Origin of the sequence: Pseudomonas sp. PAMC 26793 (genome assembly GCF_000313235.1) — a bacterium.
Taxonomy (GTDB): Bacteria; Pseudomonadota; Gammaproteobacteria; order Pseudomonadales; family Pseudomonadaceae; genus Aquipseudomonas; species Aquipseudomonas yamanorum.
In genome coordinates this window covers 1-113,181 of record NZ_AMXG01000017.1, presented here as the reverse complement: position 1 = coordinate 113,181, position 113,181 = coordinate 1, and the positions used below count along the sequence as shown (strand labels likewise).

111 protein-coding genes, 1 tRNA gene and 3 pseudogenes (1 of these 115 only partly in view) are annotated in these 113,181 nt (G+C 60.6%); 61 read left to right on the top strand and 54 right to left on the bottom strand.

The genetic code is table 11. The features are described from left to right. From era to lptF, 6 genes are all read right to left on the bottom strand, one after another. Positions 1-219, bottom strand: the 5' portion of a protein-coding gene (gene era / locus D109_RS0105685) for a GTPase Era (RefSeq protein ID WP_003210432.1). It extends 684 nt beyond the left edge of the window; 219 of the gene's 903 nt are visible here — the first part of the coding sequence; its start codon is at positions 217-219; the stop codon falls past the left edge of the window. Next, on the bottom strand, positions 212-901 hold the full coding sequence (gene rnc, locus D109_RS0105680; protein WP_003210434.1) for a ribonuclease III: 690 nt from the start codon (positions 899-901) through the stop codon (positions 212-214). The genes era and rnc overlap by 8 nt, the downstream gene beginning before the upstream one ends. 147 nt (positions 902-1,048) lie before the next feature. Continuing rightward, complete coding sequence (lepB, locus tag D109_RS0105675) at positions 1,049-1,903, bottom strand: signal peptidase I (protein WP_017476070.1); 855 nt, start codon at positions 1,901-1,903, stop codon at positions 1,049-1,051. 5 nt (positions 1,904-1,908) lie between these two features. Further along, positions 1,909-3,708, bottom strand: a complete 1,800-nt coding sequence (gene lepA, locus D109_RS0105670; protein WP_003210439.1) for a translation elongation factor 4 — start codon at positions 3,706-3,708, stop codon at positions 1,909-1,911. A 152-nt stretch (positions 3,709-3,860) separates the two neighbouring features. Continuing rightward, complete coding sequence (gene lptG, locus D109_RS0105665) at positions 3,861-4,940, bottom strand: LPS export ABC transporter permease LptG (protein WP_017476069.1); 1,080 nt, start codon at positions 4,938-4,940, stop codon at positions 3,861-3,863. Then, positions 4,933-6,051 carry an LPS export ABC transporter permease LptF gene (gene lptF / locus D109_RS0105660; RefSeq protein ID WP_017476068.1) on the bottom strand — a complete coding sequence of 373 codons (1,119 nt, stop codon included), beginning with the start codon at positions 6,049-6,051 and terminating at the stop codon, positions 4,933-4,935. Before lptF ends, lptG begins: the two co-directional genes overlap by 8 nt. A 282-nt stretch (positions 6,052-6,333) precedes the next feature. On the opposite strand from lptF, the gene D109_RS0105655 reads away from it, so the two are divergent. The 5 genes from D109_RS0105655 to rlmF all read left to right on the top strand — a co-directional run bounded on the left by D109_RS0105655 (position 6,334) and on the right by rlmF (position 13,063). Beyond that, the gene (locus tag D109_RS0105655; RefSeq protein ID WP_017476067.1) at positions 6,334-7,824 is read left to right on the top strand and encodes a leucyl aminopeptidase; all 1,491 of its coding nucleotides are present in this window, start codon (positions 6,334-6,336) and stop codon (positions 7,822-7,824) included. 51 nt (positions 7,825-7,875) lie between these two features. Continuing rightward, a complete protein-coding gene (locus D109_RS0105650; protein ID WP_017476066.1) occupies positions 7,876-8,304 on the top strand; it encodes a DNA polymerase III subunit chi in 429 nt (142 codons plus the stop codon). A 7-nt stretch (positions 8,305-8,311) separates the two neighbouring features. Next, positions 8,312-8,716 (top strand): hypothetical protein, encoded by a 405-nt coding sequence (locus tag D109_RS0105645; protein ID WP_017476065.1) that lies wholly within the window; start codon positions 8,312-8,314, stop codon positions 8,714-8,716. 229 nt (positions 8,717-8,945) lie between these two features. After that, complete coding sequence (locus D109_RS0105640; RefSeq protein ID WP_017476064.1) at positions 8,946-11,792, top strand: valine--tRNA ligase; 2,847 nt, start codon at positions 8,946-8,948, stop codon at positions 11,790-11,792. 248 nt (positions 11,793-12,040) lie between these two features. Next, entirely contained in the window at positions 12,041-13,063 is a 1,023-nt protein-coding gene (gene rlmF / locus D109_RS0105635) for a 23S rRNA (adenine(1618)-N(6))-methyltransferase RlmF (RefSeq protein WP_026077799.1), read from the top strand. 63 nt (positions 13,064-13,126) lie between these two features. Here rlmF and D109_RS0105630 read toward each other — a convergent pair whose 3' ends face one another. Next, on the bottom strand, positions 13,127-13,408 hold the full coding sequence (locus D109_RS0105630) for an HU family DNA-binding protein (protein WP_017476062.1): 282 nt from the start codon (positions 13,406-13,408) through the stop codon (positions 13,127-13,129). A gap of 397 nt (positions 13,409-13,805) precedes the next feature. On the opposite strand from D109_RS0105630, the gene yejK reads away from it, so the two are divergent. Beyond that, positions 13,806-14,810: a nucleoid-associated protein YejK gene (yejK, locus tag D109_RS0105625; protein WP_003212745.1), complete on the top strand. Its 1,005-nt coding sequence runs from the start codon at positions 13,806-13,808 to the stop codon at positions 14,808-14,810. Then, positions 14,810-15,172, top strand: coding sequence for a glutaredoxin family protein (locus D109_RS0105620; RefSeq protein ID WP_017476061.1), 363 nt, complete (start codon positions 14,810-14,812; stop codon positions 15,170-15,172). The genes yejK and D109_RS0105620 overlap by 1 nt, the downstream gene beginning before the upstream one ends. 122 nt (positions 15,173-15,294) lie before the next feature. Here the strand turns inward: D109_RS0105620 and D109_RS0105615 are convergent, their stop codons facing one another. From D109_RS0105615 to D109_RS0105590, 6 genes are all read right to left on the bottom strand, one after another. Then, the gene (locus tag D109_RS0105615; RefSeq protein ID WP_017476060.1) at positions 15,295-17,535 is read right to left on the bottom strand and encodes a TonB-dependent receptor; all 2,241 of its coding nucleotides are present in this window, start codon (positions 17,533-17,535) and stop codon (positions 15,295-15,297) included. A 273-nt stretch (positions 17,536-17,808) separates the two neighbouring features. Then, positions 17,809-18,798 carry a FecR family protein gene (locus tag D109_RS0105610; protein WP_017476059.1) on the bottom strand — a complete coding sequence of 330 codons (990 nt, stop codon included), beginning with the start codon at positions 18,796-18,798 and terminating at the stop codon, positions 17,809-17,811. Beyond that, positions 18,795-19,358: an RNA polymerase sigma factor gene (locus D109_RS0105605; RefSeq protein WP_026077798.1), complete on the bottom strand. Its 564-nt coding sequence runs from the start codon at positions 19,356-19,358 to the stop codon at positions 18,795-18,797. Before D109_RS0105605 ends, D109_RS0105610 begins: the two co-directional genes overlap by 4 nt. A gap of 8 nt (positions 19,359-19,366) precedes the next feature. Further along, positions 19,367-19,693 carry a DUF3325 domain-containing protein gene (locus tag D109_RS0105600; protein ID WP_017476057.1) on the bottom strand — a complete coding sequence of 109 codons (327 nt, stop codon included), beginning with the start codon at positions 19,691-19,693 and terminating at the stop codon, positions 19,367-19,369. Further along, positions 19,694-21,268 (bottom strand): PepSY domain-containing protein, encoded by a 1,575-nt coding sequence (locus D109_RS0105595; protein ID WP_017476056.1) that lies wholly within the window; start codon positions 21,266-21,268, stop codon positions 19,694-19,696. It lies immediately after the preceding gene. Continuing rightward, positions 21,265-21,567: a DUF3649 domain-containing protein gene (locus D109_RS0105590; RefSeq protein ID WP_017476055.1), complete on the bottom strand. Its 303-nt coding sequence runs from the start codon at positions 21,565-21,567 to the stop codon at positions 21,265-21,267. The genes D109_RS0105595 and D109_RS0105590 overlap by 4 nt, the downstream gene beginning before the upstream one ends. Positions 21,568-21,726: 159 nt before the next feature. On the opposite strand from D109_RS0105590, the gene D109_RS0105585 reads away from it, so the two are divergent. From D109_RS0105585 to fecA, 3 genes are all read left to right on the top strand, one after another. Further along, the gene (locus tag D109_RS0105585; RefSeq protein ID WP_017476054.1) at positions 21,727-22,215 is read left to right on the top strand and encodes a sigma-70 family RNA polymerase sigma factor; all 489 of its coding nucleotides are present in this window, start codon (positions 21,727-21,729) and stop codon (positions 22,213-22,215) included. Next, positions 22,212-23,153 carry a FecR domain-containing protein gene (locus tag D109_RS0105580; RefSeq protein ID WP_017476053.1) on the top strand — a complete coding sequence of 314 codons (942 nt, stop codon included), beginning with the start codon at positions 22,212-22,214 and terminating at the stop codon, positions 23,151-23,153. The genes D109_RS0105585 and D109_RS0105580 overlap by 4 nt, the downstream gene beginning before the upstream one ends. 90 nt (positions 23,154-23,243) lie before the next feature. Next, a complete protein-coding gene (gene fecA / locus D109_RS0105575; protein ID WP_017476052.1) occupies positions 23,244-25,589 on the top strand; it encodes a TonB-dependent Fe(3+) dicitrate receptor FecA in 2,346 nt (781 codons plus the stop codon). Here fecA and D109_RS0105570 read toward each other — a convergent pair whose 3' ends face one another. Next, positions 25,590-26,462 (bottom strand): LysR family transcriptional regulator, encoded by an 873-nt coding sequence (locus D109_RS0105570; protein ID WP_017476051.1) that lies wholly within the window; start codon positions 26,460-26,462, stop codon positions 25,590-25,592. Between the two features lie 104 nt (positions 26,463-26,566). On the opposite strand from D109_RS0105570, the gene D109_RS0105565 reads away from it, so the two are divergent. Beyond that, complete coding sequence (locus D109_RS0105565; RefSeq protein ID WP_017476050.1) at positions 26,567-28,075, top strand: MFS transporter; 1,509 nt, start codon at positions 26,567-26,569, stop codon at positions 28,073-28,075. 68 nt (positions 28,076-28,143) lie between these two features. On the opposite strand, the gene D109_RS0105560 is transcribed toward D109_RS0105565, so the two are convergent. After that, positions 28,144-28,554, bottom strand: coding sequence for an HPF/RaiA family ribosome-associated protein (locus D109_RS0105560; RefSeq protein WP_017476049.1), 411 nt, complete (start codon positions 28,552-28,554; stop codon positions 28,144-28,146). 211 nt (positions 28,555-28,765) lie between these two features. After that, entirely contained in the window at positions 28,766-29,713 is a 948-nt protein-coding gene (locus D109_RS0105555; protein WP_017476048.1) for a LysR substrate-binding domain-containing protein, read from the bottom strand. Positions 29,714-29,850: 137 nt separating this feature from the next. Here D109_RS0105555 and D109_RS0105550 point away from each other — a divergent pair, with 137 nt between their 5' ends. The 3 genes from D109_RS0105550 to D109_RS0105540 all read left to right on the top strand — a co-directional run bounded on the left by D109_RS0105550 (position 29,851) and on the right by D109_RS0105540 (position 33,201). Beyond that, entirely contained in the window at positions 29,851-31,227 is a 1,377-nt protein-coding gene (locus tag D109_RS0105550; protein ID WP_017476047.1) for an L-serine ammonia-lyase, read from the top strand. A gap of 60 nt (positions 31,228-31,287) precedes the next feature. Next, positions 31,288-32,583 carry a serine/threonine transporter gene (locus tag D109_RS0105545; RefSeq protein ID WP_017476046.1) on the top strand — a complete coding sequence of 432 codons (1,296 nt, stop codon included), beginning with the start codon at positions 31,288-31,290 and terminating at the stop codon, positions 32,581-32,583. 300 nt (positions 32,584-32,883) lie between these two features. Then, positions 32,884-33,201, top strand: a complete 318-nt coding sequence (locus D109_RS0105540) for a DUF3509 domain-containing protein (RefSeq protein WP_017476045.1) — start codon at positions 32,884-32,886, stop codon at positions 33,199-33,201. Here D109_RS0105540 and D109_RS0105535 read toward each other — a convergent pair. Together D109_RS0105535 and D109_RS0105530 are read right to left on the bottom strand one after the other, a co-directional pair. Beyond that, positions 33,198-33,686 carry a phosphate-starvation-inducible protein PsiE gene (locus D109_RS0105535; RefSeq protein ID WP_017476044.1) on the bottom strand — a complete coding sequence of 163 codons (489 nt, stop codon included), beginning with the start codon at positions 33,684-33,686 and terminating at the stop codon, positions 33,198-33,200. The two genes, D109_RS0105540 and D109_RS0105535, sit on opposite strands and share 4 nt — an antisense overlap. 283 nt (positions 33,687-33,969) lie before the next feature. After that, entirely contained in the window at positions 33,970-34,305 is a 336-nt protein-coding gene (locus tag D109_RS0105530; RefSeq protein WP_017476043.1) for a DUF6124 family protein, read from the bottom strand. Positions 34,306-34,760: 455 nt separating this feature from the next. Between D109_RS0105530 and D109_RS0105525 the strand changes: the two genes are divergently transcribed. Beyond that, positions 34,761-35,021 (top strand): YebG family protein, encoded by a 261-nt coding sequence (locus tag D109_RS0105525; protein WP_003212789.1) that lies wholly within the window; start codon positions 34,761-34,763, stop codon positions 35,019-35,021. A 170-nt stretch (positions 35,022-35,191) separates the two neighbouring features. On the opposite strand, the gene D109_RS0105520 is transcribed toward D109_RS0105525, so the two are convergent. Both D109_RS0105520 and D109_RS0105515 read right to left on the bottom strand, forming a co-directional pair. Then, the gene (locus tag D109_RS0105520) at positions 35,192-35,917 is read right to left on the bottom strand and encodes a dienelactone hydrolase family protein (protein ID WP_017476042.1); all 726 of its coding nucleotides are present in this window, start codon (positions 35,915-35,917) and stop codon (positions 35,192-35,194) included. Between the two features lie 137 nt (positions 35,918-36,054). Continuing rightward, entirely contained in the window at positions 36,055-37,074 is a 1,020-nt protein-coding gene (locus D109_RS0105515) for a Glu/Leu/Phe/Val dehydrogenase dimerization domain-containing protein (RefSeq protein WP_010176963.1), read from the bottom strand. A 186-nt stretch (positions 37,075-37,260) separates the two neighbouring features. Between D109_RS0105515 and D109_RS0105510 the strand changes: the two genes are divergently transcribed. After that, the gene (locus D109_RS0105510; RefSeq protein ID WP_017476041.1) at positions 37,261-38,064 is read left to right on the top strand and encodes a SirB1 family protein; all 804 of its coding nucleotides are present in this window, start codon (positions 37,261-37,263) and stop codon (positions 38,062-38,064) included. On the opposite strand, the gene D109_RS0105505 is transcribed toward D109_RS0105510, so the two are convergent. From D109_RS0105505 to hmgA, 4 genes are all read right to left on the bottom strand, one after another. Then, positions 37,988-39,373 (bottom strand): aromatic acid/H+ symport family MFS transporter, encoded by a 1,386-nt coding sequence (locus D109_RS0105505; protein WP_017476040.1) that lies wholly within the window; start codon positions 39,371-39,373, stop codon positions 37,988-37,990. The two genes, D109_RS0105510 and D109_RS0105505, sit on opposite strands and share 77 nt — an antisense overlap. 133 nt (positions 39,374-39,506) lie before the next feature. Next, positions 39,507-40,148: a maleylacetoacetate isomerase gene (gene maiA, locus D109_RS0105500; protein WP_017476039.1), complete on the bottom strand. Its 642-nt coding sequence runs from the start codon at positions 40,146-40,148 to the stop codon at positions 39,507-39,509. Between the two features lie 12 nt (positions 40,149-40,160). Continuing rightward, complete coding sequence (fahA, locus tag D109_RS0105495; RefSeq protein ID WP_017476038.1) at positions 40,161-41,447, bottom strand: fumarylacetoacetase; 1,287 nt, start codon at positions 41,445-41,447, stop codon at positions 40,161-40,163. A 3-nt stretch (positions 41,448-41,450) separates the two neighbouring features. Next, positions 41,451-42,734, bottom strand: coding sequence for a homogentisate 1,2-dioxygenase (gene hmgA / locus D109_RS0105490; protein ID WP_017476037.1), 1,284 nt, complete (start codon positions 42,732-42,734; stop codon positions 41,451-41,453). A 119-nt stretch (positions 42,735-42,853) separates the two neighbouring features. Here hmgA and D109_RS0105485 point away from each other — a divergent pair, with 119 nt between their 5' ends. After that, the gene (locus tag D109_RS0105485) at positions 42,854-43,642 is read left to right on the top strand and encodes an IclR family transcriptional regulator (RefSeq protein ID WP_017476036.1); all 789 of its coding nucleotides are present in this window, start codon (positions 42,854-42,856) and stop codon (positions 43,640-43,642) included. A gap of 73 nt (positions 43,643-43,715) precedes the next feature. Here D109_RS0105485 and D109_RS0105480 read toward each other — a convergent pair whose 3' ends face one another. The 8 genes from D109_RS0105480 to D109_RS0105445 all read right to left on the bottom strand — a co-directional run bounded on the left by D109_RS0105480 (position 43,716) and on the right by D109_RS0105445 (position 54,871). Further along, complete coding sequence (locus D109_RS0105480; RefSeq protein WP_026077797.1) at positions 43,716-46,196, bottom strand: LuxR C-terminal-related transcriptional regulator; 2,481 nt, start codon at positions 46,194-46,196, stop codon at positions 43,716-43,718. 239 nt (positions 46,197-46,435) lie between these two features. Then, positions 46,436-47,803 (bottom strand): DUF1329 domain-containing protein, encoded by a 1,368-nt coding sequence (locus tag D109_RS0105475; protein ID WP_017476034.1) that lies wholly within the window; start codon positions 47,801-47,803, stop codon positions 46,436-46,438. A 26-nt stretch (positions 47,804-47,829) separates the two neighbouring features. Further along, complete coding sequence (locus D109_RS0105470) at positions 47,830-49,617, bottom strand: DUF1302 domain-containing protein (RefSeq protein ID WP_026077796.1); 1,788 nt, start codon at positions 49,615-49,617, stop codon at positions 47,830-47,832. A 484-nt stretch (positions 49,618-50,101) separates the two neighbouring features. Next, the gene (locus D109_RS0105465; RefSeq protein ID WP_017476032.1) at positions 50,102-51,013 is read right to left on the bottom strand and encodes an SDR family oxidoreductase; all 912 of its coding nucleotides are present in this window, start codon (positions 51,011-51,013) and stop codon (positions 50,102-50,104) included. A gap of 960 nt (positions 51,014-51,973) precedes the next feature. Continuing rightward, on the bottom strand, positions 51,974-52,876 hold the full coding sequence (locus D109_RS0105460; RefSeq protein WP_017476031.1) for an alpha/beta fold hydrolase: 903 nt from the start codon (positions 52,874-52,876) through the stop codon (positions 51,974-51,976). Then, on the bottom strand, positions 52,876-53,658 hold the full coding sequence (locus tag D109_RS0105455; RefSeq protein ID WP_017476030.1) for a class II aldolase/adducin family protein: 783 nt from the start codon (positions 53,656-53,658) through the stop codon (positions 52,876-52,878). Before D109_RS0105455 ends, D109_RS0105460 begins: the two co-directional genes overlap by 1 nt. A gap of 150 nt (positions 53,659-53,808) precedes the next feature. Further along, positions 53,809-54,495, bottom strand: coding sequence for an LrgB family protein (locus D109_RS0105450; protein WP_017476029.1), 687 nt, complete (start codon positions 54,493-54,495; stop codon positions 53,809-53,811). Continuing rightward, complete coding sequence (locus tag D109_RS0105445; RefSeq protein WP_017476028.1) at positions 54,485-54,871, bottom strand: CidA/LrgA family protein; 387 nt, start codon at positions 54,869-54,871, stop codon at positions 54,485-54,487. The genes D109_RS0105450 and D109_RS0105445 overlap by 11 nt, the downstream gene beginning before the upstream one ends. A 99-nt stretch (positions 54,872-54,970) precedes the next feature. Here D109_RS0105445 and D109_RS0105440 point away from each other — a divergent pair, with 99 nt between their 5' ends. Continuing rightward, the gene (locus tag D109_RS0105440) at positions 54,971-55,867 is read left to right on the top strand and encodes a LysR family transcriptional regulator (RefSeq protein WP_017476027.1); all 897 of its coding nucleotides are present in this window, start codon (positions 54,971-54,973) and stop codon (positions 55,865-55,867) included. Here D109_RS0105440 and D109_RS0105435 read toward each other — a convergent pair. Next, a complete protein-coding gene (locus D109_RS0105435; protein WP_017476026.1) occupies positions 55,848-56,303 on the bottom strand; it encodes a flavodoxin in 456 nt (151 codons plus the stop codon). The genes D109_RS0105440 and D109_RS0105435 overlap by 20 nt on opposite strands. Before the next feature lie 113 nt (positions 56,304-56,416). On the opposite strand from D109_RS0105435, the gene D109_RS0105430 reads away from it, so the two are divergent. Further along, positions 56,417-56,884: a PAS domain S-box protein gene (locus tag D109_RS0105430; RefSeq protein WP_017476025.1), complete on the top strand. Its 468-nt coding sequence runs from the start codon at positions 56,417-56,419 to the stop codon at positions 56,882-56,884. Between the two features lie 58 nt (positions 56,885-56,942). Further along, positions 56,943-57,548: a hypothetical protein gene (locus D109_RS0105425; protein WP_017476024.1), complete on the top strand. Its 606-nt coding sequence runs from the start codon at positions 56,943-56,945 to the stop codon at positions 57,546-57,548. A 2-nt stretch (positions 57,549-57,550) separates the two neighbouring features. Here the strand turns inward: D109_RS0105425 and D109_RS0105420 are convergent, their stop codons facing one another. Continuing rightward, complete coding sequence (locus tag D109_RS0105420) at positions 57,551-58,507, bottom strand: MerR family transcriptional regulator (protein ID WP_026077795.1); 957 nt, start codon at positions 58,505-58,507, stop codon at positions 57,551-57,553. A gap of 215 nt (positions 58,508-58,722) precedes the next feature. Between D109_RS0105420 and D109_RS0105415 the strand changes: the two genes are divergently transcribed. The 6 genes from D109_RS0105415 to D109_RS0105390 are packed head-to-tail and all read left to right on the top strand — an operon-like array spanning position 58,723 to position 61,660. Further along, a complete protein-coding gene (locus D109_RS0105415) occupies positions 58,723-59,283 on the top strand; it encodes an antibiotic biosynthesis monooxygenase (RefSeq protein WP_017476022.1) in 561 nt (186 codons plus the stop codon). 57 nt (positions 59,284-59,340) lie between these two features. After that, entirely contained in the window at positions 59,341-60,051 is a 711-nt protein-coding gene (folM, locus tag D109_RS0105410) for a dihydromonapterin reductase (RefSeq protein WP_017476021.1), read from the top strand. Positions 60,052-60,071: 20 nt separating this feature from the next. Further along, the gene (gene folE, locus D109_RS0105405) at positions 60,072-60,632 is read left to right on the top strand and encodes a GTP cyclohydrolase I FolE (protein ID WP_017476020.1); all 561 of its coding nucleotides are present in this window, start codon (positions 60,072-60,074) and stop codon (positions 60,630-60,632) included. A gap of 2 nt (positions 60,633-60,634) precedes the next feature. Further along, positions 60,635-61,006 (top strand): dihydroneopterin triphosphate 2'-epimerase, encoded by a 372-nt coding sequence (folX, locus tag D109_RS0105400; protein WP_003208474.1) that lies wholly within the window; start codon positions 60,635-60,637, stop codon positions 61,004-61,006. 23 nt (positions 61,007-61,029) lie between these two features. Beyond that, positions 61,030-61,326 (top strand): DUF1244 domain-containing protein, encoded by a 297-nt coding sequence (locus D109_RS0105395; protein WP_017476019.1) that lies wholly within the window; start codon positions 61,030-61,032, stop codon positions 61,324-61,326. Then, positions 61,319-61,660 (top strand): HopJ type III effector protein, encoded by a 342-nt coding sequence (locus tag D109_RS0105390; protein ID WP_017476018.1) that lies wholly within the window; start codon positions 61,319-61,321, stop codon positions 61,658-61,660. Before D109_RS0105395 ends, D109_RS0105390 begins: the two co-directional genes overlap by 8 nt. A 182-nt stretch (positions 61,661-61,842) precedes the next feature. On the opposite strand, the gene trxB is transcribed toward D109_RS0105390, so the two are convergent. Next, positions 61,843-62,805 (bottom strand): thioredoxin-disulfide reductase, encoded by a 963-nt coding sequence (trxB, locus tag D109_RS0105385; protein ID WP_017476017.1) that lies wholly within the window; start codon positions 62,803-62,805, stop codon positions 61,843-61,845. A gap of 293 nt (positions 62,806-63,098) precedes the next feature. On the opposite strand from trxB, the gene cysZ reads away from it, so the two are divergent. Beyond that, complete coding sequence (gene cysZ / locus D109_RS0105380) at positions 63,099-63,854, top strand: sulfate transporter CysZ (RefSeq protein ID WP_017476016.1); 756 nt, start codon at positions 63,099-63,101, stop codon at positions 63,852-63,854. A 64-nt stretch (positions 63,855-63,918) separates the two neighbouring features. Next, positions 63,919-65,121 (top strand): glycosyltransferase family 1 protein, encoded by a 1,203-nt coding sequence (locus tag D109_RS0105375; protein WP_017476015.1) that lies wholly within the window; start codon positions 63,919-63,921, stop codon positions 65,119-65,121. Here the strand turns inward: D109_RS0105375 and D109_RS0105370 are convergent. From D109_RS0105370 to D109_RS0105360, 3 genes are all read right to left on the bottom strand, one after another. Next, on the bottom strand, positions 65,090-66,193 hold the full coding sequence (locus D109_RS0105370) for an NADH:flavin oxidoreductase (protein WP_017476014.1): 1,104 nt from the start codon (positions 66,191-66,193) through the stop codon (positions 65,090-65,092). The two genes, D109_RS0105375 and D109_RS0105370, sit on opposite strands and share 32 nt — an antisense overlap. Positions 66,194-66,389: 196 nt before the next feature. Further along, complete coding sequence (locus tag D109_RS0105365; RefSeq protein WP_017476013.1) at positions 66,390-66,872, bottom strand: glutathione peroxidase; 483 nt, start codon at positions 66,870-66,872, stop codon at positions 66,390-66,392. 130 nt (positions 66,873-67,002) lie between these two features. Next, a complete protein-coding gene (locus tag D109_RS0105360; RefSeq protein WP_017476012.1) occupies positions 67,003-67,488 on the bottom strand; it encodes a peptidylprolyl isomerase in 486 nt (161 codons plus the stop codon). On the opposite strand from D109_RS0105360, the gene D109_RS0105350 reads away from it, so the two are divergent. From D109_RS0105350 to D109_RS0105340, 3 genes are read left to right on the top strand one after another with little or no spacing between them, the layout of a single operon-like run. Further along, a complete protein-coding gene (locus tag D109_RS0105350; RefSeq protein ID WP_026077794.1) occupies positions 67,457-67,795 on the top strand; it encodes a DUF3565 domain-containing protein in 339 nt (112 codons plus the stop codon). The two genes, D109_RS0105360 and D109_RS0105350, sit on opposite strands and share 32 nt — an antisense overlap. A 60-nt stretch (positions 67,796-67,855) precedes the next feature. Continuing rightward, positions 67,856-69,955, top strand: a complete 2,100-nt coding sequence (gene pta / locus D109_RS0105345; RefSeq protein ID WP_017476010.1) for a phosphate acetyltransferase — start codon at positions 67,856-67,858, stop codon at positions 69,953-69,955. Then, positions 69,956-70,855, top strand: a complete 900-nt coding sequence (locus D109_RS0105340; RefSeq protein WP_017476009.1) for an acyltransferase — start codon at positions 69,956-69,958, stop codon at positions 70,853-70,855. 167 nt (positions 70,856-71,022) lie between these two features. On the opposite strand, the gene cysN is transcribed toward D109_RS0105340, so the two are convergent. The 3 genes from cysN to D109_RS0105325 form a co-directional block, all read right to left on the bottom strand. Next, positions 71,023-72,921: a sulfate adenylyltransferase subunit CysN gene (gene cysN, locus D109_RS0105335; protein WP_017476008.1), complete on the bottom strand. Its 1,899-nt coding sequence runs from the start codon at positions 72,919-72,921 to the stop codon at positions 71,023-71,025. Positions 72,922-72,930: 9 nt separating this feature from the next. Continuing rightward, positions 72,931-73,848 carry a sulfate adenylyltransferase subunit CysD gene (gene cysD, locus D109_RS0105330; RefSeq protein WP_003208447.1) on the bottom strand — a complete coding sequence of 306 codons (918 nt, stop codon included), beginning with the start codon at positions 73,846-73,848 and terminating at the stop codon, positions 72,931-72,933. Between the two features lie 256 nt (positions 73,849-74,104). Then, positions 74,105-74,863 carry a Nif3-like dinuclear metal center hexameric protein gene (locus tag D109_RS0105325; RefSeq protein ID WP_010177002.1) on the bottom strand — a complete coding sequence of 253 codons (759 nt, stop codon included), beginning with the start codon at positions 74,861-74,863 and terminating at the stop codon, positions 74,105-74,107. 103 nt (positions 74,864-74,966) lie between these two features. Between D109_RS0105325 and algW the strand changes: the two genes are divergently transcribed. From algW to D109_RS0105310, 3 genes are all read left to right on the top strand, one after another. Then, on the top strand, positions 74,967-76,121 hold the full coding sequence (algW, locus tag D109_RS0105320; protein ID WP_017476007.1) for a Do family serine endopeptidase AlgW: 1,155 nt from the start codon (positions 74,967-74,969) through the stop codon (positions 76,119-76,121). A gap of 108 nt (positions 76,122-76,229) precedes the next feature. Then, positions 76,230-78,341 (top strand): TonB-dependent siderophore receptor, encoded by a 2,112-nt coding sequence (locus D109_RS0105315; RefSeq protein WP_017476006.1) that lies wholly within the window; start codon positions 76,230-76,232, stop codon positions 78,339-78,341. Positions 78,342-78,353: 12 nt separating this feature from the next. Continuing rightward, positions 78,354-79,073: a DUF4198 domain-containing protein gene (locus D109_RS0105310; RefSeq protein ID WP_017476005.1), complete on the top strand. Its 720-nt coding sequence runs from the start codon at positions 78,354-78,356 to the stop codon at positions 79,071-79,073. 140 nt (positions 79,074-79,213) lie between these two features. Here D109_RS0105310 and hemH read toward each other — a convergent pair whose 3' ends face one another. Next, complete coding sequence (hemH, locus tag D109_RS0105305) at positions 79,214-80,239, bottom strand: ferrochelatase (protein WP_017476004.1); 1,026 nt, start codon at positions 80,237-80,239, stop codon at positions 79,214-79,216. Positions 80,240-80,253: 14 nt separating this feature from the next. Continuing rightward, positions 80,254-81,153: a TIGR01777 family oxidoreductase gene (locus D109_RS0105300; RefSeq protein WP_017476003.1), complete on the bottom strand. Its 900-nt coding sequence runs from the start codon at positions 81,151-81,153 to the stop codon at positions 80,254-80,256. Positions 81,154-81,362: 209 nt separating this feature from the next. Between D109_RS0105300 and D109_RS0105295 the strand changes: the two genes are divergently transcribed. The 12 genes from D109_RS0105295 (at position 81,363) to D109_RS0105240 (ending at position 91,367) form a co-directional block, all read left to right on the top strand. Continuing rightward, positions 81,363-82,349 (top strand): NAD(P)/FAD-dependent oxidoreductase, encoded by a 987-nt coding sequence (locus tag D109_RS0105295; protein WP_017476002.1) that lies wholly within the window; start codon positions 81,363-81,365, stop codon positions 82,347-82,349. Then, positions 82,346-82,561 carry a TIGR02450 family Trp-rich protein gene (locus tag D109_RS0105290; protein WP_017476001.1) on the top strand — a complete coding sequence of 72 codons (216 nt, stop codon included), beginning with the start codon at positions 82,346-82,348 and terminating at the stop codon, positions 82,559-82,561. The genes D109_RS0105295 and D109_RS0105290 overlap by 4 nt, the downstream gene beginning before the upstream one ends. A gap of 112 nt (positions 82,562-82,673) precedes the next feature. Further along, on the top strand, positions 82,674-83,645 hold the full coding sequence (locus D109_RS0105285) for a DUF523 and DUF1722 domain-containing protein (RefSeq protein ID WP_017476000.1): 972 nt from the start codon (positions 82,674-82,676) through the stop codon (positions 83,643-83,645). Between the two features lie 3 nt (positions 83,646-83,648). Further along, positions 83,649-84,578: a MerR family transcriptional regulator gene (locus tag D109_RS0105280; RefSeq protein WP_017475999.1), complete on the top strand. Its 930-nt coding sequence runs from the start codon at positions 83,649-83,651 to the stop codon at positions 84,576-84,578. Beyond that, positions 84,579-86,024: a deoxyribodipyrimidine photo-lyase gene (gene phrB, locus D109_RS0105275; RefSeq protein WP_017475998.1), complete on the top strand. Its 1,446-nt coding sequence runs from the start codon at positions 84,579-84,581 to the stop codon at positions 86,022-86,024. It begins immediately after the preceding gene. Next, on the top strand, positions 86,017-86,439 hold the full coding sequence (locus D109_RS0105270) for a nuclear transport factor 2 family protein (RefSeq protein WP_017475997.1): 423 nt from the start codon (positions 86,017-86,019) through the stop codon (positions 86,437-86,439). Before phrB ends, D109_RS0105270 begins: the two co-directional genes overlap by 8 nt. Further along, positions 86,436-87,218, top strand: a complete 783-nt coding sequence (locus D109_RS0105265) for an SDR family oxidoreductase (RefSeq protein WP_017475996.1) — start codon at positions 86,436-86,438, stop codon at positions 87,216-87,218. Before D109_RS0105270 ends, D109_RS0105265 begins: the two co-directional genes overlap by 4 nt. Beyond that, positions 87,215-88,462, top strand: coding sequence for an NAD(P)/FAD-dependent oxidoreductase (locus D109_RS0105260; protein WP_017475995.1), 1,248 nt, complete (start codon positions 87,215-87,217; stop codon positions 88,460-88,462). Before D109_RS0105265 ends, D109_RS0105260 begins: the two co-directional genes overlap by 4 nt. Beyond that, positions 88,459-89,265: a DUF1365 domain-containing protein gene (locus tag D109_RS0105255; protein ID WP_017475994.1), complete on the top strand. Its 807-nt coding sequence runs from the start codon at positions 88,459-88,461 to the stop codon at positions 89,263-89,265. The genes D109_RS0105260 and D109_RS0105255 overlap by 4 nt, the downstream gene beginning before the upstream one ends. Continuing rightward, positions 89,252-90,523 (top strand): cyclopropane-fatty-acyl-phospholipid synthase family protein, encoded by a 1,272-nt coding sequence (locus D109_RS0105250; RefSeq protein WP_017475993.1) that lies wholly within the window; start codon positions 89,252-89,254, stop codon positions 90,521-90,523. Before D109_RS0105255 ends, D109_RS0105250 begins: the two co-directional genes overlap by 14 nt. Beyond that, a complete protein-coding gene (locus D109_RS0105245; protein ID WP_017475992.1) occupies positions 90,516-91,007 on the top strand; it encodes a DUF2878 domain-containing protein in 492 nt (163 codons plus the stop codon). Before D109_RS0105250 ends, D109_RS0105245 begins: the two co-directional genes overlap by 8 nt. A 54-nt stretch (positions 91,008-91,061) precedes the next feature. After that, on the top strand, positions 91,062-91,367 hold the full coding sequence (locus D109_RS0105240; RefSeq protein WP_017475991.1) for a YkgJ family cysteine cluster protein: 306 nt from the start codon (positions 91,062-91,064) through the stop codon (positions 91,365-91,367). A gap of 136 nt (positions 91,368-91,503) precedes the next feature. Here D109_RS0105240 and D109_RS0105235 read toward each other — a convergent pair whose 3' ends face one another. The 6 genes from D109_RS0105235 to hemA all read right to left on the bottom strand — a co-directional run bounded on the left by D109_RS0105235 (position 91,504) and on the right by hemA (position 96,869). After that, positions 91,504-92,022 carry an acyloxyacyl hydrolase gene (locus D109_RS0105235; protein ID WP_017475990.1) on the bottom strand — a complete coding sequence of 173 codons (519 nt, stop codon included), beginning with the start codon at positions 92,020-92,022 and terminating at the stop codon, positions 91,504-91,506. Positions 92,023-92,133: 111 nt separating this feature from the next. Further along, entirely contained in the window at positions 92,134-92,928 is a 795-nt protein-coding gene (gene murI, locus D109_RS0105230) for a glutamate racemase (protein ID WP_017475989.1), read from the bottom strand. After that, positions 92,921-93,676, bottom strand: coding sequence for a molybdopterin-synthase adenylyltransferase MoeB (locus tag D109_RS0105225; RefSeq protein WP_026077792.1), 756 nt, complete (start codon positions 93,674-93,676; stop codon positions 92,921-92,923). The genes murI and D109_RS0105225 overlap by 8 nt, the downstream gene beginning before the upstream one ends. Next, positions 93,673-94,500 carry a peptide chain release factor N(5)-glutamine methyltransferase gene (prmC, locus tag D109_RS0105220; RefSeq protein ID WP_017475987.1) on the bottom strand — a complete coding sequence of 276 codons (828 nt, stop codon included), beginning with the start codon at positions 94,498-94,500 and terminating at the stop codon, positions 93,673-93,675. Before prmC ends, D109_RS0105225 begins: the two co-directional genes overlap by 4 nt. Then, positions 94,501-95,583 carry a peptide chain release factor 1 gene (gene prfA, locus D109_RS0105215; protein WP_003208405.1) on the bottom strand — a complete coding sequence of 361 codons (1,083 nt, stop codon included), beginning with the start codon at positions 95,581-95,583 and terminating at the stop codon, positions 94,501-94,503. Beyond that, positions 95,580-96,869: a glutamyl-tRNA reductase gene (gene hemA, locus D109_RS0105210; RefSeq protein WP_026077791.1), complete on the bottom strand. Its 1,290-nt coding sequence runs from the start codon at positions 96,867-96,869 to the stop codon at positions 95,580-95,582. Before hemA ends, prfA begins: the two co-directional genes overlap by 4 nt. A 303-nt stretch (positions 96,870-97,172) precedes the next feature. Between hemA and D109_RS0105205 the strand changes: the two genes are divergently transcribed. The 13 genes and pseudogenes from D109_RS0105205 to D109_RS1000000135205 form a co-directional block, all read left to right on the top strand. Next, positions 97,173-98,897, top strand: coding sequence for a tetratricopeptide repeat protein (locus D109_RS0105205; RefSeq protein ID WP_026077790.1), 1,725 nt, complete (start codon positions 97,173-97,175; stop codon positions 98,895-98,897). Between the two features lie 4 nt (positions 98,898-98,901). Further along, the gene (gene lolB / locus D109_RS0105200) at positions 98,902-99,519 is read left to right on the top strand and encodes a lipoprotein insertase outer membrane protein LolB (RefSeq protein WP_017475983.1); all 618 of its coding nucleotides are present in this window, start codon (positions 98,902-98,904) and stop codon (positions 99,517-99,519) included. Position 99,520: 1 nt separating this feature from the next. Then, on the top strand, positions 99,521-100,372 hold the full coding sequence (ispE, locus tag D109_RS0105195; RefSeq protein ID WP_017475982.1) for a 4-(cytidine 5'-diphospho)-2-C-methyl-D-erythritol kinase: 852 nt from the start codon (positions 99,521-99,523) through the stop codon (positions 100,370-100,372). A 36-nt stretch (positions 100,373-100,408) separates the two neighbouring features. Next, a tRNA-Gln gene (locus D109_RS0105190) sits at positions 100,409-100,483 on the top strand. A gap of 45 nt (positions 100,484-100,528) precedes the next feature. Continuing rightward, entirely contained in the window at positions 100,529-101,470 is a 942-nt protein-coding gene (locus tag D109_RS0105185; protein ID WP_003208392.1) for a ribose-phosphate pyrophosphokinase, read from the top strand. Positions 101,471-101,608: 138 nt separating this feature from the next. Further along, positions 101,609-102,208, top strand: a complete 600-nt coding sequence (locus tag D109_RS0105180; protein WP_017475980.1) for a 50S ribosomal protein L25/general stress protein Ctc — start codon at positions 101,609-101,611, stop codon at positions 102,206-102,208. A 165-nt stretch (positions 102,209-102,373) separates the two neighbouring features. Then, positions 102,374-102,958, top strand: coding sequence for an aminoacyl-tRNA hydrolase (pth, locus tag D109_RS0105175; protein ID WP_017475979.1), 585 nt, complete (start codon positions 102,374-102,376; stop codon positions 102,956-102,958). A 23-nt stretch (positions 102,959-102,981) separates the two neighbouring features. Beyond that, on the top strand, positions 102,982-104,082 hold the full coding sequence (gene ychF, locus D109_RS0105170) for a redox-regulated ATPase YchF (RefSeq protein WP_017475978.1): 1,101 nt from the start codon (positions 102,982-102,984) through the stop codon (positions 104,080-104,082). A gap of 420 nt (positions 104,083-104,502) precedes the next feature. Continuing rightward, complete coding sequence (locus D109_RS0105165) at positions 104,503-105,426, top strand: sigma-54-dependent Fis family transcriptional regulator (RefSeq protein WP_017475977.1); 924 nt, start codon at positions 104,503-104,505, stop codon at positions 105,424-105,426. 183 nt (positions 105,427-105,609) lie between these two features. Continuing rightward, positions 105,610-105,786, top strand: a complete 177-nt coding sequence (locus tag D109_RS0105160; RefSeq protein WP_017475976.1) for a hypothetical protein — start codon at positions 105,610-105,612, stop codon at positions 105,784-105,786. A gap of 62 nt (positions 105,787-105,848) precedes the next feature. Continuing rightward, entirely contained in the window at positions 105,849-106,223 is a 375-nt protein-coding gene (locus tag D109_RS1000000134830) for an EscI/YscI/HrpB family type III secretion system inner rod protein (RefSeq protein WP_017475975.1), read from the top strand. 6 nt (positions 106,224-106,229) lie between these two features. Further along, positions 106,230-107,009: a type III secretion system inner membrane ring lipoprotein SctJ gene (gene sctJ, locus D109_RS0105150; protein WP_017475974.1), complete on the top strand. Its 780-nt coding sequence runs from the start codon at positions 106,230-106,232 to the stop codon at positions 107,007-107,009. A 325-nt stretch (positions 107,010-107,334) separates the two neighbouring features. Then, positions 107,335-107,523, top strand: a pseudogene (locus D109_RS1000000135205) (hypothetical protein); the annotation flags it as partial. Here D109_RS1000000135205 and D109_RS1000000134825 read toward each other — a convergent pair. From D109_RS1000000134825 to sctW, 4 genes and pseudogenes are all read right to left on the bottom strand, one after another. After that, positions 107,512-107,772, bottom strand: a pseudogene (locus D109_RS1000000134825) (transcriptional regulator); the annotation flags it as partial. The pseudogenes D109_RS1000000135205 and D109_RS1000000134825 overlap by 12 nt on opposite strands. Before the next feature lie 5 nt (positions 107,773-107,777). Next, positions 107,778-107,981 (bottom strand): HrpT family type III secretion system protein, encoded by a 204-nt coding sequence (gene hrpT / locus D109_RS1000000134820; protein ID WP_026077788.1) that lies wholly within the window; start codon positions 107,979-107,981, stop codon positions 107,778-107,780. Positions 107,982-108,096: 115 nt separating this feature from the next. Beyond that, a pseudogene (locus D109_RS01000000131725) lies at positions 108,097-109,197 on the bottom strand (FHIPEP family type III secretion protein); the annotation flags it as partial. Further along, positions 109,194-110,288, bottom strand: coding sequence for a type III secretion system gatekeeper subunit SctW (gene sctW, locus D109_RS0105125; protein WP_017475970.1), 1,095 nt, complete (start codon positions 110,286-110,288; stop codon positions 109,194-109,196). The pseudogene D109_RS01000000131725 and the gene sctW, both read right to left, overlap by 4 nt. Before the next feature lie 264 nt (positions 110,289-110,552). Between sctW and D109_RS0105120 the strand changes: the two genes are divergently transcribed. After that, positions 110,553-111,104, top strand: a complete 552-nt coding sequence (locus D109_RS0105120) for an RNA polymerase sigma factor (RefSeq protein WP_017475969.1) — start codon at positions 110,553-110,555, stop codon at positions 111,102-111,104. A gap of 108 nt (positions 111,105-111,212) precedes the next feature. On the opposite strand, the gene D109_RS0105115 is transcribed toward D109_RS0105120, so the two are convergent. Further along, the gene (locus D109_RS0105115; RefSeq protein WP_017475968.1) at positions 111,213-112,430 is read right to left on the bottom strand and encodes an MFS transporter; all 1,218 of its coding nucleotides are present in this window, start codon (positions 112,428-112,430) and stop codon (positions 111,213-111,215) included. A gap of 427 nt (positions 112,431-112,857) precedes the next feature. On the opposite strand from D109_RS0105115, the gene D109_RS0105110 reads away from it, so the two are divergent. Then, complete coding sequence (locus D109_RS0105110; RefSeq protein ID WP_017475967.1) at positions 112,858-113,178, top strand: DUF6124 family protein; 321 nt, start codon at positions 112,858-112,860, stop codon at positions 113,176-113,178. Positions 113,179-113,181 lie beyond the last annotated feature (3 nt).

Here is a 113,181-nt window from a genome sequence, read left to right as displayed (position 1 = left end):
CTTTTCGCCGCCTTTGTGCATGCCCGGGGTGTCGACGTAGACCGCCTGTACGGCGCCTTCGGTCTTGATGCCCAACATGTTGTGGCGGGTGGTCTGAGGCTTGCGCGAAGTGATCGCCAGCTTCTGTCCGAGGATGTGGTTCAACAACGTGGACTTGCCCACGTTCGGACGGCCGACGATGGCAACATAGCCACAGCGAGTTGCGGTTGAATCAGTCATGGCCATTCTCCACGCCCAGGGCAATCAGTGCTGCAGCGGCCGCTACCTGTTCGGCAATACGACGGCTCACACCCTGACCTCGGCTTTTTTCATTCAGTAAGGTGATTTCGCATTCGACGAAGAACACTCGGCAATGCGGTTCACCCTGGATATCCACCACTTCGTAACGCGGCAGGTCGCAACCACGGGACTGCAGGAATTCCTGCAGGCGGGTTTTTGGATCTTTGTTGGTGTCTACCAGCGTCAGGCTTTCGATCTCGGTCGACAGCCAGGCGACGACGCGCTCCTTGGCTGCTTCCATGCCTGCATCGAGGTAGATCGCGCCGATCAGTGCTTCAAGGGCGTCGGCCAGGATCGACTCACGACGGAAACCGCCGCTCTTCAGCTCGCCGGAACCCAGGCGCAGGTAATCGCCCAGGTCGAAACCACGGGCCAGTACGGCCAGGGTCTCGCCTTTCACCAGGCGCGCACGCAAGCGCGACAACTGGCCTTCGCGGGCCAGCGGAAAGCGATTGAACAAGGCTTCGCCGGCGACGAAATTGAGGATGGCATCACCGAGGAATTCCAGGCGCTCGTTGTTACGCCCGGCAAAACTGCGGTGTGTGAGGGCAAGGATCATCAATTCCTGATCCTTGAAGGTGTAACCGAGCTGACGCTCGAGACGGCTTAGAGAAACGCTCACGGTTTACCCACATTCAGTTCGAGGCACCGGTGGCCTGCGACGATTAACGCTGTGTTCAAATTCAAATCCTGATGGTTGCTGCATGGGACCGGACTTTGTCCAAGCCCCAGAAAAGCATTCGGCGCTGTGTTCACAGCGCCGCATGGATTACTTGATCAGCCCGACCCGCGAGAAGTTCGGCAGGTGGCTGAGCTTGGGTTCCGGCCAACTCATCCAGACCGCGAAGGCCTTGCCGACGATATTCTGGTCGGGAACCATGCCCAGCAGGTCCTTGGGAATATTGGGATCATCCCAGTAGCGGCTGTCATTGGAGTTGTCGCGGTTGTCGCCCATCATGAAGTAGTGCCCGGCAGGCACTGTCCATTGGTTGTCAGGCGGCGAACGGTAGCGGCTCATTTCCTTGCGGATTTCGTGCTCTACCGCTCCGAGTTTTTCCTGGTACAGCTCGGCGCTGCCCAGGGTGTTCGGCTCGGAACCGATCAGTTTTTCCGCCACCGACTCGCCATTGACGAACAGGCGCTTGTCGCTGGTGTAGCGAATCACGTCACCCGGCAGGCCCACTACGCGCTTGATGTAGTTGACGTTCGGGTCGCTTGGGTAGCGAAACACCATCACATCGCCGCGCTGCGGGTCACCGATCTCGATGACTTTCTTGTCGATCACCGGCAAGCGGATCCCGTAGGAAAACTTGTTCACCAGGATGAAGTCGCCCACGTCCAGGGTAGGCTTCATCGATCCCGAAGGGATCTGAAACGGTTCCACCAGGAACGAACGCAGCACCAGCACGATGAACAACACCGGGAAGAACGACTTGCCGTATTCAACCAGCATTGGCTCTTTGTTCAGTTTCTCGACCACCGCCACATCGGGCTGGCTGACGCTGCCCTGATAGGCCGCAATGGCAGCCCGGCGACGCGGGGCGAAGAAAATCAGATCGAGCAACGCCAGGAGACCGCAAACGGCAACGGCAATGACCAGCAACAGCGGGAAATTTAGTGACATAGGACCTAACTATCCAACCTGAGCACCGCAAGGAAGGCTTCTTGTGGAATTTCCACGTTGCCCACTTGCTTCATGCGTTTTTTACCGGCCTTTTGCTTCTCGAGCAGCTTGCGCTTACGGCTGACGTCGCCGCCATAGCATTTGGCCAGTACGTTCTTTCTGAGTGCCTTGACGGAGGTCCGCGCAATGATCTGCCCGCCAATGGCGGCCTGGATCGCGACGTCGAACATCTGGCGCGGAATCAGTTCTTTCATCTTTTCGGTCAACTGGCGACCTTTATAGTGCGCGTTGTCCTTGTGCACGATCAGCGCCAGGGCATCGACCTTGTCGCCGTTGATCAGCACATCCAGCTTCACCAGATTAGCTGATTGGTAACGATCAAAATGGTAATCCAGCGAAGCATAGCCGCGGCTGGTGGATTTGAGACGGTCGAAGAAGTCCAGGACCACTTCGTTCATCGGCAAATCGTAGGTCACTTGCACCTGGGTACCGAGGAACAGCATGTCGTGTTGTACGCCACGCTTTTCGATACACAGGGTAATGACGTTGCCCAGGTGTTCTTGCGGCACAAGAATATTGGCCCGCACGATCGGCTCGCGCATGTCTTCGATGGAAGACAGATCCGGAAGCTTGGACGGGTTGTCGACGTAAATCGTTTCACCGGTTTTCAGCGCCAGCTCAAAAATAACCGTCGGCGCGGTGGTGATCAGGTCCAGGTCGTATTCGCGCTCGAGGCGCTCCTGGATGATTTCCATGTGCAGCATGCCCAGGAACCCGCAGCGGAAGCCGAAGCCCAGGGCGTCGGAGCTTTCCGGGGTGTACTGCAACGACGAGTCGTTGAGGGTCAGCTTCTGCAGGGCTTCGCGGAAATCCTCGAAGTCGTCGGAGCTGACCGGGAACAGGCCGGCGTAGACCTGCGGCTGGATGCGTTTGAAGCCCGGCAGCACGTCGACGTCAGGGGTGGAGCTCAAGGTCAGGGTGTCACCTACCGGTGCACCGTGGATGTCCTTGATACCGGCGATGATGAAGCCCACTTCGCCGGCTTTCAGATCAGTGGTCGCGGTGTGCTTGGGGTTGAACACACCGACGCTGTCCACCAGGTGGATCTTGCCGGTGGATTTGACCAGGATCTTGTCGCCCTTCTTCACGCGGCCGTGGCGCACGCGTACCAGGGAAACAACGCCCAGGTAGTTGTCGAACCAGGAGTCGATGATCAACGCTTGCAGCGGATCTTCGTAGTTGCCGGTAGGCGCCGGAATGGTCTTGACCAGGCGCTCGAGCACTTCGTCGACGCCCAGGCCGGTCTTGGCACTGCACTCGACGGCGTCGGTGGCGTCAATGCCGATGATCTTCTCGATCTCTTCCTTGACGCGGTCCGGATCGGCCTGTGGCAGGTCGATCTTGTTCAGCACCGGCATCACTTCCAGGCCTTGCTCGATGGCGGTGTAGCAGTTGGCTACGGACTGGGCTTCGACGCCCTGGCCCGCGTCCACTACCAGCAACGCGCCTTCACAGGCCGCCAGGGAACGGCTGACTTCATAGGTGAAGTCGACGTGGCCCGGGGTGTCAATGAAGTTGAGCTGGTACTTGATACCGTCTTTGGCGGTGTAATACAGAGTAACGCTGTGGGCCTTGATGGTGATCCCGCGCTCGCGCTCGAGGTCCATGGAGTCCAGCACCTGGGCTTCCATTTCACGCTCGGCAAGGCCGCCGCACATCTGGATAAATCGATCGGCCAGCGTCGACTTGCCATGGTCAATGTGGGCGATGATGGAGAAATTGCGGATATGACTCAAATCACTCACGGATCAACACTCAAAAAGGCTGCAGGCAGACTGCCCGCTGAAAAATAGCCGGGAATTGTACCTGATGCGCAGACCTGACGTCATCCATGGTGACCAAGAACAAAAATGCCCCGGTCGTTCGAACGGGGCATTTTTTGTTCATACGCGCGGGCTCAACCGGCCCGACGCAACAGCCAGAAGCCGGCCAAGGCGCAAATAGCCGTCGGCACCAGCACCGCAAACAGCGGCGAGAATCCGAATACCAGGCTGGACGGCCCGAGCAGGTCCTGGGCGATACGGAAGGTGAAGCCCACCAGCACGCCAGTAAACACGCGCTGGCCAAGGGTTACGGAACGCAACGGGCCAAAGATGAACGAAATCGCCATCAGCACCAGCGCAGCGGTCACCACCGGCTGCAACACCTTGACCCAAAACGCCAGCCAGTAACGACCGTTGTTCAAGCCCTGGTCCTTGAGGTAATGGATATAGCTCCACAGGCCAGAGATAGGCAGGCTTTCCGGGATCATCACCACGGTGTTCAGCAATTCGGGCTTGAGGGCAATGTCCCACTGCTCCGTCGGCACATTGATGACTTCAGTGCTCGACGCCGCGCCCTTGCCGATTTCACGGAAATAGGTGGTGGTCACATCGCTCAGTTGCCACTTTTCGTCGCTGTACTGTGCGCGTTTGGCGAAACTGGACGACAACAGGTGACGTTCTTTATCGAAGCGGTAGCGAGTGACACCGACCAGCAAGCCGTCTGGTTGCACGGCGTTGATGTGGATAAATTCCTCACCCTGGCGGTGCCACAGGCCATGCTTGGAGCTTTGGGCATCCCCCGAACCCTGGGCCAGGGCGCGGTTGGCCTGGGCGGTGGATTCGGCAGGGGGCGCCACGTATTCACCGATCAGCACGCTGACCGCCATCAGCAACAGCATCGGCTTCATGACCGCCCACACGATGCGGCCGATGGAAACACCCGCCGCGCGCATGATGGTCAGCTCGCTGTTGCTGGCCAGGCTGCCCAAGCCGATCAGGCAGCCGATCAGCGCGGCCATCGGCATCATGTCGTAGAGACGACGGGGTGCCGTCAGCGCCACGTAGCTCAGGACGTCGGTTACGGTGTAGGTCTCGCTGACGTTGCCGACTTCATCAATGAAAGCGAACAACGAGGCAAGCCCCAGAATAATGCCCAATACCGCAAGGATTGCGACCAGGACGCTGCTACCAATGTAGCGGTCGAGCTTAACCACGAGCCATCTCCTTCATGCTGCGACGACTCTTCATCTTCAGGCGCAACGGTTCCCAATAAAGCAGGCCCAGGCCAATCGCCAGGAAGATCCCGTGGACCCACCACAACCCGAGGGTCGGCGACAGCTTGCCCTTCTCCAGGGAGCCACGGGCGGAAATCAGGATGGTCAGGTAAGCCATATAAAGCAGGATTGCCGGCAACAGTTTGAGGAAGCGGCCCTGGCGCGGGTTGACCCGGGACAGCGGCACGGCCATCAAGGTCACGATAAAGACCAGCAGCGGCAGGGAAATACGCCATTGCAGCTCGGCGATCGAGCGCAATTCCTTGCTGCCGATCAGGTCTGGCGTCGGGATCGCGTCACGGTCGGTGACCTCGTCGCTGACGTCCGGCCGGGCCAGCATCACACCATAGGTGTCGTACTTGATTGCGCGGTAATCAGCCTGGCCGGGGCTGCCGTCATAACGATAGCCGTCCTCCAGGATCAGGTAGCGGCTGCCGTCCGGGCGCACCTCCTGACGTCCCTTGTCGGCCACCAGAATCGAAATACCACGGTCTTTCTGGTTCTGGCCAAGGTTTTTCTGGGAGATGAACACACCGCCCAGGTTGGCACGGTCATCCGTCATTTGCTCGGTATAGGTCACCCGGGTGCCATCGTTGAGCGCTTGAAAGCGGCCCGGCTCCAGGGTGTCGAATTCGGTCATGGCGTCCTGTTTGTTGAGCACCAGCTGGAACTGCAGGGCACCCTGGGGCGCCAGGCTCAAGCTCAACCAGGCCACGACCAGGGCGATACCGGTGGCCGGAACCATGGTCATGGCCAGCAAGCGTTGCTGGCTCATGCCGGTGGCCGATAACACGGTCATTTCGCTTTCAAGGTACAAGCGGCCGTAGGCCAGCAGAATCCCGAGAAACAGGCCCAACGGCAGGATCAGTTGCAGGAAGCCCGGCAGGCGAAAGCCCATGATCAGGAACAGCGAGCCCGGATCCAGGGCGCCCGAGGCGGCCTGGGCGAGGTATTTGACGAAACGACCACTCATGATGATGACCAGCAATACCGCACTCACGGCACTCAGGGTCAACAGGACTTCGCGGGACAGATAACGGAAGACGATCAAACCAGACACTCCAGGGTTGTCAGGCTAAGGCGGCCAAACAAGCAAGCATATCGAGTCGACCCAATGCTGCAGGCCGGCTAAAAAGATGGCGCATTATCCTGTGATTGACCGCACCTGTCACGGAGCTTGCTCATACGCGTGCACAAAGCTGCCCACAAGGGTTGTCAGGCTCAGGCGGCGAGGTTCAAACTGCGGCCTTTGTCGCGGGCGGCCTACAGGCTGCCAAGCTTACAAGCCGGAGTACAGACTCCTGGCTCACTGACCTTTATAAGGGACCCGAAAATGGAACTGGTTGTAAAAAGCGTTAGCCCCGAAACGTTGAAAACCGCCACCCTCGTGGTCGCTGTCGGCGAAGGCCGCAAGCTCGGCGTTGCCGCCAAGCAACTGGACGAACTGAGCGGCGGCGCCATCAGCGCAGTCCTCAAGCGCGGTGACCTGGCCGGCAAGGTCGGCCAAAGCCTACTGCTGCAAAGCCTGCCTAACCTTAAAGCCGACCGCGTATTGCTGGTGGGCGTCGGTAAAGACGCCGAACTGGGCGACCGTCCGTTCCGCAAGATCATCAGCGGCATCCTCACTACCCTCAAGGGCCTGGGCGGCACCGACGCAGCCCTGGCACTGGACGAAATCGTGGTCAAGGGCCGCGACAGCTACGGCAAGACCCGTCTGCTGGCCGAAAGCCTGCTGGACGGCGGCTACGTCTTCGATCAGTTCAAGAGCACCAAGGCCGAACCCCGCGCCCTGAAAAAAGTCACCCTGCTGACCATCAAGGCTGCCCAGGCAGAAGTCGAACGCGCCGTGACCCACGCCCAGGCCATCGCCGGCGGCATGGCGTTCACCCGAGACCTGGGCAACCTGCCACCGAACATCTGCCATCCGACTTACCTGGGCGAACAAGCCAAGGCGCTGGGCAAGGAATTCAAGGGCCTGAAAGTCGAAGTCCTGGATGAGAAAAAGATCAAGGAACTGGGCATGGGCTCGTTCTATGCCGTAGGCCAGGGCAGCGACCAGCCGCCACGCCTGATCGTGATGCAATACAACGGCGGCAAGAAGTCCGAGAAGCCATATGCCCTGGTGGGTAAAGGCATCACCTTCGACACCGGCGGCATCAGCCTCAAGCCGGGCCTGGGCATGGACGAGATGAAGTACGACATGGGCGGCGCCGCCAGCGTGTTCGGCACCCTGCGGGCCGTGCTGGAACTCAAGCTGCCGATCAACCTGGTGTGCATCCTGGCCTGCGCCGAAAACATGCCGAGCGGCGGCGCGACCCGTCCGGGCGACATCGTCACCACCCTCAGCGGCCAGACCGTGGAAATCCTCAACACCGACGCCGAAGGCCGCCTGGTGCTGTGCGACGCCCTGACCTACGCCGAGCGCTTCAAGCCGCAAGCCGTGATCGACATCGCCACCCTGACCGGTGCCTGCGTGGTTGCCCTGGGCGCCCACACATCGGGCCTGCTGGGCAACAACGACGAACTGATCGGCCAACTGCTCAGCGCCGGCCAGGCGGCAGACGACCGCGCCTGGCAACTGCCGCTGTTCGATGAATATCAGGAACAGCTGGACAGCCCGTTCGCCGACATCGCCAACATTGGTGGCCCGAAAGCCGGCACCATCACCGCCGCGTGCTTCCTGTCGCGTTTCGCCAAGAACTTCAACTGGGCGCACCTGGACATCGCCGGCACTGCCTGGACCAGCGGCGGCAAGGACAAGGGCGCCACTGGCCGTCCGGTTCCATTGCTGACCCAGTACCTGCTGGACCGCGCCAAAGCCTGAAAATGAAGATCCCCGGGCGCCTGTAAAGCCGCCCGGGGCTCAGGAACCGCAATGACCCAAGTCGACTTCTATATATTGCCCAGCGCCGATCCTTCCGCGCGCCTGGACTTTGCCTGCAAGCTCACCGAAAAAGCCTGGCGCATGGGTCACCGCATCTACCTGCATTGCAGCGATGCCGCCCAGCGTGATGACCTCGACGCCCGCCTGTGGCGCTTCAAGGGCGAAAGCTTCGTGCCCCACGGCCCCGCCGAATCAGAGCCGGAAGGCCTGGTGGTATTGGGTCTGGGCGACAACTGTGGCGATCACACAGACCTGCTGGTCAACCTCGACCTGAAAGTACCGGCCTTCGCCAAGGGCTTCGCCCGTGTGGCGGAAGTGGTGGTGGAAGACCCGGCTATTCGTCAGGCCGCACGGGAGAGTTTCCGTTTCTACCGTGAACAGGGCTATTCTCTGCAAGATCACCGGCTACAACGACTTTGAGCACATGATGGACACTCCAAACCCGCTAAAAGACCCTGACCACCTGCTGGACGACCTTGAGTCGATCCGCAAGCTGCTCGGTGATGATGACCTGCAACCGCCGCTGCTGACCGATGCGGTCAACGGTGACGTACAAATTCCCTTGTTGTTCGATATGGTCGGTGGCAAGCCTGTTGCGCCGGAGCCTGTCGAAACGCCCGTGGAGCAAGCAGCCCCCGCGCCGGCAGTGGCCGTGCCTGCCGCCGAGAAAGCGCCTGACGCCCTGCTGCTGCACCTGGACAACGAACTGCGCGCCGCTGCGCAACTGATCATGCAAGACGTGATCGACGATTTTGCCCCGCATATCGAAACCGAGATCAAGCGTCGACTGGATGCGCGCATGGAGCGGTTGTTGAGCCAGTACCAGAACTAAGGCTGACACATATCCCCTGTGGGAGCGGGCTTGCTCGCGAAAGCGGTGGTTCAGTCAATACATTGGGTGACTGTTACACCGTCTTCGCGAGCAAGCCCGCTCCCACACCAGCCCGCTCCCACATTTGATCGGCGCCACCGTTAAGCCCGTCTTCAACTCGCCCTCTCCCCTATCCCCCGTTATACTTGTCGGCTTTCCTGAATTAATGCCAACTAGGGTCCCGCCGCGCATGGATAAGACCTACCAGCCGCACGCTATTGAAACTTCCTGGTACCAGACCTGGGAGTCCGAGAATTATTTCGCTCCGCAAGGCGCGGGCGATGCCTACACCATCATGATTCCGCCACCGAACGTCACTGGCAGCCTGCACATGGGCCATGGCTTCAACAATGCGATCATGGATGCCCTGATTCGTTTCCGCCGCATGCAGGGTCGCAACACCCTGTGGCAGCCAGGTACCGACCACGCCGGTATCGCCACCCAGATGCTGGTGGAACGCCAACTGGAAGCCACCGGCCAGAACCGTCACGACCTGGGTCGCGAGAAATTCCTGGAGAAAATCTGGGAATGGAAGGATCAGTCCGGCGGCAACATCAGCCGTCAGATTCGTCGCCTGGGTTCGTCCGTCGACTGGAGCCGCGAGCGCTTCACCATGGACGACGGCCTGTCGGAGGCCGTGAAAGAAGCCTTCGTGCGCCTGCATGAAGACGGCCTGATCTATCGCGGCAAGCGCCTGGTCAACTGGGACACCAAGCTGCACACGGCGATTTCCGACCTTGAAGTGGAAAACCACGAAGAGAAAGGTTTCCTGTGGAACCTCAAGTACCCGCTGGCTGACGGCGCCAAGACCGCCGAAGGCAACGACTACCTGATCGTCGCCACCACCCGTCCGGAAACCATGCTCGGCGACGCCGCCGTCGCGGTTAACCCAAACGACGAGCGCTACCAGGCGCTGATCGGCAAGTTCGTTGAGCTGCCGCTGGTCGGCCGTCGCATCCCGATCATCGCAGACGACTACTGCGACCCTGAATTCGGCACCGGCTGCGTGAAAATCACCCCGGCCCACGATTTCAACGACTACGAAGTCGGCAAGCGCCATAACCTGCCGCTGCTGAACATCTTCGACAAGAACGCCGCTGTTCTGCCGGCCTGTCAGGTGTTCAACCTCGACGGCACGCTGAACGAGAGCATCGACGGCAAGATCCCGGCCGAATACGCCGGCCTCGACCGTTTTGAAGCACGCAAGCAGATCGTTGCCGCCTTCGATGCCGCCGGCCTACTGGTCAGCGTTGACGACCACGCCCTGAAAGTGCCGAAAGGCGACCGCTCCGGTACCGTCATCGAGCCTTGGCTGACCGACCAGTGGTATGTGTCCACCAAGCCTTTGGCTGAACCGGCAATTGCCGCCGTGGAAGACGGCCGCATCGCGTTCGTGCCCAAGCAGTACGAAAACATGTACTTCTCGTGGATGCGCGACATCCAGGATTGGTGCATCAGCCGTCAGCTGTGGTGGGGCCACCGGATTCCGGCCTGGTACGACGAGTCGGGCAAGGTCTACGTTGGCCGCGACGAAGCCGAAGTACGTGCCAAGCACAACCTCGGCCCGGACGTGGCGCTGCAACAGGACAACGACGTACTGGACACCTGGTTCAGCTCGGGCCTGTGGACGTTCTCCACCTTGGGCTGGCCGCAACAGACCGAATTCCTGAAGAAATTCCACTCCACCGACGTGCTGGTCACCGGCTTCGACATCATTTTCTTCTGGGTTGCCCGGATGATCATGCTCACCATGCACTTGGTGAAGAACGAAGACGGCACGCCGCAGGTACCGTTCAAGACCGTATACGTCCACGGCCTGGTGCGTGATGGCCAGGGCCAGAAGATGTCCAAATCCAAGGGCAACGTCCTGGACCCATTGGACATCATCGACGGCATCGACCTGGAAACCCTGGTGCAGAAACGCACCTCGGGCCTGATGCAGCCGAAACTGGCGAAGAAGATCGAGAAGCAGACCCGCGATGAATTCGCCGACGGCATCGCCAGCTACGGCACCGACGCCCTGCGCTTCACCTTCTGCTCGCTGGCGTCCACCGGTCGCGACATCAAGTTCGACATGGGCCGCGTCGAAGGCTATCGCAACTTCTGCAACAAGATCTGGAACGCCGCGCGCTACGTGCTGGATAAAGGCGAAGACTGCGGCCAGAACGGCGAGGCCATCGAGCTGTCCCTGGCGGACCGCTGGATCATCTCCCAGTTGCAGCGCACCGAAGCCGAAGTGACCCGTCAACTCGACCAGTTCCGCTTCGACCTGGCGGCACAGGCCTTGTACGAGTTCATCTGGAACCAGTATTGCGACTGGTACCTGGAACTGTCCAAGCCCGTGCTGTGGGACGAGAACTCGCCGATCGAACGTCAGCGCGGCACCCGTCACACCCTGGTACGCGTACTGGAAGTGGCGCTGCGCCTGGCGCATCCGTTCATGCCGTTTATCACCGAAGAAATCTGGCAGCGCATCGCGCCGCTGGCGGGCAAAGACGGCAAGACCATCATGCTGCAACCTTGGCCGGTGGCCAACGAAGCCCGCATTGATGAGGCGGCCGAAAGCGATATCGAGTGGCTCAAGACCCTGATGATGGGCACGCGCAACATTCGCGCCGAGATGAACATCGGTCCGGGCAAGCCACTGGCCGTGTTCGTGAAGAACGCCAGCGCCGAAGATCAGCGCCGCCTCACCGAGAACGACGCGCTGCTCAAGAAGCTGGCGAAGCTGGAGTCGATCACCGTATTGGCCGCTGGCGCCGAAGCACCGCTGTCCGCCACCGCACTGGTTGGCGAGATGGAAGTGCTGGTGCCGATGGCCGGCCTGATCGACAAAGGTGCCGAACTGGCGCGCCTGGACAAGGAAATCCTGCGCCTGCAAGGCGAAGTGCAGCGGGTGGGCGGCAAGCTGTCCAACGCGGCGTTCGTCGACAAGGCTCCGGCTGAAGTCATCGAGAAAGAACGCGCCAAACTGGCTGAAGCTGAACAGGCTTTGGGCAAGCTGGCGGAGCAGCACGTGCGGATTTCCAGCCTGTAAGGGGCAGCCCGTGTGAAAAAAGAGACCTTCGGGTCTCTTTTTTTTGCTTGGAAAAACACCGTTATTTCTCTTTGGAAACCCGATCAATGTGGGAGCTGGCTTGCCTGCGATGGCATCGCCTCGGTCTGGCAGATACACCGAGTCGCCTGCATCGCAGGCAAGCCAGCTCCCACATTTGACCGAGTTCGACCAAGGAATGTGTGACAATACCCGCCACTTTTGAAACAAACGCAGAATCGACGCAGCCCATGACCGCCCCCAGCACACCCAAAGCACCGCGCAAGAAGCCTAAACCCACGACGCCGGCCTTGCCCGTCGTTCCGCGCAAAGAGGCTACCTTGCACCCGCGTAACCGCCACCAGGGCCGTTACGACTTCCAGGCGATGATCAAGACCACGCCGGAACTGGCGCAATTCGTGATCATCAACCCGTACGGAAAGGAAAGCATCGACTTCGCCAGCCCCGACGCGGTGCGGGTGTTTAACCGGGCGCTGCTCAAGGCGTTCTACGGCATCAATCACTGGGACATTCCGGCTGATTACCTGTGCCCACCGGTTCCGGGGCGTGCCGACTACGTGCACTTCCTCGCCGACCTGCTGGCCAGCGTCAACGAAGGCGTGATCCCCCGTGGCGCGCCGGTGAAGGTGCTGGACATCGGCATGGGCGCCAACTGCGTCTATCCGTTGATCGGCTACAGCGAATACCGCTGGAATTTCCTCGGTTCGGAAGTCGACCCGACGGCCGTGGCCGCCGCCAAGGCGATCGTGCAGTCCAACGGGCTGAACAAGGCCATCCAGCTGCGCCAGCAAACCAATCCCAAGCAGATCCTGCTGGGCCTGCTGGAGCCGGGTGAGCGTTTTGACCTGACCCTGTGCAACCCGCCCTTCCACGCGTCCATGGATGAAGCGACCAAGGGCAGCGAACGTAAGTGGCGTGCACTGGGCAAGGCTGATCCGAAGCGCAAGTTGCCGGTATTGAACTTCGGTGGCCAGTCGGCGGAATTGTGGTGTGAAGGCGGTGAAGCGCGGTTTGTGACGCAGCTGATCGCTGAGAGCGCGCATTTCCAACATAAAGTGCTGTGGTTCAGCACCCTGGTGTCGAAGGCCTCAAACCTGCCGGCGATCCAGACGGCGCTGAAAAAGGCCGGTGTGCTGGAGAGCCAGGTGGTGGAGATGTCCCAGGGCCAGAAGCAGAGCCGCTTCGTCGCCTGGACTTTCCAGACCCCGAGCGAGCAACAGGTATGGCGCCAGCGCTGGGCGCGTAAGGATTAAAAACCGCAGGCAACAAAAAACCGTGCCCGGATCGCTCCGGAGCACGGTTTTTTTTGCTGCGTCTTACTTGTTAACAGCGTCGGTCAGGCTTTTTGCCACAACCAGCTTGATAACTTTCTTGGCAGCGATTTCGATGGCAGCGCCAGTCGAAGGGTTACGGCCAGTACGGGCAGGACGCTCGGTCACTTTCAGTTTGCCAACGCCTGGCAGAGTGATTTCGCCGCCGTTTTCCAGCTGATCAGCAACGATCTGGCTCAGTTGTTCAATCACTGCACGCACTTGAACTTTGGTGGCGCCAGTGGATTCAGCCAGATCAGCGATCAGTTGGTCTTTAGTAATAGCCATTGTGGTGTTCCTTCCCTATCAAATTCATTTGGATTGCAGAGTGCAGTGTCAGCCATCGAGCCCTGCCATCAAGGCCTGGCACCCAAGGGCTATAACCACGAAGATCGGGGTTATAGATACCTGAAACCGGGTTTGGTTCGACCTGACAAATGCTGAATGCACGCTTAACGCCCAGACTGCGCGTAAGACGGGGCAAAACTAGCACAGAGACGGGGAAATATCCGCCTCAACATACCCATTTGGTCAGCTTTATCGCTCTAAACCGTGAAAAAAAGGCATATGGCCCGTCGGATAGCGCTCAAAACGCCCTCCGAACAGCGCCATCCCCAGCGGGTGCGGTACACTGGCGACTTTTTCCGGGAGCCCGACCACTCCCCTTCAACCAGCCGAGAAGCCCATGCCGATCCGTCATTGCATCGTCCACCTGATCGACAAAAAACCCGACGGCACCCCCGCAGTTCTCCACGCCCGCGACTCCGAGCTTGCCGAGTCGGCCGCGATCGAGAACATGCTTGCCGACCTCAACGAGAGCTACAACGCCAAACAAGGCAAGGCCTGGGGCTTTTTCCATGCCGAGTCCGGCGCGCACCCGTTCAGCGGCTGGTTGAAGGAGTATTTCGACGGCGGCAAGGATTTCACCGCGTTCAGCCGCATTGCGGTGGAACACCTGCAGAAGCTGATGGAGGAGTCCAACCTCTCCACCGGCGGCCACGTGCTGTTTGCCCACTATCAACAGGGCATGACCGATTACCTGGCGATCGCCCTGCTGCACCACAGTGAAGGCGTGGCAGTGACCGATCAGTTGGACGTGACGCCATCGCGCCACCTCGACCTGGGCCAACTGCACCTGGCCGCGCGGATCAACGTGTCCGAATGGCAGAACAACAAGCAGTCCAAGCAGTACATCTCCTTTATCAAGGGCAAGAATGGCAAGAAGGTCTCGGAGTACTTCCGCGACTTTATCGGCTGCCAGGAAGGTGTCGACGGCCCGGGCGAGACCCGCACCCTGCTCAAGGCCTTCAGTGACTTCGTCGAAAGCGAAGACTTGCCGGACGAGTCCGCCCGCGAGAAAACCAAGACCCTGGTGGACTACGCCAGCAGCCAGGCCAAGCTCGGCGAGCCAATGGGCCTGGAAGAGCTGTCTGGGTTGATCGATGAAGATCGGCCAAAAGCCTTCTACGATCACATCCGCAACAAGGACTACGGCCTGTCGCCGGAAATCCCGGCGGATAAACGCACCCTGAACCAGTTCCGTCGCTTCACCGGCCGCGCCGAAGGCTTGTCCATCAGCTTTGAAGCGCATCTGTTGGGCGACAAGATCGAATACGACGAAGCCGCCGGCACCTTGATCATCAAGGGCCTGCCGACCCAGCTGACCGACCAGCTCAAGCGTCGCAACTGATGCTGGGCGGGGTTCTGAAGAAAGTCCTGCTGGTGTTGCTGGTGGTGGTGGTTTTCCAGAACTGGGGCAAGATCGAGCGGCTGTTCAACCCCTCGCAGGTGGTGCCGGAACAGACACGCGCGGCGGCGCGCGTGGTGCTGTATTCCACCGAGTGGTGCGGCTACTGCAAGCAGATCCGGCGCTTTCTGGATTCCAAGGGGATTCCCTACCAGACGTTCGATATCGAGAAGGACGCCCAGGCGCGCAAGGCGTATGAGGCGCTGGGGGGCGGCGGGATTCCGTTTGTGGACGTGAATGGCACGCTGATTCGCGATTACAACCCTGAAGCGATCATGGCGGCCCTGAAGTCACTCACTCTGTAAAACACCGCAGATCAAATGTGGGAGCGGGCTTGCTCGCGAAAGCGGTGGGGCAGTCGCCAGATGTATTGACTGAACCACCGCATTCGCGAGCAAGCCCGCTCCCACATTGGGTTGCGTACAGATCAGAAATTGGCTTCCAGGGAAACCATCGCCGTACGCTCTTCACCCACGTTGTAATACGCCGAGCTGGCCGCCAGGCCATTCACCGGCGCCGAGTTGAACGACACGGTGCGTGCCGAGCTCAAGTATTCCTTATCAAACACGTTGAGCATCGAGAAGCGCAGCGCAGCCGATTTGAAGACCTTCTTGTCCACCGGCAGGTAGATACCGGCGTTGAGGTCGAACACGGTGCGCCCGGAGATTTTCTCGTTGTTGGTCAAATCGCCGTAGAACGCCCCGACATACTTGCCGGCAATGTTGCCGTAGTAGCGCTTGTCGTCGTAACCAAAGACCAGGTTGAGCATGTTTTCCGGCACGTTGGCCAACTGGTTGCCCTTGGTCGGCAATAACACGTTCTTGCTGACAAAGTCGTCCTGCTGCTCGGACTGGGTGTAGGTGTACGACGCGTAGTAGTTGAAGTTGTATGGCAGCAGGCCGCTCCACTCCAGCTCCAGGCCTTTGTTGGTCACATCACCGACGTTGGCCATCACATAGTCACCGTTCAAGTCGGTGGTCGACAGCTGACGATGCTTGAAGGTGATGTAGAACAGAGTGGCGCTCAAGGCCATTTTCTCTTCGGTGTAGCGCCAGCCCAGTTCCTGGTTCCAGCTCAGCTCGGGGTTGAGGCTGAGGGAGTCACCCTTGTTGTACAGCACGTAGTTCTGCGGGGTGCGCATGTTGCGGGTGACGTTGTAGAACGCCTGGTTGCTCTCATCGACCTGGTACTTGGCACTGAAGTTCGGCAGGAACTGGTGGTAACGGGCGTTACGCTTTTCCGGCTTGTCGTACAGACTGCCCAGGTTGTCGCCATCACGCTCGACGTACTGGTACGCCAGCCCGCCGACAAAACTCAGGTCTGGCGTGGCTTGCCAGCTGTCCTGCACCCACAGTTTCTGGGCCGGGGTCACGGTGTACTGGTGGCGGCCCTGGACGGTCTTGCCGTTCTTGTCGACCACCTGGCCGCCGCTGTTGTAATCCCCCCAGATGTCGTCCGGTGCACCTTCGCTGTTGATCCCGATATACGGCTGGGTCTGGCGCTGGCGAGCGCGCTCGTACCAGTAGCCGTAATCCAGGCTGTGTTCCTCGTTGATGTCCCATTTCATTTTGACCGTGACGCCAGGGCGCCAGGTTTCGGTCCACGACGGCCGGTAGTAGTTGGCCGACTGGAGGTTACCCAGGTCGTAGTTACCGGCCTTGTCGGACTTCGGCCCCAGGTTGGTCGCGGTCTGGCCGCTGAAACTGCCGCCGTTGCCCCAGTAGTAGTAAGGCGCAACCGTCAGGGCCAGGTCATCACGCAGGCGCCAGCGCTGGGTGAAGGTGGTCATGACACTTTCGAAGGGGTTGCGGTTGAGCTTGTAGGAAGACGACAGCAAGCCGTTTTTGTAGACAGGGGTTTCCGCGTAATCCAGGCGCCGCCCCTGTTGTTGGAACTGGGCCTTGCTCAGGGTGTTGTAGTTGTAGTTTTCCTGCTTGTTGTACTTCATGGTGAAGTTGCTGGAGTTGCCATTGTCGTCTTCGAACAGCGTGCTCCACTCCACCTTGTCACCGCGCACAGTGCCCTTGCCGCGCCACTTGTCGCCTTCGGTGTGAGAGGCCGAGACCCAGGTCTTGAAGCCGCCCAGGTCGCCGGTGTTGAGCCGTGCGAAGGACTTTGTCAGGTTGTTCGAGCCGATGGATTGTTTGACGAACAAGCCTGGCTCTTTGGTCGGCCGGATCGTGACCATGCCGATATTGCCGCCGCTGGAACCAATGTGCGGGCCGTCCGCTTCCGAGGAGCCCTGGGTGACAAACACTTCGCCGACGTTTTCCGGATCGCCCAACTGGTTGGCGTACACGCCATAGCTGCCGGAGTCGTTGATCGGCACGCCGTCCATGGAAACTCCGACTTGGTCGGAGTTCATGCCGCGCATGGTGAAACTTGTGCCGCTCATGCCGCTGGCGTCATCGTTGGATACGTTGATGCCCGGGGTGTACTTGAGCTTGTCGATGGCGTTGGCCGTCGGGGACATTTCGTCCATGGCTTCCTTGGTCACGGTGGACCGGGCCTTGGCACTTTCTTCCTGAATCATGTGGCCGGTGCCCAGGGTACGTTCGCCGGCGACGTGCACCGAACCGACATCCTGGGAGTCGTCTGCCAGAACCAGCGGCGCAAAGCCGCCCAGGCCCGATGCTAAAAGCAGGGCATAGAGTTTGTTGTAGGTCACGGGTAGATCCCTTACATGCATCTATCTGTTGTTATGGGGGAGGTATTGGCGGTTTTGGCTGGGTGAACAGCGCCGCCAATCTTCCTGACCACCTGCTCAGGAATCCGAGGATCATCCGTGCATCACGTAACGATTTGGTTACAGGTTTTGGCGATTGCGATGAAGGTTAAATGAAAGGTCTACGGACACCGATGTGCCGAGGCGTGGGGATCTTCGAGGAAGGAAGGTGCAAGTAATGACAGCGCTACGCTATTGCGGCGTAGCGCTCTGTACCTAGCGCAATACGATCATCCGACCGAGCAGCGTGTGCTGTTCAAACCCCAAGACGGCCTGCAGCGCATTGAGCACCGCCTGGGGATCCTTGCTTGGGAAACTGCCACTGACACGCCGAGCGCCGAGGTCCTCATTGAGCAGGAGAATACGACCGGGATAGTAGCGGCCGAGGTCTTGCACTACGTCGGCCAGGGGCGCCTTGTAGTAATTGAGCCAACCGTCGCGCCAAGCCAGGCGCGACTCGCTGTCGACCGCGTGCAGCTCATCGGCAACACCATCGGCGTAGGCCACTTGCTGGCCGGCCGTCAGAATCTGTTGCTGCCCATACTTGGATGGCGTAACGCCAACCCGGCCGGACAACACCGTCACCTGCGCACCCGCCGGTTGCAGGCGCACCTCAAACTGCGTGCCCAGCACCCGTGCTTCACCGCTGCCAGCTTCGACCACGAAGGACTCGCCCGTGTGGGTCACACTGAAAAATCCGGCGCCCCGCCGAAGTTGGATATGGCGCTCACCATGGCTGAAATCCACCGCAATGGCGCTGTCGGCGTCCAGGGTGACCTGACTTTGATCGGCCAACCTCACCGTCTTCACCTGACCCGGAGCGGTGACGTAATCCGCACCGAAATCATCGACCCAACGCGACGGCTGCCAGCCGGCGCCCATCGAAATCATCACAAGCAGGCAGGCGGCCATGGCCAGGGCGCCAGACCAGCGCCGCACGCTGGAGCGTTTCGAGGTATTCATCGCGCTCAAGTAACCCTGCAACGCCAGGGCATCCTCATCCGCCAACGCTCTGGCCGGTACTTCACTCAATTCCCACAGCACCTGGGCCTGGGCGTAGGCCTCGACATGCGCCGGATCGGCCCGCAGCCAATGGCTGAACGTGGCCTGGTCGCCACTGCTGGGCTGGTCGTGCAACAAACTCAGCCAGGCCAGTGCGGCCTGTTCCTGGTCGGGCGTCGGGGTGACGCGGGCAGTGGCGCTCACGGGGCTTTCCTTGGCGATGGTTCACGAAGGCTGGCCTTGCAGGCTTCGAGGGCACGCATCATATGTTTTTCCACGGCACTTTGGGACAGGCCCATGGCCTTGGCGATTTCCGCGTACTTGCGGCCATGGATGCGGTTGAGCAGGAAAATCTGCCGGGTGCGTTCCGGCAGGCTGCGCAGGGCCGCTTCGACATGGCGCAGATCATTGCCCGCCTCCAGCGCGGCCTGGGGCTCGGAGCCTTGGTTATCCTGCTGTTCCGGCAGCCACCCTTCACTGCTGCGCACCCGGGCGCCTTCGCTGCGCAGGTGGTCGATGGCGATATTGCCGGCGCAGCGCAGCAGGTAAGTGCTGAGTTCCTCGACCTGTACCAGTGGCCGGCGCCAGAAGCGCAGGAACAAATCCTGCACCAGGTCCGCCGCCGTCGCACGGCAACCCACCCGGCGACTGACCAACGCTTCCATCTGCGAACGCTGGGACAGGAACACCTGCAGGAAATGCGCACGGCCGCCTGCCGCGTCTGCGCTCTGCTCTTGATGTTCGGGAGGCGTGGAGATCATCAACGGTGGACTCAAAGGGTCGCGAAGGCCGCAACCGGACTGGCCAGCAGGCCGATGCCCGCCAGGATCAAGGCCAGCCTTGGCCGATACGGCAACAGCAACACCAGCAGCAACCCGCTGAGCATCAGCACCGCGCACCACTCCACCAGGCCCTGGCTCCAGCCGGTCGCGAGCACCGCCGGCCAGATCGAGACGATCAACAGCAACCAGCCGCCCACGCGCAAACCCAGGCGCCGACGGGGCGTGGGTTTACTGTGCAGCAGTTCGCCATGGTGCCGGTCCATGGACAGGCACAACGCGCTAAACCCTGCGTAACACAGCAGCAGCGCCAGGAGCATTCAGTTCACCTCGCCCTTGAGGGTCAGTGGCCGGGCACGTTCGGCCTTGGGCTGAGGGACACGGCGGTGCTGCATTTTCCACGCAGCCCAGGCGAGGAACACGCCGCTGCCCAGGCACGTCAGGTCGAAGCCGGCCATGGCCCAATCGCCGTTGGCCAGGGACACCCCCAAATGCTGGGACGTGGTCAGCGCGTTGAGCACCGGTACGCCAATAAACAGCAGCGCGCCCACGCTCAACTGCTCAACCCAGCCGCGGCGACCCTGACGGACAATCGCATGCACAACGCTCAAGCCCCAGGCAATAAAGAAGGCTTGTACTTCCCAGTCCGAGCGCCCGGCAAAGCTGGCCGGTAACAGGCGGTTGGCCCAGAAGAAGGCGGCGATGGCGATCATCACGCCGGACATGCTGGCGATATTCAGCACTTCCACCAACCGCAGTTCAAAGGGCATCACACCGGTTTTGGCGTGCTTGAGCTGACGCTTGCCCAGCCACATCACCAGCCCGGTACCGATCATCGCGGTGCCCGCGAGGCCGCAGATGAAATACAGCCAGCGCAATACCGGGCCGGCGAAGTGGCCCATGTGCAAACCGTAGAAGCTGCCACTAATTGCCGCCGGCAGCGACTGCTCGCCGCTGACCCGCAGCAGCTCGCCGGTGGTGCCGTTGAATGAGACGGTGCTGCCAAAGTCGTGCACCACTCGATCCGACCCGGCGCGGAATACATTGACCGAGGCGTTCACATCGCTGGGATTATTCACCACCAGCCGTCCGACATGCCCACCGGCCCATTGCTCACGCGCCTGCTCGTACATCGGCCCCAGCGGCAACAGCTGCCCGGGTTGGCCAAGGGCTGGCGCGTTGTCGGTGGCCGGGAACACATCATTGAAGAACGCACGGGTGTCGTTGCCGTAAGAGGCGAGAATGCTCGCCGGCATCACCATGCTCATGAAAATCACCAGGCTGCTGTAGGTGATCATCAAGTGAAATGGCAACACCAGCACGCCCACGGCGTTGTGCCCGTCGAGCCAGGAGCGCTGGCCTTTGCGCGGGCGGAAGGTGAAGAAGTCCTTGAAGATTTTCTTGTGGGTGATGATCCCGGTGATCAGCGCCACGAACATCACCATCGCGGCGATGGTCGACAGCCAGCGGCCCCACGGATAGGGCATTTGCAGCTGGAAGTGGAAGCGATAGAAGAATTCGCCGCCCATGCTTTCCCGGGCCTGGATCTGCTCGCCGCTGACGGGATCGATGAGTTTTTCGACGAAATTGCCGCGCTTGCCCGGGTCGACCTTGTCTTGCCACATCACCGACAGGCCCGGCTCCCGGCTGCTTGGCAAGGTGATAAACCAGCGCGCAGCATTGGGCGCCTGTTGTTGCAGATAGGTTTGGGCGGCGGCCAGGCTACGGGCGTTGTCGAGGGGATGCGCCTGCACTTCGGGCTGCATCCAATGGGTAATTTCGTCCTTGAAATAGGACAAGGTGCCCGTCAGGAAAATCGCAAACAGCAGCCAGCCAAAGATCAGCCCAGCCCAGGTGTGCAACCAGGCCATGGCCTGACGGAAGCCCTCTTTCATGTGCGTGCCATCCAGTATGTCAACCCGGCGAACGTGGCCAGCATCGCGCTGGGCAGCAACACACCGAACCAGGCACGCCAGGCGGTGCGGCAGGCAAAACACCAGATCACCGCCAGCAGATAGAACACAAACGAACTCAGCATGCCGCTGATCACTGCATCGGCGCGGCTGGTGGGCAACCAAAACGCCATGCACACGCTGGCCAGGGACGCCAGCAGGTAACCGCCGACCACAGCCGCCAGTACCCGCGAGGTCACGGCAAGACGGTAGGAAACGGGAAGTGAGGTTTTGCGTTTCATGCACAAGGCGCCAGGTTCGTCAGCGCGCAATATTAATGATAAAGGTTCTCATAAGCAAAAGAGAACGCATCACTGGCAATTGCCGAACCCGCCTACGCCCCCTACAATGCGAACAATTCTTGTTCTCTAAAGCATGCCCATGCTGCCGGAGTGTGCGCGTTGCAGCCGTCCAACACTGTCGAAGTCCTGTACCACGACCATCACCACTGGCTCACCGGCTGGTTGCGACGCAAGCTCGGCTGCCCGGAAAGCGCCGCCGACCTGGCCCAGGACACCTTCATTCGCGTGCTCAACGCACGGGAAACCCCGACGCTGATCGAACCCCGCGCCTTCCTCACCACCATCGCCAAACGTGTGCTGTTCAACCATTACCGCCGCCAGGACCTGGAGCGCGCCTACCTCGACGCCCTGGCGCAAATGCCCGAGTACGCGGCACCGTCGGAAGAAGAGCGGGCAATCATCCTGCAAACCCTGATGGAGCTGGACCAGTTGCTGGATGGCTTGGCGCCCCTGGTGAAACGCGCGTTCCTGCTGGCCCAGCTCGACGGCCTGACCTACGCGCAAATCGGCGCGGAACTGGGGATCTCCATCGCCACGGTCAAGCGCCACCTGAACAAAGCAGCGATGCGCTGCTACTTCGCCCTATGAATGTCTCAACGCAAGTCGCCGAACAAGCGGTGCACTGGCTGATGGAAATGCAGCAGGGCCCACTCAACCCGCGCAAACAGGCGGCCTGGCAACAATGGCTGGACGCCCACAGCGAACATCAGCGGGCCTGGGAGCACATCCAGCGAGTGAACCAGCGGTTGCGCGGGATGCCATCACCCCTGGCTCACGCGGCCTTGAATGCACCGAAATCCAACAGTCGCCGCCAGGCCCTGAAGCTGTTGCTGATACTCGGCGCCGGGTCGGCAGCGGCCTGGGGTTTGCGCCAGCAACATATCCTGCCGCCGTTGAGTGCCGACTACCGCAGCCCCATCGGCCAGCGGCGCACGTTCCAGCTGGCGGATGGCAGCCAGTTGCAGCTCAACACCGGCAGTGCGGTGGATGTGCATTTTGAGGGTCAGCAACGCTTGATCCGCCTGCTCGAAGGCGAAATCCAACTGACCGCCAAAACCGGCAACAGCCCGCTGCGGATCGTCACCGCCCAGGGCCTGCTCAGCGCCCAGGCGGCACGGCTGAACGTGCGGCAGTTCAATGATCACACCCAATTGGCAGTGCTCGACGGGCACGTCGACGTCATGCCCAACACCTATAGCGGTTTGCCGCTGTCCGTCGACAAGGCCCATCAGGTCAATTTCACGCGCAAAGGCTGGGACACCGCACGCCCCACCGATGCCGGCAGCGGTGCCTGGGCCGACGGTATGCTGGTGGCGGCCCACATGCGCCTGGAAGATTTCCTCGCCGAACTGAGCCGTTATCGCCGTGGCCAGCTCCATTGCGACCCGCAAGTGGCCAACCTGCTGATTTCCGGCAGCTACCCGCTGGACGACAGCGAGCGAATCCTGGACCTGCTGCAAGTCAGCCTGCCGGTCAAGGTCCGGCGATTTACCCGCTACTGGGTCACCGTCGAATCCCGCGCCTGAATTATTTTCAAAACCCGTGAGCCGTTTTCCGCACCTCGCGTGACAGAGAAGGAAAGCCACCTTGATCCTACCTTCTCAGGACCGCACTTCATGCCCCAGCAACCGACTCGCCTGACGCCCCTCGCCCGCACCCTGCGCCACTTGTTGTTGGGGGCCAGCCTCAGTTTCAGCACCCTGCCCTACGTAATGGCGGCCGATGCCAAGCCCTACCGCATCGCCCCTACGTCACTTGAAGCGGCGTTGAACCAATTTGGCCGTGAAGCCGGCGTGCTGATTTCATTTGGCTCCGATGTGACCGCCGGCGTGCAAAGCCACGGCCTGTCGGGCAACTACACCGCTGAAGAAGGCTTGAATGCGTTGCTCAAAGGCACCGGCCTGCAAGCCCGCGCCGAGGGCAACAACGCCTTCAGCCTGCAACCGGCGAATGCTCCGGCCACCCTCGAATTGGGCACCTCCAACGTGGTCGGCGACTGGCTGGGGGACGCGGCGCAAACCAACGTCTTCGAGCACCCGGGCGCCCGGGACGTGATCCGCCGCGAAGAATTCGAACGCCAGGGCGCCACCCAGGCCCGCGACGTGCTCAACCGCATTCCCGGGGTCAACGCCCCGGAAAACAACGGCACCGGCAGCCACGACATGGCGCTGAACTTCGGTATTCGCGGGCTCAACCCACGCCTGGCCTCGCGCTCCACCGTATTGATGGACGGTATCCCGGTGCCGTTTGCGCCGTATGGCCAGCCGCAGTTGTCGTTCGCGCCCATCAGCATGGGCAACATGGACGCGGTGGACGTGGTACGCGGCGGCGGCGCGGTGCGTTATGGCCCGCAGAACGTCGGCGGCATCGTCAACTTTGTCACCCGCGCGATTCCCGATGCGCCGACGGTGAAAGGCGGCCTGCAGACCGAAACCAGCCCGTCCTCCAGCCACGACGGCTTCAAGACCACCGGCAACCTGCTGGCCGGTGGCACCGCAGATAACGGCCTGGGCGGCGCGATCCTGTATTCCGGCACCCGTGGCGGTGACTGGCGCGAAAACAGCGACACCCGCATCGACGACCTGATCCTCAAGGGCAAGTACCAACTCGACGACGCCAACAGCTTCAACGCCATGGCGCAGTACTACGAAGGCAAGGCCGATATGCCCGGTGGCTTGAGCGCTGCCGCCTACAAGGCCGACCCGTACCAGTCCACCCGCCCCTACGACCAGTTCTGGGGGCGCCGCACGATGTTCAACGCCGGTTACCGCTACCAGGAAGATCGCCGGGAATTCACCGTCAACAGCTTCTTCACCACCACGCTGCGCAGCGGTTACCTGGACCAGGGCAACTTCCTCTCTCTGTCGCCTCGCGAGTACTGGGTACGCGGCCTGGAAACCCGCTTCGCCCAAGGCTTCGACCTCGGCCCCACCAGCCACGAAGTGGGCGTGGGCTACCGCTACATCAACGAAGCCGGCCACGAAATGCGCTACCGCACGCCAATTACCGCCAATCAGCAACTGCCCACCACCGACAGCCGCAACGACCGCGACACCCGGGGCAGCACCGAGGCCAATGCGTTCTTCGTCGACGACCGGATTGATATCGGCAAATGGACCATCACTCCGGGCATCCGCTACGAGATGATCGAGTCCCAGCAGACCAACAACCTCAGCAACGTCAAATACAAGGGTGACTACAACACCGCCCTGCCGGCGTTGAACGTGCTCTACCACCTGACGGACGACTGGAACCTCTACGCCAACACCGAAGGTTCGTTCGGCAGCGTGCAATACAGCCAGATGCCCAACCGCGTGACCAGCGGCGAAGTGAAGCCGGAAAAGGCCCGTACCTGGGAGCTCGGCACCCGTTACGACAACGGCACCCTGCGGGCCGAGATCGGTGCGTTCCTGATCAACTTCGACAACCAGTACGACAGCAACCAGACCAACGACACGGTGATTGCCCGTGGCGAAACCCGTCACCAGGGCATCGAGTCCAGCATCAACTATGCCCTCGACGGCTTGAGCCCGGCCCTGGCGGGTTTTGATGTGTACGCCACTTACGCCTACGTCGACGCCACCATCCGCGAAGACGGCCCGAACAAAGGCAACCGCGTGCCCTTCTCCTCCAAGCACAAAGGCACCCTGGGCGTGGGTTACACCGAAGGTCGCTGGAAGTTGAATGTGGACAGCAGCTACCAGAGCAGCCAGTTCGCCGACAACGCCAACACGGAAGCAGAAAGCGCCGACGGCAGCACCGGGCGCATCCCCGGCTACATGCTGTTCAGCAGCCGCGCGGCGTATGACTTTGGCCCGCAGCTGTCGGATTTGAACGTGGCGGTCGGTGTGAAAAACATCTTCAACAAGCAGTACTACACCCGCTCGTTTGACGATAACAACAAGGGCAAATACGTCGGCGAGCCACGCACGCTGTATGTGCAGACGTCCATCGCGTTCTGATCAGCTACCCGCCAGGCACGACGGTGTGCCGGCCACCAACGCGTCGATGGCGCACCGGGTCTTGGCCGGCATGTGCGTCGCCGTGGGCCAGATGACATGGATCGGCATCGGCTGCTCGCGGTGGTCCGGCAGTACCGCCTGCAGTTGCCCACGCAGTACGTAGTGGGCGATCAGCCAGCTGGGCAACCAGGCCAGGCCGACCCCAGCGATGGCGGCATCGGCCACGGCCTGCAGGTCATCGAGAATCAACGGCGAGTTCACCCGCTCCCGGTGCGGGGCATTGCAGCGGTAGGCAATGCCCCGGTGCCCGGCAAGGTTCGCGATGGAGTCGATCCGGGCTGTACGCTGCAAGTAAGCGGGTGACGCCGCCAGGGCGATGGCCTGTTCGCCCAGGCGCCGAGCGCTCAAGCGATCGGTGTCGGGCAATTCGCCGATGCGTACCGCCAGGTCGAAGCCTTCCTGGGCCAGGTCGATCAGTCGGTCGGAGAAGGAAATCTCGATCTCCAGTTGCGGGAAATGGTCCATCAGCCCCCACAACGCCGGCGCCGCATAATGGTGACCGAACGCCAAAGGCAGGCTGGCCCTTAACCGTCCGCGTGGCTGCTGACGGCCACTTTCCAGCACCGATTCGGCGGCTTCCAGTTCCGCCAGCGCGCGCAGGCAATGCTCGTAATAGGCCTGCCCGTCCTCAGTCAAACGCTGGCGCCGGGTGGAGCGTTGCAACAAGGACGTGCCCAACCGCGCCTCCAGGCGCGCCAGGCCTTTGCCCACCGCCGAGCGCGTGAGGTTCAGCCGCTCGGCGGCCTCCGTCAGATTGCCGCTCTCGACGATCTGCAAAAACAGTTCAACACCATCAAAACGCGGAGTGGCCATGGTCTTTTGTCGCCCCAAATTCCCTTATTGTAGGAAGAAGTATCACTAATAAAGAATCAGATTCCCGTGAAAATGACACCTTCCCCCATCGAAAGGAAGAGGCCATGTCATCCGACGCCGTTGTATCCGCCATCAATCCGCCGCGTACCGCCAGAGACGGCCTGGCGCTCACCGCCGTGTGCCTGGTGGCGCTGATGTTCGGGCTGGAGATTTCCAGCGTGCCGGTCATCCTGCCCACCCTCGAACAGCAACTGGGCACCGGCTTCCAGGACGCCCAATGGATCATGAATGCCTACACCCTGGCCTGCACCAGCGTGCTGATGGCGGCGGGCACATTGGCCGATCGCTTTGGCCGGCGGCGCATGCTGGTGCTGTGCCTGTGGGTATTCGGGCTGGCTTCGCTGGCTTGTGGGCTGGCGAACGATGCGTCCACGCTGATCGCGGCGCGTTTTGTCCAGGGCGTGGGTGGCGGGGCGATGATGATCTGCCAGTTCGCGATCCTGTCGCACCAGTTCCGCGAGCCGGCGGCGCGGGCGCGAGCCTTTGCGGTGTGGGGTGTGATCGCGGGTGTGGGCCTTGGCTTCGGGCCGATGGTGGGAGCGTTGATCCTGGCGGTCGCGGATTGGCGCTGGGTGTTCCTGGTGCATGTGCCGCTGACCTTGTTCACCTTGGTGCTGCTGCGCATCAGCGTGCAGGAGTCCCGCGACCCGGCGGCCCATCGCCTCGATATCGCCGGCATGGCCACCCTGACCCTGGCGGTGTTCGCCCTGGTTTACTTCATCACCAAGGGCACCGAGAGCGGCTTCGCCACCCCGGCGATGCTCGGTTGGGCCGGGTTGTCGATGGCCAGCCTGCTGTTATTCGTGGTTGTCGAACGGCGCAGCCCACATCCGATGTTCGATTTCTCGGTGTTTCGCATCCCGCGCTTCAACGGCGCGCTGATGGGCTCGATCGGCATGAACTTCAGTTTCTGGCCCTTCATGATCTACCTGCCGCTGTATTTCCAGGCCGGCCTGGGCTACGACACGATGCTCACCGGGCTCGCCCTGCTCGCCTATACCTTGCCCACGTTGGTGGTGCCGCCGCTGGCTGAACGCCTGGCCCTGCGCTGCGGAGCCGAACGCATCATTCCGTTGGGCCTGGGTCTGATGGGCGTGGGGTTTGTCGCCATGGCCGCGATCAACCATAGCGGCCAGCCCAGTGTGGTATTGATCCTGATCGCCTGTGGGATTGCCGGCAGCGGCTTGGCGTTTACCAACTCGCCCACCACCAACACCACCACCGGCTCAGTCTCACCCGACCGCGCGGGGATGGCCTCGGGCATCGACTTCAGTGCACGGCTGATCACACTCGCACTGAACATCGCGCTGATGGGGTTGGTGTTGATACTCGGGATCGCTCACTACCTGGTGGGCGTATTGCCCGACACCGCGCCATTGGCCACCCTCAGCCAGGACATCGCCGCCGGTAAGCTGGAAGTGTTGCCGCAGAGCCCGGTGATTGCCCAGGCCGCGCTGCGCAACGGTGCCGGTTGGGCCATGCTGTATGCGGGCTTGGGGGCGTGCGCACTGTCGGCCTTGAGCGCCTGTTTTTTCCGGCGCAGCCCGCGCTGACGCTTTAAACGAAAAACGGGCCTGCATCTGCAGGCCCGTTTTCAGTGGGGTTGAAAAAGTATCAGCTATCAGCCGTTAAGCGCAGCCTGTTCGTTTTCCAGGAATTCCTCTTCAAGCTCGGCCTCGTCGGCCTTGGTAGTGGGCAGGCTTTGACCCGCGGCGCGTGGTTTGCCGCGCAGTTTGCCGTACAGATGCTCCAGGGCATGCTCCAGCTTGGTAGCGGCGCCATCGATCGCCTGTTCCAGCGTATCGGCTTTATGGAGGACCGAAATCGGTTGATGGCCTTTTGGCCGTGCTTCCAGTCGGCAACTCAGATCGTGTGGACCGGGCTTGTCACCGTTCTCGTCCCGCAGGTAAACCTCGACGCGGGTCAGATCTTCTTCATAACGTTCGAGCGTGCTCTCAATGGTGGTACGTACCCACTCCTCCAGTCGGATGCTGCTTTCAATATGGTTATCGCTATTGACTTGGATTTGCATAGTTTTCCCTTATTTCAGCTAGCTCGCCGAAGGCCATTCCTGCTTCACCGGATGGGTGAAAACCATGACCTCCTGATTACACAATTGAGCAGACCGAGGAACATTTCAACCCCTTTGCAAAGATAAATCCCACATTACAAATTAACCCTGACTACAACCAAAAACGCTGTTAGGGTGGGGAGTTGGTTACATCTTCTTACCGCCAACTTCCTTACCGTTGCCCCTCTCCCAAGGGGTGCAATCCGCGAAAAATCTCCGCTTCCTCCACCAGCCAGTCATGCACTGCCCGCACGCCCGGATGGCTCAGCGCCCCTGGTGCGTACAGCAGCACATAACGTTTGTGATTGGGTACGGCGAGGCCGAACGGCACGATCAAGGTGCCGCGCTCCAGTTCGTCATTGAGCAAGGTTCGCCGGGCAATCGCCACGCCCATGCCGGCAATCGCCGCCTCGATGGTCAGGTGGTTGCGGTTGAAGGTATGCCCGCGCCGTACGTCGGCGGCGTCGTAGCCGATGGCATTCAAGTAGAACTCCCACTCCGCGTACTCATAACTCCCACGCCAGGCGGTAATGTCGTGCAGCAGCGGGAAATGCACTAGGTCGGCGGGGCCATGCAGCGGCGGTCGCCCGCGCAACAGGCTCGGTGCGCACACCGGGAAGATCTGCTCGTCCAGCAAGGCTGTGGATAACAATCCAGGGTAGCTGCCATCGTTCAGGTCGATGGCCAGGTCAAAGTCGCCCTCATGCAGGGCAACGCTGCTGTCTTCGGCGACCATGCGCAGCTGGATATCCGGGAACCGCTGCTGCAAACGTGGCAAGCGCGGGGTCAGCCATTTGCCGAGAAACGACGGGATCGAGCGCAAGCGCAAGGTGCCGCTGATCATCCCGGCATCCAGGCGCTGCAACTCGGCATCGATGCTGCCATAAGCCTCGCCCACGGTGATCGCCAGCCGCTGGCCTTCTGCGCTCAGCTCAACCCCGCGCGCCCGTCGATGGAACAGGCGAAAGCCCAGCCGCTCCTCCAACTGGCGTATTTGCTGGCTGACCGCGCCCGGGGTGATGTGCAGTTCCTCGGCGCAGCGGGTGAACGACAAATGCCGAGCCGCGCAGGAAAAAACGTGCAGCCAGACGTAAGTCTGGCCATGAAGCGGGCGAGCCATAGGGTTTAGTCCTGCTAAAGGGTGTCTTAGGATAATTCGTTGGTCAGTGCTGATCCAGAGGCTCAGTATCGCGCCAATTCCGCTTGTCCTACAAAAGATGGCAGCGATTCCTACTCCATTGCTTGTAAGGGTTTAGCATGGCTATCAGTGTTTTCGATCTATTCAAAGTGGGCATTGGGCCTTCCAGCTCCCATACCGTCGGCCCGATGCGGGCAGCGGCGACCTTCGTTCAGGCGCTGACCGACCAGCAATTGCTCGACGAAACCCGTCGCGTCGAAGTGCGTTTGTATGGCTCGCTGTCCGCCACCGGCGTCGGCCACGCCACCGACCGCGCCTGTGTGATGGGCCTGATGGGCGAATGGCCAGACAGCATCGACCCCACCAGCATCGGCCCACGCATCCAACAGCTGCGGGAGTCCGGTCAATTGCTGCTCGGCGGCCGCAGGCCGATTGCCTTCAACTGGCAACACGACCTCCTGCTGCTGGACGAAAGCCTGCCCTACCACCCCAACGCTATGTCCCTGCATGCCTACGGCGAAAACGGCCTGTTGAGCGAACAGACCTACTACTCGGTGGGCGGCGGTTTCATCATCGAAGCGGCGGAAGCCGAATCCGGCATTGCGCCGGCCAGCGAAGTGCAATTGCCTTACGACTTCTCCAGCGCCGTCGAACTGCTGGCCTTGTGCAACAAGCACGGACTGCGGGTTTCCGAATTGATGATGGCCAACGAACGGGCCTGGCGCAGTGACGCCGAGATCCGCAGCGGCCTGCTGCATATCTGGTCGGTGATGCGCGAATGCGTCGAACAAGGCCTGCGCCACGAAGGCATCTTGCCCGGTGGCCTGGACGTGCCACGGCGCGCCGCGAAACTGCACCGCAGCCTGTTGGAAATCGGTAAACCCAACGTCATCACGTCAACCTTGTCGGCCATGGAATGGGTCAACCTGTTCGCCCTCGCCGTCAACGAAGAAAACGCTGCCGGCGGGCGCATGGTGACGGCACCGACCAATGGCGCGGCGGGGATTATCCCGGCAGTGCTGCACTACTACATGAAGTTCAACCCGGATGCGTCCGACGATGACGTGGTGAATTTCTTCCTCGCCGCGGCCGCCGTCGGCATCCTCTGCAAGAAAAACGCCTCGATCTCCGGCGCCGAAGTCGGTTGCCAGGGCGAAGTCGGCTCGGCCTGCGCCATGGCCGCCGCGGGCCTGGCCGACATACTCGGCGCGTCTGCGGAACAACTGGAAAACGCCGCCGAAATCGGCCTGGAGCATAACCTCGGCCTGACCTGCGACCCGGTTGGCGGGCTGGTGCAGGTGCCGTGCATCGAGCGCAACGCCATCGCGGCGGTCAAGGCGATCAACGCCACGCAAATGGCCCTGCGCGGCGACGGCAAACACTTCATCTCCCTGGACCGGGTGATCCGCACCATGCGCGACACCGGCGCCGACATGCACGACAAATACAAAGAAACTTCACGGGGCGGCCTGGCCGTCAGCTGGGTGGAGTGCTGAGGAGCATTCCCTGATCGCCCCAACGTGAGCCCGCGCAAAAATAATAACGAGGCAATAACGATGACCGATGTACGTACACCTGCTGCCGAAAATCCCGCTGTAGACCTGACGCCGACCACCGTTACACAAGGCTGGAACAAACACGACACCACCTGGATGCTCGGCCTCTACGGCACCGCCATCGGTGCCGGCACCTTGTTCCTGCCGATCAACGCCGGCGTCGGCGGCTTCTGGCCGTTGATCGTGCTGGCGCTGCTGGCCTTCCCGATGACCTTCTTCGCCCACCGTGGGCTGACGCGCTTTGTGTTGTCGGGCAAATCCGGCGACATCACCGACGTGGTGGAAGAACACTTCGGCATCGGCGCCGGCAAGCTGATCACCTTGCTGTACTTCTTCGCGATCTTCCCGATTTTGCTGGTGTACAGCGTGGCGCTGACCAACACCCTGACCAGCTTTATGGAACACCAACTGCACATGGCGCCGCCGCCCCGGGCGATCTTGTCGCTGGTGCTGATCCTCGGCCTGATGGCCATCGTGCGTTGCGGCCAGGGCGTGATCGTCAAGGCCATGAGCGTGCTGGTGTACCCGTTCGTCGCCGCCCTGTTGCTGTTGGCGGTGAGCCTGATCCCCAACTGGAACGGCGCCTTCTTCGCCTCCGCCAGCGAAGGCATGCCGCTGCCGGCGTTCTTCAAGACCTTGTGGCTGGCCATCCCGGTGATGGTGTTTTCCTTCAACCACTCGCCGATCATTTCCGCCTTTGCCGTCGACCAGAAACGCGTGTACGGCCCGCAAGCCGAGCGCAAAAGCAGCGGCATCCTGGCCATGGCCCACAGCATGATGGTGCTGACGGTGATGTTCTTCTGCTTCAGCTGCGTGCTGGCCCTGTCGCCGGCTGACCTGGCCGCCGCCAAGGCGCAGAACATCTCGATCCTGTCGTACCTGGCGAACCACTTCCAGACCCCGGTCATCGCCTACGCCGCACCGCTGATCGCACTGGTGGCGATCACCAAATCCTTCCTGGGCCACTACATCGGCGCCAGCGAAGGCTTCCAGGGCCTGATCGTCAAATCCCTGCGCGGGCGCAACCGCAGCATGTCGGCCAAGTGGCTGGAGCGCTGCACCGCGCTGTTCATGGTGCTCACCTGCTGGGCCGTGGCCACCTTCAACCCGAGCATCCTCGGCATGATCGAAACCATGGGCGGGCCGATCATCGCCTGCCTGTTGTTCCTGATGCCGATGTACGCCATCCGCCGAGTGCCATCCCTGCGCCAGTACTCGGGCCAGGCGTCCAACGTGTTTGTGGTGTTGATCGGCTTGATTGCGCTGTCTGCGATCGTTTTTTCGGTCATGCCCTGAAACGGATCACCGACCTCAAAAACACCACCCACCCAATGTGGGAGCGGGCTTGCTCGCGAAAACGGCCCTTCAGCTGAGTAATCATTGGCTGACACATCGTATTCGCGAGCAAGCCCGCTCCCACAAAGGTCATTCGATGGCAGGCAGATTGCTGTACGGCACGCCCCTTGCTGTACAGCTACTGAGGAAAACGGACCTTGTGAAAACCTCAGCGAGCGAATGGCCAGTGGTCAGGAAACGCGAACTAATCCCGACACCGGTCGTCAATGACTGCATGTTCTTATCAGGCGGTAACGCACCATGGACAACCCTTTTCAGATCATCACCGACACCTTCGCCCCGAAATACCGGGTCAATTTAAGCATCCAGCGGCTGGACGGCAGCATCATGCTGACCCTGTCCGATGAAGACGGCGTCGTGGCCAAACGCATGATCAGCGCCGAACAACGCAACGACCCACAGCGCCTGAAACGCCTGGTGCAGAGTGTGCAATTCGGGATTGCGATTGAGCAGGGGCACAGCGCCATTGAGATATTGGCGGTGATGACCGACGGGGATAGCCACAAAGTGTTGCAGCGGCCGCCGGTCAACCGGCCGCCGCTGAGTGCCGGGCTTTAAAGCTCGCCTTTCTCTGTTTCAAGGCTCGCTTGCCCTTTGCGGCGCGGGCCTTCGACCTTCACCGATGGAAATGCCGACGAGGCATACCGCACCACCAGAATCGCGAACGCCAACAGCAGGATCCCGCCGCACAGGTAGATGATGCCGAGGTCGGGCGGGTTGTGGTGGGAGACGTTGGAGATCAGCAGGCGGGTCAGCGCGGTGATCGCCACGTAGATCAGGAAGCGCACCGGCATGTGGTTGGTCTTGAAGTAAATCCCGACCATCGCCCCCAGTTCCAGGTAGATGAACAGCAGCAAGATGTCATCGATCTTGATGTGCCCCGTCTCCAGCATCCCCAGAAATTCCATCACCGCGGCATAGGCGGTCACCGCACCAATGGCGAACAACGCCAGGTAGTGGAAGGTCTCGACGAACAGATTTCCCAAGGACTCGGCCAGGTGGTGCACGGTCTTGCGCAGGTTTTCAGCCCAGTTGATTTTCACGATGATGCTTCCTTAGGTCGGCTCGACCGGATAATGCGGGTTGGACGTGACGGTTTCCCTGCATGCAGAAAAAAGGCCAGGGAACAGGAAGTGAGATGGTGGCAGGGTGATATGAGGCACTTATCTTGCTACTCGATGATCGTTCCCACGCTCTGCGTGGGAATGCCGCCCCGGACGCTCCGCGTCCCATGCCCCATGGTTTCGGGTAGAGGTGACGCGGAGCGTCACGGTATGCATTCCCACGCAGAGCGTGGGAACGATCCAGGTGACCGGGTGATTCAGGTCAGGTCGGGGCGACTTGATCCAACGCTTGATCGACCAATAACCCACTCATTTCGAGCAGTTGGTGGATCGCCAGAAGCAAACTTCGCTGTGGCCCCTCGAGTTCGAAAGCCAGGCTGCTGGCCATTTCACGGGCACTGTTCAAGGTTTCGCTGGCGTTGGCGAGTAACGTTTCCGTGTCGGCATTGGGCGTAACGCTGAAAAGAATCGAGGAGGGTTCGGGAGGTGGTTCAGGTGTTTCAGGGCGCAGATAGTGATCAATTGCGCGGTTGGCGGCGGCTTGAAGACGGGTGTCAGTGTATGAATCGTAAGGGGGACTCGGGGTAAGCTTTTTCATCGAACAGTTCCTTTAAATGGAACCGCCACCGTCTGCCGCCAAGCAGATTTGGGTGGCGGATTGCACAAGGTTGGCGGACCGGTAAAGGAACAACCCGGCACCCTGAAGGGTCCCTGCGCAACCCACCGTAAAAAGGAGTCCAGGCGCAAAAACGCCTGCAATCGTGTGGGGGATGCTGTTGTGCCTTATACCGAGCCGCCAAGCCCGTCCGCTGCATTTGCAGCGCCCGAGGAAGGTAAGCGAACGGACGAAGCCGGCGCAACCCCGGCAAGTTGTCAGAAATTTCTCTTGCTGCAAACCCCCGGATTCCAACTACATTAAAAAGCCACTACCCAAAGCCCATGGATTGGCTTATGCTTTTAGCTGTATATAAATACAGTAGTCGCGAGAACGCTTGGCGACACTCGAACCAAGGGCAACTCCCTTCAATACTGCACCGATGACGAGGCCGAAAAATGGCTGTTGAAACCCTGTATCGCAGTACCCGTGACCTGGAGACTACATTCGTGGATCGCAAACTTGCCGACGCACACGACCAGATGCTTGAGCTGGCAGAGTCCCTGATGGAAGTGCTGTTGAAAAACGTCGAAGGCTTGAGCGAGAAGCAGGCTGAAGATGCCGGTATTTTCATGGCCAAGAACCGCGCGGCATTTGCGGCGGCGTTCAAGAACAATGCGAGTGCATTGGCGGAGATCGGGCAGCCAGCGGCTGAGTGATGCATTGCCTTTAGTGGCGAAAGGGCTTGCTGTGGCGAGGGAGCTTGCTCCCGCTGGAGTGCGCAGCGCTCCCAAGCTTTTGGGTCTGCTGCGCAGCCCAGCGGGAGCAAGCTCCCTCGCCACAGCAAGCTCCCTCGCCACAGGTTATGCGTTGATGCCTTTCACATGTGTTACGCCTGCCATAACGTCTTGCCGAAGAACGTCAACGTACGGTCCCACGCCAGTTGCGACCAGGCGGCATCATATTGCGTGCCGGATATACGCCCATCGCCAATCGCGGTTTCATTGGCAAACGCATGGTGTGCCAGGTAACGATGGAAAGTCGCGTCCACACCCGCCTCATGCAGTTTCGACTCCAGCTCCGCCACGGTGTCGATGTTGAAGAAAGCATCCTGTGTGCCCCAATGCCCAATCAGCGGCGCCTTGATTTTCGAGGCATCCAGGTATTCCAGCGGCGGGAAGCCGTACCACACCACGCCCGCAGCCACTTCCGGAATCGCGTTCAACGCCAGCAACGTCAACGCCCCGCCCATGCAATAACCGGTCACGCCGACTTTTTTCGAATCTGCCTGCAAGTACTGCACGGCGCCCTTGATGTCCTGGGAAACCGCATCGCCAAAATCCAGCCCATCCATCAGGTGATGGGCCTCTTCCTCTTCTACCGTCGACGCGCCGCGATAAAGGTCCGGCACCAGCACCCGGTAGCCGCACTCGGCCAGTCGATTGGCCACGCCCTTGATCTGGTCGTTGACGCCCCACCATTCCTGAATCACCACAATCGCCGGCGCGCCTTCGAGTACCGCTGGGCTGGCCAGGTAGCCGTTGACGTCCGCGCCATCCGGGCGTTTGAAGGTAATCATGCGCCCGCTGGAGCGCCCTGCTGTTTGTTTGGACATGCCAACCTCTGTCTCGGGAGTTGAGAAACCTAGCGTTCAACCACAATAGTAAAGTGCACGGCTACGTGGGTGTAACCATCTATTTCCCACGCAGGGCGAATGACAGTTACACGTCGACGGTTAAGCAGCGATTATCTTCAGCGGTACAGCAAGCGCTCCGCCAGCTCATCCGCTACCCGCGCGGGTGAGCGTTTTTCAGCCTGGGCATGGGCGAAGATTTCGGTCAGGCGCGTGCCGATATTCGACAGGTGCGCGGTGATGGTTTCCAGCTCCGCGCCGCCGTGCTTGAGGGCCACGTAGATCAGGCCGCCAGAGTTGATCACGTAGTCCGGCGCGTAAAGAATCCCACGGCCTTCCAGTTGATCGGCCACTTGCAGGTTGGTGAGTTGCGCACTGGCAGAGCCGGCCACCGCCGCGCACCGCAACTGGGCGACCGTGTAGCGGTTGAACACCGCGCCCACACCGCAGGGCGCGAGGATGTCGCACGGGGTGCTGAGCAAGGCTTCATTGGCAATCGGGTGCGCGCCCAGCTGTTCCATGGCCAGTTGCACCTTGCCGTGGTCGATGTCGCTCACCAGCAATTCAGCCCCGGCCGCGTGCAGTTGCTCGGCCAGGGCATAACCGACGTTGCCCAGGCCCTGGATTGCCACGCGTAAGCCTTCCAGGTTATCGCTGCCCAGGCGGGCCATGGCGGTGGTGCGGATGCCGGCGAACACGCCCATCGCCGCGTGGGGCGACGGATCGCCGGCCGCCGTGGTGCTGGTGACATAGCGGGTCTGCTGGGCGATGCAATCCATGTCGGCCACCGAGGTGCCGCTGTCGATGGCGGTGATGTAGCGGCCATCGAGTTGCTCGATGCAGCGGCCAAAGGCTTCAAACAGCGCGGCGCGGCTTTCCACATGGGCGGGGCGGATGATCACCGCGTTGCCGCCACCCACCGGCAAACCGGCCAGCGCGGCCTTGTAGCTCATACCCTGAGCCAGGCGCGCGGCATCCGCCACGGCACTTTCATCGTCGGGGTAAGAGAGGTAGCGGCAACCACCAAGGGCGGGGCCCAGGCGGCTGTTGTGGATGGCAATGACCGCCTTTAACCCGGTGGCAGGGTCGACACTCAGGTGCAGCGATTCAAGGCGTGTGCTGTGCATGAGCGCAAACATCGTCGGGCTCCCGAATCACTTCTTGTAGGCGCCAAGTATAGGACTGCCTGCGAAAGCCTGCTGAAGCGCGCAGGAATAAGGCCGCCGGTTTTAAAGGGTTTGCGACATAAACAAGTAGGACGCTTCTAAAGGCACTGGACGAAAGTTCACAGCAAGGCTAAAACGAGGCATCCGCCGGAGAACCCAATGAAGCCCCGCGACGCTTTTTTTGCCTGCCTGGAACGGTCACCGCCCGCGCTGTTTGAAGCCGCGCTGTGGATGGCGGCCGAACACGACCCTGCGGTAGACCCCGTCGCCATCCTGCAGGACTTCAAGGTGTTGCAGCAGTTGGTCAGCCTCAGCCTGCCGGTGCTGCCGGCGGATGAACTCGGGCAACCCTTGCTGCGGCGCATGAATGACCTGGGGTTCGCCCAGGACGACCACACCCCGCTGCGCCCCGCCGCCGCCCTGCTGGACAAGGTATTGAAGCGCAAGCGCGGGCAGCCGCTGGCCCTAGGGCTGATTGCGCTGGAGCTGGCACGACGCCTGGACATTCCGCTGGTCGGCGTCAACTTCCCGGGGCACTTCCTGTTGCGGGTGCCGGGTGCCGATCACCTGCTCGACCCGTGCGGCGGCCGACGTCTGTACCCCAACGATTGCCGCGACCTGCTGACTCGCCAGTACGGCCCCAATCTCAAGTTGCAGGCCGACCACCTGCACACTGCCGAGCCGCGTTCGATCCTGCAGCGGCTGTCACGCAATCTGCGCCAGTTGCACCTGTCCAACGACGACCACCTGGCCGCCCTGGTGGACGCCGAACGCGTGCTGGAGCTGGGCAATGCCAGCGCCGCCGACTACCTGGCCCGGGCCAGTTTGTATCAGCGTCTGGATTGCCCGAATGCCGAGCGTTTTGACCTGGAGCACGCATTGATGCTCAGCGAAGACCCGATCCAGCGTCTGCGCCTGACCGAACGGCTGGGGCATTTGCCGCCGAACTCTGTGGTGCATTGACTGGCGAGCGCACCTGGATAATCAACAACGCCGCAATCACCGCCGGAATCGCGCAGAAGAAGAAAATCTGCTGCACCGGTATGTGCATCGCCAGCAACAGGCTGCCAAACAATGGCCCCAGGATCGAACCGAACCGCCCGACGCCCAACGCCCAGCCAGTACCGGTGGTCCGTACGTGAGCCGGGTAGAAGTTACTGGCGAACGCGTTCAGGGTCAGTTGACCGCCGATGATGCAGAAGCCCGCCGCAAACACGCAGGCCACCAGATAACGCGGGTTGTCGTGATTCAGCCCTAGCAGGATGGTGCACAGCGCAGCCGCTGCCAGCACGCCGGACAACAGGCGGACTTTGCTTTTCAACCGATCGGCAAACCAGGCCATGCCGATGGCGCCCAGTGTCCCGGCGAACAGGAACATCGAGGTCACCAGGTTGGCCTCATTCAGGCCCAGGCCGCTTTCCAGCAACAGCGAAGGCAACCAGCTGATCATGAAGTACAGCAGGATCAGGCTGACAAAAAACGTCGCCCACAGCAGCAAGGTCGGGCGCGCATAACCATGGCGGAACAGCTCCACCACCGTCAGTTTGCTGCCTTGCTCCTGGCGGTTTTCTGCCTCGCTCGCCGCCGGCGGTTGCCAGCCTGGCAGCATCCGCGCGGTGACTTTTTGCAGGCGCGCGTAAGGCGGTGCGTCACGCAGCAAGCGCGGCAGCGATTCAGGGAGCATCCAGGCGAGAAACGGAAACAACAGCAACGGCGTCACACCACCGGCGAGGAACACCGCCTGCCAGCCAAAGCTGTCGATAAACCCGGCCGCGACAAAACCACCGGCCGCACCGCCGAAAGAGAAGCCACAGGCCGCCAGCGTCACCATCAACGTTCGCAAGCGTGGCGGCGAATACTCCGACATCAAGGCCATGGCGCTGGGCATTGCACCGCCCATGCCGATGCCGCAGATAAAGCGCGCGGCCATGAGGGTATTCAGGGAATTGGCGAACACCATCAGCACCGTGAGGCTGGCGTAGATCAGCACGCAGCACAGCAGGATGCGCCGTACACCGAAGCGGTCCGCCAGCGGTGTGACGGCCAGGGAACCGAGGGTCAGCCCCAGCAGGTTGGCGCTGAACACCGGGCCAAAGGCGGCCTTTTCCAGGCCCCACTCCTTGGCCAGCGCCGGGACTACATAGCCCAGGACTTGGGCGTCGTAGCCGTCGGTGACCAGCAACAATGCCAGCAACAGGAGAATCAACCACTGATAGCGCGACACCGGGCGGGCGTCGAGTGCCGCACGAAAGCTGGCAATCTGATTGTGCATCGCAAGGGACCTGTATTGTTTTTATAGTGGTGTAGATCGTTCCCACGCTCCGCGTGGGAATGAATCAGGTGACGCTCCGCGTCACGGACGCAGAGCGTCCAGGGCGGCATTCCCACGCAGAGCGTGGGAACGATCAGACTGGAGGGGTATCCGGTTGGTTGGCGGGATGAGCCGCCATGAACGCCGGATGCTGCGCCGCCAATCCCGCCACCCGCTGAATGCGCGGGTACGCCGCCAGCGACACCTTGAACCGCTCGGCCGCATACAACTGTGGGATCAAAAACGTATCCGCCATCCCCGGCTGCTCGCCAAAGCAATACCCCTGCTCACCGATCAACTGCTCCACCGCCGCCAGTCCCTGGCTGATCCAGTGCCCGATCCACTCCAGCACTTGCGCCTCATCGTGCCCCCATTGCTTGAGCAAGTTCTGGGTGCTGGAGTTGTGCAGCGGATGAATGTCGCAACCGATGATCGACGCCACGGCGCGCTCATGGGCGCGGGTTGCCAGATCCGTGGAGAGCAACGGCGCCTGTGGATAACGTTCCTCCAGGTACTCGATGATTGCCGGCGACTGGATCAACACATCCCCCTCATCAGTGCGCAAGGCCGGCACACGACCCTGCGGGTTGATCGCCAGGTACTCCGGCTGGCGGTTGGCGCCGCCCTTGGGCACCAGCAGGTTGACCGGAACGGCGGTGAAGTCCAGGCCCTTGAGGGCCAGCGCGATCCGCACCCGGTAGGACGAAGTGGAGCGGTAGTAGGTATAGAGTTCCATGCCCCTGCCCTCTTAGCGCGCCGCGACCACGGTACCCCGGCATTCGCCGAAGCCGATGGAGGCAAACCCGTCGCGGGTGCAGCGGGCACGCAGGATGATTTCGTCGCCGTCTTCGAGGAATTTACGCACTTCGCCGGAGGCCAGTTCGATCGGCTTTTTACCGCCTTCGGTGATTTCCAGCAGGCTGCCGAACTGACCCGCCTCCGGCCCCGACAAGGTGCCCGAACCGAACAGGTCACCGGCCTGCAACTGGCAGCCGTTGACGCTGTGGTGCGCAACCATTTGTGCGACGGTCCAGTACATGTGCCGGGTGTTGCTCAGGGTCAAGCGATGGGCCGGCAGGTTCTGCTCACGCATCGAGGCGGTGGTCAGCAGCACTTCCAGTTCGATATCAAAACCACCGGCCGCCTGGTCGCGCTTGTCCAGCAGGTACGGCAGGGGTTGCGGGTCGCCTTGAGGGCGCGCCGGTTGTGCCTTGCGGAAGGGTTCCAGGGCTTCAGCCGTCACCACCCACGGCGAAATGCTGGTGATAAAACTCTTCGACAGAAACGGGCCCAGTGGCTGGTATTCCCAAGCCTGGATATCCCGCGCCGACCAGTCGTTGAGCAGGCAGAACCCGGCGATGTGATCAGCGGCGTCGCCGATGGCAATCGAGTCGCCCATGGCATTGCCCTGGCCGATCCAGATGCCCAGCTCCAGCTCGTAGTCCAGGCGTGCACAAGGGCCGAAGGTCGGCTCGGTTTGACCGGCTGGCAGCGTCTGGCCTTTAGGGCGGCGCACATCGGTGCCCGACGGGCGAATGGTCGACGCACGGCCGTGATAACCGATCGGCACATATTTATAGTTGGGCAGCAGCGGGTTATCGGGACGGAACAGTTTGCCGACGTTTTGCGCGTGCTCGATGCCGACGTAGAAGTCGGTGTAATCATTGATTTTGGCCGGCAGGTGCATCTGGCAAGCGGCAGCCGGGTGCAGCGCTGATTGCAGTTTGCCTTGCAGGTCGCTGCCTTCCTCCAGCAGTTCCAGCAGGCGTTCACGCAGGGCCACACGCGGGCCACGGCCCAGTTCAAAAAACGCATTCAGTTGGCCACCAGCAGTGGCTTCAACGGCACGGCGGGCCTCGCCCTCAAAGAATTCCAAAGCAGCCTGCAGATCGAAAACATGGTCGCCGATCGCCACGCCACTGCGCGGTGCAGCGCCGTTAACGCTGAACACACCCAACGGCAGGTTTTGCAGCGGGAAATCCCGGTGACCGTTGGCGGAAGCCACCCAACTGCGGGTGAGGTTAGGCTGAGTCATGGGTTATCTCCGATTCGGGTTGAAGGTTACAGGGAGCGAGGCCCAGCAAGCGTCGTAAGCAGGTTGCAACTGTGAGCATTCCAGCGCGAATTGTGTAGGGCGCAGCACCTGGCTGGTCTCGAACATGAAGGCCATGGTGTTATCAATCTTGTGGGGCTCAAGCGTCGCGTTGATGGCCTTGGTGCAGGTCTCGCCATCCGGGCCATGGGCGCTCATGCAGCTGTGCAACGACGCGCCGCCGGGCACGAAGCCTTCAGCCTTGGCATCGTAGGCGCCCTGGATCAGGCCCATGTATTCGTTCATCAGGTTGCGGTGGAACCACGGTGGCCGGAAGGTGTTTTCGGCAACCATCCAGCGAGGCGGGAAGATCACGAAGTCGAGGTTGGCCAGGCCATGCACGCTGGTGGGCGAGGTCAATACGGTGAAGATCGACGGGTCCGGGTGATCGAAACTCACGGTGCCAATGGTGTTGAAGCGGCGCAGGTCGTATTTGTACGGCACGTTGTTGCCGTGCCACGCCACCACGTTCAGCGGCGAATGGTCCAGCTGGCAGCCCCAGAGTTCACCGAGGAATTTCTGCACCAGCGTGGTCGGTTGCTTGAGGTCTTCGTAATGGGCGACGGGGGTGAGGAAATCCCGTGGGTTGGCCAGCCCATTGCTACCAATTGGCCCAAGGTCCGGCAGGCGCAGTGGCGCGCCATGGTTTTCAGCGACGTAGCCGCGAGCTTGTGCATCCAGCAGCTCGACGCGGAATTTCAGGCCGCGGGGCAGCACGACAATTTCCAGCGGCTCCACTTCCAGCACACCCAGTTCGGTGGCGATGCGCAGGCGGCCCTGCTCGGGAACGATCAACAGTTCGCCGTCGGCGTTGAAGAACACGCGGTCCATGGAGCGATTGGCGCGGTAGTTGTAGATGCTGATGCCCGAAGGTTTTTCCGACCCGGAATTGGCGACCATGCCGACAAGCCCGTCGATGAAATCTGTCGGCTCAGCGGGAATGTCCAATGGGTTCCAACGCAGGCGATTAGGCGTCACCGCGCCCAGCGGGCCACCGGCCAATTGCCGTTCCAGCTTGACGAACGCCGGGTGGTTGGCCGACGGCTGGATGCGGTACAGCCAGGTGCGCCGGGCTTCGCTGCGGGCCATGGTGAAGGCGGTGCCGGAGAAGAGTTCGGTGTACAGCCCGTAGGGCGCTTTCTGCGGGGCGTTCTGGCCGACCGGCAGCGCGCCGGGCAAGGCTTCGCTGGCAAATTCATTGCCGAAGCCTGATTGGTATTCGAGGGTCATGGATCGTCCTCTGAGCGGAAGTTGTTTTTATCGTAACCCAGTTACGCATAACGTAATTTGATACCTGTTGACCGTCAAGCTATAAAGACGCCCATTCGTCTTTCGGATTCATGCCCTCCATGGAAAAGCCGCCCGCCCCCCGCGACACCGGTAAACAGAAAGTCCGCTCGGCTGAAGTGGGCACCGACATCCTCAAGGCCCTCGCTGAACTGTCGCCGGCTACCTCGTTGTCGCGCCTGGCCGAACATGTGCAAATGCCGGCGAGCAAGGTCCACCGCTATTTGCAGGCGCTGATCGCTTCAGGTTTTGCCGAACAGAACACCGCCACCAACCATTACGGCCTGGGCCGCGAAGCCTTGCGCGTGGGGCTGGCCGCGCTGGGCAGCATGGACGTGCTGAAAGTCGCCGCCCTGCCCCTGGCGGAACTGCGGGACGAGTTGAATGAAACCTGCTTCCTGGCCGTTTGGGGCAACCAGGGCGCGACCGTGGTGCATATCGAGCCGGCAGTGCGCGCGGTGACGGTGGTGACGCAATTGGGCTCGGTGTTGCCGCTGCTCAGTTCGTCCACCGGGCTGGTGTTCAGCGCCTTCCTGCCGTCGCGGGAAACCGTGGACTTGCGGGAGCGGGAGATTCAGGCGGGCATCGCCCATGCGTTGGTGGATGACCAGGCCTACGCCACCACCTGCGAGCAGATCCGCCAGCGTGGCCTGCACTTTGTGCACGGTTTGCTGATGCCGGGTGTGGACGCGTTATCGGCGCCGGTGTTCAACGCGGTCGGGCAAGTGGCAGCGGTATTGACCGTGGTGGGGCCGACGTCGCTGTTCCATGCCGATGAAGACGGCCCGGCGGCGAAGCGTTTGTTGGCGGCCACCCAGGCCGTGAGTTGGCGGATGGGTTATCAACCCTGACGCTTAGTATCAGGCACACAACAAAGCCCGCTCACACATTTGATCTTCGTTGTTTGAGAAATGGCGCTTCGCTTCAGGCCATCAACCCCAAGGTCTTGGCCTTGGCCACCGCCTGGGTACGCCGCTCCACCCCCAACTTGCTATGAATCCTCCGGGCATGGGTCTTCACCGTGTGCAGCGAGATAAACAACTGCCCGGCGATTTCCAGATTGGAATTGCCCTGGGCAATCAGTTGCAGCACCTCAAGCTCGCGCTGGCTCAGAGGGTTTTCCCCCGCCGTCGCCAGACACTCTTGCGGCTCCAGCCCCAGCGCACTCAACAACCCCGGCTGCCGGAGGCGCAACTCGCGAATCGCCTGTTGTACCTGGCAACGCCCTGCCAGCTCCAACCCGGCCTCCAGGGAGCGCACGGCCAACGGTCGATCGCCGACCTGCCAGGCCACTTCCCCCAACACCAAGTGCAACTCCGCCTCCAGGCACAGCATGCCGCGCTGACGGGCAGTCTCCAGTAACGCACGCAAGCGGGCGACAGGCTCTTCGGCGCGGCGCAATTTCACTTCGGCCAACACCTGCAAATACTCAAGGCGCGGGATCAGCTCCAGGGTGGCCGGCGGCGCCTGTTTGGCCTTCGGCCCCCGGTAGTGACGCAGCACACGGGTCACCGCTTCCTGGGTCAGTTCGGCGCGGCCCTGTTGCAGCCAGAAATGCCCGCTGAGCAACAGCAGCACAGCGCGGTACACGGTGTCGGGCACCTGGCGTTGCTGCATCAGGCGCTCGGCGTCCCGCAACTGGATAAACGCCTCGGCGTAATCGCCTTTGTTGGCGGCCAATAAAGCCAGACCGAGGTAGCCATAAAGCACGCGTTTGTCCTGGCTGTGCAAACACATGCCCAGGCCGGATTCGAAGCATTCGGCGGCCACGGCGTCGTGGCCCTGGCGCAGGGCCAAATGCCCCCGTCGCAACAAAATCCGCCCCACCAACGGCCCGGCCTTGAGTCGCTGTTGCACCAGCATGCGCTGCACGTTTTCCAGCAGGCTTTGGGCCCGATACGGCGCGCCGCGCTGTTCCAGCAACTGCGCATGATCCAGTTCCAGCAGCGCCTCCAGCAGCAGAGAGCCATGGGAACGCGCCAGGCACAACGCCTCGCGGTTCAGCGCCTGGGCCACGTCCAGTTCGCCACGCAGCAAGGCTTGCTGGGTCAGGCCCGACAGGCACATCAAGCGCGAGGTCCAGGCGCTCTCGGGCAAGTCTTGCAGGGCTTCAAGAAAATGCTCCCGGGCCCGTGCGGCTTCGCCGCCAAGATGCAGCAGCCAACCCCATTGCGCCTGCCAGCGAGCCAGCAGATAGCGCTGCGCATGCGCAGTCGGTTGCGGGGTGAAACGCGCCAGTTGATCGATGCACAACGCTGCCTGGTCGAAGCGCCCGGCAAACAGCAACGCCGCCGTTACCAAGCCCACCAGTTGCGCCGAACCCAGCATCAATTCATCGCCATGCTGCTCATGCAGCCGCAACAGCAGCGCGGCGTTTTGCTGGCGGAACAAATCTTCAAAACTGAAGTGCTGCAACAGGCTCACGGCCACCTCGTACTCTTCGGCCAGCAGCGCTTGCTCAAACGCGGCTTGCCAGTCCTCGGCGGCGGTAAACCATTGGCAGGCGCGACGGTGCCAGGAGCGCTTGGCCGGCCAGGGTTCGTCGCGCATGAGCTGCGCCAACGGCGGAAAGATTTGCAGCCAGTCGGTGGAGCCCTCCCAGGGTTCGATAAAGGCGCCCAACGTCTGCAAGTCACGCAGATAATCACCGAAGCCGAACAGGTGATCACACAGGCTCGGGTTGAAACGTGGCAGGTGCGCAAGCACGCGCCAGGCTTCGGCCAACTCCGGGGCCAGGCCGCTGAACAGCTCGTGCTGCAGGTAGTCGAGCAAGGTTTTGTCGGGGTGCCCGTCGCCTTCAAGCAATGCGATGCGCACGCCGGCGCACCAGCCGGCGCTGAACTTAAGCACCTTGTCGACGCAGGGCCCGGCCAAGTGCTGGATCTCGCTGTGATCAAACGCCAGCTCGGCCGCGTTGCACTCCCACAATTCATCGTCGAGTAACAGGCGTGGCCAATTGCACGCTGGCCGCCGCCGCGCACCAATCCACCAGGTTAATACGGGACTGCTGGCCGCCAGAATGCGATCGAGCAATGCATCCAGTTCAGGCGCCGGCACTCGGCAGAAGTCATCGAGAAACAGCCAGGCCGGCGCTTGCCAGCGATTGAGGGCCAGCAGCAGCGTGGGTTCGTCGACAAAATCCAGGCCGAGGCTTTGGGCCAGACGCTGACACAAATCCAAGGCCGCCCCATTGAGCGGCAACCAATACACCAGGCAATCCGCAGGCGCCTGTAATGCGCATTCGGCAAGCAAAGCGCTCTTGCCACTGCCGGCCGGGGCGCAGAGCAACTTCACCCGCGCCGAGGCGTTGAGCAAAGGCCCGGCCAAACGCGGGCGTAGCAGATGATGGGGAGACAAACGTGGCATGAATCCAGGACGATCCAGACAACGGGTCATGGCGGTCATTACTGCGTCCCTGTTTTTTATTATTAGGCGGCGTGCCCCCTACCCTAGTCCTGTGGCTGGCGGTTGTTGAGGAGTATTCAGCAGACTGATTGCCGGGCATATGTTCCAAAGGTGGAACACAGTAAATGTGGGAGCGGGCTTGCTCGCGAAGGCGGAGTGTCAGTCACCGGATTATTGACTGATACACCGCTTTCGCGAGCAAGCCCGCTCCCACAGTTTGACCGTATTTCAATCAGGTTTTAGCGCACGCCTTCAGAGCGCAAGGCTGCTGGCGTGTAATCCGCCGCCTTGGCCGCAAAGCCGAACACAAAGCTGCTCTTTTCTTCGTTCTTCATCCCCAGGGCGATGTAGCGCCCGGCGATGATGTCGTACAGGGTTTCGACGGTGTAGGCCGGCACCTGGTGGTCGTAGTAGAACTGCGCGTGACCTTCAGCGACCCGCCACAGTTGGCCACGGCCGTCGTAGTGGTCCACCAGCGCCACTTGCCAGCTGTCTTCGTCGATGTACATGTGGCGCTTGGCGTAGATGTGCCGCTCGCTCGGCTTGACGGTGCCGATCACTTCCCAGACCCGGTGCAGCTCGTAGCGGGTCAAATCCTGGTTGATGTGGCCGGCCTTGATGATGTCGTCGTACTTGAGGGTCGGCGAATCGAGCTTGTAGCTGTTGTAGGGGATGTACATCTCCTTCTTGCCCACCAGCTTCCAGTCGTAGCGGTCCGGGGCGCCGGAGAACATGTCGAAGTTATCCGAGGTGCGCAGGCCGTCGGCGGCGGTGCCCGGCCCGTCGTAGGCCACTTGCGGCGCACGGCGTACCCGGCGCTGGCCGGCGTTGTAGACCCAGGCCAGCCGCGGCTCCTTCACCTGGTCGAGGGTTTCGTGCACCAGCAGCACGTTGCCGGCCAGGCGCGCCGGGGCGGTCACCGACTGCTTGAAGAAGGTCAGCACGTTGGCGCCCTTGACCGGGTCCATGTCCGGGATCAGTTGCGGCACGGCCACTTCTTCTTCGAAGCGGATCGGTGTGTAGCTGCCGTTGGTCTGCGGCGTGGCCTGGGTGATGATGCGGCGCAGGTTGCCGCCGTGGTAACGGGTGATGTGGTTCCACAGCACTTCCACGCCGTTCTTCGGAATCGGGAAGGCGTAGTAGCGGTTGCCGGTGAAGTTCTCCAGGCCATTGCCGTCGTTGATCGCATGCACGTTCAGCGCGCTGCGCTTGATCGACTCGTAGATCTCCGGTGGCAGGTTGACCGTGCGGTGGGTCGGATACACAGGGATCTTGTAGGTTTGCGGGTAGCGCTTGAACATCGCCACCTGGCCTTCGGACAGTTTGTCCTTGTACTTGTCGACCGTGGCGGCAGTGATCACGAACAGCGGTTTCTCACTGGCAAACGGGTCGGCGAGGAAGCCTTTGCTGTCCACCGCCCCGGCGTTTTTCGGGATGCCACCGGTCCATGCCGGGATCGAACCGTCGGCGTTGCCGGCCTTCTCGGCGCCCACCGGGGTCAGGGTGGTGCCGAGCTTGGCCGCTTCTTCCGGCGACACCGCGGCCATCACGTTGGCCGCCAACAGGCTCAGGGCCAACACGCCGCATTGCAGAATCATCTTGCGCATAGTCTCTTGTCCTTACTTAAGCCAAATCAGAAGTTCACGCCAAAGCTGAGGGCGATGAAGTCGCGGTCGGTGAGGGTGTTGTAGTCACCGCCAAAAAAGTCGGTGTAGCTCAGGCTCGCGGTGTAGGTGTTGCGGTAGTCCGCATCCACGCCGACGCTGATGGCCTTGGCACCTTCGTTGAACAGGCCGTTGGGGCCATATCCGCTGACATCCTGGGACCACGACACGTTGGGCTTGAGGTTGACCCCGGCGAACACGTTGTTGTAATCGAGGATGGCCCGGGCGCGATAACCCCAGGAGTTGGCCGTGACAAAACCGTCGGTGTCGCCACCGAAGCCGTATTGGCCGTAGACCGAGTCACGGCCGTAACGCAGCTTGGATTTCGCCTCCAGCCCGCCCACATGCACGAAGGCCGCTTCGCCCACCAGGGTCAGGCGTTCGGCGCCAAGCACCTGGTCGAAGAACTGGGTCATGGTGCTCTGGATCTGGGTGATTTCCTTGCGGCGGTAGCCGGAGTTGTCGCCGCCGAACGTACTTCTGATCGGTGAGGCGGTTGGGGACAACGGCGTCACCAGGGCCAGGGTCAGGTCAGTGGTGTTCAGTTGTACCGGAGCATTGGGGCGATAACTGATCTCGCCAGTCCATGCGGTGCCGGTCGGCAAGGTGGTGGAGAAACTGGCGCCGAACAGGCGGATATTTTCCGGGTAGTCGAGGTAGTACTGGCCGTTGCCGAGCAGCGCGCTGGTGGCCACGCCGACGCCATTGCCTGGGGCAAGTGCGTTGCCGGTATTGATGATTCTGCCAAGCGTCGCCAGGTTGGTGTTTGCGGTGATGGTGCCCACCGTCGGCGTGCGGCTGTGGTAGTTCATGAAGTACAAGCCGTACTCGGTGTCATCCCCCAGCCAGCGCAAGGCTGCGCCAAACTGGCCGCCATCACGGGCTTCACGATCCGGCGCACGCTGCACCACTACGCCTTCTTTCGTGACCTGGAAGCCTTGGCCAAACGCCGCCGCCACTGGTTGCAACGGCGCAATCGCCGGGCTGCCGACGGTGTAGTTACTGTTACAGCCGTGGGCCACCACGTCGTTGCCGAAGAAAGTGCCGCAGTTGTCCACCACGGTGTTTTCCCAGTTCAGCTGGTAGAAACCTTCCACGCTGAGTTGGTTGGTGAGGCTTTGGGAAGCGAACACCATGTTGACCGGAATCAGGCCTTCCTTGATCTCGGCACCGGGCCGGCGGAACGCGGAAACGTCGATGGGGTTGATGCTGTTGATGGAATTGCCGATGAATGTACTTTCACCCCAACTGACCACCTGCTTGCCGACGCGCACGTTGCCCGGCAAATCGCCGATGGAGTAGTTGTGATAGACGAAGGCATCGAGTAACTCGTAGCCGGAAGAGCGCGCACCTTCGTCGCGGTGGTTATTGCTGATCTGCTTGAATTCGCGGTCTTCGTCCTGCAGTTCGAAGTCGTACCAGTACTTGCCGCGCACGAACACGCCGCTGTCGCCGTACTTGAGCTCCAGGTCGTGGATGCCCTTGAAGATCTTGGAGAAGGTCTCGCCCTTCTTGAAGTTCAGGCGGCCGTCATCGCCGGTGGACGCCTGGCCGGTGCCGCCGTTGGGAATACCCACCAGCTTCTTGTCGGCGTCACGCATGCCCCAGCTGGCACCGACCGACAGCGAGGAATCGAATTGCCCTTCGATCTCGCCGATGTTGAACGAAACAGCCTGCGCCTGGGCACAGCAACCCAAAGCAACCGCAGCGGCCAGCGCCTGTGGCCTGAAGATGGCGCGCATTGTTGTTCTTGTCATGCGTCTTCCCCGGTGGTGTGACAGAAGGCCCCACCCTACTGCCCGCGATCAGGAGCGATAAGCGCACCAAGGAGGTATTCGTATTGTCGCTCGAAAGGATGAAGGGGCGCTCTGGCCGAGGTATTGGCGAGGGTATGGACGAGATGGATGAAGGATTATCAGGAGGATGGATGGGACCTTCTCGCCACTGTTGCCGGTTTGGTAACAGTCCTTGTCTCGAATCGCTATTTTTCATTTTGTAACAAAAGCCTATTCTTGCTTGGCTTTCAGGGCAAACCGCCCGCTTCCAGAACCTGGAAGAACAGCAAGTTTTTATGGATTGATCAATACTTTCAATCTGTTACCGGTGTTCACTGACGTTGATTTATTGCTCCTTGATCAAACGTCTTACTTCAGCCGCTGCCTTTGCAGCGGCTTTTTTTATGCCTGAAATAAACCGGGGCGCCATGGCGCCCCGGTTGATTAAAACTTTTTCATGCAACGATCACAGGCTGTATTTCTGCAGATTGGCCATCATCTCCTTCAAGGCTTCGATGTTGTCCTTGGGGTGAACGGCCCCGTCGAAATCGCAGATTTGCTGCCAATGGGCGGCGACGTCATCCGGCGAGAAACCGGCCTCAGGGTCGAACCCAACACCCAGGCTGCGTTCCCAGCGGGTCTTGCCGATCCAGCCACCGCCCACCTCGAATAGCCCGGAGGTTTCCTGGCACGCCTCGCTGCCCAGGTACACCACCAATGGGCTGACCAGTTCCGGCTTGAGGCGTTCGAAGACTTGCGGCGGGATCAGGCCTTCGGTCATGCGTGTGCCGCCGGTGGGTGCGATGGCGTTGACCAGGATGTTGTTCTTGCGGCCTTCCAGCGCCAGGGTGCGGGTCAAGCCGTACAGGCCGAGCTTGGCCATGCCGTAGTTGGACTGGCCGAAGTTGCCGTAGATGCCTGAGGTGGAGGCGGTGAAGATCACCCGGCCGTAGGCTTGTTCGCGCAGGTGGGGCCAGGCGGCGCGGGTGACTTTGTAGGCGCCTTCGACGTGCACGCGGTAGACCAGGTCCCAGTCGCTGTCTTCCATTTTGTGGAAGGTTTTGTCCCGCAGGATGCCGGCGTTGTTGACGACGACGTCGATGCGGCCGAAGGCGTCCAGGGCGTTCTGGACGATCTTGTCACCATCGGTGACGGAGTCGTGGTTGGCTTCGGCGATACCGCCGGCCTCGCGGATTTCGGCCACGACGCGGTCGGCCGCCGAGGCGTTGGCGCCTTCGCCCTGGGTTGAGCCGCCAAGATCGTTGACCAGCACTTTGGCGCCGTGTTTGGCGAACAGCAGTGCGTGGGCGCGACCTAATCCGCCGCCGGCACCGGTGACGATCACGACCTTGTCTTGGAACTGCACAGGCTCACTCATTGGGGACTCCAGGGGCGGTTAGGGGTGGATGGGTTGAGTGTCAGGCACGGGGCTTGTGGTCACAATAAATACGGTTGGGGGTGAATGGTGCGCGATAAGGCTGGGGGATGATTGGCGGGGCCTCGGGGGTGAGTACATATCCGTTATTTAGGTAACGGCCACTTAGGGTTCCGCCCTTACGGCGGCTCACTTTTGAAAAGCGCAAAAGTAAGCAAAACGCTCTTGCCCCACCACTCGGCTCCTCGCCTAGGCTCGGAGTGCCCTCACTCCGGCTTTGGACCGTGGGCCGCCGCGATGGGCCATCCTTGGCCCAGCGCGGCTAACCCGGCGTCCTGCCGGGTTACCCACGCTCCAAAGCCTGCGTTCGGCCAGCGTGGTTTAACGGGGCGCCTAAGATCAAAATCAAAAGCAGATCAAGAGCACAGCGGCCTACCGGCCGGCTTGAGTGTTGAAGAGCAAAAGCCAAATCAAAATCTAAAGCGGGCACGGTCCAAAAAATGTGGGAGCGGGCTTGCTCGCGAAGGTCGTTAACGATGACGCGGGCATTCTGGATGATCGCGGCGCTCTCAGGTTTTTCGCGAGCAAGCCCGCTCCCACAGAAAAGCAGCTCTGTTTTCGCTCTGGATCTTGCCTCTGCTTTTAACACTCAAGCCGGCCGGGACCCCCGGTGTGCTTTTGCTTTTGATCTTGATCTGACTGCCCTAATAAGCCCGAGGCCGAACGCAGGCAGTGCGGAGCGGGTAAACCGGCAGGACGCCGGTTTAGCCGCGCCGGGCCATGGATGGCCCGTCGCGGCGGCCCGCGGAGCAATGCCGGAGTGAGGGAACGCCGAGCCTAGGCGAGGCGCCGACAGGCGGGGCAGAGCCCTTTGCTTACTTTGGGGCTTTTCCAAAGTGAGCCGCTGTAAGAGCGGAACCATAAGCCGCCGTTACCTAAATAACGGATATGTACTCAACCCAATCAAGAATAAGCCACCCGAGAAGCCCCCACCCCAAGCCCCTCCCGAAACGCCAAATAATGCTTCAACACCTGCACCGGCGCCTCAATCTGCGGATAGTGCCCAATATTCGCCAGCAACACCGTATCCGCATGCGGCACCAGTTCACGATAGCGCTGAACCATATGCCCCCCAGAAATCGGATCAACCTCCCCATCAATCACCCGCAACGGCACCTCCCCCCGCTGCATCGCTGCCACCCAGCGGTCCCGCTGCCGCCGACGCTGAGGAATATACGCAATCAACTTGTGCAAAATCCGCGGCCCATCCTGGCTCTCGATCAAGCTCCAGAAATCATCCAGCGCACTCTCACTGGGCCGGGTCGAAGGCCCAAAAATCTGCCCGAAACTGTTGGCCAGTGCATTACGCCCAAACGCCCGTCCGATCATCCACCCCAACGGGCTCAGCAACAGCTTCTGAACCAACGCCGGACGATGCGTCTCCGGAAACAACCCACCGTTGAGAAACACGCCACTGGCCATCTGAAAGCGCCCCTCGTAATGCCGCGCCAACAGCTCCTGCGCAACACTGTCACCGTAATCATGAGCCAACACATGCACCGGCTGCTGCACCCAAAGATGCTCCAGCAAAGCCTGCTGCAAATCCGCCTGCTCCAGCAGGCAATAGGTGTGATCCAGCGGCTTGGCCGAATCGCCAAACCCCAGCATGTCGCAAGCAATCACCTGATAGCGCTGGGCCAACGGCTGCCAGAGGTAATGCCAGTCCCAACTGGCGGTGGGAAAACCATGGATCAGCAGCAACGGTTCGCCCTGCCCCGCCACCCAGTACCGAATGGTGCGGCCGCGAAACTCGAAGCTCTGGGCGCGCTGGCGCCAGATGCGCAGCGGGATCTCGGCGAGTGGCATCAGCTTTTATACCCGGGGTCGAGTGCATCCAGTTTGCGCAGCAACGCCGGCCACGCCAGCGCGCCGCCCATGCCTTGGGCGCTTTTGGTGACCCCGGCGATCATCGCCCGGGCACCGGCCAATATCTGTGGTGCAATCGTGATCAATTCTGCGCCACCGTTCTGCGCCATTACCTGGATATCGCAGGTGCGCTGGAAGATGAACATCATCAGGAACGTATCGGCGATGCTCCCACCACAAGTCAGCAAACCGTGGTTGTGCAGCATCAGGAAATTGTTTTCGCCAAGGTCAGCCTGCAAACGGGCTTTTTCCTCGTGGTTCAGCGCCACCCCTTCGTAGGCGTGGTAGGCCAGGCTGGCCAGCACAAACAAGGATTGCTGGCTGATGGGCAACACGCCTTGCTTCTGCGCGGAAACGGCGATGCCGGAAGCGGTGTGGGTGTGCAGCACGCAGACCACGTCGTGGCGAACTTCGTGTACCGCGCTGTGGATGGTATAGCCCGCCGGGTTGACCTCGTACGGGCTGTCCATCAGCTTGTTGCCGGCCTGGTCGACCTTCACCAGACTCGACGCGGTGATCTCGTGGAACATCAGCCCATAAGGGTTGATCAGGAAGTCTTCGGTGCCCGGCACCTTGGCCGAGATATGGGTGAAGATCAGGTCATCCCAACCGTGCATCGCTACCAGCCGATAGCAGGCGGCGAGGTCGACGCGGGTCTGCCATTCGGCGGCGCTGACCTGATCTTTTACGCTGTGTGTCGATTGAACAGTGGCTAGGCTCACGGCAATGACCTCCTTGGCGCGTTTTCTTATTATTTTTTTGAGTGAAGGGCCAGTCTAGTCAGACGCCGAGGCTGCCGTAGTTGCATTGGCAGCCACCTTGATGACCGAGCGGGTCAGTCCTGAGAATAGTTCGAATTTGCTCAATGCGTGTCAGAGAAGCGACGCCAATAAAGGCGCGGCAAACAGGTTGAGCAACCCGGTCAGCACCATCACCAGGCCCGCCACCGAGCCCTCCTCGCCGCCCACTTCATGGGCCCGGCTGACACCCGCACCATGAGCGCCCACGCCGAACAACGCACCACGAGCCAATGGCGTGCGCAACGGCAACCACTTGAGCAGCACACCGCCGAGCATGGCGCCGAACACGCCGGTAAACATGACGAATACGGCCGTCAGTTCCGGCACGCCACCCAAGTCGGATGACACCGGCATGGCGAACGGCGTGGTGATCGAACGGGGCACCAACGACATCGTCACCGAGCTGTCGAGAGCGAGGGCCTTGGCCAGGCCATAGGAAGTGGCGATGGACGCTGCGCTGCCCGCTACCATCCCCAGCAACAACGCTGACCAATGGCGCATCAGTAGCTGGCGCTGTTGCCAGATCGGAATGGCGAACGCCACGGTCACCGGACCCAGCACCAGCATCAGCCAGTGGGTATCGGTGGAATATTCGGCATAGGCGGTTTTCATCGGAACCGCCACCGCCAGTAACAGTGCAGGCACCAGGATCAGCGGCGACAGCAGGTAACGCCCGGTGCGCCGGTAGATCCAGCGGCTGAATCCGTAGGCACCCAGGGTCAGCGCCAGCCAGAACATAGGCATCAGCTCAAGCTTCATGGCGCAACTTCCAGCGGCAGACGAATTCCACGGTAAACGCCGTCACCAGCATGACCGACAAGGTGCTGAAACCGATCACCAACAGGATCCTCCAGCCGTCGTGTTTTACCAGGCCGCCGTAGTCCAAGAGGCTCATCAACGCAGGAATGAAGAACAGCAGCATCTCCGCCATCAACACACCGGCGCCCAATTGCAAGGCTGCCGGCTTGACCAGGCCAGTGGCGAAGGTCAGCAGCAACAGGCCCAGGCCGACCACACCACCGGGAATAGGCCAGCTCAGCCAGGCCGCCAGTTGGCAGCCCAGAAAGTAAATGGCCAGCAGGATGATCAGTTCAGCCAGCAACCGACCGACGAATTTGAAGGTTAAACGTTTCATGAGCTTTGGGTCCTCCCAGGGCGCCCATTTTAAAGAGGCCCCTGGCATCCCCACAGCGAATTGTTAGACTGCAATCTATTCCAAACTGGAATCAGGCGAATGGAATTCAAACAGCTGCGCAGTTTTGTCGAAGTAATCCACCGGGGCGGTTTTACCCAAGCCGGCAAAACCCTGCACATCAGCCAGTCCGCGGTCAGCAAGCAGGTGGCACAACTGGAGCAAAGCCTGGGCACGCCGCTGCTGGATCGCCTGGGTTCGCAGATTCGTCTGACGGCGGCTGGCCAAGTGGTGTTGCAGCGGGCAGAGGCGATGCTGCGCCAGCAAGCCGAGCTGCTCAGTGAGCTGGACGACTTGAATCAACTGACCCGTGGCGAACTGCGCATGGGCTTGCCGCAGTTGGGCGGTGACACGCTGTTTGCCGGCTTGTTTGCCGAGTACCGACGGCGTTATCCGAATGTCACCATTCAGTTGCTGGAAGGCGGCAGCCGCAGTATCGAGCAGGCGATTTTGAGTGGAGAACTGGAGGTGGGCGGCAGTCTGATGCCCAACGATCCGGCATTCGCCTGGCAGGCATTCTGCGATGAGCCACTGGACGCCCTGCTGCCCATGGACCATCCGTTGGCCGATAACGCGCAGATCCGCCTGGAAGAACTGGCTGATACGCCGTTCCTGATGTACCAGCGCAGTTTTGTGTTGAACGACCGCCTGCTCCAGGCCTGTCAGCAACTGGGCTTTACCCCGAAAGAAAGCGGGCGCAGCGGCCAGGCGGATTTCCTCGCGGCCCTGGTGGCCGCCGGCCAAGGCGTGGTGTTGCTGCCCAGCGTAGTAGCCCGGGGCCTGGTGCGACCCGGGGTGGTGCGCCTGACGCTCAAGGCGCCGGAATACCTGCGCTGGGACATTGCCTTTATCTGGCGTGAGGGCGCCTATCTGTCGAAAGCCGCCCAGGCCTGGCTCGCGTTGTTGCGCGAGTTTCCGGTCAACCGCGCAGTGCAGTAACCAACTCGGCCAGCCACGGCTCGGCGTCGGCTTCCGGGGTCACACTTTCGCTGGCGTCCAGGCGCAGCATCGGCAGCACTTCGTGCACGCCCAACTCGGCAAACAGCTCGCGCATTTGCTCGCCGCCGCCGCAGAAGGTGTCGCCATAACTGGCGTCGCCCAGGCCGATCACCGCGCCCGGCAGGCCGCGCCAGGCAGCCGGCAGTTGGTCGCGAATGGTCGAATACAGCGGTTGCAGGTTATCGGGCAATTCGCCCATGCCGGTGGTGGAGGTCACGGCTAAAAAGGCCTCGGGGGCAAAACCCTGCACATCGGCCAGGGTGGCGCGCGGGTTGTGCCAGGCGTCGAAACCCGCAGCGTTGAGGAGGCTTGCAGCGTGCCGGGCGACTTCTTCAGCCGTGCCGTACACCGAGCCGGAAAGGATGGCGACTTTCATCAATCTGATCCTGTAGCTGACTAAAAGCCTGGGATATTAACAGCTAGGGCAAGTGGACAGGCTGCTGGCATGCCTTAAACTGCAAATCCCCGAGCCAAGCCCTGGACCGCTCAATGATTAACGCCAAGCTGATGCAACTGGTGATCAACGCTTCCAACGACGGCATCGTTATCGCCGAGCGCGAAGGCAAGGATATGCCACTGATTTACGTAAACCCGGCGTTCGAGCGCATGACCGGCTACACCCTCGACGAAATCCTCTATCAGGATTGCCGCTTCCTGCAAGCGGGTGACCGTGACCAGCAGGCGCTGACGGCGATTCGCGAAGCCTTGGAGAGTGGCGGCTCCTGTCGGGAAATCCTGCGCAATTTCCGCAAGGACGGCACGCATTTCTGGAACGAGCTGTCGTTATCGACGGTTTACAACCCGGCCGACAAGCAGACTTACGTTGTCGGCGTGCAGAAGGATGTGACCGTTCAGGTCAAGGCCCAGCAGCGTGTCGCGCAACTGGAAGCCCAATTGGCGGACCTCAAGGCGCAGCTTGCGGCACTCAAGACGACGAGCGGATCTAACAAAAACTAGAAAACGCGGTCTTTAGAGAGATAATGGCGTTTTAATACCTCTTCTTTGAGCAAGATCAATGCAACGCGACGCGCTTCTGACGCAGGACGAGCTGGATTTTATTCAGACCATGCACCACAACCCGCAACTCAACGTGCGGGATGCGTCGTCGAGCCTGACGGTTAACGGCGGTGCGCAGATTCGTGATTTGCTCACCCGACTGGCCGCCCATGACCATGTCACCCTCCAGGCACAATTCGATAACCAGCAAATGACCTTTCCGCTGCAATTGGTGGAAGACGAGTTTCATGCCGTGCATTTGCGCCTGGGAGTACCGAGTATTTTCGAAGACGGGCCGATGATTCGCCCGTGGCGCCTGGCGCTTGAAGAGCCGGTGCCGTTGGAAAATATCAAGGGCCAGCCGGGTGCACTCTGGGTGCATGAGGTGTCGTTCAAAGGGTTGCTGGTGGAAATTCGCGGGCGGATCAAGGCGCCAAAAACCTTTTCCCTGTGGTTCAGTCCGTCCGGGTACGAGCGCATCTCGGTGCGGGGCACCCTGGAGCGGGAAACGTCCCGAGGGTTGTTCGCCTATCGCCTAAACCAGAGTGATGTGGATGAAACCGAGCGCCTGCGCCAGTTTATCCTGCAGCAACACCGCCTGTTCCACCCCGAAGTCCACGCCTGAAGTCAGGTATCCAGGCTGCCGCGCAGAAACTGCTGCAAGCGGCGCTGCATCAATCGCCCTTCATTACCCAGGCAGCCGACGGGCGAACCCTTCAGTTGCTCCTGGGCCAATTCCGCCGCATCGCCGGCCAGCAAAAGCGGGCAGTCGATGGTCAAGGCCAGCCTCTCGAGGCGCCGGGGCAACTCGCTGGTGGGCGAGTGATTGGAGAACACCACAAGGGCTTGTGGCTTGGTTTTTTCACAGATAAGCGTCAATTCATCGATCGGTTGGCCCACGCTCAGGACCTTGACCGCCAACTCGTCGCTGCTCAGCAGCAAACCTGCGACCAACAGTTCAAGCTCTCGGCATTCTCCGGCGATCGCGGCCAGTAGTACCCGGGGCGCCGGGGAGGCGCAGCCTATTTGCAGGCGTTTCCAGGTACGGCTGCGCAAGAATCCATCAAAAAACAGCCATTCGCTGGTTTGGCCAAAGAGTCCCTGGTGACGCAGTAACTGTTGCCAGAGGGGCATCAGGATGTCCTGGAAAACCACCGCGACCGGGTAAGCCGCGAAAATCTGGCCATACAACCGGTCCAGTTGCCGGTCGTCGAAGGCACCGATGGCCGTTCGCAATTGCTGCTGCCACTGGCTCCATTCATGCTCAGCGCCTGCTGGCGTAACCGCCGCAACATCGGCTTGCTGATCATCCCGGGCGAGGATTTTCCCGACTTTGCTCACTGCCACGCCACGCTCGATCCAATCGAGAATGCGATGAACGGTCTCTATATCCGTGCGTGAATACAGGCGATGCCCGCTTTCGGTGCGAACCGGCTGGATCAGTCCATAACGACGCTCCCAGGCACGCAGGGTGACAGGGTTGATGCCTGTCAATCTGGCCACTTCACGAATCGGGAACAGCTCATCGGAATCGGCAGAGTTGCCAAGGGCGATATCGGGGCATGGAGCAGTCATTACAGACATCAGGGCACTAATATACTGTGAGGAACTTGGATCCCATTTAACGCCGATACGACTGTCCGTTTCAAGGTCTTAGGCCAGCCGACCAATGTCGCTGGTGTATTTCTTCAAAACAGGAATAATCCTTGCCTGTTTTTTCAACGTGGCTGCTTACCCCGCAGCTTCGTTCGTGCGCCACCTACCCGGTTCAGCGCACCCGATCCTTATGGAGATACACAATGTCTACCTCCCCCGTCACCCTGATGGTTGCGCGCCGCGTGGCCAAGGGTCGTTACGAAGAGTTGATGGCCTGGCTGCGCGAAGGCGAGCAATTGGCCACGGACTTTCCCGGTTACCTGGGCTCCGGCGTGCTTGCACCGCCGCCCAACGATGATGAGTTCCAGATTATTTTCCGCTTCGCCGACGAAAAAACCCTGCATGCCTGGGAGTTTTCCGCATCCCGTGGTGCATGGCTCGGGCGCGGCAGTGAGCTGTTTGCGGCGCCGTCGGAGCATCGCGTACGCGGTATCGACGGCTGGTTTGGCGCCGCCGCCGCACGTCCGCCGCGCTGGAAGCAGGCCGTGGCCATCTGGCTGGCGTTTTTCCCGGTGTCGCTGCTGTTCAACTTCGGCCTTGAGCCGCTGCTCAGCGAGTTGGGCTTGTTGAGCCGTGTGCTGGTCAGCACCCTCGCGCTGACGCCGCTGATGGTTTACTTCTTTATCCCGTTGTCGACCCACCTGCTGGCCGGCTGGCTGCATCCAGCCCCGGTTCGGGTAAAGGCCACCGAAGCCACCGTTTGAGTACAAGGGAGGCCGCGCGCTGGTATAGTTTTAACCTGCCAGCGACGCGAGCTTCCCATGTCTTCAACTCCCGCCCCGATCCTGATCACCGGTGCCGGCCAGCGTGTCGGCCTGCATTGCGCCCTGCGCCTGTTGGACGAAGGGCAGCCGGTGATTTTCAGTTACCGCAGCGAACGTCCCGGCGTGCAGACCCTGCGCGAGCGCGGTGCGATTGGCGTGTTTGCCGACTTTTCCTGCGAAGCGGGCATTCTCGCCTTCATCGACGAGCTTAAGGCACACACCCAGAGCCTGCGAGCGATCATCCACAATGCGTCGGCCTGGGAGGCGGAAACGCCCGGCGACGAGAGCCGCGCGTTTGCCGACATGTTCAGCGTGCACATGCTTGCGCCGTACCTGATCAACCTGCATTGTGCTTACCTGCTGCAACGCTCCACGCCTGCGGATATCGTGCACATCAGCGATGACGTAACCCGCAAGGGCAGCCGCCAGCACATTGCCTACTGCGCCACCAAGGCCGGGCTCGACAGCCTGACCTTATCGTTTGCCGCACAACTTGCACCAACGATCAAGGTGAACGGCATTGCCCCGGCAATGGTGATGTTCAACGAGGACGACGGCGCGGCCTACCGCGCCAAGGTCCTGGCCAAGGCGGCACTGGGCATCGAACCCGGCCCCGAGGTGATTTACCAGAGCGTGCGTTACCTGCTGGATAACCCGTATGTCACCGGTACCACCCTGACCGTCAACGGCGGGCGGCATATCAAATAAGCCGTTTGCGAGGATGTTGTATGACCTTATCCCTGCCCCACCACTACCGCGAGATCCTCAAGGGCCTGGGTGAAGACCCCGAGCGCGAAGGTTTGATCGACACGCCAAAGCGCGCTGCCAAAGCCATGCAGTATTTGTGTCATGGGTACGAGCAGAACCTGGAGGAAATCGTCAACGGTGCGCTGTTCGCTTCCGACAACGACGAGATGGTGATCCTCAAGGACATCGAGCTGTATTCGTTGTGCGAGCATCACCTGCTGCCCTTTATCGGCAAGGCCCATGTGGCCTATATTCCGACCGGCAAGGTCCTTGGCCTGTCGAAGCTGGCGCGCATCGTCGACATGTTCGCCAGGCGCCTGCAGATCCAGGAGAACCTCACACGGGAAATCGCCGACGCCATCCAGCAAGTCACCCAGGCATCCGGTGTGGCGGTGGTGATCGAAGCCAAGCACATGTGCATGATGATGCGCGGTGTCGAAAAACAGAATTCAACCATGAACACCTCGGTGATGCTCGGCGCCTTCCGCGAGTCGAACACCACGCGCATGGAGTTCCTGCAACTGATTGGACGGAGCAAGTAGCAATGCCACAACTTCAGCCAGGCATGGCGCGCATCCGGGTCAAAGACCTGTGCCTGCGCACGTTTATCGGAATCAACGAGGATGAAATCCTCAACAAGCAGGATGTGTTGATCAACCTGACCATCCTGTATGCCGCCCAGGAAGCCGTACGCGACAACGACATCGACCACGCGCTGAACTACCGCACCATCACCAAGGCGATCATCGCCCATGTGGAAGGCAACCGCTTTGCCCTGCTGGAGCGCCTGACCCAGGAGATCCTCGACCTGGTGATGAGCAATACGTCGGTGCTGTACGCCGAAGTCGAAGTCGACAAACCCCATGCGTTGCGTTTTGCCGAATCGGTGTCGATCACCCTGGCGGCCAGTCGCTAACCCTTACCTTTGCAGTGAGTACCATGAACGATCAACAACGCCTCGAACTCGAAGCCGCCGCCTTCCGCCGGCTGGTGGCCCACCTGGACAGCCGCAAGGATGTGCAGAACATCGACCTGATGAACCTCTCGGGCTTCTGCCGCAACTGCTTGTCCAAGTGGTACAAGGCCGAGGCCGACGAGCGCCAGATCGAGCTGAGCCTCGATGACGCCCGTGAAGTGGTGTACGGCATGCCGTACGCCGAGTGGAAAGCCCAATACCAGCAAGAAGCCAGTGCCGAACAGCAAGCGGCATTCGCCAAAGGAAAAGCCCATGACTGACCTGAACACCCTGCGCGCCAGCCTCACCAGCGGCGAACATGTTTTTGCCGATACCCTGGCGTTCGTTGCCGCCGGTTACGACTACCAGCCACAAGCGTTCACCAATGGCAGCGTGGAAAACGCCGCCGGGCAGAACGAAGGTTCGTGCAAGACCCTGGGCCTGGCGTTGCTGGAAGGCTTTAGCGACCAGGAAGCGCTGTTGGCGTTTGGCGAGCATTACCGTTCGGTACTGGCCACGCCTGAGGGCAGTGACCATGGCAACATTCGTGCGCTGATCGAGCATGGGTTGGCGGGTGTGAAGTTCACCGCACAGCCACTGACTCGCAAATCCTGAGTCAGGCATAGATCAAAATGTGGGAGCGGGCTTGCTCGCGAATGCGGTGTATCAGTCACCCGATGCATTGACTGACACCCTGCATTCGCGAGCAAGCCCGCTCCCACATTTGAGCTGCGGTGTTGCATAAATCGCAGACGTAAAAAAACCGGCCTCGCAGCCGGTTTTTCTGTTTCAGCGGTTTAGAACGCAGCGTCCTTCAAACCGTCGAGGTAACGCTCGGCATCCAGTGCCGCCATGCAGCCAGCGCCGGCGGAGGTGATCGCCTGGCGGTAGACGTGGTCGGCCACGTCACCGGCAGCGAAGATGCCTTCGATGTTGGTGGCCGTCGCATTGCCTTCACGGCCGCCCTGCACGATCAGGTAACCGTCTTTGGCATCCAGCACGCCTTCGAACAACGAGGTGTTCGGGGTGTGGCCGATGGCGATGAACACGCCGTCGACTTTCAGTTCGTCGAAGCTGCCGTCGTTGTTCTTCAGGCGAGCACCGGTCACGCCCATGTTGTCGCCCAGGACTTCGTCCAGGGTGGCATTGAGCTTGAGGATGATCTTGCCTTCGGCAACGCGGGCATGCAGCTTGTCGATCAGGATCTTCTCGGCGCGGAAGGTCTCGCGGCGGTGAACCAGGGTCACGGTGCTGGCGATGTTGGCCAGGTACAGCGCCTCTTCCACTGCAGTGTTGCCGCCACCGACCACAGCGACCGGCTTGTTGCGGTAGAAGAAGCCGTCACAGGTCGCACAGGCGGAAACGCCCTTGCCCATGAACGCTTCTTCCGACGGCAGGCCCAGGTAACGAGCGCTGGCGCCGGTGGCGATGATCAGCGCGTCACAGGTGTACACGCCGCTGTCGCCGGTCAGGCTGTAAGGCTTCTTGGAGAAATCGACCTTGTTGATGTGATCGAACACGATTTCGGTTTCGAAACGCTCGGCGTGTTCTTTCATGCGTTCCATCAGTACCGGGCCGGTCAGGCCGTGGACGTCGCCCGGCCAGTTGTCGACTTCGGTGGTGGTGATCAACTGACCGCCCGCTTGCATGCCGGTGATCAGCAGCGGCTTGAGGTTGGCCCGGGCAGCGTAGACGGCAGCGCTGTAACCGGCAGGGCCGGAACCGAGAATAATCACTCGCGAATGACGGGTATCAGACATGACTCACTCCTATCGACCGCCCGGACTACAGAACGGCTGGAATAAAAAAGGACCGCGAAGCACTTGGGGAAGGCTTTAACTCGCAGATCCTGAAAATAATGGGTGCAGCGTATAGAGGGAGGCAAGATTAAGGAAATACGGAATAACAATCCAGCTCATAGGTGGTCTCTATCCCGTGCCCTCTATTAATCGACACCTTTGTTACCGTTAATGTCGCGAGGCGGGCCGTGCTTTCCCGGTACTCCCAAAGCCGGTAAGGTCGGCGCGTTCGCCCCCATTGCCCGGAGTTATCCATGCCCGCCCCCGTTCTTTCAGGCCCACAATACCTGCGCGAAGGCCTCAAACTGGTACTCAGCCCCGGCTTGCGCCTGTTCGTGCTGCTGCCGCTGGCGATCAACCTGATCCTGTTCGTCGGATTGATCTACTTCGCCGGCCATCAGTTCAGCCTGTGGGTCGACACACTCATGCCGACATTGCCGAGCTGGCTGAGCTTTCTCAATTACCTGTTGTGGCCTTTATTCGTGGTGCTGGTGGTGCTGATGGTGTTTTTCACCTTCACCATGCTCGCCAACATCATCGCCGCGCCGTTCAACGGCTTCCTGTCGGAAAAGGTCGAAGTGGTGGTGCGCGGCACCGATGATTTCCCGGCGTTCAGCTGGGGCGAACTCGCGGCCATGGTCCCGCGCACCCTGGCCCGGGAAATGCGCAAACTGGGCTACTTCCTGCCCCGGGCCATTGGCCTGTTTATCCTGTCGTTTATCCCGGTGGTTAACCTGGTGGCCGCGCCGCTGTGGCTGCTGTTCGGCGTGTGGATGATGGCGATCCAGTACATCGACTACCCGGCGGACAACCACAAGCTGGGCTGGAACGAAATGCTCGCCTGGCTGCGCCAGAAGCGCTGGCAGAGCATGAGTTTTGGCGGGATCGTTTACCTGGTGCTGCTGGTGCCGGTGGTGAACCTGCTGATGATGCCGGCGGCGGTCGCTGGGGCGACGTTGTTCTGGGTGCGTGAACAGGGCGCCGAGGCCATGGCCGTTAAAAAGGCCTGAGCCGTCACAAATCCATCATCCAAAAGACACAATGACGACATGGCCCACGCCGAGACTGTGGGTCATGACGACAGCTTCGCTCCACATCACCCTGATCACCGAAACCTTCCCGCCTGAGATCAACGGGGTGGCCAATACCCTTGGCCGCCTGTGTGACGGTTTGCGCGCACGCGGGCATCAAGTTGAATTGGTTCGCCCGCGCCAAGGCAGCGACCAGAGCCGGCCCAGTGACGATGGCCTGATGCTGTGCCGCGGCTGGCCGTTGCCGGGTTATCCGGGGCTGCAATGGGGCCAGTCGTCGATGCACAAATTGCTGCGGCGCTGGACCCGCCAGCGCCCGGATGTGCTGTATATCGCCACTGAAGGGCCGCTGGGCTTGTCGGCGTTACGTGCGGCGCGGCGCCTGGGGATCAGCGTGGTGAGTGGCTTCCATACCAATTTCCAGCAGTACTCCAACCAGTACGGCCTGGGTATGTTGAGCCGGATGCTGACCCACTATCTGCGCTGGTTCCATAACCGCTCGACCTTGACCCTGGTGCCCAGTGCCAGCCAGCGCCTGGAGCTGGAGCGCCGCCATTTCGAGCGCCTGGGCATGCTCGCCCGCGGTGTCGACAGCCAGCTGTTTCATCCGGCCAAGCGCGACAATGCGCTGCGTGAAAGCTGGGCATTGAACAGTGACCAGATCGCGGTGCTGCACGTGGGCCGTCTGGCCCAGGAGAAAAACCTCGGGCTGCTCAAGCGCTGCTTTGAAACGCTGCAGGATACCTATCCACTGCGCCAGATGAAACTGATCATCGTCGGCGATGGGCCACAACGGGCGATGCTGGAAAAGGAACTGCCGGAGGCGATTTTCTGCGGCACCCTGCGCGGAGAAGAACTGGCCCGGCACTATGCGTCCGGGGATCTGTTCCTGTTTCCCAGCCTCACTGAAACCTTCGGCAACGTGGTGCTGGAAGCCATGGCTTCAGGGTTGGGTGTAGTGGCATACGACCAGGCGGCCGCAACCCAGCATATTCGCCATGGCTACAGCGGTGTGCTGGCGATGCCGGGGGATGAGGAGGCGTTTTGCGATGCCGCCAATTGGCTGCTGGAAGAGCGGGAAAGTCTAAGGCGGGTGCGGCTCAATGCCCGGCAACACGCCAGCCGTCAGGGTTGGCCAGCGATTATCGAGCAGTTTGAGCGGCAGTTACGCGGGGTATGCGAGGACGAGCAACCGGTGCCCGCCCTGTCGCCCCTTACACCAACGTCGTCAACGCCTCACGACTGAACGGCAGGATATCGCCTTCACGGCCTTCGCGAACCTTCAGTGCCCAATCCGGATCCACCAGCAGTGCGCGGCCGACGGCGACCAGGTCGAACTCGTCGTTGTTCAGGCGCTGCAGCAGGTTTTCCAGGCTGGCCGGTTGCGCGACCTTGTCGGTGTTGACCATGAACTGCAGGAACTCGCCGTCCAGGCCGACGCTGCCCACGGTGATGGTTGGCTTGCCGGTGAGCTTGCGGGTCCAGCCGGCCAGGTTCAGCTCGGAGCCTTCGAATTCCGGCTCCCAGAAACGGCGAGTGGAGCAGTGGAAAATATCCACGCCGGCGTCAGACAGCGGCTTGAGGAACTCACCCAGCGCTTCCGGGGTTTGCACCAGGCGCGCGGTGTAGTCCTGCTGCTTCCACTGGGAGAAGCGCAAGATGATCGGGAAGTCCGGGCCTACGGCGGCGCGGATGGCCTGGATCAATTCGATGGCGAAACGCGAACGGTTAGCCAGGCTGCCGCCGTATTCGTCGGTGCGCTGGTTGGTGCCTTCCCAGAAGAACTGGTCCACCAGGTAGCCATGAGCGCCGTGGATTTCCACGCCATCCATGCCGATGCTCTGGGCATCCTTGGCGGCTTGGGCGAACGCGGCGATCACGTCCTTGATGTCTTGCACGGTCATACCATGGACGACGACGTTGCCGTCCTTGAGTTTTTCAGTCGGACCATAGGCCGGCACGCTGGCATCCGGCTCGGTGCCGATGCGTCGTACGCTGCCCACATGCCACAGTTGCGGGACGATCTTGCCGCCTTCGGCGTGTACCGCGTCGACCACTTTCTTCCAGCCGGCCAGGGCCGCCTCACCGTAGAAATGCGGGACGTTCGGGTAGCCATTGGACGCCGGGTGACCGACCACGGTGCCTTCGGTGATGATCAGGCCCACACCCGCAGCGGCGCGGCGGCGGTAGTACTCGATGACTTTGGCGTTAGGCACGCCGCCTGGGGAGAACGAACGGGTCATCGGCGCCATCACTACGCGGGTCGGCAGTTGCAGTGCGCCGAGCTGGAACGGTTTGAACAAGGCTTGGACAGGCATGGGAGCACTCCATCAGAAAGGAATTTATGATGTGGATAATATGGAGTGGGCAGCGTGTTGGGTAGCACTATTGATTGGGGTGATTAAGGGGTAAAAGCGGGAGGGCATGGGGCTGCTTCGCAGCCCAGCGGGAGCAAGCTCCCTCGCCACAGCAAGCTCCCTTGCCACGGAAGCTCGCTCGATAATGCTGAAAGTATCAGCTCAAGGCTTTTTCGATCGCCTGAATAATGGAGGGGTCATCAGGCGGTGTACGCGGCGAGAAACGCGCCAGGACCCGACCATCCTTACCCAGCAGGAATTTTTCGAAGTTCCAGGTGATGTCCCCGGGAAACTCGGCGCCCTCGCCCGCCAGCAATCGATACAGCTGGTGGCGATCGTGGCCGTTCACCTCGAGCTTGCTGCCCAGAGGAAAGGTCACGCCGTAATTGAGGCTGCAGAACGCCTGGATTTCTTCTTCAGTGCCCGGCTCCTGCCCGGCAAATTGATTGCACGGCAGCCCGAGTACGGTGAAACCCTGGCTTTTGTATTGCTGATAGAGGTTTTCCAGCGCGGCGTACTGTGGTGTCAAACCACATTTGGAGGCGACGTTGACCACCAGCACGACTTGCCCCTTGAAGGGCGCCAGAGGCAGCTCCTGACCATCCAGGGCTTTGAGTTTAAGGTCGTGGAAAGCACTCATGACGAACTCCAGATATCCCATGTTCTTGTAACGGCCACTCGAGATTACAGCCGCCAAGTCGGCAAGAATAGCCGCCAAATGAAAAAGGCGCCCGAAGGCGCCTTTTTCCAACTGACAGAGCGTCGCTCAATCAATGGTGGTGACCACCTTCGCCGTGCACGTGGCCGTGAGCCACTTCTTCCTGGGAAGCGTCACGGATAGCGACGATCTTCACCTGGAAGTTCAGGCGCTGGCCTGCCAGCGGGTGGTTGCCGTCGACGGTCACGTCGTCGCCGTCCAGGTCACGGATGGTGACGATCTGCATCTGGCCGTCCGGAGCGGAAGCGTGGAACTGCATGCCCACTTCCAGCTCGTCGACGCCTTCGAACATGCTGCGGCTCAGGGTGCTGACCAGTTCGGCAGAGTATTCGCCGTAGGCATCTTCGGGTTCTACGGCAACGGTCAGTTCGTCACCGACCTCTTTGCCTTCCAGGGCCTTTTCCAGGCCCGGGATGATGTTACCTGCACCTTGCAGGTAGACCAGCGGCGCGCCGCCGGCAGAACTGTCGATGACCTCACCAGCGTCGTTGGTCAGGGTATAGTCAATGGAGACAGCCTTATTGGCGGCGATCGGCATGGGGCGAGACCTTTTGCAGAAGAATGAAGAACGGACAAGTCTAAACAAGGATTTGCCCGAAAGCGAACACAACCCGGACGGACGGGGTCGAACAACTGACCCGACGGTCGTCGGATTTCACCAGGACGAAGACCGGCACTGGGTCGTCGAGCTTTCCTGCGGCCACACCCAGCACCTGCGCCACCAGCCACCCTGGCAATCCCGGGCCTGGGTCACGGACCCGGCGCAACGCCTTGAAAAAATAGACAAGCCCTTTACGTGCGGCTGGTGTGCGCAAGGCTCAGATAAAGATAACCTTGGCGCCTGATTCCCGGTAGGCAGCCAGCCATAGGCCGCCACCGAAGCCATGCACCTCCAGAGAATTCGCATGCAGACTTTTTTTATCGCGCCCACCGATTTTGGTGTGGGTCTGACCTCCATCAGCCTTGGGCTGGTGCGTACCCTTGAACGGGCCGGGCTGAAAGTCGGCTTCTTCAAACCGATTGCCCAGCCGCACCCCGGCGACACCGGCCCCGAGCGCTCCACCGAACTGGTGGCCCGCACCCACGGCCTGAAACCACCCCAACCCTTGGGCCTGGCCCACGTGGAGCGGATGCTCGGCGACGGCCAGCTGGATGAGCTGCTGGAAGAAATCATCACCCTTTACCAGCAAGCCGCCGTGGGCAAGGACGTGTTGATCGTCGAAGGCATGGTGCCGACCCGCAGCGCCAGCTATGCGGCCCGGGTCAACCTGCACCTGGCCAAGAGCCTGGACGCCGAGGTGATCTTGGTCTCGGCTCCGGAAAACGAAGTGCTCACCGAACTCTCCGGCCGCGTGGAATTGCAGGCCCAGCTGTTCGGCGGCCCGAAAGATCCAAAAGTGTTGGGCGTGATCCTCAACAAGGTGCGCACCGACGAAAGCATGGAGGCGTTCTCGGCACGGCTCAAAGAGCATTCGCCGTTGTTGCGCAGCGGCGATTTCCGTCTGTTGGGCTGCATCCCGTACCAGCCAGAACTCAACGCCCCGCGCACCCGCGACGTGGCCGACCTGATGGGCGCGCAGATCCTCAACGCCGGTGACTACGAAACCCGGCGCATGACCAAAATCATCATCTGCGCCCGTACCATGCGTAACACCGTGGAGCTGCTCAAGCCCGGCGTGCTGGTAGTGACCCCCGGCGACCGCGACGACATCATCCTCGCCGTCAGCCTGGCCGCCATCAACGGCGTGCCGTTGGCCGGCCTGTTGCTGACCAGCGACACCCTGCCCGACCCTCGAATCATGGACCTGTGCCGGGGCGCGTTCCAGGCCGGTTTGCCGGTGTTGTCGGTGAGCACCGGCTCCTACGACACCGCCAACCAGCTCAACAGCCTGAACAAGGAAATCCCGATTGATGACCGCGAACGTGCGGAGATCATCACCGATTTCGTCGCCAGCCACCTCGACGCACGCTGGCTGCACCAACGCTGCGGCACGCCGCGGGAGATGCGCTTGTCGCCCGCTGTATTCCGTTATCAACTGATCCAGCGCGCCCAGGCCGCCAACAAGCGCATCGTTTTGCCGGAAGGCAGCGAGCCGCTGACCGTACAGGCTGCCGCCATCTGCCAGGCGCGCGGGATTGCCCGTTGCGTACTGCTGGCCAAGCCGGCGGACGTGGAAGCGGTGGCCCGCGCCCATGGGATCGAGCTGCCCGAAGGCCTGGAGATTCTCGACCCCGACCTGATTCGCCAGCGCTACGTGGAGCCAATGGTGGCCCTGCGCAAAACCAAAAGCCTCAACGCACCAATGGCCGAGCAGCAGCTGGAAGACACCGTGGTGATCGCCACCATGATGCTCGCCCTGGATGAAGTCGACGGCCTGGTCTCCGGCGTCATCCACTCCACTGCCAATACCATTCGCCCGGCCTTGCAACTGATCAAGACCGCGCCGGGGTGCACCCTGGTCTCGTCGGTGTTCTTCATGCTGTTCCCCGAGCAAGTGCTGGTGTACGGCGACTGCGTGATGAACCCGCACCCAAGCGCCGCCGAACTGGCGGAAATCGCCCTGCAAAGCGCCGACTCGGCTGCCGCATTCGGGATCACGCCACGGGTGGCGATGATCAGTTATTCCAGTGGTGATTCCGCCACGGGCGAAGAAGTCGAGAAAGTCCGCGAAGCCACCCTGCTGGCCCACGAAGCCCAAAGCTCACTGCTGATCGACGGCCCGTTGCAGTACGACGCCGCGGCCAACGAAACCGTGGCCCGGCAACTGGCGCCCAACAGCCTGGTGGCGGGCAAGGCCACGGTGTTCGTGTTCCCCGACCTGAACACCGGCAACACCACCCACAAGGCCGTGCAACGCAGCGCCGATTGCGTGAGCCTGGGGCCTATGCTGCAAGGCCTGCGCAAACCGGTGAACGACCTGCCCCGTGGGGCGCAGGTGGACGACATCGTGTACACCATCGCATTGACCGCGATTCAAGCCGCCAACCGACCTATGGATGTCTAAATGCTGGATTTTCTACCTGCCGCCGTGCGCGGGGTGATCGCCTCGCTGTTGCTGGCGTTGAACACGATCCTGCTGTGCTCGTTCCTGTTTATCGTGGCGCTGTTCAAGGCGTTGCCGTTTGCCAAGCGCTTCAGTGAATGGCTGATGAACCAGACTCACGAGGCCTGGATCAGCAACAACAAAGCCTGGATGAACCTGGTGTGTCGCACCCGCTGGCACTTGAAGGGCCTGGAAGGCCTCGACTATGAACACTCGTACCTGGTGACCAGTAACCACCAGAGCTGGGTCGATATCATGGTGCTGCAATACGTGCTCAACCGGCGTATTCGCCCGCTGAAGTTCTTCCTCAAGCAAGAGCTGATCTGGGTCCCGGTGATCGGCCTGGCGTGGTGGACACTGGGCTTCCCGTTCATGAAGCGCTACACCAAGGCGTACCTGGAAAAACACCCGGAGAAGAAAGGCAAGGACCTGGAAACCACCCGCAAGACCTGCGCGAAGTTTCGCCACAACCCGGTGGGCATTTTCAACTTTGCCGAAGGCACACGGTTTACCCCCGGCAAGCATGCGCAGCAGAAATCACCGTTTCGTTATCTGCTCAAGCCCAAGGCCGGTGGTATCGCGTTTGTGCTGGATGCCATGGGTGAACAGCTGAAGTCGCTGGTGAACGTGACCATTCACTATCCGGGTGGACGCCCCGGTTATTGGGACTTGCTGTGCGGGAATGTGAAGGACGTGGTCGTGCAGTTTGAAGAGGTGCAGATTCCGGCCGAGTTTATCGGCAAGAATTATGAGCAGGATGGGGAGTATCGGTTGGCGTTCCAGGGGTGGATCAACCGGCTGTGGGAAGAGAAGGATGTGTTGCTCGCCAAATTGCACACAGATTATCCCGCCAGTCACTGATCAAAATGTGGGAGCGGGCTTGCTCGCGAATGCGGTGTGCCAGCCGATACATGTGGCGGCTGACACTCTGCTTTCGCGAGCAAGCCCGCTCCCACATTTGACCGAGTTGTCTCCAAGGCTCCATAAAAAAGCCCGCCAACATGGCGGGCTATTCGTGCGCGTGACGCTTAGATCGCGCCGCGCTGGCGCAGCAGTTCCAGCACTTGCTTGACGCTGTCTTCCAGCGACAGTGCCTGGGTGTCGATCACCAGGTCGGCGTTCAACGGCACGTCATACGGGAACGACTCACCCGGGATGTTATCCCCGCCCGCCGCGTACAGGCCTTGCGGATCCCGCTCGGCACACACCAGCGGCGAAGCCTGCACGTACACGGTCAGCAAACGATCAGCGCCGATCAGCGCCTTGGCCTGTTCACGCCCTTCGGCATCCGGGGCAACAAACGCCGCCAGGGTCAGCAAGCCGGCTTCGTTGAACTGACGCGCCACATGCGCGGCACGGCGCCAGTTCTCGGTACGCCCGGCACGGTCCTGGGGCAGGCCCTTGTTCAGGTCGTGACGCAGGTTCTGGCCGTCCAGCACAAACACCGCACGGCCCATGTCGAACAGCTTGCGTTCAACCGCGTAGGCCAGGGTGCTTTTGCCGGCGCCCGACAAGCCGCTGAACAGCACGGTCGCCGGTTGCTGACCGAAGCGCTGGGCGCGCTCCTCGGTGGCCACGTGGGCCAACTTGCCATGCTGCGCCGCGCTGCCTTGAGTCACCGGCGGCGCGATGATCATGCCCGCGGCCACGGTGCCGTTGGTCAAGCGATCGATGACGATAAACGAGCCGGTGGTGCGGTTGCTCGCGTAACCGTCCAGGGCGATGACCGTGTCGAGGCTGACCTTGACCCGACCGATCTCGTTCAACTGCAAGGCGCTCGCCGGGCCTTCTTCCAGGGTGTTCACATCCACGCGATGCACGATGCTGGTGATGGAACCCGGCACGTAGCTGGTGGCGCGCTTGATGTCGTATTTCTTGCCCGGCAGCATCGGCTCTTCAGCCATCCACACCAGCATGGCGTCGAAGGCGTCGGTCACTTGCGGCACGTTGTCGGCATGCACCAACAGGTCGCCACGGGAGATGTCGATCTCGTCTTCCATGGTCAGGGTCACGGCCTGGCCTGGGCCGGCGTTTTCCAGTTCACCTTCAAAGGTGACGATGGATTTCACGCGGCTGCTCTTGCCCGACGGCAGCACCACGACTTCGTCGCCCTTGTGCACGATGCCGCTGGCCAGGGTGCCGGCGAAACCACGGAAGTTCAGGTTCGGACGGTTGACGTACTGAACCGGGAAACGCAGGTCGGTGTAGTTGCGGTCGTTGGCGATCTCGACGGTTTCGAGAATCTCCATCAGCGACTGACCGGTGTACCAGGGCGAGCGCTCGCTCTTGTTCACCACGTTGTCGCCCTTGAGGGCCGACATCGGCACGAAGGCCAGGGTGCTCGGCTTGAACGCGATACCGTCGGCGAACTTCAGGTAATCGGCCTTGATCGACTCGAATACGCTTTGGTCAAAGCCATTGATGTCCATCTTGTTGACGGCCACCACGATGTGCTTGATGCCCAGCAACGAGGCGATAAAGCTGTGGCGACGGGTCTGGGTCTGCACGCCGTAGCGGGCGTCGATCAGGATGATCGCCAGGTCACAGGTGGAGGCACCGGTGGCCATGTTGCGGGTGTATTGCTCATGGCCGGGGGTGTCGGCGATGATGAATTTGCGCTTGGCGGTGGAGAAGTAGCGGTAGGCAACATCAATGGTGATGCCCTGCTCACGCTCGGCCTGCAGGCCGTCGACCAGCAAGGCCAGGTCGATGTCATCGCCGGTGGTGCCGGACTTTTTCGAATCGCGGGTGATGGCTTCCAGGTGATCTTCGTAGATCATCTTGGAGTCGTGCAGCAGGCGCCCGATCAGGGTGCTCTTGCCGTCGTCGACGTTGCCACAGGTCAGGAAGCGCAACATTTCCTTGCGCTCGTGCTGGCCCAGGTAGGCGAGGATGTCCTCGCTGATCAAATCAGATTGATGCGACATGACAGCCCCTTAGAAATAGCCTTGACGTTTTTTATCTTCCATCGAGCCTGCACCATCGTGGTCGATGACACGGCCCTGGCGCTCGGAAGTTCGCGTCAGGAGCATTTCCTGAATGATGTCCGTCAGCGTCTCGGCTTCGGACTCCACCGCGCCCGTCAACGGGTAGCAGCCAAGGGTACGGAAACGTACTTTCTTTTTGACGATTCGGGCTTTGTCTTCGTCGGACAGGTGCTCGAGGATGCGGTCGTCGTCGATCATGATCAACGTGCCGTTCTTCTCGATCACTTCGCGTTCGGCGGCGAAGTACAGCGGCACGATCGGGATGCCTTCCAGGTAGATGTACTGCCAGATGTCCAACTCGGTCCAGTTGGACAGCGGGAACACGCGGATCGACTCGCCCTTGTTGACGTTGCCGTTGTAGACGTTCCACAACTCCGGGCGCTGGTTTTTCGGGTCCCAACGGTGCTTGCTGTCGCGGAACGAGTACACGCGCTCTTTGGCGCGGGATTTCTCTTCATCGCGACGGGCACCGCCGAATGCAGCGTCGAAACCATATTTGTCGAGCGCCTGTTTCAGGCCTTCTGTCTTCATGATGTCGGTGTGCTTGGCGCTGCCGTGGGTGAACGGGTTGATGCCCTGTGCCACGCCGTCCGGGTTGACGTGAGTGATCAACTCAAGACCAAGCTCTTCGACCATCTTGTCGCGGAACTTGTACATCTCCTGGAATTTCCAGCGGGTGTCGACATGCATCACCGGAAACGGCAACTTGCCCGGGAAAAAGGCCTTGCGTGCCAGGTGCAGCATCACGGCGGAGTCTTTACCGATCGAGTAGAGCATCACCGGGTTATCGAACTCGGCGGCGACCTCGCGGATGATATGGATGCTTTCCGCCTCCAGCTGTTTCAGATGCGTCAGTTTGTCGACCATGGCTACTCACGGAAAAACGATCTTATGGACGGCCAGCGGGCCGTGTTCGAGCGGGGCATGCTAGCACAGCACCTGATTCTATTGAGGGGGCTGGCTAGATCGAAACGGTATATCAATATACCGCCGGGTTTGGCTCGACTCGATCAAATGTGGGAGCGGGCTTGCTCGCGAATGCGTTGTGTCAGTCAATGCATATGGCGACTGATGCACCGCATTCGCGAGCAAGCCCGCTCCCACATGTGTCCGGTGGTGTTCGTTAGATCGGGTTTGGGCAATCGATGAAGAGATGTTCGAGGGCGAAGCGTCTCGCCAGGTAATCACCCAACGCCTGCACACCATACCGCTCAGTAGCGTGATGCCCGGCCGCGATGAAACTGATGTCGTTTTCCCGGGCGCTGTGGAACGTCTGCTCCGAGGCTTCGCCGCTCAGGTACAGGTCGACCCCGGCCAGCACCGCCTGGTCGATGTAGCCCTGGCCACCCCCGGTGCACCAGCCCACGCGGCGGATCATCTCGCTGCCTTCGATCAGCAGCGGCTCGCGGCCCATGGCTTCCTGCACGCGGCGGGCGAAGTCGCGGGGCGACACCGGTTCGGCCAGGGAGCCCACCAGGCCGACGACCTTGAGGTTGTCCGGGTCCAGCGGGCCTTCGACGGTGATGTCCAGTTGCCGGGCCAGTTGCACGTTGTTGCCGACTTCAGGGTGCAGGTCCAGGGGCAAGTGGTAGGCCAGCAGGCTGATGTCGTGCTTGAGCAGGGTTTTCAGGCGGCGCTGCTTCATGCCGGTGATGCACGGGCTTTCGCCTTTCCAGAAATAACCGTGGTGCACCAGCACCAGGTCGGCCTGGGCTTCGACGGCCGCGTCCAGCAATGCCTGGCTGGCGGTCACGCCGCTGACGATGCGCAGCACCTGCGGGCGACCCTCGACTTGCAGGCCGTTGGGGCAGTAATCGGCGATTTTTGCACTATTAAGGTAGCGGTCCGCTTCCTCGACTAAGGTGCTCAGGGCGACGGCCATAAAAGACTCCTAAATATCCCGTTCAGAGGCGCTCACGGCCTCGTATAATGCGCGACATTATGGGCGCTCTCCCGCCCCCTGCAACCCGTCAGGATTTTTCTTAATGCTCAAGGCACTGCGTTTTTTTGGATGGCCATTGTTGGCTGGCGTGCTGATCGCGATGCTGATTATTCAGCGTTATCCACAACTGGTCGGCCTGCCGACCCTCGATGTCAACCTGCAACAGGCACCGCAAACCAGCGCGGTGGTACAAGGCCCGGTGACTTACGCCGATGCGGTGGTGATCGCCGCGCCTGCGGTGGTGAACCTGTACACCACCAAGGTCATCAACAAACCGGCGCATCCGCTGTTTGAAGACCCGCAGTTCCGGCGCTTTTTCGGCGACAACTCGCCCAAGCAGCGACGGATGGAATCCAGCCTCGGCTCCGGCGTGATCATGAGCCCGGAAGGCTACATCCTCACCAATAACCACGTGACCACCGGCGCCGACCAGATTGTCGTGGCCCTGCGTGATGGCCGGGAAACCCTGGCCCGGGTGGTCGGCAGCGACCCGGAAACTGACCTTGCGGTGCTGAAAATCGATCTGAAAAACCTGCCTTCGATCACCATCGGCCGCTCCGAAGGCTTGCGCGTAGGTGACGTGGCGCTGGCCATCGGCAACCCGTTCGGGGTGGGCCAGACCGTGACCATGGGCATCATCAGCGCCACCGGGCGTAACCAGTTGGGCCTCAACAGCTACGAAGACTTTATCCAGACCGACGCGGCGATCAACCCGGGCAACTCCGGCGGCGCGCTGGTGGATGCCAACGGCAACCTGACCGGCATCAACACCGCGATCTTCTCCAAGTCCGGCGGCTCCCAGGGCATCGGCTTCGCCATCCCGGTCAAACTCGCCACGGAAGTGATGAAGTCGATCATCGAGCATGGCCAGGTGATTCGTGGCTGGCTGGGGATTGAAGTACAACCGCTGACCAAGGAACTGGCCGAGTCGTTTGGCCTGACCGGGCGCCCAGGCATCGTGGTCGCCGGGATCTTCCGCGACGGCCCGGCGCAGAAAGCCGGCCTGCAACTGGGTGATGTGATCCTCAGCATCGACGGCGAACCGGCCGGTGATGGCCGCAAGTCGATGAACCAGGTGGCGCGGATCAAGCCGACCGACAAGGTGGCGATCCAGGTGATGCGCAATGGCAAGGAAATCAAGCTGTCGGCAGAAATCGGCCTGCGTCCGCCGCCGGCGCCGGTGAAAGAAGAGGAATAATCTCTGAAGGAGCCCGTTTCAGGGCTCCTGTTACCTAATGTTTCAGAAGAAAATTACCTTCAATAGAGATGTTATATTGTTTCAATATCGCTATTGGAACGCTCTATCATGCCGTCTCGAAGATTTGCCCCACTGGCGGGAATCGCCCTGGGTTTGCTGGTGGACCCCGCCTACGCCGAAGACACTGCCACCCTTGAACTGGAGGCCACCCGCATCACCAGCGAGGCGTACGAATCAGCCACTGGCCCGGTCAAGGGCTATCGCGCCACCCGCTCCGCAACCGCCACCAAAACCGACACCGCCCTGCGAGACATCCCACAATCCATCAGCGTGATTCCTGCCTCGGTGCTCAAGGACCTGGGCAGTACCAGCGTCGAGCGCGCCCTGGAATTTGCCGGCGGCGTATCCAGACAGAACAACTTCGGCGGCCTGACGCTCTACGAATACAGCGTCCGCGGCTTCACCACGTCAGAGTTTTACGTGGACGGTTTCAGCGCCAACCGCGGTTACCCGAGCACGCCGGATGCCGCCAATATCGAACGCATCGAAGTGCTCAAGGGCCCCGCCGCCAGCCTGTATGGCCGTGGCGACCCGGGCGGCACGGTGAATATCGTCAGCAAGAAGCCGCAACCCGAGGCCTTCACCACCGTGCAGACCAGTGCCGGCAGTTGGGACCGCTATCGCACCGCACTGGACGTGAACACGCCGCTCGACAGCGACGGTAGCGTGTTGTCACGGGTCAACCTGGCGGTGGAAGACAACCACAGCTTCCGTGACCACGTGGAGGCCAAACGGGTCTTCGTCGCACCCTCCATCAGTTGGCAACTGGACCCGGACACCCGCCTGCTGGTGGAAAGCGAATTCGTGCGCCACCGCTCCACCTTCGACCGTGGCATCGTCGCGCCCAACAATCGCTGGAGCGGCGTTTCCCGCTCGACCTTCCTCGGCGAGCCCAACGACGGCGATATCCGTAACCACAACAACCGCCTGCAAGCCACCCTCGAACACTACCTCAACGATGCCTGGCAACTGCGCCTGGCCAGCCACTACAAACAGGGCAGCCTGTGGGGCGATGCCTCGGAAAACCGCCCACTGGATGCCGACGGCCACACCCTCAACCGTCGCTACCGCGAACGCTCCACTGGTTGGCACGACAGCATCACCCAACTCGAGCTACGTGGCCGGTTCGACATCGGCAGCTGGCAGCACGAGTTGCTGATGGGTACCGAATACGAGGACTACCGCAAGAAAGAACGAGTGACGGCGATTGCTGGCGGCGACTACGCCATCGACATCTACAACCCGGTCTACGGCCAGCCAAAGCCCAATGGCAAGCGCTCGGGCACCGACTTTTTCGAACAGGTGAAGAGCCAGGCGCTGAACCTGCAGGATCAGATCATCTTCACCGACCGCCTGCGCGGGATGATCGGCGCGCGCTTCGAACACGTCGAACAACACACCGACGACTTCGCCCGCAACCACGCCAAAAGCCAGCAGACTCATGACACCCTGACCCAACGCGCCGGCCTGCTCTATCAGTTGACGCCCGAAGTGGGCCTGTTCGCCAACGCCTCCACCTCGTTCAAACCCAACAATGGCCTGGACGCCGGCGGCAAATCCTTCAAGCCGGAGGAAGGCGTGGGTTATGAAATCGGGATCAAGAGTGAGCTGTTCGACGACCGCCTGAGTACCACCCTCGCCGCCTTTCATATCGAGAAGGAAAATGTCTTGACCCTGGACCCGGCCACCGACACTCAGCGGGCCATGGGCAAAGCCCGCAGCCAGGGTTTCGACCTGCAACTGACCGGGCAAGTGACTGACGCGGTAAGGGTGATCGGCGCCTTTGCCTACATCGACGCCAAAGTGACTGAAGGTGACACAGTGATCCCTACGGGCAGCCGGATTCTCGGCGTGGCCAAACGGAGCGGCAGCGTGCTTGGGGTGTATGAATTCCAGGACGGCCTGCTGCGTGGCTCCGACCTCGGCGCGGCCTTTACCTACGTTGGCGACCGCTCCGGCGAAGCCGGCAAAAGCTTTGAATTACCGGCCTACCACACCGTCGATTTGCTGGCCCATTACAAGGCCAGCGACAACGTCACCGTGGGCCTGAACCTCAACAACCTGTTCGATGAAAAGTACTACGAGCGCTCCTACAGCAATTACTGGGTCAACCCCGGCGAGCCGCGCAATTTCACCGTCAGCCTGACACTCAACCTGTAAAAGGACGTCTCCATGCAAGCCTTCAAATCCCTGGCCGTGCTCGGCCTGCTGTTTGCCACCCAAGTCTCTGCCCACGGGCTGTGGACCGAACAACGGCGCGGCAATATCGAAGTGATCTACGGCCACGGCGCCGAAGACAACTCGTTCAAGGCCCAGAAAATCAGCGGCGCCTGGGCCTATGACGCCAGCGGCAAAATGATCCCGGTGACCGTGGAACGCCTGCCCGACCATGCACGCCTGAAGCCGCTCAAATCGCCGGCTGTTCTGGCCGTGGCACTGGATAACGGGATGTGGTCGCAGACGGCTGACAAGAAATGGATCAACGAGGGCCGCAGCAAAGTGCCGGGGGCGATTGAGTCGACCCAAACCTTCAAGTACAGCCTGGCGATCTACCAGCCGGGTGCTAAGTTGCCGAAGCTGGATCAGATCAAACTGCTGATATTGCCGGAAATTGACCCGCTGACCGTAGGACCGGGCAAATCACTGCCCGTACGGGTGCTTCTGGATGGCAGGCCAGCAGCAGGAATCAAGCTGATCGGGGACTATCGCAATGCACCGAGCACCTTGAGCACCGAGACCGATAAAGACGGTCGCGCCCAGGTGCTGGTGAGGAACGAAGGATTGAATGTGATTGCGGCGCAGGTGGAGATCCCGCTTAAAGACAATGCTGATGTAGCGACTCGCGGACTGTTCAGTTCCCTGACTTTCCTGGGCGAGCCGCATCACGAATAACCCCGAAAATTTAGGGTGGGCACAGTCAATGTGGGAGCGGGCTTGCTCGCGAAGGCGGTGTATCAGTCGCCATCTTCATTAACTGACCCACCGTATTCGCGGGCAAGCCCGCTCCCACATTTAGTCCTCACTCGGCTTGATTACAGTGCAACCGGCGCTCTTTCACACAGGGTATTGAGCGCCACCGCCCACTGCGGGTCATCGTTCAGGCAAGGCACCAACACCAGCTCCTCGCCCCCCGCTTCGCGGAATTGCTCCAGGCCGCGATCACCAATCTCCTCCAGTGTCTCGATGCAGTCCGCGACAAACGCCGGGCACATCACCAGCAACTTCTTCACCCCTTGCTGAGCCAACGCTTCAAGGCGGGCCTCGGTGTAGGGTTCGATCCACTTGGCCCGGCCCAGCCGCGACTGGAACGCCACCGACCATTTGCCCTCCGGCAAGCCAAGGCGCTCCGCGAAGTCCCGCGCAACACTGAAGCACTGCGCGCGATAGCACGTGGCAAGCACCTCGGGTGAGGCGTTCTGGCAGCAGTTGGCGTCCTTGAAACAGTGCTGCCCGGTAGGGTCGAGCTTTTTCAGGTGGCGCTCGGGCAACCCATGAAAGCTCAGCAGGAGGTGATCGAAATCCTGCTCCACATAGGCTCTGGCGCTGTTGGCCAAGGCGTCGAGGTACTCCGGTTCATCGTAGAACGGCTGCAGAATCGAAAACGCGATCGCCAGCTTTTTGTCCCGCACCACGCGCCGAGCCTCTTCAATTACCGTGGTCACGGTGCTGTCGGCAAACTGCGGGTACAACGGCGCCAGGGTCACTTTCTTGATGCCTTGGGACGCCAGCCGAGTCAGTACGCTTTCAATCGACGGCTCGCCGTAGCGCATTGCCAATTCCACCGGCCCCTGGGTCCACTGTGCGGTCATCTGTTGTTGCAAGCGACGGCTAAGGACTACCAGCGGCGAGCCTTCGTCCCACCAGATCGAGGCGTAGGCATGGGCCGATTGCTCCGGGCGCTTGATCAGGATCAGCGACACCAGCAAACGCCGAACCGGCCACGGCAGGTCGATGACGTAAGGGTCCATCAGGAATTGATTAAGGTAGCTGCGCACATCCGCCACCGAAGTGGACGCCGGTGAACCCAGGTTGACCAGTAACAACGCGTGATCCGTCATGCAACATCCTATTTCTAGAGGCGGCTGGACAAGTCGTCCAGGGCCGCGTGCAACTCAGTGAACTGGAAAATGAACCCAGCGGCCAACAGCCGCTGCGGCAACGCCCGCTGGCCACCCAGCAACAACCCGGACAACTCGCCCAGGCCAATGCGCAAGGCAAACGCCGGCATGGGCATGAACGCCGGGCGGTGCAGCACCTTGCCCAAAGTCTTGGCGAATTCGAGGTTGCGCACCGGGTGTGGCGCGCAGGCATTATAAGGACCGCGGGCATCGCTCTTGTGCAGAAGAAAATCAATCAGGGCGATTTGATCCTTTATATGGACCCACGGCATCCACTGCCGACCATTGCCGATAGGCCCGCCCAGCGCCAGTTTGAACGGCAGTAACAGCCGCGACAAAAAGCCGCCCTCGGCCGCCAGCACCAGCCCTGTACGTACCAGCACCACGCGGATGCCAAATGCTTCGGCGCGCTGGGCGGTTTCTTCCCAGGCAATAGAGAGCTGGCTGCCGAAATCGTCCTGTACCGGGCCGCTGTCTTCGGTCAGCTCACGCTCGCCGCCGTCGCCGTACCAGCCCACCGCAGAACCGGAAATCAACACCGCCGGTTTTTGCTCAAGGCCCTCAAGCCACGCCAGCAAGGTCTCGGTCAGGCCGATGCGGCTGCTCCATAGCAGCGCCTTGCGTTTATGCGTCCAGGGCCGGTCGGCAATCGGTGCGCCGGCCAGGTTGATCACCGCGTCCACCGGCTCGTTTATGTCTTGCAGGCGAGCAATGCCGCGCACTGGGGCGCCACACAATTTGGCCACTTGTTCGGGATGGCGGCTCCAGACCGTGAGGCGATGGCCCTGGGCAAGCCAGTATTGGCAAAGTTGGCGGCCGATCAAACCCGTACCGCCGGTCAGCAAAATGTGCATGAGTCGTTCCTCGTGTAACGTTCGCCGACCACCGTTAGTCTATTTTATAAACAGGGATGTTTTAATCGGGCGCAACGGTGGTTAAACCCTCAGGGTTAACCATAGGTCACGCCAAACGATCAGGCACGCCAAAACTTATACCAAAAAACAATATTGTACAGCTATTGGTGTCGGCGTAGTCTGTACCCAACGGTAAAACGAGGCCTCCCATGACTGTTCCCATCGCGATCATCGGCACCGGCATCGCCGGTCTCTCCGCCGCCCGAGCGTTGAAAGACGCGGGGCACGCTGTACAACTCTTCGATAAAAGCCGCGGCAGTGGCGGTCGCATGTCCAGCAAGCGCAGCGATGCGGGGGCACTGGACATGGGCGCGCAGTACTTCACCGCCCGCGACCGACGCTTCGTCAACGAGGTACAACGCTGGCAAGCCCAGGGTTGCGCCGAGCAATGGAAGCCGCAGCTGTACAACTTCAAGTCCGGGCAACTCACGCCCTCCCCCGATGAACAGATCCGCTGGGTCGGCACGCCGCGCATGAGTGCGATCACCCGCGCCCTGCTGGATGACTTGCCGGTGCAGTTCGGTTGCCGCATCACCGAAGTGTTCCAGGGCAAACACCACTGGAACCTGCTGGACGCCGACGGCGAAAGCCACGGCCCGTTCAGCCACGTCATCATTGCCACCCCGGCGCCCCAAGCCACCGCCTTGCTGGCCGCCGCGCCCAAACTGGCGAGTGCCGCCGCCGGCGTGAAGATGGACCCAACCTGGGCCATCGCCCTGGCCTTCGACAAACCCTTGGATACCCCCATGGAAGGCTGCTTCGTGCAAGACAGCCCGCTGGACTGGTTGGCCCGCAACCGTAGCAAACCTGGGCGCGACACCACCCTCGACACCTGGGTACTGCACGCCACCAGTACCTGGAGCAAGCAACACCTGGACCTGTCCAAGGAAGCGGTGATCGAACACCTGCACGGTGCCTTCGCCGAACTTTTGCACAGCGCCATGCCGGCGCCATCCTTCACCCTCGCCCACCGCTGGCTGTATGCACGGCCGTCCACCAGCCATGAATTTGGCGTGCTGGCTGACGCCGACCTGGGCTTGTACGTGTGTGGCGACTGGTGCCTGTCGGGCCGTGTGGAAGGTGCCTGGCTCAGCGGCCAGGAGGCGGCGCGGCGGTTGATCGAGCATCTGCAATGAACCGCATCAATCCCGCCAAGTTGCTGCTGTCGAAGTGGACAGCAGCCCGCCCGCAGCACAAGGAAAAACATTTCCTGGTCACCCAGTTGCTGCGCGACGAAGCAGGCGATGTGCAGGAAATCGAACTGGAAGCGGTGATGAGCCATCGCGTTCAGCGCCTGCCCTGGCAAACCCTGCAAAACGCTGAAGACTGGAAAATCGGCTGGAAATAGCTATTGCGCAAATACCTGTACAAATTATTTGACTTGTACAGCTTCAAACCTATGATGAGATTAAGTTGTACAGAAATTTAAGTCTGTACAGGAATTTCATTGAGGTTTGGCCATGTCCAGCACCCTGCCCGCCACCGGAAAACCGAAAATCGCCATCAGCGCGTGCCTGTTGGGCGAGAACGTGCGCTTCAACGGCGGGCACAAACAATCCCAACTGTGCAGCCAGACCCTTGCCGATTATTTCGACTTCGTGCCGCTGTGCCCTGAAGTCGCCATCGGCCTGGGCATTCCCCGCGAGCCGATTCGGCTGGTGGGCGACCCGCTTAATCCCCAGGCCGTCGGCACCGTGCACCGCGAGCTCAACGTGACCCAACCGCTGCACGATTACGGTCGGCAAATGGCCGCTGAACACACCGACCTCTGCGGCTACATCTTCATGCAGAAATCGCCGTCCTGCGGCCTGGAACGGGTCAAGGTCTATCAAGACAACGGCATGCCCATCGACGGCGGCGGACGCGGCATCTACGCCCAGGCATTCTGCGCGCGCCACCCCAACCTGCCGGTGGAAGAAGACGGTCGGCTGAATGACCCGGTGCTGCGGGAAAATTTCCTGACCCGGGTGTTCGTCTACGCCACTTGGCAGCAGCTCCTCGCCGAAGGCCTGACCCGTCATCGCCTGCTGGAATTTCACTCGCGCTACAAATACCTGCTGATGGCCCACAGCCCCGTGCATTACAAAAGCCTGGGCAACCTGCTGGGCAGCATGCTCAAGGACGTCGACCTCGACGCCTTGGCCGCCGGCTACTTCAGCGAACTGATGAGCGCCCTGACCCAGTGCGCCACACGCGGCACCCACACCAACGTGCTGCAACACATCAGCGGCTACCTCAAGCAAGCCATCAGCGCCGAAGACAAACAGGAAATGCAGACCATCATTGGCCAATACCGCCAGGGCATCGTGCCGCTGGTGGTGCCGCTGACGCTGCTCAAGCACCACTTTCGCCAGCACCCGGACCGCTACATCGCACAGCAGGCTTACCTGCAACCGCACCCGGAAAACCTCAGCCTGCGTAATGCGATTTAACCTATGACTTTCCCCCTGCAAGCGCCTGTGGAAGACATCGCCGAGGCCCTCGAACAAGGCTGGCTGCCGATCCGCGAAGTGGCGCGCCAGACAGGCGTCAACGCCGTGACCCTGCGCGCCTGGGAGCGGCGTTATGGCCTGATCGTGCCGCAGCGCACGCCCAAGGGGCACCGGCTGTTCAGTGCCGAGCATGTACAACGCATCCACACCATCCTGACCTGGCTCAACCGCGGTGTGCCGGTCAGCCAGGTCAAGAGCCTGATCGACACCGCACAAACCGCCAGCCCACCGCCGGAGGAAAACGAATGGCATAACCGCCGCCAGCACCTGGTGCAGGCCATCAGCGAACTGGCCGAGCGCCGGGTGGATGACGCCTTCAACCAGGCCATGGCCCTGTATCCGCCACGCACCTTGTGCGAGCAACTGTTATTGCCGTTGCTCAAGGAACTCGAACTGCGCTGGCAAGGCCAGTTCGGCGCGCAGATGGAACGGGTGTTTTTCTACTCCTGGCTGCGCAGCAAATTCGGCGCGCGGATGTATCACAACAATCGCCAACTCAACGGTGCGCCGTTGCTGCTGATCAACCATTCCGACCTGCCGCTGGAGCCGCACCTGTGGCTCACCGCCTGGCTCGCCAGCAGCGCCGATTGCCCGGTGGAAGTCTTCGACTGGCCATTGCCGGCGGGCGAACTGGCCCTGGCCGTCGAACACCTGCAACCCCGCGCGGTGCTGCTGTATTCGAGCAAGACGCTCCATACGTCGGCGCTGGAAAAACTTTTGAGCGGCTTCAGTTGCCCAAAACTGATAACCGGACCAGCGGTATGCATCCATCAAGCCGAGCTGTCCGTATTAACCCAAGACATTCCTGAATTGCTCCTGGCCGAGGACCCATTGTCGGCCCATCAGGTACTGATCCAGCGTGGACTTATTTAAATGCACTTGATCTGGCTGCGCACCGACCTGCGCCTACATGACAACACCGCCCTCGCCGCCGCCGCACAGCGTGGCCCGACAGCGGCTGTCTACCTGATCAGCCCCGAGCAATGGCTGGCCCACGATGATGCGCCGTGCAAAGTCGACTTCTGGCTGCGCAACCTCAAGAGCCTGAGCGTGGCGCTGGGGGAGTTGAACATTCCTCTTTTGATCCGCCATGCCTCGACCTGGGACCAGGCACCGCAAGTCCTGGCAGACCTGTGCCAGGAACTGTCGGTCGAGTCGGTGCACGTCAATGACGAATACGGCATCCACGAAGAGCGCCGCGACGCCGCCGTGGCCCAGGCCCTCGAAGCACGGGGCGTCACCTTTCACAACTACCTGGACCAGTTGTTTTTCCAGCCCGGCAGCGTACTGACCAAGACCGGCACCTACTTCCAGGTGTTCAGCCAGTTTCGCAAGGTCTGCTACAGCCGCCTGCACGGCGCCTTGCCGCGCCTGGTCGCCACACCCAAGGCACAGGCGGCACTCAAGCTCAAAAGCGACCCAATCCCGGATCAGGTCGAGGGTTTTTCCCCCCCAAGCGAAGCCTTGCGCGCCCTGTGGCCTGCCGGCGAAGCCGAAGCCCGGCGCCGCCTCGATCAATTCGCCGACGGGCAAATCAGCTACTACAAGGACGAACGCGATTTCCCGGCCAAGCCCGGCACCAGCCAACTTTCGGCCTACCTGGCCGCCGGTGTGGTGTCGCCGCGCCAATGCCTGCATGCAGCCCTGCAAAGCAACCAGGGCGAATTCGAAAGCGGCGACACCGGTGCAATTACCTGGATCAACGAGCTGCTGTGGCGCGAGTTCTACAAACATATCCTGGTGGGTTACCCACGGGTCTCACGCCACCGCGCGTTCCGCCCGGAAACTGAAGCCGTGGCCTGGCGCAACAGCCCGGAAGACTTGAAGGCCTGGCAGGAAGCCCGCACCGGCCTGCCGATCATCGACGCTGCCATGCGCCAATTGCTGGAAACCGGCTGGATGCACAACCGCCTGCGCATGGTGGTGGCGATGTTCCTGACTAAAAACCTGCTGATCGACTGGCGCGAAGGCGAGCGTTTTTTCATGCGTCACCTGATCGACGGCGACCTGGCGGCGAACAACGGTGGCTGGCAGTGGAGTTCGTCCACCGGCACCGACTCGGCGCCGTACTTCCGGATTTTCAGCCCCTTGAGCCAGTCGGAAAAATTCGACGGTGAAGGCGTGTTTATCAAGCATTGGCTGCCACAACTGGCAGCGCTGAACAAAAAGGAAGTGCACAACCCCGACGCGGTGGGCGGCCTTTTTGGCGTGGCGGACTATCCTCGTCCTATCGTCGATTTGAAAAAATCCCGTGATCGCGCCCTCGCCGCCTTCCGCAGCCTGCCTTCACGCCAGGCAGTCGGGGGTGGTTATGAGTGACTTTCTGCGCCGCTTCGCCCAGGCCTTTGCCAGTGTGGACAAACACAACCTGCCCCTGCTCGACAGCCTGTACAGCAAGGACGTCAGCTTCACCGACCCGTTGCACGAAGTGCACGGGCTGCCGGCGCTGCACCGTTACTTCGCCGAGCTGTACGACAACGTTACCCAGTTGCGTTTTGACTTCCATGGCTTCGATCAAGTGACTGAAGGCGAAGGTTACCTGCGCTGGAAAATGAGCTTCTGCCACCCACGCCTGGGCGGGGGGAAAGTGATTCGTGTCGAAGGCTGCTCGCATCTGCTGTGGCGCGACAAGGTGTACCACCACCGGGATTATTTCGATGCGGGTGCGCTGCTGTATGAACACGTGCCGGTCCTCGGCGGCGTGGTCAGTTGGCTGAAAAGGAGAATGGGATGAACCTTACGCTGCCCCGTCGTTATTGGCTGACCGGTGCCAGCAGTGGCATCGGTGCCGAACTGGCCAAAGCGCTGCTCGACAGCGGTGCCCATGTGGCTGTCAGTTCCCGCTCCAAAGAGCCACTGGAACAGCTCGCCCAGCAGTACCCCGGGCAAGTGCTGGTGGTGGCGGGCGACCTGACCAACAGCCAGACCGTACGGGAAATTGGCGAGCATATCGCGGGGGTCTGGGGCTCGCTGGACACCGTGATCCTGAATGCCGGCACCTGCGAATACGTGGACGCCAAACAGTTTGATTCCTCGATCATCGAGCACGTGGTGCGCACCAACCTGCTGGCCAGCAGTTACTGCATTGAGGCCGCCCTGCCGCTGTTGCGTGCTGGCCATACACCGCACCTGGTCGGCGTGGCAAGCGCCGTGACCTACCTGCCGATGCCCAGGGCCGAAGCCTACGGTGCCTCCAAAGCCGGCCTGCGTTATCTGTTCGAATCCCTGCGCATTGACCTGTCGCCCGAAGGCATTGACGTCACCGTGGTCAGCCCGGGCTTCGTCGATACGCCGCTGACCGCCCGCAATGACTTCCCGATGCCCTTAAGCTGGCCGGCAGACAAGGCTGCGCGGCACATCTTTGCCAAGCTGCAAAACCGGCCCCTGGAAATTGCCTTTCCGGCCCTGTTTATTGCTGCGCTGTGGCCGCTGTCGAAACTGCCGAACCGCGCCAAGCTGATCATCGGCAAACGCATGTTGCGCAGTCCGCCGCCGCGCAAGGACAACCTGTGAAGATCGCCATTATCGGCAGCGGCATTGCCGGGCTGACCAGTGCCTACCTGCTCAGCCGCCGCCACGACATCACCCTGTTCGAAGCGGGCGACCGCATCGGCGGGCACACCCATACGGTGAATGTCACGGTGGATGGCAAAAGCTACGCGGTGGACACCGGCTTTATCGTGTTCAACAACTGGACCTACCCCAACTTCATCAAGCTGCTGGGGCAGATCGGTGTGACGTTCAAACCCACCGAAATGAGTTTTTCGGTGTGCGACCCGAACGCCGGGTTTGAGTACAACGGCAACAACCTCAACAGCCTGTTCGCCCAGCGCCGCAATATTCTGTCGCCGGGGTTCTGGGGCATGTTGCGCGACATCCTTCGCTTCAACCGCCAGGCACCGCTGGACCTGCAAGCGCAACGCATCAATGCCGAAATGACCCTGGGCGAGTACCTGCAAGCGGGCGGCTACGGCCAGCGATTTATCCAGCACTACATCGTGCCGATGGGGGCGGCGATCTGGTCGATGTCCCTGGCTGACATGCTCGGGTTTCCCCTGCAATTCTTCGTGCGGTTCTTCAAGAACCACGGTTTGTTATCGGTGAGTAATCGGCCACAGTGGTGCGTGATCGAAGGCGGGTCCAGCCGCTATATCGAGCCGCTGACCCAATCCTTCCGTGAAAAAATTCGCCTCAATTGCCCCGTCACCCGGGTTGAGCGCACACCCATCGGCGTGGTTATCCACAGCACGGCGGGCAGCGAGGCGTTCGACAAAGTGGTGTTCGCCTGCCACAGCGACCAGGCCCTGGGGTTGCTGGGGGATGCGAGCCTGGCCGAGCAACAGATCCTCGGCGCCTTGCCCTACGCCGACAACGACGTCGTCCTGCACACCGACACCCGCTTGCTGCCCGAGCGCAAACTGGCCTGGGCCAGCTGGAATTACCGCCTGACCAGCAGCACGCAAAAACAGGCTGCCGTGACCTACGACATGAACATTCTGCAGGGCATCGACAGCGCCACCACCTTTTGCGTCAGCCTCAACCAGACGGCGATGATCAACCCGCTCAAAGTCCTCGCCCGCTACACCTACGCCCACCCGCAATACAGCCTGGCCGCCGTGGCCGCTCAAGCGCGCTGGGAAGAATTGCACGGCACGCAGCACACCTATTATTGCGGCGCCTATTGGGCCAACGGTTTCCACGAAGACGGCGTGGTCAGCGCGTTGCGCGTGGCCAAGGCGTTTGGGGAAACCCTGTGAACAGCGCCCTGTACAGCGGCTGGATCGCCCATCGGCGGTTTACGCCCAAGGGCCACGCTTTCCGTTATCGGATCGGCCTGCTGTACCTGGACCTCAGCGAACAAAACGAAGTCTTCGGCTTGTCGCCATTGGCCGGCGACCGCTGGGCGCCGTTCGCGTTTCGCCAGCAGGACTACCTGCGTGAATTTACCCGTCACGGCATGAGCTTGACCGATGCCGTGCGCCAGGAAGTCGGCAAGGCCCTCGGGCGCATCCCCGAGGGCGCAATCTGCCTGCTGACCCAGGCCCGCAGTTGGGGCCTGGCTTTTAATCCGGTGAGTTTCTTCTACTGCTTCGAGGCCGATGGCACCTTGGCCGCGATTCTGTGTGAAGTGACCAATACGCCGTGGCGCGAACGCTATCACTACGTGTTGCCGGCCATGGCGCTGCCTGCTGGTGAGCATCAGCACTTCGCCGTGGCCAAGGCCTTTCATGTGTCGCCGTTTTTGCCCCGGGACCTGGAATACCGCATGAGTTTCAGCCCGCCCGCCGCCAGACTCGGCGTGCACATGGCCGACTGGCAGGGCGAGCTGAAAGTCTTCGACGCCACCTTGAGCCTGCAACGCGAGGCATTGAACCGCGCCAGCCTGCACCGTTATTTGTGGCGCTTCCCGTGGATGACCGCCAAGACCTGCCTGGCCATTTATTGGCAGGCCCTGCGCCTCTTGCTTAAACGCACGCCGATTTTTTCCCATCACGCCGCCGAAGGCGCTTCTCGCACCGCAGTCGGGTACACCAAGGATCGCCGCCATGAAATCCCCTAGCTTATCGGTCAAATCCAATCGCTTGAACGTCAACGGCATGACCGCCGCGCTGTTGCGCAAAGCGGTGCTGCGCCAGCTCGGCCAACTGCGCCACGGCCAGTTGGTGGTGATCGAGGACGGTGAGCGACAAGTCTTCGGCGCACGGGAAGCGCACCTGCTGGGGGAAATCCAGATCCTCGATTCGGCCGTGTGGGGGCTGGTGGCAGCCAACGGTTCCATCGGCGCGGGCGAGGCATTTATTCATGGCTACTGGAGCAGCCCGGACCTGACTGCCGTGGTGCGGGTGATGGTCAGCAACCTCGACGTGCTGGATGCGCTGGAAGGTGGCCTGGCGAAACTCGCGCGGCCCTTCACCCAAGGCCTGCACTGGCTCAACCGCAATACCCGCAAAGGCTCGCAGAAAAACATCGCCGCCCACTACGACCTGGGCAATGACCTGTTCGAAGAATTCCTCGATCCCACCATGATGTATTCGGCCGCACAGTTCCTCACCGCCGACGACACCCTGGAACAGGCACAGCTGAACAAGCTGGAACGCATTTGCCAGAAGCTCGCGCTGAAACCGTCGGACCATCTGCTGGAAATCGGCACCGGCTGGGGCAGCATGGCGATCTATGCCGCGCAGCAGTACGGCTGCAAGGTCACCACCACGACCTTGTCCAAAGAGCAGTTTGCCTACACCGAAAAACGTATCGAGGCCCTGGGTTTGCAGAATCAGGTGACGTTGCTGCTGGAGGACTACCGCGACCTGACCGGCCAGTACGACAAGCTGGTGTCCATCGAGATGATCGAAGCCGTGGGCCATCGTTTCCTGCCGACCTACTTCAAGCAATGCGCGCAGTTGCTCAAGAGCAACGGCCTGATGTTGCTGCAAGCCATCACCATTCGCGAGCAGCGCTACGAACAGGCCAAGAGCAGCGTGGATTTCATCCAGCGCTACATTTTCCCCGGCGGCGCCTTGCCCTGCGTGCAGAAAATGCTCGAGATCGTCAGCCGCGACACCGACATGAACCTGCTGCACATGGAGGATTTCGGCCTGCACTACGCACGAACCCTGCGCCTGTGGCATGAAAACTTTCGCCGCGCCCACAGCCGCCTGACGGAAATGGGCTACGACGAATATTTCCTGCGGCTGTGGGAGTTTTACCTGTGCTACTGCGAGGGCGGCTTTATGGAACGCACCATTGGCACCGCACAGATGCTCCTGGCCAAGCCGGCGGCCCTGACCCAGCCCCTGCTCGGGCGCTTTGATGCTTAAACCGCTGGCGAATGCCGTGCTGTTCCAGTGCGGTTGGTTTGCCTGCGTGTTGGGCGGCGACAGCCTGTGGCTGTTGGTAGGAGTGGCGGTGTTGGCGGTCCACCTGCTGTGGATAAGTTCGTGGTCGGAAGAAGGCCAGGTGATGCTGGCTGTAACCTTGCTGGGCACGGTGATCGACACCGCGTTGCGCGCCTTTGGTGTGTTTCATTTCAGCCTGCCTGGGCCGCTGGCGCCTTTTTGGCTGATCCTGTTGTGGGCGCTGCTGGCAACCACCCTGCGCCATTGCCTGGCCTGGAGCGCACAACCCTGGTGGCGCGCCAGCGTATTGGGAGCGGTGGGCGGGCCGTTGTCTTATTACGCCGGCAGCCAGTTGGCCGGAGTCAGTTTCGGCTATGGCACCGTGCCGACCGTTATCGGCCTGGCGGTCCTCTGGGGCATGATCTTTCCGCTGCTGCACTGGGTCGCCCGGCAGTTGGCACACTGACGTCCGTCAGGCCTTTCACACACACATCAGCCGCTTGCCTTACACTGCGCGCCTATGACCAACATCCCCCATACGCAAATCGACGAACCCGCCGTCACCTGCTCCACCTGCGCCGCGTGCTGCTGCCAGTTGGAAGTCATGCTGATCACCGACACCGGCGTGCCTGACCGCTTTATCGATACCGACGATTGGGGCGGCGAAGTCATGTTGCGTCTGGATGATGGCTGGTGTGCGGCGCTGGATCGCGACACGATGATGTGCACGATTTATGAGAAGCGGCCGCTGATCTGCCGGGAGTTCGAGATGGGCGCACCGGAGTGCATCGATGAGCGCCAGGGGCTGGCAACGGTGTATCGCTGATGTTGAAACCAACGATGAGCAAATGTGGGAGCGGGCTTGCTCGCGAGAGCGGTGTGTCAGTCAACTGATTCGTGGCTGATACACCGCTTTCGCGAGCAAGCCCGCTCCCACAATGGTTTTGCGCTGTTCTGAAGAATTACAGTGGCATGGTGTAGTGCAGCGAATAGCTCTCGACACCATCGTTGTTGCTGCTGATCCCGGCATTCGAGTAATGGGTAGCCCGAATACCCACTTCACTCCCACCGACAAAGCGCAGGCCAAAGCCCAGTCGGTCTTCAAACTGGAAAGCCTGGCCGATGTTGTTGTCTTCGACCCGCGTGCGGGAGAACACGGCCACACCAACCCCCGCTTCGATGTAGGGCTTCACCCTTTCCCCCGCAAACTCATAAACAAAAACCGGCGAGAACGAAAGGCTGCTGACGCTGGCGCGCTTGTCACCGTCCCAGTAGGTGTAGGCACCGCTCCAGTACCCGGTCACGCGGCCCGTATCGGTCTGCCACCAGCTTTTATCCCAATCAGAGGTCAGCCCCAACCGATAAGTCATGGTCGAATCGCTGGTACTCCCCACTCCAAATTCCAGGCCTGCCGCCTGCGCTGAAATAGAGTGTCCCACCACAGCGGCCGCAATCGCGGCCAAACAGAACCAGCGCTTCATAAGAAACATCCTTTACGAACGAAGTTGTATGATTTTGTACAAGCTAACTTGCTATAGAAGTCGCCGTTTATGCAGAAGTTCAGTCAGTAATTCGGTTATTTCACGAATTTTTCACAGGCCAAAGCTACGCACAACGCCGGGAAAATTCCATAGGGTGGGTAGGATTTTTCTTAGGTGCACTGGATCGCCGCTGGTCCAGAACTGTGCCGGCACGGGACTGCCAGTGGCCAGCAGTTCGCGATCACTCAACAGACGTTGCAACTGACGCGCTACGGCCGCGCCCGTGTCGATCAGAATAATCGTCGGCGGGAGCATCTCGGCGAGCAACGGCTTGAGAAAGGGGTAGTGGGTACAGCCGAGGATGATGGTGTCGCAACCGGCAGCGATCAGCGGTTCGACATACCCCTGCAACAGTTGGCGCAAGGCCGGGCTGCCCAAATCGCCGGTCTCGATCAGTTCCACCAGGCCCGGGCACGGCTGGGTGATCACCCGCACATCGGTGGCGAAGCGGTCGAGCAAGGCGGCGAACTTGGCGCTTTGCAGGGTGCCGGTAGTCGCGAGCACTCCGACCACCCCACTGCGGGTCGCGGCGGCGGCGGGTTTGACCGCAGGCTCCATACCTACCAGCGGCCAGTCGGGATAGTCCTGGCGCAAGTCGGCGACTGCGGCAACAGTCGCCGTGTTGCAGGCAATCACAAAGGCTTTGGCGCCCTTCTCCCGGAAAAACTCGGCCACCCGTCGCGAGCGCTCAAGGATGAAGGCCGGGGTTTTCTCGCCGTAGGGAATGTGCCCGCAATCCGCCACGTACAGCAGCGATTCGTGGGGCAGCAGCCGCTGGATTTCGTCCAGCACCGACAGGCCGCCGACGCCGGAGTCGAACACACCAATCGGCGCGTCCTTAACCATGGTGGCTGCCGCAGACGCTGCAACCGGGGTCACGCTTGACCCGCAGCTCGCGAAAACGCGTGGTCAGAGCGTCGATCAACAACAGCCGCCCCACCAGCGGCTCGCCGAAACCGGCCAGCAATTTCAAGGCTTCCAGGGCTTGCAGGCTGCCGACCAGGCCCACCAACGGGCCGATGACACCGGCTTCGCTGCAGGTCAGTTCGGTTTCGCTGCCGTGCCCGTATAAACAGTGGTAGCACGGGCTTTCGGCGCGCCGTGGGTCGAACACCGACAGCTGGCCTTCGAGGCGAATCGCCGCGCCGCTGACCAGAGGCTTGCCGGCGGCGACACAGGCAGCGTTGACTGCTTCGCGGGTGGAGAAGTTGTCGCTGCAATCGAGCACCACATCGACCGCCGCCACGGCAGCCGCGAGGGAATCAACATCCAGCGCACTGCGATGGGCGACCAACTGTATTTCAGGATTGATCGCACTCAGGCGGCGAATCGCCGAATCGACCTTGCTCAGGCCGACGCTGTCGGTGTCATGGATGATCTGGCGTTGCAGGTTGGTCAGGTCGACCGTGTCGAAATCCGCCAAATGCAGCTCACCCACACCCGCCGCCGCCAGATACAGCGCCACCGGCGAACCAAGGCCACCGAGCCCGACGATCAGCGCGCGGCTGTTTTTCAGGCGCAACTGGCCTTCGATGTCGACATGCTGCAACAGAATCTGTCGGCTATAGCGCAACAGCTCCTGATCATTCATCACGGCCGGCGCCCCAAGGTGATGCGCTCATGGCCACCGAGGTCGATGCGGCTGTGGACATCTTCGAAGCCTTCGCCCAGCAGCAGGTCGCGCACGGCGGGCGCCTGGTCGTAACCGTGTTCCAGCAACAACCAGCCCGCGGCGTCGAGGTACGCAGGCGCCTGGGCGATGATCAGCCGCAAATCGTCCAGGCCGTCATGCCCGGCCACCAGCGCGCTGGCCGGCTCAAAGCGCACATCCCCCGCCACCAGGTGCGGATCGGTATCGGCTATATAAGGCGGGTTGCTGATGATCAGGTTGTAAGTGCGACCTTCAAGGGCGCTGAACCAATGGCTGTTCAGCACCGTGGCGTTATTCAGGTGCAGGCGCTGGCGGTTGCGTTCGGCCAGGGCCACGGCTTCCAGCACGCGGTCGACGGCAGTGACTTGCCAGGCCGGGCGTTCGCTGGCCAGGGCCAGGGCAATTGCGCCGCTGCCGGTGCCCAGGTCGAGGACCTTGGCCGGTATGGCAGGCAGCAATTCGAGGGCGGCTTCCACCAGCATCTCGGTTTCCGGACGCGGGATCAGCGTGTGCGGCGCCACTTCCAGATCGAGCTTCCAGAAGCCTTGCTGGCCGAGGATGTAGGCCACAGGCTCGCCGGTGCGGCGGCGTTGCAGGTAGTCGGCAAAGGTCAGTGCATCTTCGCTGCTGACGATTTTTTCCGGCCAGGTGTGCAGGTAGCTGCGGGACTTGCCCAAGGCAGCGGCCAGCAACAATTCCACGTCCAGGCGCGCAGTGGGCGAGTCCGGCAGGTCGGCGGCGCGTAACAGGCTGGCGATAATGGTCATTTATTCACCTATCGCCGCGAGCTGGTCGGCCTGGTATTCGGCCAACAATGGCTCGATTACCGCATCAACGCCACCGGCAAGGATTTCGTCCAAAGAGTACAGCGTCAGGTTGACGCGGTGGTCGGTGACCCGGCCCTGGGCAAAGTTGTAGGTACGGATACGCTCGGACCGGTCGCCCGAACCCACCAGCAATTTACGCTCGCTGGCAATCGCGTTGGCGGCGGCGCTGGTCTGCTGGTCATTGAGCTTGGCCGACAGCCAGGACATGGCCCGCGCACGGTTCTTGTGCTGGGAACGTTCTTCCTGGCACTCCACCACGATGCCCGAAGGCAAGTGAGTGATACGGATCGCCGAGTCGGTCTTGTTCACGTGCTGACCACCGGCGCCCGATGAGCGGTAGGTGTCGACCCGCAGGTCTGCCGGGTTGATCTCGATGGCTTCCTGCTCGTCCGGCTCGGGCAACACGGCCACGGTGCACGCCGAGGTGTGGATGCGGCCCTGGGATTCCGTTGCCGGAACCCGCTGCACGCGGTGCACGCCCGACTCGAACTTCAGCTTACCGTAGACATTCTCGCCTTCAACCCGGGCGATGACTTCTTTATAGCCGCCGTGTTCGCCCTCGTTCTCGGACAAAATCTCGACCCGCCAGCCTCGACGTTCGGCATACCGCGAGTACATGCGGAACAGGTCGCCGGAGAAAATCGCCGCCTCGTCACCGCCGGTGCCGGCGCGGATTTCGAGGAACACGTTGCGCCCGTCGTTAGGGTCCTTTGGCAGCAGCATGCGCTGCAGGTCGCCTTCCAGTTCGATCAGCTTGTCCTTGGCTTCTCGCACTTCTTCAACGGCCATTTCGCGCATGTCCGGGTCGCTGTCCTTGAGCAGCGCCTGGGCGCCCTCGAGGTCAGCTTGAACCTTGAGCAACTGTTTATAGGTGCCCACGATCGGCTCAACTTCCGCGTATTCCTTGGAATAGGTGCGGAACTTGGTCTGATCGGAGATGACCTCGCCGTCGCCGAGCAGGGCGGTCAGTTCTTCGAAACGGTCCTGAAGGACGTCCAGTTTATTGAGCAGTGACGCTTTCATTGCGGTTTTTTATCCGAAGAGCTTTCTGTCGCGCCCTCACCGAGGGCAAAGAGTTCCTGGGCCATGGCCAGCGCATCGAGGCGGCCTTCGGCGGTAAGCTTTTTCAACTGAACACTGGGGGCGTGCAGCAATTTGTTGGTCAGGCCGCGCGCCAGTTGCATCAGTACATCTTCGGCGCTGCTGCCATTGGCGAGCATACGCTGGGCCTTTATCAATTCCTCGTCCCGCAAGCGTTCGCCTTGCTGACGGTAAGCCTTGAGCACGTCCACTGCCGCCAGTTCACGCAGGCGCACCATGAATTCGTCGGCACCGGTGCTGACCATCTCTTCGGCGGCCTGGGCTGCACCCTGGCGACTCTTGAGGTTTTCGGCCACCACTTCGTGCAGGTCGTCAACGCTGTAGAGGTAAACGTCGTCCAACTCGCCGACTTCAGGCTCGATATCCCGGGGAACGGCGATATCCACCATGAAAATCGGCTTGTGTTTGCGCAGTTTCAGCGCGCTTTCCACCGCGCCCTTGCCAAGGATCGGCAGCTGGCTGGCGGTGGAACTGATGACGATATCGCTGCGCACCAGTTCGGCCGGGATATCCGAGAGCAGTACGGCATGGGCACCGAACTGCTCGGCGAGAATGCTGGCGCGCTCCAGGGTACGGTTGGCGACGACGATGCGCTTTACCCCCAGTTCATGCAGATGGCGGGCGACCAGGGTGATGGTCTCGCCGGCGCCGATCAGCAGGGCCTGGCTGCGTTGCAAGTCACTGAAAATCTGTTTGGCCAGGCTGACGGCGGCAAACGCCACGGATACCGGGTTTTCACCGATGGCGGTGTCGGTGCGCACCTGCTTGGCGGAATTGAAGGTGGCCTGGAACAGGCGCCCCAGCAGCGGACCGATAGTGCCGGCCTCGCGGGCCACGGCGTAGGCCGACTTCATCTGGCCGAGGATCTGCGGTTCGCCCAACACCAGCGAATCGAGCCCGGAGGCGACGCGCATCATGTGACGAACTGCCGCATCCTCTTCGTGCACATATGAGCTTTGGCGCAGCTCATCAAGGCTCAAATGGTGGTAATCGGCCAGCCAACGCAGCACCCCATCCGCGGAAAGATGTTCCTGCTCTATATAGAGCTCACTGCGATTGCAGGTCGAAAGGATCGCAGCTTCGCGACTGTCGGTGAGCCGGCAGAGCTGCTGCAAGGCCTCAACCAACTGCTCGGGAGTAAAAGCCACGCGCTCGCGGACGTCTACAGAAGCAGTCTTGTGGTTAATACCGAGTGCAAGGAAGGCCATTCAATATCGCTGATGATGTCGGGAAGCCGACAATTGTCCTACTTCGAATGATTCAGAACAACCACCGTAGTCTATTGTCCTAATGCCTTGTGTCTATAAAGGCATCCTGTAGGAGCGAGCTTGCTCGCGAAAAACCCTCAGCCAACGCGTCAATCCAGAATGAACGCGTTATCGTTGACGATCTTCGCGAGCAAGCTCGCTCCTACAGGGAAAGCAATAAGCGTATTACGGGCGCCCCGGTTATGTTTGGCCGAAGGCTTGTGTCATGATGATCCGACCGCAGGTTAGTCGTCCTCCTCCTATATGAATAGATCTTCCGCGTTGCTCCTTGCTTTTGTCTTTCTCAGCGGCTGCCAGGCCATGGCACCCGTGTCGCCGGACGGTACGCCGCCGGTAGAAGACAGCACCCCCGCCCCTGAAAAGCCCAAGGTTTATTCCTCGTTCAGTGAAGAAACGATCTTCAGCCTGCTGAGCGCGGAGCTGGCCGGCCAGCGCAATCGTTTCGACATTGCCCTGGATAACTACGTGACCCAGGCCATCAATACTCAGGATCCGGGGATTTCCGAGCGCGCGTTTCGTATCGCCGAGTACCTGGGCGCCGATCAGGCCGCCCTGGACACCTCGCTGATCTGGGCGAAAAACGCCCCGGACGATCTCGAGGCGCAACGGGCAGCCGCCATCCAACTGGCCCGCGCCGGGCGCTATGACGACTCCATGGTGTATATGGAGAAAGTCCTGCAGGGCAAGGGCGACACGCATTTCGACTTCCTCGCGCTGTCGGCCGCCGACACCGATCAGGACACCCGCAACGGCCTGATGAAGAGTTTCGACCGCCTGCTGCAAAAACACCCGAACAACAGCCAGCTGATTTTCGGCAAGGCGCTGTTGCTGCAACAGGATGATGAATCCGAGGCCGCCTTGAAACTGCTGGAGCAGCATCCACCGGAAGACGGCGAGATAGCGCCAATCCTGCTGCGCGCCCGCCTGCTGCAGAACCTCAACCGCGGCAAGGAAGCGATTCCGCTGCTGGAAAAAAGCATCAAGAAGTACCCGGGCGACAAACGCCTGCTGCTGACCTATGCCCGCATGCTGGTTGAACAGGACCGCATGGAAGACGCCAAGGTGCAATTCGCCAACCTCGTGCAGCAATACCCGGACGATGACGAACTGCGCTACTCCCTGGCGCTGGTGTGCCTGGAAGCCAAGGCATGGGATGAGGCCAAGGGCTACCTGGAAGACTTGATCGCCCGCGAAAGCCACGTTGATTCGGCGCACCTGAACCTGGGCCGCATCGCTGAAGAGCGTAACGACCCGCAGGCCGCATTGCTTGAGTACGCCCAGGTCGGCCCAGGCAATGATTACCTGCCGGCGCAACTGCGCCAGGCCGATATCCTGATGAGCAACGGTCGCACCGACGAGGCCGAAAAACGCCTGGCCGCCGCACGGGAGGCCGAGCCGGACTACGCGATCCAGCTGTACCTGATCCAGGCCGAGACGTTGTCGGCCAACAAGCAAGGCGATCGCGCCTGGAAAATCCTCCAGCAAGCCTTGCTGCAATACCCGGACGACCTGAATCTGCTGTACACCCGCGCCATGCAGGCGGAAAAACGCAATGACCTGGCGCAGATGGAAAAAGACCTGCGCCTGATCATCAAGCGCGATCCGGACAACGCCATGGCACTGAACGCCCTGGGTTACACCTTGTCCGACCGTACAACGCGTTACGCCGAAGCCAAGGAGTTGATTGAAAAGGCTCACCAGCTGAACCCGGAAGACCCGGCCGTACTCGACAGCCTCGGCTGGGTGAATTACCGCCTGGGTAACCTGGACGAAGCCGAACGGCTGCTGCGCCAGGCACTGGAGCGCTTCCCCGACCAGGAAGTGGCCGCACACCTGGGCGAAGTGCTCTGGGCCAACGGCAAGCAGCGTGAAGCGCGACAAATCTGGGAGAAGTTCCTCAAGGAACAGCCCGAAAGCCCAATCCTGCGCAGTACCATCAAGCGCCTGACCGGATCCGAGACCCTTTAATTTTATGTTTTTGCGCCACGTCATCGTTTTCAGCTTTATCGCCCTGCTCGCCGGCTGTTCAGGCCTTGGCACCCGTGAATCTGTCGAAGGCCCGGGCAACCCCGCGCAATGGCAGCAGCACAAGGATCAACTGAGCAGCCTTGACGGCTGGCAGATCGAGGGCAAGGTCGGCATTCGCGCCCCGAAAGATTCAGGCAGCGGCACCTTGTTCTGGCTGCAACGCCAGGACTATTACGACATTCGCCTGTCCGGCCCGCTGGGCCGCGGTGCGGCACGCCTGACCGGCCGACCGGGGCAAGTCAGCCTGGAAGTGGCCAATCAGGGCCGCTTTGAGGCGCCGACGCCGGAAGCCCTGCTGGAAGAACAGATGGGCTGGAAACTCCCCGTATCGCACCTGGTGTGGTGGGTACGCGGTCTTCCGGCGCCAGACAGCAAGAGCCGCCTGAGCCTCAATGGCGACAGCCGCCTGGCTACGCTGGAACAGGATGGCTGGCAGGTAGAGTACCTGAGCTATGTGCAACAGAACGGTTACTGGCTGCCTGAGCGTATCAAGCTGCATGGCACCGACCTTGACGTCACGCTGGTGATCAAGGACTGGCAACCGCGCAAGCTGGGGCAGTGAGATGACAGCGCAACGTCTGACCCTGCCCTCTCCGGCCAAACTGAATTTGATGCTGCACATTCTCGGTCGTCGTGAAGACGGCTATCACGAGCTGCAGACTATTTTTCAATTTCTCGACTACGGCGATGAGCTGACCTTCGCCGTTCGCCATGACGGCGTGATTCGACTGCACACCGAATTCGAAGGCGTGCCTCACGACAGCAACCTGATTGTGAAGGCCGCGAAAAAACTCCAGGAACAATCCGGTTGCCCATTGGGCATCGACATCTGGATCGAAAAAATCTTGCCCATGGGCGGCGGCATCGGTGGCGGCAGCTCGAATGCCGCAACGACATTGCTCGGCCTGAATCACTTGTGGCAGCTGGGTTGGGACCACGATCGCCTGGCGGCGCTGGGCCTGACACTGGGCGCGGACGTCCCGGTTTTCGTGCGTGGGCACGCCGCTTTTGCCGAAGGCGTGGGGGAGAAACTCACCCCTGTAGACCCCGAAGAGCCGTGGTATGTCGTGCTTGTTCCGCAAGTATCTGTAAGTACAGCAGAAATTTTTTCAGATCCACTGTTGACACGTAACTCTCCTCCCATTAAAGTGCGCCCCGTTCCCAAGGGAAACAGTCGAAATGACTGCTTACCGGTTGTAGCAAGGCGTTATCCAGATGTACGTAACGCATTGAATTTGTTAGGTAAATTTACCGAAGCAAAATTAACCGGAACTGGAAGTTGTGTGTTTGGGGGCTTCCCAAACAAAGCTGAAGCTGATAAAGTCTCGGCCCTTCTTACAGAGACCCTTACAGGGTTTGTAGCAAAGGGAAGCAACGTTTCGATGTTGCATCGCAAGCTGCAAAGTCTGCTCTAAAGGAACCGAGTACTGGGTACTCGTTGCAACAGATACAGGGGCGTCGCCAAGCGGTAAGGCAGCAGGTTTTGATCCTGCCATGCGTTGGTTCGAATCCAGCCGCCCCTGCCATTTTCTATACTCATCCAGGTTACCCTCAGCCTCTAGGTACTGCGCGTGTCCAAGATGATGGTCTTTACGGGGAATGCTAACCCCGATCTGGCTCGGCGTGTTGTACGTCAGCTGCATATCCCTCTCGGTGACATCTCTGTCGGTAAATTCTCCGACGGCGAAATTACAGCCGAGATCAATGAGAACGTTCGCGGTAAAGACGTCTTCATTATTCAGCCGACTTGCGCTCCGACCAACGATAACCTGATGGAACTCGTCGTGATGGCTGATGCCTTCCGCCGCTCCTCAGCGACTCGAATCACAGCTGTAATCCCTTACTTTGGTTATGCCCGTCAGGATCGCCGTCCGCGTTCCGCACGTGTAGCTATCAGCGCGAAAGTCGTTGCTGACATGCTGACCGTGGTAGGCATCGACCGTGTTCTCACGGTTGACCTGCACGCTGACCAAATCCAGGGGTTCTTCGATATTCCGGTAGATAACATCTACGGCTCCCCCGTCCTGGTGGATGACATCGAAGACCAGCGCTTTGAAAACCTGATGATAGTGTCCCCGGACATTGGTGGCGTCGTGCGTGCACGGGCTGTTGCCAAATCCCTGGGCGTGGACCTCGGGATCATCGACAAACGCCGCGAGAAAGCCAATCACTCTGAAGTGATGCATATCATCGGTGATGTCGAAGGGCGTACCTGTATTCTGGTTGATGACATGGTCGACACCGCCGGCACCCTGTGCCATGCGGCGAAAGCCTTGAAAGAGCACGGTGCAGCAAAAGTCTTCGCCTACTGCACACACCCTGTGCTGTCGGGCCGAGCGATCGAGAACATCGAGAACTCAATGCTGGACGAACTGGTGGTGACTAACACCATCCCGTTGTCCGCTGCCGCTCAAGCCTGTTCGCGTATCCGTCAACTGGATATCGCACCGGTAGTTGCCGAGGCGGTTCGCCGCATCAGCAACGAAGAATCGATCAGCGCGATGTTCCGTTAAGGGTCAAACCTTAGCTGCATCAACCTGACGAAAAGCGCCCCGCCCCAGCATTCTGTTGGGGCGGGGCTTTTTTGCCCATATCGCCTTTAGCGCTGGTCGCAAACGCTAGGGCGAATGTGGTTATTTTGGAGATACAACATGAACGAATTTACTTTGAATGCTGAACTGCGTTCCGACCTGGGGAAAGGTGCGAGCCGCCGCCTGCGTCGTCTCGCAAGCCTGGTTCCAGCTGTAGTTTACGGTGGCGAAAAAGCCCCTGAATCCATCAGCATGCTGGCTAAAGAAATCGCCAAACTGCTCGAAAACGACGCGGCCTACAGCCACATCATCGAGCTGAACGTGGGTGGCAAGAAGCAGAACGTCATCATCAAGGCACTGCAACGTCACCCAGCCAAGGGCCACGTACTGCACGCTGACTTCATTCGCGTTGTAGCCGGTCAAAAACTGACCGCTATCGTGCCTGTGCACTTTGTTGGTGAAGAAGCTCCTGTCAAGAAAGGCGGCGAAATCTCGCACGTTGTAGCCGAGATCGAAGTGACCTGCCTGCCGAAAGACCTGCCTGAGTTCATCGAAGTCGACCTGTCGGCTGCTGAAATCGGCGACATCATCCACCTGTCCGACCTCAAGGCCCCTAAAGGCGTTGAGTTTGTTGCACTGGCTCACGGTGATGACAAAGCTGTTGCAAACGTACACGCTCCACGCGTTGCACCAGAAGCTGAAGAAGGCGCTGCAGAGTAATTCACTCTGTAATGCCGGAGCTTGAGGAAACATCGCGGACCGGAACGTAGCGAGAAAGCGGGCGAGAATGCGAAGTTGGCCTCTAACGGTTAATAAGCTTTTGTCGTCCACTTTCGCCGCACCCACGGCGATGTTATCCACAACTCCAAAGGAAGGGCCCCTGTCGTGACTGCCATTAAACTGATCGTTGGCCTGGGAAATCCAGGCGCCGAATACGAACAGACCCGGCATAACGCGGGGGCCCTTTTTGTTGAGCGCATCGCCCACGCACAAGGTGTAAACCTTACGGCCGATCGCAAATATTTCGGCCTGACCGGACGCTTTTCGCATCAGGGTCAGGATGTTCGTCTGTTGATTCCCACCACCTACATGAACCGCAGCGGCCAGGCTGTCGCGGCGCTTGCGGGCTTCTTCCGGATCAAACCCGAAGAAATCCTGGTGGCCCATGACGAACTTGACCTGCCACCCGGCGTTGCCAAGCTCAAGCAAGGCGGCGGCCATGGCGGGCATAATGGCCTGCGGGACATCATCGCGCAGTTGGGCAATCAGAATACGTTTTACCGCTTGCGGCTTGGCATCGGCCACCCGGGCGTTGCCAGTATGGTTTCAAATTTCGTCCTGGGTCGTGCGCCACGCGCCGAACAGGAAAAACTCGATGCCAGCATCGATTTTGCCCTCGGCGTGCTGCCGGATATCTTCGCCGGTGAATGGAACCGTGCGATGAAAAACCTGCACAGCCAGAAGGCCTGACTCTTTACCCGAGGGGAAACACCATGGGATTCAATTGCGGCATCGTCGGCCTACCTAACGTCGGCAAGTCCACCCTGTTCAACGCCCTGACCAAATCCGGGATTGCGGCGGAGAACTTCCCCTTCTGCACCATCGAGCCGAACACCGGTATCGTGCCGATGCCCGATACACGCCTGGACGCCCTGGCGGCCATCGTGAATCCAAAGCGCATCCTGCCGACCACCATGGAGTTCGTCGACATCGCAGGCCTGGTTGCCGGCGCGTCGAAAGGTGAAGGCCTGGGCAACAAGTTCCTCGCCAACATCCGTGAGACTGATGCTATCGCGCACGTGGTCCGCTGCTTCGAAGACGAGAACGTGATTCACGTCTCCAACAGCGTAGACCCGAAACGCGACATCGAGATCATCGACCTGGAACTGATCTTCGCCGACCTCGACAGCTGCGAGAAGCAGCTGCAAAAAGTGACGCGTAACGCCAAGGGCGGCGACAAGGACGCAGTGGTCCAGAAGGCCCTGCTGGAGCAGTTGATTGCCCACTTCACCCTGGGCAAGCCGGCACGCAGCCTGATGAAGAGCATGAGCGCCGACGAAAAGGCCGTGATCAAGGGCTTCCACCTGCTGACCACCAAGCCTGTGATGTACATCGCCAACGTGGCTGAAGACGGTTTCGAGAACAACCCGCTGCTCGACGTGGTCATGGCCATTGCCGAAGAAGAAGGCGCGATGGTCGTACCGGTCTGCAACAAGATCGAAGCGGAAATCGCCGAGCTGGAAGACGGCGAAGAGAAAGACATGTTCCTCGAGGCCCTGGGCCTGGAAGAGCCTGGCCTGAACCGCGTGATCCGCGCCGGCTACGAAATGCTGCACCTGCAGACCTACTTCACCGCCGGTGTTGAAGAAGTCCGCGCCTGGACCGTCAAGGTCGGTGCCACTGCCCCGCAAGCGGCTGGCGTGATCCACACCGACTTCGAAAAAGGCTTCATCCGCGCCGAAGTCATCGCCTACAACGACTTCATCCAGTTCAAGGGTGAAGCCGGTGCCAAGGAAGCCGGTAAATGGCGCCTGGAAGGCAAGGAATACATCGTCAAGGATGGCGACGTGATGCACTTCCGTTTCAACGTGTAAGCGTCACCTGCGGCCCGTGCCGCAAATAAAAAGCCGATGCCCTGCATCGGCTTTTTTGTGGGCAACACTTTTGCATTGAACAACCAGGCAGTACGACACATTCGTTAACTTTATACATTAAAAAACAAAAACACTTACAAAACCAATAACCCATCACTTGGCGACAAAAAACCTTCAGATTCCAAAATTCCCCAACCACTTTAGGATTTATCCTTTACACAATGAGAAATCAAACTAACAAAACGAGTTGCCTTCTTTTTACTCTGCCCCACCCTTAATCTTTTCTATAGGCTGAGCGCCGCCTCTTGACCTCTTGCCCAAGATGACAAAGCAGCTGTTTTCCGATTTACTTCCTGGCATTCGAAAGGACTAACAAAGTCTAACAACAGTGATGCGACCCAATATTGGAGCAACAACAATATGCCGGCCTCCTATCACAATGAGGATGTAACAGACTCACCCCTTACCGAATACCCCGCCATTGAAGCCACTATCCATAATACCGCCACACTTAATATCGATATGCTACTACTGGGGGAAACCGGGACCGGTAAAGACACCTTGGCACAACGCATACATCTGCTGTCCCGCCGAAAGGGCAACTTTGTTGCCGTCAACTGCGCCGCGATACCGGAGAGCCTGGCTGAAAGCCAATTGTTTGGGGTCAACAGCGGCGCCTATACCGGTGCGATGCAATCCCGGGCAGGGTTCGTCGAAGCCGCCCACCTGGGCACCTTGTACCTCGATGAAATTGACAGCATGCCCCTCAACCTGCAGGCCAAGCTGCTGCGAGTGCTGGAGTGCCGGGGCGTTGAACGCCTGGGCTCCACGCGGTTTATTCCGGTGGATATGCGAGTCATCGCCTCCGCACAGCAATCACTGCATGAAATGGTCGAACAGGGAGCGTTCAGGCGCGACCTGTATTTTCGCCTGAACGTTGTGGATATCCAGCTGCCGCCCCTGCGGGAACGCCGCGAGCGGATTGTGCCATTGTTCCTGAACATGATTCGCGAAGAATCAGAGTACTTTAAGTGCCCGGCACCCTCGCCCTCCAGTGCACTGCTGCAACGGTTGCTGTGCCATCCCTGGCCGGGCAACGTGCGTGAACTGCGCTCGGCGGCCAAACGTTTTGTATTGGGCCTGCCACCGCTTTCAGAGTCGGTGGCGGGCCATCAAAAGACAGAAACCTGCCTCAAGGGCCAGCTGCAGCAAATCGAGAAAACCCTGATTGAAGAGTCGCTTCGCCGTCACGGTCAATGTGTTGATGGCGTGGCCGTTGAACTGGGGGTTGCAAAACGCACGCTCTATTACCGCATGAAGCAACTGGATATATCACTAGCCTAGTGCCCGGTGCAGCGAGAAATATTCAGATACAGCGGCCCTTCTGAAATGTGGAACGCCACCGTCGCTACAACCACACAAGCTACGGGCCTTGCTAGAGCTAACGTGAACGCCCAACAAAGGTGCGTACACATCAAGTACGGCCACGAGTACATTCCTTTTCATTCGAAATAATGGAGTAACTATATGTCCACTATCGGTGGTACCGCCCAGACCAATACCTATCCGTCTCAGGGCTACGGCAGCGGTGAAAACGAAGACCTCAAGCAGTTAAGAATAAAAGAAGCCCGAGCGTCGATCATGGACGGTATCGAGGCTTTAAAAATTACCGAAAAGAAAAAAAACATTGAAGCAATTCGCTAACCAACAGACCGCCCTGCCTTTAGGCAGGTGCGGTTTTTTTATTTCGGCCCAAGGAGCTTTGTATGCAGACAGAAAATGATGTTTCGTTAGAAAGCACCAGAGTTACTACAACTTCCTGGATTCAGCCAGCCTCCACCCCCTCACAAAAAACTCAAGATGCACATTTTTTCGAATCAGAGATGGAGCACTCGATACGTGCCTTTAATACCGCCGCGCCAACGAACATCTCGAATATCCTGACAGATGCATCAGCCTTGCTGGTCAAGTCGACAAACCGTATGAGCAGAGGCCTGAAAGCCTTTAACTCCAGCAACAACGAAAAAGAAAAACTTAACTACTCCACCGAGCTCTCAAACACGATGTTGTTAACTCAGATACTTACGAAGTGTGCGGGAAAAACCGCACAGTGCGTCGAAAAAATCAGCAACCTGCAGTAGGTAAAAATGATCCGTCCCCTGTCCACCGGGCTCATCGTATTCCTGACACTCATGCTTAATGGCTGTGGCGAAAGCGTCGAACTTCATCGCCAGCTCTCCGAACAAGAAGCCAACGAAGTCATCGCAGAATTGGCAGACAAACACATACGCGCGCAAAAGATCCCCGCCAAAGACGGTGTTGTTGTGCGGGTCAAAAACGCCGACATCAGCCGAGCCGTACGCACACTGGAGGCCGTCGGGTTGCCCAGAGTTGCCCGCACCACCATGGGCGATACCTTTCGCAAGGAAGGCGTTATCTCCACCCCACTTGAAGAACGCGCCCGCTATATTTATGCCTTGTCTCAAGAGCTGGAAGCCACCTTGTCAAACATAGACGGAGTGATTGTGGCTCGAGTACACGTTGTACTGCCTGAACGCATAGCACCCGGGGAACCGGTACAGCCCGCGTCCGCGTCGGTATTCATCAAACATGACCCGCGGCTGGACCCCGACAATATCCGGGCGCGTGTCCGCAGGATGGTCGCAAGCAGCATCCCCGGTATGACCACCGCTGTGGATAACTCACAAAAGCTCACAGTGGTCTTTGTACCGGCAACGGCCTATCAGGAGCAGCAGCGCCTGAGCTACTTGGGGCCCTTCCTAATTCCAGAAAGCGACCAGAGTTTTTGGCGAACCAGCATCCTGTTGTCACTGGCAGGCTTCGTTCTCGCGATCATCGCGGCAGCGTTCTTGCGTAAACAGCGTCGGCAAACCGCACTTGCGCCGGCCCAGCCGCCAAATGACTGAACACTTGAACTGGGTACAGTGGTGGGCCTTCCCCTGGAGGTCTGCACATGCGGACTGGAACGTCGCCGACACGTATCGCGCTCTGGACGCACTCTGTCGCAGCAATCACGCCTTGGCGAGCACAACACTGGGTATCCCGCCATGCCTGCCCGCCACACCCCACGTCACGGTGCTTCGACTGGCCCTCGCATCAAAAGCGCAGCTCGAACTGATGCTGGCGCTGCTGAGTGACACCTGCCATCGCCCGATTGACGGGGTGTTGAGCGAAAACCAGCACCTGTGGTGCCTGAGCCTATCGAAGGCACTGAATCCAAACACGGTACGGGAGCGCTTCACCGCAGAGAGCTTGATCATCGAACGCATGACCCGGGCGATGCTGCTGAGCGGGCCGCAGTTCCTCGGGATTCAGGAGAGCAAGTCGATCCTCAGCTGGCTTGAATTCAATCAGCCGGAGCTGGTGCAGGAACTGCAACGCATCATGCCGCTTTCACGTTTTTCGGCAGATCACCAGCGCGCCCTTGGCGTCCAGGTAGACAAAGCACCCGTCGAACGCCAGCGCATGTTCAAAGCGCCGTTCAAGCACGTGCTGCAACTGCCCGGCCTGTAAGGCCTCGGGTGCTATCTGCAAGGCCAGGCCCCGTTGGGTGCCAGCCTTGATGGGGAGCAGGGTAATACCTGGAGAGAGGGGCAGGTGAGCGTCATTGCCGCTCACCAGCTGGTCCAGGAAAACCTGGCGATGTTGATAATCGTCGGGTAATCCCATGGGGTTCACCGCTCCAGGGATATGGTCTGATAATCCGAGCGTTCGCCGGCAGGGCCGGGTTCTACGCGCATCTGTGGCGGCCACCAGACCACCATTTTATTGGCGCTGGATTGCGGACGTGAGCAGGAGTCGCCCTTGCACGTTGGCGTGCAACCTACGATGAGCAGTGCGAGGCCAATCAAGGTGACGCAGGAGAGGGGGCGTTTCATTGTGGGTTGCTCCGGGCTGGCGTGAGCAGGGAGGGGCGGGGCACGCTGATGTGCTCATCTTTGATGACAGGACGCATGGCGATAAACACTTCAGCCTCTTCACCCGGCTTGCCGGGAACTGCAAAAGATAAGGCCGCGACGGATCAAAGCCCCGCAGGTCTTCTTCACCGTTGTCTTGCGGGGCGACCGCATCGGCGCCCGCTTGCTCCGGCTGCTCGCGCTTCTGGCGCTGGCGCACCAGGAAGTAACCCAGGGAACCGGTGATCAGCGAAATGAGGATAAACACCACCGTCGGCATCCCCGGAAGCGCCGCAAAGGCGAGCATGCCGACCGAGGCGATGATCCAGCTCTTGGGTTCGCTGGTCATTTGCCGGGCGATCTCGGCGCCCATGTTGTTGGCGCCCTTGTTACGCCCGGACGGCGCCACGCGGGTGATGATCATGCCCGCGGTCAAGGAAATCAGCAGCGCGGGAATCTGCGCAATCAGGCCATCACCGATGGTCAGTACCGAGTACAGCGCCATGGAATCGCTGGCGCTCATGCCGTGCTGGAACATGCCGGTGGAGAAACCGCCCAGCAAGTTGATCACCACGATAATCAGCCCGGCGATGGCGTCGCCCTTGACGAATTTCATGGCCCCGTCCATGGCCCCGAACAGCTGACTCTCGCGGGATAATTGCTCGCGTTTGTCCCGGGCCTGTTCGCCATCGATCAGACCGGCACGCAAATCACTGTCGATGGACATTTGCTTGCCGGGCATGGCATCCAGGCTGAACCGCGCCGCCACTTCAGCGACACGCTCCGAACCTTTGGTAATCACCAGGAAGTTGACGATGGTCAGGATCATGAAGATCACCAACCCGACCGCCAGATTGCCGCCCACCACGAAGTTGCCGAAAGCCTCGACGATATCGCCGGCATCCTGCTCCAGCAGGATCAATCGCGTGGTGGCAATCGAGAGGGCCAGGCGAAACATGGTGGTCAGCAACAGGATCGACGGAAACGAAGAAAACGCCAGCGGCCCCGGCAGGTACAACGCCAGTACGATCAACAGGCACGAGATACAGATATTCAGGGCAATCAGGATATCCACCAGCCAGGTGGGCAGCGGCACAATAAAGATAAACACAATGGCCATGATGACCACTGCGCCCATGACTTCGGCACGTTGTGCAACCTTCAGCAGCACACCATTGATGGCCCGTAACGCACTCATGTATCGGGGCCCTGCGGGGCCATACCCTGCCGGGTCCCGCGCTCGGTGCGTGCGTATTCGTCCATCACCAGCAAAAAGCTGTTCAGGCAGTCCTCACGCCCCCTGTTATCACGCCACACGGCGAGCGGCAGGCTCTTGAGCATCGGATAAACGCTGTTGAGTGAAATCAACTGGTTGAGTACATCGACACCGCACAATTCAACGGCCAGGCGCTGGATCTCGGCAGCCGCAATCCCGGTGTTGGAGTAACCCAGCAAGCGTTGGAGCAGGGCCACTGCGTCCCGTGTCACCTCGGGGTAGGTGAGGGCCAGGCGCTCAATCAGGTCCCGGCAATTGCACAAGATGCCACCCAGTTGATCGCAGCCACGCAACCCCACCAGTAGCGTGAGCAATTTGGCCGAGGCGATCGACGGCGTCAGCGCCGCAATGTCGTCGGCCAGGGCGCGACGCATCAGCTTCAGCCCCTGGCCAAGGTCTTCGCCGCCGAACAGCCCCAACAGCGCCTGCAGCATTGTTGCCAGGGACTGGCGGGTGACCACGCTGGCGTAATACACGCTGCGCACCGCCTGGCGCAGTTGAGGGTCATCACTGCTGGCCTGCAACGCCAGCGCAATGTTCAGGCCCGCCTGGATCTGCGGCTTGAAGCGCATCTCCAGTTTCACCAACGCCTCGCGAGCCAGTTTCGCCTCGTTGCTGCGCACTTCGGCATCGGCCTGCGTGACGACGTGCTGGAGCACCACGTAGGCCCGGGCCGGGTCATTGCCGGTGATCGCCACAAGCTTATCGACGCTGGCGTTTATCAACAATTGAACCCTGACACTGCGCGCAATGGTCGCCAGGGATGCCTGAGCCGGATGCCCCAAGTGATCATAGACTAGCGCCAGTTGCTCCACTGGCATGACGCGCAACCCTATCTGCCGCCGGCCAAGCGCGCGGCTGTTGAGCTCGACCTCTTGGTTGAACATCGCACCGAGGTCATCGCCGATCGGCGGGGTGTTCGCCTGGGAAGGTGGCCGGTTATCAACCCTTGCAGGCGCAGGCTGATCCAGGCTCTGGGGCTTTTGCACATCAACGTGGGGATCGACTTTCATGGGGAATGCCAGGACAGGGAGATTCGTGTCCTTGTGTGGAGGGCAAACCCATTACGGTTCCATCTTGCCGGCAATTCAGAGGCTTATGAAAAAACCGGCACAAACCTGTGGGGGTTTGTGCAAAGCCTTGCATGAAAAGGCATCAAAACAAGATATTTAATTATATATATCAACAAGTTATAAATATTTATCGCTTGGCACAGGCAGTGCTAAGGGGGTTCCCGTCGAAATTATTTCGATCGTGTCTACCCTGAGGAAAAATTCATGGATATCCCAGTCGATGTTCTAGTTCACCTTACACCTGACCCGCACCGCGCCATCCAGAACCTGTCGGAAGACCACCACAAGAAACTCCGCCGCTTCATTCATAAACGCGTACTGAACCCGGAAGACGCAGACGATATTCTGCAACTGACGTACCTGGAGGCCTGGCGTAACCGGGACCGCTTCGGCGGCCAGGCCACCCTCAGCACGTGGATGTGCGGGATTGCCCAAAACCTGATCCGCAATCACTTCCGGCGCCTGTATGCCAAACCGGTGCATTGCGAGTTCGATGAAGCGCTGTGGCATGGGCAGGAAGACCACAACAACCTGGACTGGCAGTTCGAGGTCAACCGCAGGCTCGAAAGAACCCTGCGGGCGATTACCCACTTGCCGCCGGAAATGCGTAAAACCCTGTACGCCTCGCTGGAAACCGACGGCAGCTACCAGGACACCGCCGACGCCATGGACATCCCTATCGGCACCGTGCGCTCACGCTTGTCCCGGGCGCGGGAACAGTTGAAGCGAGCCACCTACAACCCGCTACAACCGTAAATCAGGGCACCGGCATGACGCCGCCCCCCTTTGCAGGAGCAGTTGATTTACCCGTTTGACGCAAGCGTTGGGCAGCAGGGATATCTGCCCGACTCGATTGGCGTGGAATCAGACTTTTTTGGTACGCGGCAACAGAATCGCCAACACCCCGAACAACGGCAGGAACGAGCACAGCGTATACACGTACTCGATGCCGTGGATGTCAGCCAGGTGCCCCAGCAGCGCCGCACCAATCCCGCCAAAACCGAACATCAACCCGAAGAACACCCCGGCGATCATCCCCACATTGCCCGGCACCAACTCTTGCGCATACACCACAATCGCCGAGAACGCCGAGGCCAGGATAAAGCCGATCACCACGCTCAGAATGCTGGTCCAGAACAAGTCCACATGGGGCAGCAGCAAGGTGAACGGTGCAACGCCAAGAATCGAAAACCAGATCACCGCCTTACGGCCAATCTTGTCGCCAATCGGCCCGCCAAAGAACGTACCCGCCGCCACTGCGCCGAGGAACAGGAACAGATGCAACTGGGAACTGGCCACCGACAGGTCGAACTTCTCGATCAGGTAGAAGGTGAAGTAACTGGTGAAACTGGCCATGTAGAAGTACTTGGAAAACACCAGCAGGCCCAGCACCACCAACGCACTCAGCACCCGGCCCTTGGACAGGCCATGGGTGGCCGCCTGGCCTTGCTTGAGCTTGAACAGGTTCAAGTGGTGCGCATACCAGCGGCTGATCGCATACAGCACAAACAACGCAAACACCGCGAACAGACCAAACCAGGCCACATTACCCTGGCCGAACGGAATGATGATCGCCGCCGCCAGCAACGGGCCGAACGCCGAGCCTGCGTTACCGCCCACCTGGAAGGTCGACTGCGCCAGCCCATAACGCCCGCCGGAAGCCAGGCGCGCCACGCGGGACGCTTCCGGGTGGAAGGTCGACGAGCCGATCCCGATCAAGCCTGCTGCCAGCAGAATCAACGGGAAGCTGCCCACCTGGGACATCATCAAGATGCCCACCAGGGTGCAGATCATCCCGCAGGGCAGCAGGTAGGGCTTGGGATGGCGGTCGGTGTAATAACCCACCCACGGTTGCAGCAGGGACGCGGTGAGCTGGAACGTAAGAGTGATCAGACCGACCTGAGTGAACGTCAGGCCATAATTGGCCTTGAGCATCGGGTAGATCGAAGGCAGTACCGACTGGATCAAGTCATTGATCAAATGCGCCAGCGCCACCGCGCCGATTACACGCATCACCAACGGGCTGGTTTGCCCGGCGGCAGGCGCCGTAGCCACGGAGGGCTGGGAATTGCTCAGAGCCATGGGAGGTTTTCCGTACAGCAGATGGATGCACAGGTGCAGGTGCGACAATGTGCCACTTTTGGGTGCAGGAAGGCTATCCCGTTAGCAGGCTAACGAGTAGGTGAATCGATGCAGCGGTCATGGCTTGTAAAGGGCCAGCAAGATGAATCCCTTTAATTTGCGGGACGTTTCCTAGAGAATCTTTCGGCCTTGTGCCTGGGGGAGTCGGTGACTAGTCTTCGGTCCGTCGCTGGTTTTCAGTGATCGGGTTTAGCAGCCTGAACTCAATAGGCACACGCTTTACGCCCCAGTTTATGGTGGCTGTGCGTGGGGCACCTTCGGGTGCGCCGGTTTTCCTATTGACTGGTCTGCTAACCCGCGTACAGCCGCCACCCTTCTCGTTTAGCAGCGACGGTGGCAGCTTCTTCAGGTCAATAGGAGCTACACCATGTTCAAGATCGTCCCCGATCCACCCCGTGACCAAGCCAAAGACCGCGCCGCCTTCAACCGAGCGCTCGACCACTACCTGCCCACCGACCCGCCGCAACCCTCGACAAATTTCTACGCCATCAGCGACGAAATCAGCTTCGAAGACTCCCTGCTCTACACCGCCGACCTGCTGCACAGCGCCTCGGCCACCGCGCTCGACTTTGGCGAACAACTGCAAAGCCCCGAGCGCGCCAAAGTGCTTGCCGTGTGGCACCTGCTGGAAATGGCCAAAGCCATGGTCGACCGCTCGATAGAGTGCCTGCACCCGCGCAAAACCTGACGA

Coding starts and splice junctions, on each gene's coding strand:
- D109_RS0105515 (WP_010176963.1), bottom strand. CDS start 37,074: ATGTTTGCGCTCATGCACAGCACACGCCTTGAATCGCTGCACCTGAGT.
- D109_RS0105180 (WP_017475980.1), top strand. CDS start 101,609: ATGAACGAATTTACTTTGAATGCTGAACTGCGTTCCGACCTGGGGAAA.
- D109_RS0105595 (WP_017476056.1), bottom strand. CDS start 21,268: ATGAAAGAGGGCTTCCGTCAGGCCATGGCCTGGTTGCACACCTGGGCT.
- D109_RS0105540 (WP_017476045.1), top strand. CDS start 32,884: ATGGACAACCCTTTTCAGATCATCACCGACACCTTCGCCCCGAAATAC.
- ispE (WP_017475982.1), top strand. CDS start 99,521: ATGACAGCGCAACGTCTGACCCTGCCCTCTCCGGCCAAACTGAATTTG.
- D109_RS0105265 (WP_017475996.1), top strand. CDS start 86,436: ATGAACCTTACGCTGCCCCGTCGTTATTGGCTGACCGGTGCCAGCAGT.
- D109_RS1000000134830 (WP_017475975.1), top strand. CDS start 105,849: ATGCAGACAGAAAATGATGTTTCGTTAGAAAGCACCAGAGTTACTACA.
- folE (WP_017476020.1), top strand. CDS start 60,072: ATGACCTTATCCCTGCCCCACCACTACCGCGAGATCCTCAAGGGCCTG.
- murI (WP_017475989.1), bottom strand. CDS start 92,928: ATGGTTAAGGACGCGCCGATTGGTGTGTTCGACTCCGGCGTCGGCGGC.
- D109_RS0105470 (WP_026077796.1), bottom strand. CDS start 49,617: ATGACAAGAACAACAATGCGCGCCATCTTCAGGCCACAGGCGCTGGCC.
- cysD (WP_003208447.1), bottom strand. CDS start 73,848: ATGGTCGACAAACTGACGCATCTGAAACAGCTGGAGGCGGAAAGCATC.
- rlmF (WP_026077799.1), top strand. CDS start 12,041: ATGACCGCCCCCAGCACACCCAAAGCACCGCGCAAGAAGCCTAAACCC.
- D109_RS0105375 (WP_017476015.1), top strand. CDS start 63,919: ATGACGACAGCTTCGCTCCACATCACCCTGATCACCGAAACCTTCCCG.
- prmC (WP_017475987.1), bottom strand. CDS start 94,500: ATGACCATTATCGCCAGCCTGTTACGCGCCGCCGACCTGCCGGACTCG.
- D109_RS0105365 (WP_017476013.1), bottom strand. CDS start 66,872: ATGAGTGCTTTCCACGACCTTAAACTCAAAGCCCTGGATGGTCAGGAG.
- D109_RS0105580 (WP_017476053.1), top strand. CDS start 22,212: ATGAATGTCTCAACGCAAGTCGCCGAACAAGCGGTGCACTGGCTGATG.
- D109_RS0105350 (WP_026077794.1), top strand. CDS start 67,457: ATGGAGACAGCCTTATTGGCGGCGATCGGCATGGGGCGAGACCTTTTG.
- D109_RS0105645 (WP_017476065.1), top strand. CDS start 8,312: ATGGACACTCCAAACCCGCTAAAAGACCCTGACCACCTGCTGGACGAC.
- fecA (WP_017476052.1), top strand. CDS start 23,244: ATGCCCCAGCAACCGACTCGCCTGACGCCCCTCGCCCGCACCCTGCGC.
- maiA (WP_017476039.1), bottom strand. CDS start 40,148: ATGGAACTCTATACCTACTACCGCTCCACTTCGTCCTACCGGGTGCGG.
- D109_RS0105245 (WP_017475992.1), top strand. CDS start 90,516: ATGCTTAAACCGCTGGCGAATGCCGTGCTGTTCCAGTGCGGTTGGTTT.
- D109_RS0105650 (WP_017476066.1), top strand. CDS start 7,876: ATGACCCAAGTCGACTTCTATATATTGCCCAGCGCCGATCCTTCCGCG.
- D109_RS0105435 (WP_017476026.1), bottom strand. CDS start 56,303: ATGAAAGTCGCCATCCTTTCCGGCTCGGTGTACGGCACGGCTGAAGAA.
- D109_RS0105250 (WP_017475993.1), top strand. CDS start 89,252: ATGAAATCCCCTAGCTTATCGGTCAAATCCAATCGCTTGAACGTCAAC.
- D109_RS0105285 (WP_017476000.1), top strand. CDS start 82,674: ATGTCCAGCACCCTGCCCGCCACCGGAAAACCGAAAATCGCCATCAGC.
- D109_RS0105315 (WP_017476006.1), top strand. CDS start 76,230: ATGCCGTCTCGAAGATTTGCCCCACTGGCGGGAATCGCCCTGGGTTTG.
- D109_RS0105235 (WP_017475990.1), bottom strand. CDS start 92,022: ATGAAGCGCTGGTTCTGTTTGGCCGCGATTGCGGCCGCTGTGGTGGGA.
- D109_RS0105560 (WP_017476049.1), bottom strand. CDS start 28,554: ATGCAAATCCAAGTCAATAGCGATAACCATATTGAAAGCAGCATCCGA.
- folM (WP_017476021.1), top strand. CDS start 59,341: ATGTCTTCAACTCCCGCCCCGATCCTGATCACCGGTGCCGGCCAGCGT.
- lepB (WP_017476070.1), bottom strand. CDS start 1,903: ATGTCACTAAATTTCCCGCTGTTGCTGGTCATTGCCGTTGCCGTTTGC.
- hmgA (WP_017476037.1), bottom strand. CDS start 42,734: ATGACCCTCGAATACCAATCAGGCTTCGGCAATGAATTTGCCAGCGAA.
- D109_RS0105590 (WP_017476055.1), bottom strand. CDS start 21,567: ATGAAACGCAAAACCTCACTTCCCGTTTCCTACCGTCTTGCCGTGACC.
- D109_RS0105420 (WP_026077795.1), bottom strand. CDS start 58,507: ATGTCTGTAATGACTGCTCCATGCCCCGATATCGCCCTTGGCAACTCT.
- D109_RS0105240 (WP_017475991.1), top strand. CDS start 91,062: ATGACCAACATCCCCCATACGCAAATCGACGAACCCGCCGTCACCTGC.
- D109_RS0105395 (WP_017476019.1), top strand. CDS start 61,030: ATGAACGATCAACAACGCCTCGAACTCGAAGCCGCCGCCTTCCGCCGG.
- hrpT (WP_026077788.1), bottom strand. CDS start 107,981: ATGAAACGCCCCCTCTCCTGCGTCACCTTGATTGGCCTCGCACTGCTC.
- D109_RS0105440 (WP_017476027.1), top strand. CDS start 54,971: ATGGAATTCAAACAGCTGCGCAGTTTTGTCGAAGTAATCCACCGGGGC.
- D109_RS0105445 (WP_017476028.1), bottom strand. CDS start 54,871: ATGAAACGTTTAACCTTCAAATTCGTCGGTCGGTTGCTGGCTGAACTG.
- D109_RS0105475 (WP_017476034.1), bottom strand. CDS start 47,803: ATGCGCAAGATGATTCTGCAATGCGGCGTGTTGGCCCTGAGCCTGTTG.
- cysN (WP_017476008.1), bottom strand. CDS start 72,921: ATGTCGCATCAATCTGATTTGATCAGCGAGGACATCCTCGCCTACCTG.
- D109_RS0105600 (WP_017476057.1), bottom strand. CDS start 19,693: ATGCTCCTGGCGCTGCTGCTGTGTTACGCAGGGTTTAGCGCGTTGTGC.
- D109_RS0105520 (WP_017476042.1), bottom strand. CDS start 35,917: ATGTCCAAACAAACAGCAGGGCGCTCCAGCGGGCGCATGATTACCTTC.
- D109_RS0105545 (WP_017476046.1), top strand. CDS start 31,288: ATGACCGATGTACGTACACCTGCTGCCGAAAATCCCGCTGTAGACCTG.
- D109_RS0105325 (WP_010177002.1), bottom strand. CDS start 74,863: ATGGCCGTCGCCCTGAGCACCTTAGTCGAGGAAGCGGACCGCTACCTT.
- D109_RS0105160 (WP_017475976.1), top strand. CDS start 105,610: ATGTCCACTATCGGTGGTACCGCCCAGACCAATACCTATCCGTCTCAG.
- D109_RS0105460 (WP_017476031.1), bottom strand. CDS start 52,876: ATGCCACTCGCCGAGATCCCGCTGCGCATCTGGCGCCAGCGCGCCCAG.
- folX (WP_003208474.1), top strand. CDS start 60,635: ATGCCACAACTTCAGCCAGGCATGGCGCGCATCCGGGTCAAAGACCTG.
- hemH (WP_017476004.1), bottom strand. CDS start 80,239: ATGACGGATCACGCGTTGTTACTGGTCAACCTGGGTTCACCGGCGTCC.
- D109_RS0105655 (WP_017476067.1), top strand. CDS start 6,334: ATGGAACTGGTTGTAAAAAGCGTTAGCCCCGAAACGTTGAAAACCGCC.
- algW (WP_017476007.1), top strand. CDS start 74,967: ATGCTCAAGGCACTGCGTTTTTTTGGATGGCCATTGTTGGCTGGCGTG.
- D109_RS0105555 (WP_017476048.1), bottom strand. CDS start 29,713: ATGGCTCGCCCGCTTCATGGCCAGACTTACGTCTGGCTGCACGTTTTT.
- D109_RS0105425 (WP_017476024.1), top strand. CDS start 56,943: ATGCAACGCGACGCGCTTCTGACGCAGGACGAGCTGGATTTTATTCAG.
- D109_RS0105270 (WP_017475997.1), top strand. CDS start 86,017: ATGAGTGACTTTCTGCGCCGCTTCGCCCAGGCCTTTGCCAGTGTGGAC.
- D109_RS0105165 (WP_017475977.1), top strand. CDS start 104,503: ATGCCGGCCTCCTATCACAATGAGGATGTAACAGACTCACCCCTTACC.
- D109_RS0105110 (WP_017475967.1), top strand. CDS start 112,858: ATGTTCAAGATCGTCCCCGATCCACCCCGTGACCAAGCCAAAGACCGC.
- D109_RS0105430 (WP_017476025.1), top strand. CDS start 56,417: ATGATTAACGCCAAGCTGATGCAACTGGTGATCAACGCTTCCAACGAC.
- pta (WP_017476010.1), top strand. CDS start 67,856: ATGCAGACTTTTTTTATCGCGCCCACCGATTTTGGTGTGGGTCTGACC.
- cysZ (WP_017476016.1), top strand. CDS start 63,099: ATGCCCGCCCCCGTTCTTTCAGGCCCACAATACCTGCGCGAAGGCCTC.
- D109_RS0105295 (WP_017476002.1), top strand. CDS start 81,363: ATGACTGTTCCCATCGCGATCATCGGCACCGGCATCGCCGGTCTCTCC.
- D109_RS0105465 (WP_017476032.1), bottom strand. CDS start 51,013: ATGAGTGAGCCTGTGCAGTTCCAAGACAAGGTCGTGATCGTCACCGGT.
- sctJ (WP_017475974.1), top strand. CDS start 106,230: ATGATCCGTCCCCTGTCCACCGGGCTCATCGTATTCCTGACACTCATG.
- D109_RS0105620 (WP_017476061.1), top strand. CDS start 14,810: ATGCTGGGCGGGGTTCTGAAGAAAGTCCTGCTGGTGTTGCTGGTGGTG.
- lolB (WP_017475983.1), top strand. CDS start 98,902: ATGTTTTTGCGCCACGTCATCGTTTTCAGCTTTATCGCCCTGCTCGCC.
- D109_RS0105415 (WP_017476022.1), top strand. CDS start 58,723: ATGTCTACCTCCCCCGTCACCCTGATGGTTGCGCGCCGCGTGGCCAAG.
- D109_RS0105205 (WP_026077790.1), top strand. CDS start 97,173: ATGAATAGATCTTCCGCGTTGCTCCTTGCTTTTGTCTTTCTCAGCGGC.
- hemA (WP_026077791.1), bottom strand. CDS start 96,869: ATGGCCTTCCTTGCACTCGGTATTAACCACAAGACTGCTTCTGTAGAC.
- phrB (WP_017475998.1), top strand. CDS start 84,579: ATGCACTTGATCTGGCTGCGCACCGACCTGCGCCTACATGACAACACC.
- D109_RS0105115 (WP_017475968.1), bottom strand. CDS start 112,430: ATGGCTCTGAGCAATTCCCAGCCCTCCGTGGCTACGGCGCCTGCCGCC.
- D109_RS0105525 (WP_003212789.1), top strand. CDS start 34,761: ATGGCTGTTGAAACCCTGTATCGCAGTACCCGTGACCTGGAGACTACA.
- D109_RS0105280 (WP_017475999.1), top strand. CDS start 83,649: ATGACTTTCCCCCTGCAAGCGCCTGTGGAAGACATCGCCGAGGCCCTC.
- D109_RS0105370 (WP_017476014.1), bottom strand. CDS start 66,193: ATGCCTGTCCAAGCCTTGTTCAAACCGTTCCAGCTCGGCGCACTGCAA.
- fahA (WP_017476038.1), bottom strand. CDS start 41,447: ATGACTCAGCCTAACCTCACCCGCAGTTGGGTGGCTTCCGCCAACGGT.
- D109_RS0105360 (WP_017476012.1), bottom strand. CDS start 67,488: ATGCCGATCGCCGCCAATAAGGCTGTCTCCATTGACTATACCCTGACC.
- D109_RS0105340 (WP_017476009.1), top strand. CDS start 69,956: ATGCTGGATTTTCTACCTGCCGCCGTGCGCGGGGTGATCGCCTCGCTG.
- D109_RS0105485 (WP_017476036.1), top strand. CDS start 42,854: ATGGAAAAGCCGCCCGCCCCCCGCGACACCGGTAAACAGAAAGTCCGC.
- D109_RS0105510 (WP_017476041.1), top strand. CDS start 37,261: ATGAAGCCCCGCGACGCTTTTTTTGCCTGCCTGGAACGGTCACCGCCC.
- D109_RS0105505 (WP_017476040.1), bottom strand. CDS start 39,373: ATGCACAATCAGATTGCCAGCTTTCGTGCGGCACTCGACGCCCGCCCG.
- D109_RS0105565 (WP_017476050.1), top strand. CDS start 26,567: ATGTCATCCGACGCCGTTGTATCCGCCATCAATCCGCCGCGTACCGCC.
- D109_RS0105550 (WP_017476047.1), top strand. CDS start 29,851: ATGGCTATCAGTGTTTTCGATCTATTCAAAGTGGGCATTGGGCCTTCC.
- D109_RS0105310 (WP_017476005.1), top strand. CDS start 78,354: ATGCAAGCCTTCAAATCCCTGGCCGTGCTCGGCCTGCTGTTTGCCACC.
- D109_RS0105450 (WP_017476029.1), bottom strand. CDS start 54,495: ATGAAGCTTGAGCTGATGCCTATGTTCTGGCTGGCGCTGACCCTGGGT.
- D109_RS0105300 (WP_017476003.1), bottom strand. CDS start 81,153: ATGCACATTTTGCTGACCGGCGGTACGGGTTTGATCGGCCGCCAACTT.
- trxB (WP_017476017.1), bottom strand. CDS start 62,805: ATGTCTGATACCCGTCATTCGCGAGTGATTATTCTCGGTTCCGGCCCT.
- prfA (WP_003208405.1), bottom strand. CDS start 95,583: ATGAAAGCGTCACTGCTCAATAAACTGGACGTCCTTCAGGACCGTTTC.
- ychF (WP_017475978.1), top strand. CDS start 102,982: ATGGGATTCAATTGCGGCATCGTCGGCCTACCTAACGTCGGCAAGTCC.
- D109_RS0105630 (WP_017476062.1), bottom strand. CDS start 13,408: ATGGCTATTACTAAAGACCAACTGATCGCTGATCTGGCTGAATCCACT.
- D109_RS0105390 (WP_017476018.1), top strand. CDS start 61,319: ATGACTGACCTGAACACCCTGCGCGCCAGCCTCACCAGCGGCGAACAT.
- D109_RS0105640 (WP_017476064.1), top strand. CDS start 8,946: ATGGATAAGACCTACCAGCCGCACGCTATTGAAACTTCCTGGTACCAG.
- D109_RS0105290 (WP_017476001.1), top strand. CDS start 82,346: ATGAACCGCATCAATCCCGCCAAGTTGCTGCTGTCGAAGTGGACAGCA.
- yejK (WP_003212745.1), top strand. CDS start 13,806: ATGCCGATCCGTCATTGCATCGTCCACCTGATCGACAAAAAACCCGAC.
- D109_RS0105570 (WP_017476051.1), bottom strand. CDS start 26,462: ATGGCCACTCCGCGTTTTGATGGTGTTGAACTGTTTTTGCAGATCGTC.
- D109_RS0105530 (WP_017476043.1), bottom strand. CDS start 34,305: ATGAAAAAGCTTACCCCGAGTCCCCCTTACGATTCATACACTGACACC.
- D109_RS0105480 (WP_026077797.1), bottom strand. CDS start 46,196: ATGACCGCCATGACCCGTTGTCTGGATCGTCCTGGATTCATGCCACGT.
- D109_RS0105120 (WP_017475969.1), top strand. CDS start 110,553: ATGGATATCCCAGTCGATGTTCTAGTTCACCTTACACCTGACCCGCAC.
- sctW (WP_017475970.1), bottom strand. CDS start 110,288: ATGAAAGTCGATCCCCACGTTGATGTGCAAAAGCCCCAGAGCCTGGAT.